Annotated in this window: 76 protein-coding genes and 1 pseudogene (1 of these 77 only partly in view); 43 read left to right on the top strand and 34 right to left on the bottom strand. The window is 67.0% G+C overall.

Features of this window, described 5'->3' with window-relative positions:
• Nucleotides 1-189 precede the first annotated feature (189 nt).
• The 4 genes from KF833_01720 (at nucleotide 190) to KF833_01705 (ending at nucleotide 6,239) form a co-directional block, all read left to right on the top strand.
• Nucleotides 190-1,005 (top strand): type II secretion system protein, encoded by an 816-nt coding sequence (locus KF833_01720; protein MBX3744004.1) that lies wholly within the window; start codon nucleotides 190-192, stop codon nucleotides 1,003-1,005.
• 37 nt (nucleotides 1,006-1,042) lie between these two features.
• Complete coding sequence (locus tag KF833_01715) at nucleotides 1,043-1,645, top strand: hypothetical protein (GenBank protein ID MBX3744003.1); 603 nt, start codon at nucleotides 1,043-1,045, stop codon at nucleotides 1,643-1,645.
• A 163-nt stretch (nucleotides 1,646-1,808) separates the two neighbouring features.
• On the top strand, nucleotides 1,809-3,260 hold the full coding sequence (locus KF833_01710) for a delta-60 repeat domain-containing protein (protein ID MBX3744002.1): 1,452 nt from the start codon (nucleotides 1,809-1,811) through the stop codon (nucleotides 3,258-3,260).
• Between the two features lie 216 nt (nucleotides 3,261-3,476).
• On the top strand, nucleotides 3,477-6,239 hold the full coding sequence (locus tag KF833_01705; protein ID MBX3744001.1) for a LamG domain-containing protein: 2,763 nt from the start codon (nucleotides 3,477-3,479) through the stop codon (nucleotides 6,237-6,239).
• Between the two features lie 628 nt (nucleotides 6,240-6,867).
• Here KF833_01705 and KF833_01700 read toward each other — a convergent pair.
• Both KF833_01700 and KF833_01695 read right to left on the bottom strand, forming a co-directional pair.
• Nucleotides 6,868-7,080: a hypothetical protein gene (locus tag KF833_01700; protein ID MBX3744000.1), complete on the bottom strand. Its 213-nt coding sequence runs from the start codon at nucleotides 7,078-7,080 to the stop codon at nucleotides 6,868-6,870.
• 390 nt (nucleotides 7,081-7,470) lie between these two features.
• Nucleotides 7,471-7,719 (bottom strand): hypothetical protein, encoded by a 249-nt coding sequence (locus KF833_01695; GenBank protein ID MBX3743999.1) that lies wholly within the window; start codon nucleotides 7,717-7,719, stop codon nucleotides 7,471-7,473.
• Between the two features lie 90 nt (nucleotides 7,720-7,809).
• Between KF833_01695 and KF833_01690 the strand changes: the two genes are divergently transcribed.
• Nucleotides 7,810-7,947, top strand: a complete 138-nt coding sequence (locus KF833_01690; GenBank protein MBX3743998.1) for a hypothetical protein — start codon at nucleotides 7,810-7,812, stop codon at nucleotides 7,945-7,947.
• A gap of 187 nt (nucleotides 7,948-8,134) precedes the next feature.
• Nucleotides 8,135-8,641 (top strand): class I SAM-dependent methyltransferase, encoded by a 507-nt coding sequence (locus tag KF833_01685; protein ID MBX3743997.1) that lies wholly within the window; start codon nucleotides 8,135-8,137, stop codon nucleotides 8,639-8,641.
• Nucleotides 8,642-11,398: 2,757 nt separating this feature from the next.
• Here the strand turns inward: KF833_01685 and KF833_01680 are convergent.
• From KF833_01680 to KF833_01665, 4 genes and pseudogenes are all read right to left on the bottom strand, one after another.
• Nucleotides 11,399-12,613: pseudogene (locus tag KF833_01680) on the bottom strand (serine/threonine protein kinase).
• 112 nt (nucleotides 12,614-12,725) lie between these two features.
• Nucleotides 12,726-18,146 carry a hypothetical protein gene (locus KF833_01675; protein ID MBX3743996.1) on the bottom strand — a complete coding sequence of 1,807 codons (5,421 nt, stop codon included), beginning with the start codon at nucleotides 18,144-18,146 and terminating at the stop codon, nucleotides 12,726-12,728.
• Nucleotides 18,147-18,275: 129 nt separating this feature from the next.
• Nucleotides 18,276-20,609: a serine/threonine protein kinase gene (locus KF833_01670; protein ID MBX3743995.1), complete on the bottom strand. Its 2,334-nt coding sequence runs from the start codon at nucleotides 20,607-20,609 to the stop codon at nucleotides 18,276-18,278.
• Nucleotides 20,610-20,703: 94 nt separating this feature from the next.
• Nucleotides 20,704-21,243 (bottom strand): RNA polymerase subunit sigma, encoded by a 540-nt coding sequence (locus KF833_01665; protein MBX3743994.1) that lies wholly within the window; start codon nucleotides 21,241-21,243, stop codon nucleotides 20,704-20,706.
• 269 nt (nucleotides 21,244-21,512) lie between these two features.
• Here KF833_01665 and rpsB point away from each other — a divergent pair, with 269 nt between their 5' ends.
• The 7 genes from rpsB to dnaN all read left to right on the top strand — a co-directional run bounded on the left by rpsB (nucleotide 21,513) and on the right by dnaN (nucleotide 28,107).
• On the top strand, nucleotides 21,513-22,388 hold the full coding sequence (gene rpsB / locus KF833_01660) for a 30S ribosomal protein S2 (GenBank protein MBX3743993.1): 876 nt from the start codon (nucleotides 21,513-21,515) through the stop codon (nucleotides 22,386-22,388).
• Nucleotides 22,389-22,479: 91 nt separating this feature from the next.
• Nucleotides 22,480-23,322, top strand: a complete 843-nt coding sequence (tsf, locus tag KF833_01655; protein MBX3743992.1) for a translation elongation factor Ts — start codon at nucleotides 22,480-22,482, stop codon at nucleotides 23,320-23,322.
• A gap of 190 nt (nucleotides 23,323-23,512) precedes the next feature.
• Nucleotides 23,513-23,773 carry a type II toxin-antitoxin system prevent-host-death family antitoxin gene (locus tag KF833_01650; GenBank protein ID MBX3743991.1) on the top strand — a complete coding sequence of 87 codons (261 nt, stop codon included), beginning with the start codon at nucleotides 23,513-23,515 and terminating at the stop codon, nucleotides 23,771-23,773.
• Nucleotides 23,773-24,201: a type II toxin-antitoxin system VapC family toxin gene (locus KF833_01645; GenBank protein ID MBX3743990.1), complete on the top strand. Its 429-nt coding sequence runs from the start codon at nucleotides 23,773-23,775 to the stop codon at nucleotides 24,199-24,201. The genes KF833_01650 and KF833_01645 overlap by 1 nt, the downstream gene beginning before the upstream one ends.
• A 67-nt stretch (nucleotides 24,202-24,268) precedes the next feature.
• Nucleotides 24,269-25,546, top strand: coding sequence for a glucuronate isomerase (locus KF833_01640; GenBank protein ID MBX3743989.1), 1,278 nt, complete (start codon nucleotides 24,269-24,271; stop codon nucleotides 25,544-25,546).
• A gap of 42 nt (nucleotides 25,547-25,588) precedes the next feature.
• Nucleotides 25,589-26,728, top strand: a complete 1,140-nt coding sequence (locus KF833_01635; protein ID MBX3743988.1) for a cysteine desulfurase — start codon at nucleotides 25,589-25,591, stop codon at nucleotides 26,726-26,728.
• A gap of 269 nt (nucleotides 26,729-26,997) precedes the next feature.
• Nucleotides 26,998-28,107 carry a DNA polymerase III subunit beta gene (gene dnaN, locus KF833_01630; protein ID MBX3743987.1) on the top strand — a complete coding sequence of 370 codons (1,110 nt, stop codon included), beginning with the start codon at nucleotides 26,998-27,000 and terminating at the stop codon, nucleotides 28,105-28,107.
• 147 nt (nucleotides 28,108-28,254) lie between these two features.
• Here the strand turns inward: dnaN and KF833_01625 are convergent, their stop codons facing one another.
• The 8 genes from KF833_01625 to rpsT all read right to left on the bottom strand — a co-directional run bounded on the left by KF833_01625 (nucleotide 28,255) and on the right by rpsT (nucleotide 39,498).
• Nucleotides 28,255-29,487 (bottom strand): cytochrome c biogenesis protein ResB, encoded by a 1,233-nt coding sequence (locus KF833_01625; protein ID MBX3743986.1) that lies wholly within the window; start codon nucleotides 29,485-29,487, stop codon nucleotides 28,255-28,257.
• Nucleotides 29,484-30,452 carry a hypothetical protein gene (locus tag KF833_01620; protein MBX3743985.1) on the bottom strand — a complete coding sequence of 323 codons (969 nt, stop codon included), beginning with the start codon at nucleotides 30,450-30,452 and terminating at the stop codon, nucleotides 29,484-29,486. The genes KF833_01625 and KF833_01620 overlap by 4 nt, the downstream gene beginning before the upstream one ends.
• 671 nt (nucleotides 30,453-31,123) lie before the next feature.
• Nucleotides 31,124-32,680, bottom strand: coding sequence for a transcription termination factor Rho (gene rho / locus KF833_01615; GenBank protein ID MBX3743984.1), 1,557 nt, complete (start codon nucleotides 32,678-32,680; stop codon nucleotides 31,124-31,126).
• A gap of 771 nt (nucleotides 32,681-33,451) precedes the next feature.
• Nucleotides 33,452-35,614: a ribose 5-phosphate isomerase B gene (gene rpiB / locus KF833_01610; protein ID MBX3743983.1), complete on the bottom strand. Its 2,163-nt coding sequence runs from the start codon at nucleotides 35,612-35,614 to the stop codon at nucleotides 33,452-33,454.
• A gap of 43 nt (nucleotides 35,615-35,657) precedes the next feature.
• The gene (locus KF833_01605; GenBank protein ID MBX3743982.1) at nucleotides 35,658-36,683 is read right to left on the bottom strand and encodes a hypothetical protein; all 1,026 of its coding nucleotides are present in this window, start codon (nucleotides 36,681-36,683) and stop codon (nucleotides 35,658-35,660) included.
• Nucleotides 36,680-37,990, bottom strand: coding sequence for a phosphoribosylamine--glycine ligase (purD, locus tag KF833_01600; GenBank protein ID MBX3743981.1), 1,311 nt, complete (start codon nucleotides 37,988-37,990; stop codon nucleotides 36,680-36,682). Before purD ends, KF833_01605 begins: the two co-directional genes overlap by 4 nt.
• A 43-nt stretch (nucleotides 37,991-38,033) precedes the next feature.
• Nucleotides 38,034-39,083, bottom strand: a complete 1,050-nt coding sequence (locus KF833_01595) for a uracil-DNA glycosylase (GenBank protein MBX3743980.1) — start codon at nucleotides 39,081-39,083, stop codon at nucleotides 38,034-38,036.
• 139 nt (nucleotides 39,084-39,222) lie between these two features.
• Nucleotides 39,223-39,498 carry a 30S ribosomal protein S20 gene (gene rpsT / locus KF833_01590; protein MBX3743979.1) on the bottom strand — a complete coding sequence of 92 codons (276 nt, stop codon included), beginning with the start codon at nucleotides 39,496-39,498 and terminating at the stop codon, nucleotides 39,223-39,225.
• Between the two features lie 171 nt (nucleotides 39,499-39,669).
• Here rpsT and KF833_01585 point away from each other — a divergent pair, with 171 nt between their 5' ends.
• From KF833_01585 to KF833_01575, 3 genes are all read left to right on the top strand, one after another.
• Nucleotides 39,670-40,602: a phosphoenolpyruvate hydrolase family protein gene (locus KF833_01585; GenBank protein ID MBX3743978.1), complete on the top strand. Its 933-nt coding sequence runs from the start codon at nucleotides 39,670-39,672 to the stop codon at nucleotides 40,600-40,602.
• A gap of 97 nt (nucleotides 40,603-40,699) precedes the next feature.
• Nucleotides 40,700-41,134, top strand: coding sequence for a cupin domain-containing protein (locus KF833_01580; protein MBX3743977.1), 435 nt, complete (start codon nucleotides 40,700-40,702; stop codon nucleotides 41,132-41,134).
• Complete coding sequence (locus tag KF833_01575; protein ID MBX3743976.1) at nucleotides 41,095-43,290, top strand: PQQ-binding-like beta-propeller repeat protein; 2,196 nt, start codon at nucleotides 41,095-41,097, stop codon at nucleotides 43,288-43,290. Before KF833_01580 ends, KF833_01575 begins: the two co-directional genes overlap by 40 nt.
• Nucleotides 43,291-43,666: 376 nt before the next feature.
• Here the strand turns inward: KF833_01575 and KF833_01570 are convergent, their stop codons facing one another.
• Nucleotides 43,667-44,731 (bottom strand): dipeptide epimerase, encoded by a 1,065-nt coding sequence (locus KF833_01570; GenBank protein MBX3743975.1) that lies wholly within the window; start codon nucleotides 44,729-44,731, stop codon nucleotides 43,667-43,669.
• A 114-nt stretch (nucleotides 44,732-44,845) separates the two neighbouring features.
• Nucleotides 44,846-45,385: a hypothetical protein gene (locus tag KF833_01565; GenBank protein MBX3743974.1), complete on the bottom strand. Its 540-nt coding sequence runs from the start codon at nucleotides 45,383-45,385 to the stop codon at nucleotides 44,846-44,848.
• A gap of 260 nt (nucleotides 45,386-45,645) precedes the next feature.
• Here KF833_01565 and KF833_01560 point away from each other — a divergent pair, with 260 nt between their 5' ends.
• Entirely contained in the window at nucleotides 45,646-49,128 is a 3,483-nt protein-coding gene (locus tag KF833_01560; protein MBX3743973.1) for a right-handed parallel beta-helix repeat-containing protein, read from the top strand.
• 87 nt (nucleotides 49,129-49,215) lie between these two features.
• Nucleotides 49,216-53,811, top strand: coding sequence for a M4 family metallopeptidase (locus KF833_01555; protein ID MBX3743972.1), 4,596 nt, complete (start codon nucleotides 49,216-49,218; stop codon nucleotides 53,809-53,811).
• A gap of 57 nt (nucleotides 53,812-53,868) precedes the next feature.
• On the opposite strand, the gene KF833_01550 is transcribed toward KF833_01555, so the two are convergent.
• Together KF833_01550 and KF833_01545 are read right to left on the bottom strand one after the other, a co-directional pair.
• A complete protein-coding gene (locus KF833_01550; GenBank protein ID MBX3743971.1) occupies nucleotides 53,869-55,980 on the bottom strand; it encodes an exo-alpha-sialidase in 2,112 nt (703 codons plus the stop codon).
• A 110-nt stretch (nucleotides 55,981-56,090) separates the two neighbouring features.
• Nucleotides 56,091-56,786, bottom strand: a complete 696-nt coding sequence (locus tag KF833_01545; protein MBX3743970.1) for a hypothetical protein — start codon at nucleotides 56,784-56,786, stop codon at nucleotides 56,091-56,093.
• 1,116 nt (nucleotides 56,787-57,902) lie between these two features.
• On the opposite strand from KF833_01545, the gene trpE reads away from it, so the two are divergent.
• From trpE to KF833_01505, 8 genes are all read left to right on the top strand, one after another.
• Complete coding sequence (gene trpE, locus KF833_01540; GenBank protein ID MBX3743969.1) at nucleotides 57,903-59,429, top strand: anthranilate synthase component I; 1,527 nt, start codon at nucleotides 57,903-57,905, stop codon at nucleotides 59,427-59,429.
• Between the two features lie 96 nt (nucleotides 59,430-59,525).
• Nucleotides 59,526-60,944, top strand: coding sequence for a Gfo/Idh/MocA family oxidoreductase (locus KF833_01535; GenBank protein MBX3743968.1), 1,419 nt, complete (start codon nucleotides 59,526-59,528; stop codon nucleotides 60,942-60,944).
• A gap of 120 nt (nucleotides 60,945-61,064) precedes the next feature.
• Complete coding sequence (locus KF833_01530; protein ID MBX3743967.1) at nucleotides 61,065-62,459, top strand: Gfo/Idh/MocA family oxidoreductase; 1,395 nt, start codon at nucleotides 61,065-61,067, stop codon at nucleotides 62,457-62,459.
• Nucleotides 62,460-62,490: 31 nt separating this feature from the next.
• On the top strand, nucleotides 62,491-63,603 hold the full coding sequence (locus KF833_01525; GenBank protein MBX3743966.1) for an SMP-30/gluconolactonase/LRE family protein: 1,113 nt from the start codon (nucleotides 62,491-62,493) through the stop codon (nucleotides 63,601-63,603).
• 10 nt (nucleotides 63,604-63,613) lie between these two features.
• The gene (locus KF833_01520) at nucleotides 63,614-64,702 is read left to right on the top strand and encodes a Gfo/Idh/MocA family oxidoreductase (GenBank protein MBX3743965.1); all 1,089 of its coding nucleotides are present in this window, start codon (nucleotides 63,614-63,616) and stop codon (nucleotides 64,700-64,702) included.
• A gap of 22 nt (nucleotides 64,703-64,724) precedes the next feature.
• Complete coding sequence (locus KF833_01515) at nucleotides 64,725-66,446, top strand: methyltransferase domain-containing protein (GenBank protein MBX3743964.1); 1,722 nt, start codon at nucleotides 64,725-64,727, stop codon at nucleotides 66,444-66,446.
• A 73-nt stretch (nucleotides 66,447-66,519) separates the two neighbouring features.
• Complete coding sequence (locus KF833_01510) at nucleotides 66,520-67,296, top strand: metallophosphoesterase (protein ID MBX3743963.1); 777 nt, start codon at nucleotides 66,520-66,522, stop codon at nucleotides 67,294-67,296.
• Nucleotides 67,297-67,482: 186 nt separating this feature from the next.
• Nucleotides 67,483-68,061: a hypothetical protein gene (locus KF833_01505; GenBank protein MBX3743962.1), complete on the top strand. Its 579-nt coding sequence runs from the start codon at nucleotides 67,483-67,485 to the stop codon at nucleotides 68,059-68,061.
• Between the two features lie 98 nt (nucleotides 68,062-68,159).
• On the opposite strand, the gene KF833_01500 is transcribed toward KF833_01505, so the two are convergent.
• From KF833_01500 to KF833_01455, 10 genes are all read right to left on the bottom strand, one after another.
• Nucleotides 68,160-68,597, bottom strand: a complete 438-nt coding sequence (locus KF833_01500) for a type II toxin-antitoxin system VapC family toxin (protein ID MBX3743961.1) — start codon at nucleotides 68,595-68,597, stop codon at nucleotides 68,160-68,162.
• Nucleotides 68,594-68,860: a hypothetical protein gene (locus KF833_01495; protein MBX3743960.1), complete on the bottom strand. Its 267-nt coding sequence runs from the start codon at nucleotides 68,858-68,860 to the stop codon at nucleotides 68,594-68,596. The genes KF833_01500 and KF833_01495 overlap by 4 nt, the downstream gene beginning before the upstream one ends.
• 286 nt (nucleotides 68,861-69,146) lie before the next feature.
• Nucleotides 69,147-70,031: a hypothetical protein gene (locus KF833_01490; protein MBX3743959.1), complete on the bottom strand. Its 885-nt coding sequence runs from the start codon at nucleotides 70,029-70,031 to the stop codon at nucleotides 69,147-69,149.
• A gap of 36 nt (nucleotides 70,032-70,067) precedes the next feature.
• On the bottom strand, nucleotides 70,068-71,696 hold the full coding sequence (locus tag KF833_01485; protein MBX3743958.1) for a sigma-70 family RNA polymerase sigma factor: 1,629 nt from the start codon (nucleotides 71,694-71,696) through the stop codon (nucleotides 70,068-70,070).
• 113 nt (nucleotides 71,697-71,809) lie between these two features.
• Entirely contained in the window at nucleotides 71,810-72,244 is a 435-nt protein-coding gene (locus KF833_01480; GenBank protein MBX3743957.1) for a type II toxin-antitoxin system VapC family toxin, read from the bottom strand.
• A complete protein-coding gene (locus KF833_01475; protein MBX3743956.1) occupies nucleotides 72,241-72,477 on the bottom strand; it encodes a DNA-binding protein in 237 nt (78 codons plus the stop codon). The genes KF833_01480 and KF833_01475 overlap by 4 nt, the downstream gene beginning before the upstream one ends.
• Before the next feature lie 138 nt (nucleotides 72,478-72,615).
• Nucleotides 72,616-72,936, bottom strand: a complete 321-nt coding sequence (locus KF833_01470; protein ID MBX3743955.1) for a DUF971 domain-containing protein — start codon at nucleotides 72,934-72,936, stop codon at nucleotides 72,616-72,618.
• Nucleotides 72,937-73,511: 575 nt separating this feature from the next.
• Nucleotides 73,512-74,696 (bottom strand): FAD-dependent monooxygenase, encoded by a 1,185-nt coding sequence (locus tag KF833_01465; GenBank protein MBX3743954.1) that lies wholly within the window; start codon nucleotides 74,694-74,696, stop codon nucleotides 73,512-73,514.
• Nucleotides 74,697-74,707: 11 nt separating this feature from the next.
• Nucleotides 74,708-76,582 (bottom strand): LodA/GoxA family CTQ-dependent oxidase, encoded by a 1,875-nt coding sequence (locus KF833_01460; protein MBX3743953.1) that lies wholly within the window; start codon nucleotides 76,580-76,582, stop codon nucleotides 74,708-74,710.
• 12 nt (nucleotides 76,583-76,594) lie between these two features.
• Complete coding sequence (locus KF833_01455; protein ID MBX3743952.1) at nucleotides 76,595-77,851, bottom strand: ferritin-like protein; 1,257 nt, start codon at nucleotides 77,849-77,851, stop codon at nucleotides 76,595-76,597.
• Nucleotides 77,852-78,393: 542 nt separating this feature from the next.
• Here KF833_01455 and KF833_01450 point away from each other — a divergent pair.
• The 6 genes from KF833_01450 (at nucleotide 78,394) to KF833_01425 (ending at nucleotide 85,327) form a co-directional block, all read left to right on the top strand.
• On the top strand, nucleotides 78,394-79,140 hold the full coding sequence (locus KF833_01450; GenBank protein ID MBX3743951.1) for an SDR family oxidoreductase: 747 nt from the start codon (nucleotides 78,394-78,396) through the stop codon (nucleotides 79,138-79,140).
• Between the two features lie 54 nt (nucleotides 79,141-79,194).
• Entirely contained in the window at nucleotides 79,195-79,701 is a 507-nt protein-coding gene (locus KF833_01445) for an NAD(P)H-dependent oxidoreductase (protein ID MBX3743950.1), read from the top strand.
• 76 nt (nucleotides 79,702-79,777) lie between these two features.
• Nucleotides 79,778-80,179: a GntR family transcriptional regulator gene (locus KF833_01440; protein ID MBX3743949.1), complete on the top strand. Its 402-nt coding sequence runs from the start codon at nucleotides 79,778-79,780 to the stop codon at nucleotides 80,177-80,179.
• Nucleotides 80,180-80,182: 3 nt separating this feature from the next.
• On the top strand, nucleotides 80,183-81,073 hold the full coding sequence (locus KF833_01435; GenBank protein ID MBX3743948.1) for an ABC transporter ATP-binding protein: 891 nt from the start codon (nucleotides 80,183-80,185) through the stop codon (nucleotides 81,071-81,073).
• A 16-nt stretch (nucleotides 81,074-81,089) separates the two neighbouring features.
• Nucleotides 81,090-83,201, top strand: coding sequence for a hypothetical protein (locus KF833_01430; protein MBX3743947.1), 2,112 nt, complete (start codon nucleotides 81,090-81,092; stop codon nucleotides 83,199-83,201).
• A gap of 5 nt (nucleotides 83,202-83,206) precedes the next feature.
• On the top strand, nucleotides 83,207-85,327 hold the full coding sequence (locus tag KF833_01425; protein MBX3743946.1) for a hypothetical protein: 2,121 nt from the start codon (nucleotides 83,207-83,209) through the stop codon (nucleotides 85,325-85,327).
• 118 nt (nucleotides 85,328-85,445) lie between these two features.
• Here the strand turns inward: KF833_01425 and KF833_01420 are convergent, their stop codons facing one another.
• The 3 genes from KF833_01420 to KF833_01410 form a co-directional block, all read right to left on the bottom strand.
• Nucleotides 85,446-85,874, bottom strand: a complete 429-nt coding sequence (locus tag KF833_01420; protein ID MBX3743945.1) for a hypothetical protein — start codon at nucleotides 85,872-85,874, stop codon at nucleotides 85,446-85,448.
• A gap of 753 nt (nucleotides 85,875-86,627) precedes the next feature.
• A complete protein-coding gene (locus tag KF833_01415) occupies nucleotides 86,628-88,073 on the bottom strand; it encodes a DUF1501 domain-containing protein (protein ID MBX3743944.1) in 1,446 nt (481 codons plus the stop codon).
• Between the two features lie 17 nt (nucleotides 88,074-88,090).
• Nucleotides 88,091-90,856, bottom strand: a complete 2,766-nt coding sequence (locus tag KF833_01410) for a DUF1553 domain-containing protein (protein ID MBX3743943.1) — start codon at nucleotides 90,854-90,856, stop codon at nucleotides 88,091-88,093.
• Between the two features lie 359 nt (nucleotides 90,857-91,215).
• Here KF833_01410 and KF833_01405 point away from each other — a divergent pair, with 359 nt between their 5' ends.
• Nucleotides 91,216-91,416 carry a hypothetical protein gene (locus tag KF833_01405; GenBank protein ID MBX3743942.1) on the top strand — a complete coding sequence of 67 codons (201 nt, stop codon included), beginning with the start codon at nucleotides 91,216-91,218 and terminating at the stop codon, nucleotides 91,414-91,416.
• Nucleotides 91,417-91,523: 107 nt separating this feature from the next.
• Here KF833_01405 and KF833_01400 read toward each other — a convergent pair whose 3' ends face one another.
• Together KF833_01400 and KF833_01395 are read right to left on the bottom strand one after the other, a co-directional pair.
• The gene (locus tag KF833_01400; protein ID MBX3743941.1) at nucleotides 91,524-92,333 is read right to left on the bottom strand and encodes a type II secretion system protein; all 810 of its coding nucleotides are present in this window, start codon (nucleotides 92,331-92,333) and stop codon (nucleotides 91,524-91,526) included.
• Nucleotides 92,334-92,422: 89 nt separating this feature from the next.
• Nucleotides 92,423-92,623: a hypothetical protein gene (locus tag KF833_01395; protein ID MBX3743940.1), complete on the bottom strand. Its 201-nt coding sequence runs from the start codon at nucleotides 92,621-92,623 to the stop codon at nucleotides 92,423-92,425.
• Between the two features lie 628 nt (nucleotides 92,624-93,251).
• Between KF833_01395 and KF833_01390 the strand changes: the two genes are divergently transcribed.
• From KF833_01390 to KF833_01375, 4 genes are all read left to right on the top strand, one after another.
• Nucleotides 93,252-93,770, top strand: coding sequence for a VPDSG-CTERM sorting domain-containing protein (locus KF833_01390; protein MBX3743939.1), 519 nt, complete (start codon nucleotides 93,252-93,254; stop codon nucleotides 93,768-93,770).
• Between the two features lie 471 nt (nucleotides 93,771-94,241).
• Entirely contained in the window at nucleotides 94,242-94,490 is a 249-nt protein-coding gene (locus KF833_01385) for a hypothetical protein (protein MBX3743938.1), read from the top strand.
• Nucleotides 94,487-94,903 carry a type II toxin-antitoxin system VapC family toxin gene (locus KF833_01380; GenBank protein MBX3743937.1) on the top strand — a complete coding sequence of 139 codons (417 nt, stop codon included), beginning with the start codon at nucleotides 94,487-94,489 and terminating at the stop codon, nucleotides 94,901-94,903. The genes KF833_01385 and KF833_01380 overlap by 4 nt, the downstream gene beginning before the upstream one ends.
• A 260-nt stretch (nucleotides 94,904-95,163) precedes the next feature.
• Entirely contained in the window at nucleotides 95,164-96,342 is a 1,179-nt protein-coding gene (locus KF833_01375) for a putative sulfate exporter family transporter (protein MBX3743936.1), read from the top strand.
• A 43-nt stretch (nucleotides 96,343-96,385) separates the two neighbouring features.
• Here the strand turns inward: KF833_01375 and KF833_01370 are convergent, their stop codons facing one another.
• Nucleotides 96,386-98,869 carry a GcvT family protein gene (locus KF833_01370; protein ID MBX3743935.1) on the bottom strand — a complete coding sequence of 828 codons (2,484 nt, stop codon included), beginning with the start codon at nucleotides 98,867-98,869 and terminating at the stop codon, nucleotides 96,386-96,388.
• A 410-nt stretch (nucleotides 98,870-99,279) separates the two neighbouring features.
• Here KF833_01370 and KF833_01365 point away from each other — a divergent pair, with 410 nt between their 5' ends.
• The 6 genes from KF833_01365 to KF833_01340 all read left to right on the top strand — a co-directional run.
• Nucleotides 99,280-102,459: a hypothetical protein gene (locus tag KF833_01365; GenBank protein MBX3743934.1), complete on the top strand. Its 3,180-nt coding sequence runs from the start codon at nucleotides 99,280-99,282 to the stop codon at nucleotides 102,457-102,459.
• Between the two features lie 91 nt (nucleotides 102,460-102,550).
• Nucleotides 102,551-103,210: a response regulator gene (locus KF833_01360; GenBank protein MBX3743933.1), complete on the top strand. Its 660-nt coding sequence runs from the start codon at nucleotides 102,551-102,553 to the stop codon at nucleotides 103,208-103,210.
• An 82-nt stretch (nucleotides 103,211-103,292) separates the two neighbouring features.
• Complete coding sequence (locus tag KF833_01355) at nucleotides 103,293-104,147, top strand: hypothetical protein (protein ID MBX3743932.1); 855 nt, start codon at nucleotides 103,293-103,295, stop codon at nucleotides 104,145-104,147.
• A gap of 22 nt (nucleotides 104,148-104,169) precedes the next feature.
• Nucleotides 104,170-105,969, top strand: coding sequence for a hypothetical protein (locus tag KF833_01350; protein MBX3743931.1), 1,800 nt, complete (start codon nucleotides 104,170-104,172; stop codon nucleotides 105,967-105,969).
• Nucleotides 105,970-105,988: 19 nt separating this feature from the next.
• On the top strand, nucleotides 105,989-113,044 hold the full coding sequence (locus tag KF833_01345; GenBank protein MBX3743930.1) for a hypothetical protein: 7,056 nt from the start codon (nucleotides 105,989-105,991) through the stop codon (nucleotides 113,042-113,044).
• Nucleotides 113,031-115,343, top strand: the 5' portion of a protein-coding gene (locus KF833_01340) for a VCBS repeat-containing protein (GenBank protein ID MBX3743929.1). The gene runs 4,551 nt beyond the window's last position; 2,313 of the gene's 6,864 nt are visible here — the first part of the coding sequence; its start codon is at nucleotides 113,031-113,033; the stop codon falls past the right edge of the window. Before KF833_01345 ends, KF833_01340 begins: the two co-directional genes overlap by 14 nt.

Raw genomic sequence — 115,343 nt, 5'->3', positions numbered from 1 at the left:
TGAGGACTCGCGGAGCTCGTCCCTCCGATCTGCTGCCTCCTCACCCACGACTCCGGGATGCACCGAGCGTTGGCATCCGCGCACGATGCCTCTTGACGAGGCTCCAAGGATTACAGTATTCATCTATGCGACCCTCGATCCGCCGCCTTCCAACCGGGAAGGCTCCCAATGAACAGGAATGGATTCCTTATGAACAGGTTCGACCACGAGCACGAGACTGTGACGCGCCATGGCAGATGGGCTGGTTTCACCCTGATTGAATTGCTGGTGGTGATCGCCATCCTGGGAATCCTGGCGAGCATGCTGCTGCCCGCCCTGGCCAGGGGACCGGAGCGGGCCCGGGAAACACAGTGCCTCGGGAACCTGCGACAGATCGGGTTCGCCGCCCGCATGTTATGGGATGACCACGGCGGGAAGATGTTCCACTTCTCTGGCGGACGGGACCCCTCCGATCACTGCCTGCAAACCAATCACGGCTGGGCCAGGGACCGCAATCTGCATCCCTACCTTGGGACCTCCGAGGTCTATCGCTGCCCGGTGGATCGGGGCAAGATCAGCCAGGATTGCGTTGCTCATCCCGAAGCGACCCTGCTGCCGTCGTGCTGGGAGACCCGGGGATTCAGTTACGAACTCAATGGCGGCGTTCCCGCTGGACTGCGGACCCCCTTCACCCGCCACCGCGTCGCCCGACCGCTGATGGGCCTGGACGCGAGCGAAGTGCCCGATCCTGCGTCCATGATCCTCATGTACGAACCGCCCGCGGTGCCGCAGGTATGCCATCATCCCACACGGCATTTCCTTCCCCGATGGTATCAATGGCACCGCAACCGCGGGCAGACGGACTTTATGGATCCCCGGATGGCCCCGGCCCGGTTCTATTCCCCGGTCCTCTTCGTGGACGGCCACGCGGGTGTTTTTAACTTCTCGAGATCGCTCACCGCCGATCCCTATTTTCCGTTCGAGCAAACGCGGCATTGGACGTGGTACATTGCGGCTGCGGATTAGAGGCACGCGGGACCGCGCCGCTGCCGGCAGGAATCGGATGACACCCGGAGTCGATCCCATGGTGCAGGTGGTGCCCCTCCGTGCCTTCCAGGCGCTGGCCACAGCGCTGCTTGCATTGCCTCGTTCCCCCGGGGGCGACGCCGAATGCCCGGCTGGGCGCAGCCCCGTGGCGGAGGGCGAGTGCGTCCAGTGCGGCATGAAGGTCTCCGGCGAAGCCCTGATGGCCTTGACGGCCCCGCCTCCCGACGAGGGGCAGGACCCCAGGGTGGAACGTCTGCGGCAGGGGTACTGCGCCCGCAAGGGCTGCGAATCCTACTTCTACCGCCTGTCGTTCCGCCCGTGGCCCGGAGTCAACTGGCCGTCGGTCATCGCCCGGATCCACGATGAAGCAGGCGGCGCGGAGCGGAAGGACAATGCCGTACCCGCCGTCGTCCCCATGGTCCGCCGCCAGTTCCTCAGCCAGGCGGTCCTGCGCGGCGGCATCGCACTGGGCGCCCTGGCGGCCTTGTGGCTCGCCCGCCACTGGCACCGCGGCGGCCGCATTCCCTACCTTCGCGAGCCCGAACGATTCGAGGTCGATGTCCTGTCCGCGGAAGAACGGGAAGCCCTGGAGAGCTGGCGCGCCTACCGTCCACGATGATTCGGGACATCCCGATCCGCTCCAATCTGCGGACACACCCGTCTTCCGTTTAGACTCCTTGTGTAGTCATTATTTCATTGCCTTCCTCACCCGGCCCGGTTATCGGTGATGCGATGCTCCGCCGACCGGCCTTCCAACCGGCGGCGCGCCGGGAGAAAACCACATGAAATCCATCCATTGCGGCCCTTTCGTCCCGATCCTGGTTTTAGGACGGGCAGCCCTTATCCTTGCGGCGGTGGCCGGCGGCGGCGCGCTGATCGCCGCCCCCCCACCCGCATCGCCGGATCCCGCCTTCCGTGCGGGACTCGCCGACGGCCTCAATGTCTCGTCGGTTGCGAGCCTGGCGCTCCAGGGCGACGGGAAGCTGCTGATTGCGGGATCCTTGAAGGGCGGTCCGGACCTTCCCAACCCGAGCCTTGCGCGGTTGCTCGCGGACGGTCGCTTCGACCCTGCGTTCAATCCTCCTGGGGACCCGATGTCGGTCAGGGCCGTGACCGGACTGCGGGATGGAAGAATTCTGATCGCGGGATCCTTTCGCATCACCGATGGCGTGAACGCCCGCACCAATCGCGCGCGCCTGCTCGCCGACGGATCCTTGGACGCGTCGTTTGACGCTGGCCCAGGGCCCGCCGCGGCGCACCTGCTTGAACTGGACGACGGAAGGATCCTTGTTGCAGGGACCTCGGTATCCACTTCCGAAGGAGTGAAGTCCGCCATCGTCCGACTGCACGAGGATGGCCGCCTGGATGAGGAGTACGCGACGACTCCGGTCGAGGGCCAGGTCACTGCGATCGCGAAGGGAATCGGCGGCGAACTCTACCTCCTGGGAACGTTTTATGAGCCCGTCTTCCCGGTGCGCCCCAAGCTGATCCTTCGACTCCGAGAGGACGGCAGCCTGGACCCTTCCTTTCAGGAGCCGGATTTCCTGGTGGGAAGCCGCGCGATGGTGAGCACCCCCGAGGGTGGGGTGATCGTTTCGTCGAGTGATGGGATGGGCCCTTCGGGTGATGTGGAGATCGCAGTGATCCGACTGCACCGCGACGGCACAAGAGATCCCGAGTACCGCCCCAGAGTGCTTGGCAGAGTAACCTTCATCCTGCCAGACGGGGGCGTCCCCAATCCGCCGTCCATCCAGTGCATGGTGGGCCAGCCCGATGGTCGGTTGCTGATCGCGGGCAAGTTCGATCGTGTCAATGGCATCCGCAGGAACAACGTGGCACGCCTCAATCCGGACGGCAGTCTCGACACCACGTTCGACCCGGGAGTCGGCCCCGTCTCCTCGGGTGACCCGATCTCCTACCTGGTGACCTCGGCGTTGCTGGCCCGGAATGGAGGCATCTACCTCGCCGGGCCTTTCAGCAGGTACAATGGACAGGCGCTGGCGGGACTTGTCCGCCTTCAGGGCGATCCCTTGCCCCGCATGGAGTCGAGACGCGGCGAGGCCGGTCAGGTCGTCGCGGTCTGGATCGGAAGCCCAGGCGAGTCCGTGGAGTTCCTGCTGTCCCCGGATCTGCTTTCATGGACACCCTGGACGACGGCCACCAACGAGACCGGCATCGTCGCGGTGCCGCTTCCCTCGACAGGCGTGGGATTCCTGCGGGGTTGGACCCGCTGAAGGGGTCTCCGGGGCAAAGGCGCAACCGGATTGCGGGAATGTGGAACCGCCTTCCGGTTCGATTCCGAGTGCGACCCCGACGACGGCGGCTGATTCGGCTGATTCGGCTTGCCGTTGCCCCCGCAATGCGGCACCACTCGCTCCTCGCCGGTCAACAGGCCACTCCCGCCCCGGTCATGCGATTGAGGGTCTGGGAATGGCGCCACTTCCACCACCATGACGAACCACCCCTCCCGCCCTTGGATTCCGGTCCTGGCCGTCCTTGCCGGTCTGACGTCCGTCCAGGCTGATTATCCCAGTACGGTCCAGAGCGACCAACCGCTGGCCTACTACCAACTCGACGACGACACCTCGCGCGACGGGGTCAACCGGAATGCGGGGAGTGTCGGGGCGTCGGGCGATGCGACGCAGGATCTCGGCCGGGTGCATTCGATCCCGGGCGCGATCGTCGGCGACGGCAATCGGGCCGTCTTCTTCGATGGCACGTCGCGCACCCAGGTCCCGTGGAACGCGGCGATGAATCCCGCCCGGACCGAGCCCTTCACGGTGGAGGCCTGGTTCAAACCTTCCAGTGATCAGGCGGTCCCGGGACAGGCGCCGCTGAGCAATCGCTACGCCTACCCGGGTGCGGACCGGACGGGATGGGTCTATTTCCAGCGCAAACCCAACGCCGACCACGCGGAGAGCGAGCCGGTCGGATGGAACTTCCGGATGTTCCGGGGGAGCGGTTCCAGCGCCGGCATGGACATCACCAGCGGCGTCCCATACGAGCTTGGAAAGTGGACGCACGTGGTGGTGGTCTATGATCCCGCCGATGCCCTGAACGCCACGCTGAGGATCTACGTGGATGGCCAGGAAGCCAATATGGCGGAGTGGACGGGTGGCGCCGATGGCGAGACGCCCGGGTACGCCTCGAACACGTCGGGAAATGATCCGTCCCAGGCGGTCTTCGGCGATGCCGCACTTTCGCTCGGCAGCTACAACAACACGGACGGCACCAGCCTCAATCCGTACTTCGGCGGGATCGATGAGTTCGCCTTTTATTCGGCCAGACTCACGCCGGAGCAGATTCTCGAGCACTACCAGAACGCCACCAACGTCAACCGGACCGTCTCCTACGACGCCCTGATCCGATCCCGCAACCCGGCGGTGTACCTGCGCCTCGACGAGATCACCGACGGTCCGGATGTGTCGGTCAATCTCGGAGAGGCGCGAAGCGCCGGCATCGCCACCCACCAGCCCGAAGGAGTTCGTCGTCCGGCCGCATCGCCCCTGGCCGGGGACACCACGGCCGGGTCAGTGGCCTACAATTTCCGGAATTCCCGCCGAACGGTCACCACCGTTCCGTTCCATGAGCTGAACAATCCCGAGGCCGGGCTTCCCTTCGCGGTCGAGTTGTGGATCCGGCCGATGAGCGACCGGCAGGGAGGCCAGTGTCCGCTCAACAACCGCTACGTGCGCGGCACCGGCCGCACCGGTTGGGTCATCTTCCAGCGCAATCCCAACCTCTCCTATCCCCCCTCGGAGGGGCATGGCTGGAATTTCCGCATGTTCACCGGCCAGGGCGGTAGCGGTCAGGATGTCGTGACCGGCGTGGATTACGTCGTCGGGGAATGGCAACATCTCGTCTTCACGTGGGAACCGATCGCCTACGTGGACAGTCCCGGCGGCAATGACCAGTGGGAAGGCACGCTTTCCGCCTATGTGAACGGGGAACTGGCCGACCAGCAGATCCGCCTTTACGCCGCCAACCGCAATCCTCCCGAGGATTTCGACGAACCGTCCGACCTCGGCATCGGCGCCTACAACGCGGCCTCCGGCCTTGGCGACAACCCGTTCGAAGGCGACATCGCCGAACTGGTCATCTACAACGACTACGTCCCGTCCCTCGAGCAGATCCGCGCCCACTACCAGGCGGGTGTCAACGCTGACCTGGGCCGCAACTACCCTAGCCTCGTCCTGTCCACGCCGTTTGCCGGGAAGCTCGAGGAGACCGGGGGGCCGGTGACGCAGCGTCAGGGTCCGGCCACCTACCTGCGCTTCAACGACACCGCGCAGTATCCGCTGGCCAACAGCGGCACGCTCGGAAAGGTCGCCGATGGCAGTGCGGTCCTGACCGCCAACACCGCGCCGGGCCCGCGTCCGCCGGCCTTCCCTGGATTCGCCGGGTCCAACACGGGGCTTGCCCTCAACGGGACCGACCAGTGGGCCAGTTTCAACCATCCGTCCGGCCTCGACTTCGAGGGTCAAATCACCTTGCAGGCCTGGGTCCGGCCCGAGGCCACGCAGGGCGAGCGGGCCCGCATTCTCTCCCATGGTCCGCAGACCCCGAGCGCCTTCCTCAGCCGGTTTCTGGACTACACGGAGGATCCTTTCGAGGACGCCCTGGTCAACACCACGGAGGTCTTTCTCGCCATCGAGGACGGCACCTACACGGTGGGTTCCCGGACCTCGACCGTCGATCCCTCCCTGGCTCCGGCGGAGCTTCCGGTCATCGCAAGTCACGTCGCCGCGTTCCCCGTTCCCTCATCCGATCTGGGCGGCGACCAGTGGGTGCATCTGGCGGGAAGCTACGACGGCACGCATTGGAGGCTCTATCGGAATGGTGTCGAAGTGGCCAGCGCGGCCTCCGGCACCGGGGCGTTGCGGGTGCCGCGGGGCGACTGGGCGATCGGCAGTTCGGGCAACGGCTGGGCCGATCATTTCGCGGGCGGCATCGACGAGGTGGCCATCTACAACCGTGCGTTGAGCCCGGCCCGCATTCTGGCCCACTACCAGGCCGCCACCCAGGCGGGCACCCCGGAGATCCGCATCACCATCGCCCGGGACGCCAACGGGGTCGTTCTCACCTGGCCCGCGGGCGCGGTGCTTCAGAGCGCCGGCTCCGTCACCGGACCCTTCGTGGACGTCCCGGGCTCGCCGGCCTCGCCCCACAGCGTCGCGTTTGGAGAGACGACGTTCTATCGCGCCCGGCAGTAGTGGGTCGCTCGACACCGATACTTGCATCGGCGTAGCCCGCGAGGGACCGCCCATGGTTCAGCGGCCGGCCACAACGCCGGCGCACTATCGCGTTGAAGACCTCGGTCAAACGGTCCAGCTCATCGCCGGAGCCTGAACGGGGCAACCTCTCGGTCAGGTTGTCCCAATCCACACGTTCCGCGGCTTGCGTGAGGGAGGTCACGGTGAAAGCGGGCTGGATGTCGCTGGGCCGCCTGGACCCCACCGCCCCCCTGCGGGGTTGGAGCCAACTGGCGTCCGACGTCGCCAGCGTGCCGCCGACCGAGGAGGATCCCGCACCCACCGGAGTGCTTGTTGTGGGTCATCGGCACCTGGCCAGCACCCTTGCCTTCTACCTGCCGGGACAACCTCGGGTCCTTCTGCACAATCCCACCCCCGGGGCAGGTGCGTTCCCAGTACGACTTCTGGTCCGGTCTGCCGATCCAACCCGAGACGGACTTCTGGATCGTGGTCCTTGGCGCGGTTCGCGGCCTCCTTGCTGGCGATGATGTCGTCGGGATGGCAGACGGGGAACCCCTCGACCATTACCCGCCGTTGCCAGGCATCGGCAAACCGTTCGATGCCGTCGGGCGCGAAGATGAGGTCCAGGTCAAACGCGCCCATAACCGAGCCAGTTGGGTAGGTTCTCGGCGCACCAGCGGCGGTGGTCCTCCAGGCTCTCGAACCAGCGATACCGTGCTTCATCCAGCACCGGCTTCGTCGTGCGGACGAACGCGTAACGGAGGCGCTGCCGCAAGGGCCGGCGCGCGGCGGCCTCAACGTCAGCCAGCCATTCGGCGGGGATCACCGGTGCCTCGTCCACGGCCCCAACGGTAGGCCTGAACACCGAACACTGAACACCGGATATTTTCGTCCCACAGCCATGAACGACCTTCGCATCGCCCTCCGCCAGTTGCTCAAGAACCCCGGCTTCACCGCCGTGGCCGCACCTACCTTGGAAAACGCCTGTCGAACTCCTGGTGGTCGCCGATCCACGTCCAGATCCATGCGTCCTCACCGCGGAAAGCCACCGCCCGATAGTCGAGGGTTACGCGAACCGACCAAAAGCGTGGATCATTGCGAAGGCGCTCGAGACGGAGACTTGGGTGGGCAGGATTCTCGCGGAACCGTTGATAGGCCCTCCGGGCGGCAAGCCGAATCGCTAGCGGCAGATGGCGATAGAGAACCCAGAACTGGGCGGTGCCGCGCGAACTCACGAGATTCGCTCGAAGTCCGCCTCTGTGATCTCTGGGAAAGCCTCCGGGTTTCGTCGCAACTCGGCTTCCATCTCGTCACCGAGGGCCGACAGGGCCGGACGCGGACGGGGATCGTGAATGATTCGTTCCCACTTCGCATCTCCGTTCAACTCGGGCACCAGCCCTGGCAAATCCTCCGCCAACTGGCGCCGCTCTTCGGGCGAGAGCGAGCGGATGGCCGCTTCGATTTCCTGAACCGTACTCACGGTGGGACAATACCGCGCCGCCCCAGCGCCTACAAGATCCCCATGCACGTCTGATCAGGACCACTGACGACAAACAACAAACCGCGAACCATGAACGATTTAAAGTACGCCTTCCGCCAGTTGGTGAAGAAGCCCGGCTTCACCGCCGTGGCCGTGCTCGCGCTCGCGCTCGGCATCGGGGTTTGCTGCTGGGAATCGGGACCGGCCTGCTCGCCCCACTCGGGCTGACTCGCGTGATTCGAAACCTGCTCTACGGAGTTGCGCCCACCGACCCGCTGACACTCGGTGCGGTGGCCTGCCACTTGATTCGCGTGGCCCTGCTCGCGTGCTGGCTGCCCGCCCGTCGTGCGGCAAAGGTCGATCGGATGGTGGCGCTGAGGAGTGAATGATGGGGAACCGTGAAGACCGCTGAACCATGAAGACACCTTCATCAGCCCCAACCGTGGACTGCGAGCCGTTGCATCCGCTCTCTTCGACACTCGGATCGATGCCAATGAACATGGATGGTTCCAATGGATATGAAGGGATCGCGGGCATCTACATCGCCGGACGTGGAACCCGAGCCCGAGTCGGCGATTCGGTCGGCGCCGCCACCGTCCGGGCGTGGGCCCAAGCCTTTCGCCCGGGAGCGACGGTCCTCGACCTCGGCTCAGGCCCTGGTGAACCGAGCACGCGCATCCTGCGGGAGGCCGGCCTTGCGACCTACGCCGTCGATGCATCACCGACGATGGTCGCGGCATTCCGCGAGCGCTTCCCGGGCGTGCCGATCGAACAAAACACGGTCGAAGCGTCCGGGTTCTTCGACCGGACCTTCGATGGCGTGCTTGCCTGGGGGCTCCTGTTCTTGCTCCAGCCGGCCGCTCAAGCGCTTGTCATCGAGAAGGTGGCGCGCGCGCTCAACTCATCGGCAGGCGCATCGTGATCAACAACCATCCGTTCACAATTGTCGGGATGGGCAGGCGAGACGTGTTCCAATCGGAGATTCAAGGCCGTTGAAGCGGCGGAAGACAATCGCTCCCCGGGCGGCGCTCCCGCGGAGTGCCGGGACGCCTTATGGCGCCGCTTCTCCGTCCGATGAATCCAGCAGCGACCGGGCTTCCTCGTGGGCCAGCCAGAGGACGATCTGGTCGCGATCGGCCCTTCCCAAGGGGAGGGTTCGGTCGGCCGGCGGGCGCGGGGTCAGGCGGGCGGTCATTGTGTCCAGAAGGCGGTTGGCCTCGGCGGTGCGTCCCTGAAGAGCGTAGCGGATGACCTGGTACAGGTTGGCCGTGGTGGCCAGGGGTTCGTGGGGCAGGTCGGGCCGTTCGGTGATGCGCGCCGCCGCGACCAGGGCGGCATCAGCCGCGGAGTCGTTAGTGTTCCGCAGTTCGGCCATGCCCAGCGCGAGTTGATGCCACGGCTGATGCGCGTCGGCAGCGCCCAGTTCCACGGCCTGGCGTGCCAGCGCGACGGCGGCGGCGCGCACGGACGCCGGGGCACCGGGCTGCAGGCTGGCGGCCTTCGCCACGGCCTCCCGTTCCCAGTAACGCAGGGCGTCATTTCCCGCCGCCCACTGGAGCAGGCGATCCCGCGTGACGCTGTAGGCGGCGGCATCCCCGGTCCAGAGATGGAGCGCGGCGAGGGTCAGGCCCGCCTGGGCGTCCGGAGGATGGGTCCCGAAATCCTCCTCCAGAAGGCGTTGGCGGATTTCCGCGCGGCGCGCGCGAAGCGTTTCGTCATAGGGCGGTTGCAGGAGCGCCGCTGCTTCCCGGTACGCCAGCCAGGCGATGACGTCATTCTGGTTCTCGCCGTCCCGGAAGGGATTGCTCGTGCCGGCTGGCGGGGTCTTCATGGCGGCTTCCCCTTCGAGAAAACGTTCCAGCGCCTCTTCGATCCGGCCCTGTCGATGGAGACCCAGGGCGCGGTACAACCGTGCGGTGGCGCGGATGCGGGCCCGGGGATTCGCCGAGTAGGACGAGGCGCCCTGCTCTGCGGCGAGGAAGGTATCCTCCGCGTCGGCAAGCCGTCCGGCGCGATGTTCGACCATGCCCAGGCTCAGCAGGAACCAGGGGCGGAGTTCGTGTCCGGCCCCCTGGGCCACGGCGCGCCGGGCGAGGGTGAGCGCCTTCTCGGAGGCCGCCGGGCTGGCGTGGGGTCGCAGGCTGGAGAGCTTGGCCATCCTTTCGCCGTTGATGAAGTTGGTGTCGCCCATGGCCCAGTCGAGGAGCCGTCCGCGCCATCGCTCATAGGCTTCCGTTTCACCGAACCAAAGCTGGAGCGTGGCCAGATCCTGGGCGGCGATCGTGTCGAAGCCAGGGTTCCCGATACCGGCTTCGAGCGCCTCCCCGGCCTCCAGAAGTCGGCCGGCACGAAGACAGGTCTCGATCACAGCCTTCCGCAGGGTCGCGAGGTGGGGATTGTCCGGCTGGTGTCGGTGAAGGACATCGCGGGCTTCGCCCCGCATGCGGATCGCGTCGTCCCACCGGCCCACGCGTGCGTAGACTTCGGCCATGCGGATCATGACGCTCAAGCTGGCGATTTCCCCCTGGACTTTCCGGAGCCCGGGAAGGCTCTCCTCATACACGCGGAGGGACTCTTCAAACCGGGAGCCGTAGCTGTAGAAGTCAGCGAGGATCAGTTGGTCTCGCAGGACTGTCGGGTGATCCTCGCCGAGGGTTTTCCGACGAAGGACGACGGCGTCCTCCCAGGTGCGGATGCCTGCTTCGATGTTGCCGGCTGCGGCCTGAAGGCGCGCCTGGTTGATCATCCAGTCGATCGTCGCCTGGTGCTCCGGTCCATACACCTTGCGCGACAGCTCCACGGTTTCCCGGGCCAGTTGAAGCGCGTCGCCAGACTGTGTGTAAACCGTCAGATCCCCCAGCAGCCGGATGGTGTCCACATTCTCATCCCCCTTCTCCCTGCGGAACTCGTCGAGCATTTCCCGCAGCAGGGACTCCACCTCGGCGCTCCGCGTTCCCGATCTCCAGAACTCGTGCCAGCCCAGGGCCACGCGCACTTCGCGGGTCTGCAAGTGATCCGGACCCAGTTGCCGGCGATATGCCTCGAGCACCACGGACAGGAGCCGGATGGCTTCGTCACGGCGGTCAGCGAAGTGGCGATAGGAATCCGCCAGGGCGACCATGCTCTTCAGGGTCAACGGATGCTCCGAACCCAGGAGCCGGGTATGCCGTTCCAGCAGCTCCTCCCGCAATCGCATCGCCTCGCTCTCAGCTCCCGAGGAGTGCAGCGTACCGGCCCAGAACACCATGGCCTTGAGGCTGTTCGTGGGATCGTGGTCTTCGGTGGCTCGATGATGTTCGACAACCTTGCGCATCAGCGCCTCGGCTTCCGGGAAGAAACTCAGCCCCATGTACGTCTCCGCCAAAGCGGTCTGCAGAAGGGCGAGGCGCTCCGGTTGTCCCGCCAGCTCCGTCTCGAGCCGCCGCGCGGCCCCCGCCAGCGTCTCGGCCACCGTGATCGTCCGGCCGTCCCGGCCAGGGTCCGGACTGCGGAACACATCGCTCAGGAACTGCACCAGCGCCTCGGCTTCCTCCCTCGCGGCGCGCTCCGCCTGCGCCCGGGCCAGGGCTTCCTCCTGGGCCGACCGGGCGACATCGGCAGCCCGCCCCGCCTTCCGCGCCTGCCACCCGCTGAAGACAGTGGCGGTCATGAGCACGGCGACAACGAGGCCGGCAACGGCGAAGGCGCCCTTGTTGCGCTGAAACGCCTTCTGCATGCGGTAGGCCGTGCTCGGCGGCCGGGCCACGACCGGCTCGTTGCCCAGGTGCCGCTGGAGGTCTGCCGCAAGGCCGTTCGCGGTCTCGTAACGCCGCGTCCGGTCCTTCTCCAGGCACTTCATGGTGATCCAGTCCAGGTCCCCCTTAAGCTGGCGCACGAGCTTCGGCGCCTCCGTCGATCGCCGCTTCGCCGCGGTGCTCAGGTCCTCGCCCTGCAAGGTCGCCAGCTTCGTGCTCGGCCGTGACGGTTCCTGTTCCCGGATGATCTTCCGCATCGCGTCCACGCCGGCCGACAGCAGGGTCCTGGCCTCGAACGGGGTCGTGCCCGAGAGCAGTTCGTACAGCAGCACCCCCAGACTGTAGATGTCGCTGCGCGTGTCGATGTCCAGGCTCGTCATCTCCGCCTGTTCCGGCGACATGTACGCCGGAGTTCCGATGAACTGGTGCAGGTGCGTGTAGATCGTCGCCTCGGTGAGTCTTCCTTCGGTGGCCTTGGCGATGCCGAAGTCGATCACCTTGGGCACGGCCACCCCGTCGTTGACGGTGACCAGGATGTTCGAGGGTTTGATGTCGCGGTGGATGATGCCCTTCTGGTGCGCGTGCTGGATGGCGTGGCAGACCTTGATGAACAGGGCGAGGCGGTCCCGCGTGCTGAGCCGGTTCCCGTCGCAGTACTCCGTGATGGGAATGCCACGGACCAGTTCCATCACGAAGAACGGCCGGCCCTGGGCGGTGGCGCCGGCATCGAGCACCCTGGCGATGTTGGGGTGGTCCATCAGCGCCAGGGCCTGGCGTTCGGCTTCGAAGCGGGCCACCACGGACTTGGTGTCCATGCCCAGCTTGATCACCTTGAGTGCAACCCGGCGGCGCACCGGCTCGGTCTGCTCGGCGACATAGACCACCCCGCAACCGCCCTCACCGACACGTTCGAGGAGTTTGTAGCGGCCGATGACCTCACCCGGTTGTTCACCGGACATGCCTGTCGGGGAACCGGCCAGCGTGCGCGGGAGCTGAGGCAGGAAGGCGGCGGTGGCCGCGTGCACGGCGAGCAACCGTTCGAGCCGTTCCCGCAGTGCCGCGTCGCCGGCGCACTCGCGGTCGAGAAACGCGGCGCGCTCCGCGCCTTCGAGATCCAGCGCCTGACCGAAGAGCGTTCGTTCGCGCAGGTGCGGATCCATGACGGTGACAGCAAGTGGAAGTGGGAGATCGGCTGGAAGATGCGGGTCCCGGCGGCCACACGGGTTTCGCCGCCGGGACCCGCGCCCCGGCACTGACCGGAGCAAAGGGAGGTCAGGGATGCACGAGTTGGAAGTAACCGGTGGGAGCGGGGGACTCGATCGTTGCCCGCACCTCTCCACCCACCTGGACGGTCGGACCCGTCAGATCCCGCCAGGGGGTCTCGGGCGCCACCGTTTCCCGGTGCTGCAGGCGCAGTCCGTCCAGGCCGGCCGGCCATGCCAGCTCGATCCGGGATCCGCTCAGGCGCATCGCCGGGGTCGGGGGATGCACAAACACGGTCCACTCGACGCTGGCCGGCAGGTGCGCCCCATCCCCGGCCTGTTCCCCGCGCAGGGTGACCGGACCCAGTCCTGTAACGACCAGGGATTGGTTGTCGATGCGCGCCGGTCCGCCGGCCACGGTGAGGGATACCGGAAGTCCGCTTGGGCTGGATGCGTGGAAGGCCAGCGGCGTCCCCGGAAAGGGAAGGCGCCCGGGCAGGCCCAGGTGGAGAGGCTGTGGCGCGAGAAGGTGCGCCTCGAAGATCTCCAGCAGATCGGATCCGAGCACGTACACGAACTCCCCGGAGACGTCCACATCCCATGCTCCCCCGGTACGGAACCCACCCAGCAACACCGGTTGATGGGGCTGACTCAGATCCAGGAGTTGCACTCCCGCGCCGATGCCGGTGCTTCCGAACACATAGCCGATGGACCCGACGACCCGCATTCCGCGCGCACCCATGAGGTTCAATTCCCTCATCCGAACCGGACGGGTGGGATCGCTCACATCGAAAACTTCGATCTGCGACGTGGCATTCTCACCGAAACCCGATTGGCTGGTGACGTAGGCCGTGGTCCCCACGATTTCCACGTGACTGCCCCAGCCCACCAGATCATGGCCTCCCAGACGCACAGGCCGGGTGGGATCGCTGACATCAAACACCTCGAAGCGGCGGTAGCTGTCGAGAAGGTACGCCCGATCGCCGACCACCCGGAGGGCGGCGCTGCTGCGGTCCAGCGAACCGACCCCCACCGGATTGGCAGGGTCGCTCGCATCCACGACGGTCGTTGCCGGCCAGCCGGCGACATAAACAAAGTTGCCCGAGACACTCACCCGGGAGGCCGAGCTGATTGCCAGGCGCCCCAGCACCACCGGATTCGCCGGCTGGGTCACATCCACAATGTGCAGGCCGCCATCCACAATCCCATCCTGGGTGTCGATGCCATAGTCCACCACGTACGCCCGGTTCCCGACGACCTCCAGGTCCTCGATCCGACGCCCGGGCAATTTCAGATCGCCCACCAGGAGCGGACGCCCGACGTTGCCGACATCGACGACCCTCAGGCCGCCGCCCTCGAGTCGGCCCGGCCCGGCAAACGGATCGTCGTAAGTCCAGGTTCCCTCGGCGGCGACGTAGGCATGGTTGCCGACGATCTGGAGGGCCCGGGCGCCGCCGCCCACCTCGATGATGTTCCGATGTTCGGCGGTGGCTCGTTGGAGTCCGAACCCGCGGACCTCGCGCACGGGAAGGTGGCGCGCATCGCCAGCCTGCTCGGCAACCACCTGAATGGCTCCGGGACCATGAGCCGTCAGCCAACCCTCCGACAGCGTCGCGGGTCCGGAGATCACCCGCAGGCTCACCGGAAGACCGCTGCTCGCGACTGCATCCAGGGGATAGGGGACATCCAATGCGGGGATCGCGCTCCCGATGCCGGTCCAGTGAAGGGTCTGGGGAAACCCGGTCTGCTGTTCGAGGACCAACACCCCCATCTCGCCAGCGCCGACATAGACCCGATCGCCCGCAACTTGCAGACCCTGACCCTGCAACCAGCCTCCCGTCCAAAAGTCGCCAACCAGCTTCGACTGCGCCGGCACACTGACGTCCACGACCATCACCCGTCCGTTGGGGTCGGCCATGAAGACGCGGCGCCCTGAGACATCCAGGGCATACGCGCCGTTGTCGAGATTCGGGGGTTGGAAGTGGCCCGCCACCATGGGCCGGGTTGGATCGCTGACATCGACCACCCACAATCCGGCGCTGTTCCCATCATCGGGTCCGATGGCAGCCGAACGTCCCGTGGATACATAGGCGAAGTCGCCGGCCACCCGGACAGCGTAGGCCTGGCCCGGCAGGATCAGCGAGCCCACCCGGACCGGACGGGCAGGATTGCTGACGTCCAGCACGTACAGCGACGGCGTCGATGGTGATTGGCCGAAAGGGGCCCACCCCACCTCCGTGATGTAGGCGTGCCCGCCCGAGACATGCATGTCGGTCAGCAAGCCCAGGTGGGTTCCCAGGCTGAGGCTCCCTCGGCGCAGGGGCCGGGCCGGATCGCTGACGTCAAGGACCTGCAATCCGGACCCCTGGTAGGCCACATACGCGATGTTCTCGACCACTTGAACCCTGGAGGCCGCACCAACCGTGGTAAGCCCAGATAGGCGCACCATCCGCGTCGGGTCCCCGACATCGATCAGGTGAATTCCAACGCTCCCGGCTGCCAGGCAGGCGATGTTCCCCACCACATGGACCGCGGTCGGTTCGCCGGTGGTGCCCAGATTCCCGAGAAGCACCGGCTGAAGGGGATTGGACACATCGAACACCTGCAGTCCGCCGCCCTGCATCCGCTCGTTGACCCATGTTCCCTGGTTCACCGCGTAGGCCAACGGCCCGACCACTTGCAGATGCACCACCTGCCCGTCGGGTTCCGACCGGCCGAGGTTCGCCACGCTGACTTCGGCCACATTGAACAGGCGCGTCTCCCTCGCAGGCAGATACCTCGAGTCACCCTCTTGAACCGCGGTGATCCCCACCGTCCCGGAACTCGTGAGGGTCAGAGACCCCTCCCCGAGCGTGGCCGCGCCGGCCTCCACCCGCAGCGTTACGGGCAGCCGGCTGGTCGCTGTGACCCGCAAGGGATGGGGCACGCCAGGATCGAGGATCGGGCCCGTCGCACCTTCCCAGGTCAACACCTGGGGATAGCCTGTCCGGACTTCCACGACGCGGACCCCGGCGGCGGAATTGGCCACATACACACGGTCCCCCGCCCCATGGACCCCCACTGCCATGTCGCCCGTGTCGTGGAACCCGAGGCGCACCGGGTGAACAGGATCCCCGACATCCACCACTTGCAGCCCGGCCCGCTCGGTTGCGACGTAGGCGATCCCATCCACCACCTCGACGGCATGGGCGAAGGTCCGGCCCGGAATCCATGGCTGCCATGGCTGCGGGCCGGGTACTCCGTCCCTGAACAAGTCCAACCCGCCCCGCCGCACCGGCGTCGCCGGATCGCTCACGTCAACGATCTGCAACCCCGTGAGGCCCGTCGCCAGGTAGGCCAGCGTACCCACCACGTGAAGTCCGGTCACTTCCCCAAGACCGGTTAGCCCGCCCACGCGCACCGGGGTTGTGGGATCGCTCACGTCGACGATGTGCAACCCGAACGTCCCGGCCGCCACATAGGCACGATCGCCCGCCACCTGGACATCCAGGGCGGGTCCCACGTGAGTCGCCCTCCCGACACGCGTCGGCGCCGCCGGATCGCTCACATCGAGGATCTGCAACCGGCCTGCCTCGGTGGCGAGGTAGGCGAGATTGCCCACCACATCCACCTTGAGCGCCGTGCCGCCCGTGCTGAACGCGCCCAATCGAACGATCTGCGCCGGGTTGCCCACATCGAGGATCTGGAGGCCGGGCGTCCCGTTCGCCACATAGGCGCGATTGCCCACCACCTGCACATCCGTCGCCCTGCCCCCGGTCACGTGGAAACCCAGCCGCACCGGTCGGTCCGGATCGGTGACATCGAGCACCTGAATCCCTCCGGTGGCATCGGCCAGGTACGCCCGGTTGCCGACGACGTGGACGGCATGGGTCAGGTTCCGGGAGTCGTGTCCGCCCCGATGGGTCATGATCGATTGCCGCGCGTTGAAGGTCCGCGTCTCCCGCACCGGCGCGAAGGTGTTGTCTCCCGCCTGCCCGGCCGTCACCCCCACCGTCCCGGGACCGGTGATCGTGAGGACCCCATCGAGAATGGATCCGGGGCCGTAATCGACGCGCAGTTCGACCGGCAACCCGCTGCTCGCTGTCGCCTGGATCGGATGGGGCGTGTCGAGTTCCAGGATGGCCTCGCCGGCTCCGACCCAGGTGAGCCTCTGCGACTCCGCCACCCGAACACCGATGATCTCGAGGCTCCCATCGTTGCCCAACAGGTAGGCCCGGTCCGTCGCCCCGAACACACGTTCCACGCCGGTGCGGGCGAGGCTGCCCACCAGGACCGGGCGCGACGGCTGGGAGACATCGACCACCCGCAGGCCGTGCATCCAGTGGACACTGAAAGCGAGTGAGCCCGCCACGCCGACGTGGCCGCCAGTGCCATCTCCCAGATTGACGGCTCCGAGGAGCGCCGGACGGGCAGGGTGGCTCAAATCCAGGATCCGCAGTCCTCCGGCGTACTGGGACGCGCTTCCCTGTACCTGATACCCATGGTCCGCCACGAAGGCCAGGGTGCCGGCGATGTCCACGTTCGAGAAACCCACTTCGGCAGGGAACTGGCCCACCCGCTCCGGCCTCGCCGGATCCCTGACATCGACCACCGTCAGTCCGCCGTTCGAACGCGTCAGGTACGCCGTCGTTCCGTGGACTCTCACGCCAGAGGCTCCCGAACTTATATTGAAGAACCCGACCCGCACCGGCTGGGTCGGATCGGTCACGTCGAGGATCTCCAGTCCTCCCCCCGATAGGCCGGACGCCGTCCGGGTGGCCAGGTAGGCGTAGGCCCCGACCACGGTGATGTCGGCGCCGAAGGCGGCGGTCGTCACCGACCCTCGATTCACCGGGTTGCCCGGGTCGCTCACATCGATCACCCGCACCCCGCTGGCCCCGGTCTGAGTCGTCGGCGCATAGGTCACGAAGGCATGATGGCCCGAGACGTCGATCGCTCCCGGGGTCCAGCCGGCGGCACTCAGGCGGCCCAGCCGAACCGGAGCCGAAGGATCGCTGACATCCAGCACCTCCACTCCGCCTCCGACATTCGCCTGGCCATTCCACCTCGTGCCCAGTGCCACGTAGGCCAGGTTCCCAATCTCCTTCACGCCTCGGGGAGAGCCCGTAAAACTCACGGCGCCCAGTTCGGTAAGGACCGCCTCGGGGCCGTTGAAGGTCCGCGTCTCGCGCACCCCTGCATAGGTCGTGTCCCCGGCCTGCTCCGCCGTGACTCGAACGCTTCCGGGCCCGGTGACCGTGAGGGTCCCCTCTCCCAGCGTGGCGGGACCGGACTCGACCGAAAGGGTCACCGGCAGCCCGCTGCTGGCGGAGACCGCGAGCGGGTGCGGTATGCCCGTGGCAATGGTCCGGGAAGGAACCCCTGACCAGACGATGCTCTGAAGGGCGGTGCCCTGTCCGAGGGCGGAGGTTGCCAGTGCCCCGCTGACCAGGGCGAGGGCGAGGGAGATGGCGCGCCGCAGGAGGCGCGTGAGGATTCGATGGGTGTTCATGACCGGGAAGCGCGTTGGGAGCCGACTCGGAGCTTTCCCCCTGTAACGCGCCCTTTCGGGCCCGATTGGGCCAGAGAAGCCGATCCTTCAGAGAGAGGCGGGCCAGGGAGGAGCCGGTGCCGCGGGAGATTACCGACCCCCGGCCGTTGGCGCGGCCAGATAAGAGAGGGCCCGATCCCGGAATGTCTCGAACTCCGGTCCGCCCCCGTGCTCCTGCCATCCCGACAGCACCGCCTCCAGCGTTCCCATCCATTCCGCGCGCACGGTGGATTGGCCCCCGACGGCGACGTCTGCCAGGTCCAGCAGAACCGTGGCGGCCTCCTCGAACCGCCGCTGGGGAACCAGGACGAGTTCGGTCCGGAGCAGTTGACCCTTGAGGGTGAGGTCGTGCCCGGCCCTAAGGGTCTGTTTGCGCAAGGCCTCCACCTCCTGGAACGCGTGGTCCGCCTCGGCGTAGCGACCCTGGTGGGCCCGGGTTCGGGCCTTCAGTTCGAGACTCCAGAGGACGCCGCTGCTCAGGTCGCCTTCCTCTTCCTGGGCCAGCCGACGCGTCTGCTCGAAGAGGTCCCAGGCTTGCTCCGGCCGCCCCCCTTTCAGGTGAAGCTCGCCCAGCCTGTTGAGGATGGACCGGTGGACATGATGGGCCGCGCCCACGAACCGCATCAGGTCCTCCGAAGCGCGGGAAAGCACCGGCTCGGCCCGATCGGCGGGCAGTTGACGCGCGCGGTTCAAGGCGGCCTTGGCCCGCGCGACGACAGGCTCGGGATGGTCAGGACCGAATATTTGCGCACGAATGGCTGCGGCCTCCTCGAAGGCCGCCTCGGCATCCACCCAGCGACTCTGGAACTCACGCAGGGTGCCCGCCTGGAAAAGGACGTCCGCGGTCCGCTCATCCCATGTCCCGGCGTGCGCCCGCTGAAGTGCCAGGGCCCGCATCAGGTTCGTCTCGGCCCGGTCCCACTCCGCCAGCCCCAGGTGGGCGCGGGCGAACGAAAGCCGGATGGCCGCCTCGGCCAGCGGCTGCCCCTGGAGCCGGGCCGGAATACTGTCTGAGGCGGCGTCGAACGCGGCTTTGAGGGAGACCCCGGGGTTGGTGTGACTCCAGGGCGTGAGCGGCCGGAGGAGTTCCTTCCAGAGAAACTCGGACACATTCCGCGCCGCCTCCGCCTCCCGAATGGCGACGGTTTCGGCCTGTCGGGCACGGATGGCCAGCCCGGTGCCGGTCAAGGCTGCCATCAGCAGCACCACTCCGAAGGCCATGCCGGTGACGACCGCCTTGCGATGGCGGCGGCCGAGCTTGGCGAGTTGATAGGTGAGGCTCGGCGGCATGGCGGTGACCGGTTCCTGCTGGAGGAACCGCCGGACGTCGGCCGCGAGCCCGTTGGCCGTGGGGTAACGCCGCTCGCGATCCTTCTCGAGCGCCTTGAGGACGATCAGGTCCAGTTCCCTGGCCAGCCGCGCGTGGCATCGGATACCGCGGACGTTGGCCGCGCCATGCGTCGCCCGGCGGAGGCGGGTGGAGGGCCGCTCCGGTTCCCGTTCGCAGAGGGTCTTGCGCATGGCCTCCCAACCCGAGCCCAGAAGGGACTTGGCATCGAAGGGCGGGCCTCCGGTCACCAGTTCATAGAGGAGCACACCGAGGCTGTAGATGTCGCTCCGCGTATCCACATCCAATCCGCTCAGGGAGGCCTGTTCCGGACTCATGTAGGCCGGCGTGCCGAGAAACTGCTGGAAGTGGGTGAAGAGCGTCTTGTCCGTCAGCGGTTCGTGCATCGCCTTGGCGATGCCGAAGTCGATGACCTTCGGCACCGGCTCCTCCCCGTGCAGGGTCACCAGGATATTGGCCGGCTTGAGGTCGCGGTGAATGATCCCCTTCTGGTGGGCATGCTGCACCGCGGAACACACCTTCACGAACAAGGTCAGTCGCGCCTCGAGGTCCAGCTCCCGCTCCGCGCAGAACTGCGTGATCGGAATGCCGCGAACCAGCTCCATCACGAAGAACGGGTGTCCCTTCTCCGTGGCTCCCGCATCGAGCACCTGGGCGATGTTCGGATCGTTCATCATCGCCAGGGCCTGGCGCTCCGCCTCGAAGCGTCCGATCACCTGCCGGGAATCCATGCCGGGCTTGATGATCTTGAGCGCGACCCGACGTCGGATCGGCGCCGTCTGCTCGGCCATATACACCACTCCGAACCCTCCCTCGCCGATCGGCTCCAGCACCTTGTAGCGTCCGGCAATCGTCTTGCCCACGACACCCTCCGCGGAGCTTGGGTCCCTGGCTCCTCCGGGTTGCCCCGGGAGGAATCCCGCTGCCGCATCGCTGACAGCCAGCAACGCCTCCACCCGCTGCCGCAGATCCAGGTCCGCCCCGCAAGCCTCCTTCAGGAACCCGGCCCTCTCCGCCGGGGAGTCCAGTTCCACCGCATGTTCGAACAGTTCCTTTTCGCGATTCGAGTTGGACATGGGTGTCTGCCTGGCCCCGGTACCTAGGCGCGCCGTTTCGAGTCCTTACGGGCCACGATTCCCGGGATTGGCCCCTTCCCGCCCCCCCGGCTCCTCAGGCTTCGCGGCGCAACTCCTCGTAGAGCCAGGCGCGGGCGTACGCCCAGGCGCGCTTGCCGGAGCGCTCCGACATCCCCATCAGCTCCGCCGCCTCCACATTCGACAGCCCCGCAAAAAACCGCAGCCGGATCAACTCCGCTCCCACTGGATCCTGAACCGCCAGCCGCTCCACCGCGTCGCTCACCCGCAGGATCGTTTCGTCATCGTTCGTGGTCGCCGCCAGGTCCAGATCGTCCACCGTTGTGCGCCGCAGCTTGCCCCCATGCTTCACCCGACGCCGCTTCCGGGCCCGCTCGATCAGGATCCGCCGCATCGCTTCGGCCGCCGCCGCGAAGAACTGCCGCCGGTTGGCCCAGGGATGGTTCTCGCTGGAAAGCCGCAGCCAGACCTCATGCACCAGCGCCGTCGGTTGCAGGGTCTGACCCGGAACCTCCCCATCCAGCTTCACCGCCGCCAGCCGCCTCAAGTCCTCGTACACCAACGGCAGAAGGTCCTCGGCCCCTCCGGCATCGATCTGGTGTTCAGCCCCGTGCATTGGCGGTCCCTTGAGGTTGCCCATCCTAAAGACGCGCGAGCGGGCCGGTTCAAGAACCAACTTCCACATCTCCACTTCGCTATTGCCCTCATGTGCGGCCCTGATAGCCTCCGCCTCCCTTTCGCCCGGAGCGGGCGTCGGGGGGAACGGCCTTAAAGTTCCGGATCCGAGGCGACCCGGAGGCCATAATCGCAATGAATCGAATCCCGCGGCTCGCGGGATGGCGGTCGCATCAGAAAGGATGCGGCGGCTGACTATCAGGAACAAACGTGCAGTACCCAGGCATCAAGGAATTGTTGGAGGCCGGTGTTCATTTCGGACATCAGACCCGGCGTTGGAACCCGAAGATGAAGCCCTACATCTTCGAGGCCCGCAACGGCATTCACATCATCGATCTCAGCCAGACCGTCACCCAGATCGAGGCGGCCTGCCGGTTCCTGGAGGATACGGCCCGCCAGGGGGGCGAAATCCTGTTCGTCGGCACCAAGAAACAGGCCCAGGTCGCCGTCAAGGAAGCCGCCACCGCCAGCGGCGCCATGTACGTCATCGAGCGCTGGCTCGGAGGTACGCTCACCAATTTCTCCACCCTCAAGAAGTCCCTCGAACGGCTTCGCCACATCGAGAAGATGGAGGCTGACGGGTCGATCCTGAACTACGTGAAACAGGAGCAGTCCATGTTGCGCCGGGAAGCCGGCCGCATGTGCAAGAACCTGGACGGCATCCGCCTCATGGCCCAGAAGATGCCCTCCGCCCTCCTGATCGTGGACCTCAAGCGCGAACACAATGCCGTCGCCGAGGCCCGCCGCCTCAAGATCCCGATCGTCGGCGTCGTCGATACCAACTGCGATCCTGATCAGGCGGATTACCCGGTCGCCGCCAATGACGACGCCATTCGGTCGGTCCGCCTCATTCTGAACACGCTCACCCAGGCCATCGCCCGCGGACGCGCCGAGTTCGAGGCCAAGTACGCCCGTCGCAAGACCCTCGACTCCACCGAGGCCGCCGCACCGGCCGCGACCCCTCCCCAACCCGACACTCCCGCCGCCCCGGAGGCCACTCCGCCCCCTGCGGAATCCGCTTCCTCGTTGCCCTCGCCCGTCGCCGCCCCCGTTGCCGAGCAACCCGCTTCGCCGGCCGTGGCCTGAACCCTCCATAACCGCTCCATAACCGCTCCGATGCGTGGCTCTCCCGGGCAATCCTCCGGAGCCGCCTCAGGACAATTCATCCCCCATCGATATGGCTGAAATCACTGCCGCCGCCGTTGGCAAACTCCGCGAAATGACCAATGCCGGCCTCATGGACTGCAAGAAGGCCCTCACCGAAGCCGTCGGGGATCTCGATGCCGCCGTCGAAATCCTCCGCAAACGCGGCATCGCCCAGGCCGCCAAGAAGGCGGGTCGCGACGCCCGGGAAGGTGTCATCGCCCAGTATCTCACGCCCGATGGCCGGTCCGGCGTGCTCGCCGAGATCAACTGCGAAACAGACTTCGTCGCCAAGAACGATACCTTCCGCGCCTTCTGCGAGGAGGTTGCCCGTTCCTTGGTCGCGGAAACCGCCCCGGATCTCGAGGCCCAGCGCGTTGCCGCCGTCGCCAAGATCGGGGAAAACATCCTCATCGCCCGCCATACCCGCCTCGACCTGACCGGTCCCGGCCTCATTGCCGCCTACATCCATACAGGCGCCAAGGTCGGCGTCCTCCTCGAAGTCGGTTGCGGCAAGGATGCCACCGTCTCCCAGGAACCCTTCAAGCAGCTCGTCAAGGACATCACCCTCCAGATCGCCGCCGCCCATCCGACCGCGGTGGACCGCTCCGGCGTTCCAGCCGACGTCGTGGCGAAGGAGCGGGACATTGCCGCGCAATCCGACCGCCTCAAGGGCAAGCCCGCCCAGGCCATGGAGAAGATCCTCCAGGGCGTCATCGACAAGTATTACCAGTCCGTCTGCCTCCTCGAACAGGCGTTCGTGAAGAACCCGGACCAAACCGTTCAGCAGCACCTCGAGGGCGTCGCCAAACAGCTCGATGACACATTGAGCATCCGCCGCTTCCACCGCTGGCAGGTCGGAGAGGCCACCGCCTGATCCCTACCCGGTTTCCTGGAACCGGTGGATTTGAGGTGGGAGGCGGGGCACGGCGGACGCCGGAACCCCGAATGGCAGGGGGCACAGAGCCCACATCGGGTCCGCAAATCCCTTCGCCCTCCAGTATTGGGCGGGAGGCGCTCGATGCCTTCATTGACGCGCCCACGCCGTGTGTGTCACGGTGTGACACATGAAGACCGTGACCCTCCGCGAGCTGCACGCCAGGACCGGCGAATGGGTGCGAGAGGCTTCCCGTTGCGGACAGATCGTGGTCACGGACAACGGCCGCCCCATTGCCAGAATTGTCCCGGAACCTGAGGAAGCTGGCCTTCCCTATTTCGCCGATCGCAAGGCTTCCGAGGCGTTTCGCCGCTTCGACCAGAGCGGCAAGGCCGGCTTGGGACCCGATGTAACCCGGATCATCTCGGAGGATCGGGAGGACCCCGCCTGATGCTCTATTTCGACACGAGCTACCTCGTACGGCTCTACACGCGGGACCCGGGCTGGGAGGAGGTGCGGGCGCTAGCCGGTACGGGCCAGATTGCCTGCTGCCTCCATGGCAGGGCCGAAATCGTGGCGGCGTTCCATCGCAAGCTCAGGGAGGGAGCGCTTTTGGAGGCAGACATGAAAACGTTGCTCTCGGAATTGGATCGTGACTCGTCGGCGGGCGCTTTCCGTTGGCTTGCCCTGTCGCCGGCGGTGATCCAACGGCTTTCGGCAACGTATGCCAGGTTGCCCTCGACCCTCGCCGTCCGCGCGGCGGATGCAATCCATCTCGCCTGCGCCGCCGAAGCGGGCTGTGCGCGGGTCTATTCGAACGATTTGCGTCTCCTGACGGCGGCCCCGCATTTTGGAATTGCCGGGCACAACATCCTTTGACTGCGCTCCTTGTTCCCGAGCGGCTTTTTGGCTTCGCGATCCCCCGGGGCAACGGGTACATCGAGGCATGGCCTCCGCCGCTTCCGATGCCCCTGCCCGCCTTCTCCTCGAATCGACGGTCCGCCGCGTTGTGCTGGAAGCCCCGGTGATCGATATCCACACCCACCTCTATGATCCGGCCTTTGAGGCCCTGCTGCTTTGGGGCATCGATGATCTGCTCGTTTATCACTACCTGGTGGCCGAGGCATTTCGCTACCTGGAACTCCCCTACGATGCCTTCTGGCGCCTCTCCAAAACCGAACAGGCCGACCTGGTCTGGAAGGTCCTCTTCGCCGACCGGTCGCCCTTGTCCGAAGCGGCCCGCGGCGTCCTCACCATCCTGCACCGCCTCGGCATCGAGCCCCGCAAGAACGATCTGCCCGCTCTCCGACGCTGGTTTGCCGACTGGAAAGTCGGCGACTACGTCACCCGCTGCCTCGACCTCGCCCGGGTCCGGCAGATCTACATGACCAACTCCCCGTTCGATCCGCTCGAACGTCCGGTTTGGGAGGCGTCCTTTCCCCGCGATCCCCGCTTCGTGGCCGCGTTGCGCATCGATCCCCTGCTCGTCGCCTGGCCTTCCGCCGCCGAGCAGCTTCGCCACTGGGGTTACCTGGAGCAGGCCACTCTGGACGCCAAGGCGTTCGATGGCGCCCGTCGTTTCCTGGCGGACTGGACCCGCCGGATGGCCGCCCGGTACGTCATGGTCTCCCTTCCCCCGGACTTCCGCTATCCCCACAACGACGCCACAGCGACGCTGATCGACCAGGTGGTTCTGCCGTTCTGCCGCGAGTCCGGCCTGCCGTTCGCCCTGATGCTGGGCGTCAAGCGCGCCGTCAATCCCGCGCTCCAACTCGCCGGCGACGGTGTCGGCCGGAGCGACCTCACCGCCCTCGAGAACCTCTGCTCCGCCCATCCGGACGTCCGGTTCCTCACCACCGTTCTCTCCCGCGAAAACCAGCACGAACTCGTGGTGCTGGCACGGAAGTTCCGCAATCTCCACGTCTTCGGCTGCTGGTGGTTCACCAACATCCCGGAGACCATCGGGGAAATGACGTCGATGCGCCTCGAACTGCTGGGCCTGAGCTTCACCCCGCAGCATTCCGACGCCCGGGTTCTGGACCAGGTGATCTACAAGTGGGAACACAGCCGGCAGATCCTCGCCGACGCCCTGGCCCGCAAGTACTCCGACCTGGCGGCCTCCGGATGGTGGGCCTCCGAGACGGAGATCCGTCGCGATGTCGGGGAACTCCTCGGTGGCGCCTTTCAACGGTTTTGCGGCCAACCCACTGCGGCGACCCCGTAAGCCCCGCTCCCGCCGCCTGTGGCCTCGCCGTCCCGCCCCTCCATCTATCTCGATTACAACGCCACCACGCCTCTCGACCCGGCTGTCCGGGAGGCGGTCCTGACGGGCTTGGACCTCGCCTGGGGCAATCCTTCCAGCATCCACCACGTCGGGCGCCACGCCCGGGCCCTGCTCGACGACGCACGCGACCGCATCGCCGTGGTCCTTGGCTGCAAGCCTTCCGAACTGGTCTTCACCAGTGGCGGCACGGAGGCGAACAACCTGGCGATCTTTGGCACGGTGCGCCCGCTGGCGCGTACCCGCCCTCCCCACCTGATCTGTTCCCCCACGGAACATCCTGCCGTCCTCCACACCTTCCACCACCTGGCGCGCCAGGAGGCGTGTTCCCTGACGCTGCTTCCCGTCGATGCGGCCGGCAGGGTCGATCCGGCATCGGTGGCCGCCGCGCTGCGTCCCGACACCGCCCTGGTATCGGTGATGACGGCCAACAACGAGACCGGCGTCCTGCAGCCCGTCTCTGAAATCGGCCGTCTCTGCCGCCAGCATGGAATTCCGTTCCACACCGACGCCGTCCAGTCCTTCGGAAAGCTTCCCTGGCACGGCCTGGAAGCGTTGGAAGCCGATCTGGTGACCCTCTGTGCCCACAAGCTCCACGGACCAAGAGGCGCCGGGCTGCTCTACTGCCGTTCCCCACGGTCTCTGGAACCTCAACTTCTGGGAGGTGCCCACGAATATGAGCGCCGCGCCGGGACCGAAAACCTGCCCGCCATTCTCGGCATGGCTGAGGCCATCGAGCGATTCGTCCCCGATCCCGTCTTCAACCCATCCCGGCTCGGCCCGCTTTCCAGCCGTCTTGCTGCCGCCCTTCGGCCTCTTCCCGGGGTCACCCTCCACACCCCTCCCGGGGCTGCATTGGCGAACACGCTGGCGTTCACCGTGGAGGGTACGGACAGCCTTGCGCTCCTGGCGGCCATGGACTTGGTCGGGATCTGTGCCTCCAGCGGTTCCGCGTGCTCCGTGGGCTCGCTGGAGCCCTCGCATGTGCTCCTGGCCATGGGCGTTCCCCGTCCCCGCGCCGCCGCCTTGGTCAGGTTCTCGCTTGGCCGGGATACCACCGCCACCGATATCGATAGTGTCGCTGCCGTCCTGCCCTCCATCCTTGCCCAAGCCACCGCCCAATAGCCCCCGGAACGCCCTCACGACCCTTCGGGCCACCAGCCAAGCCTCGCTTCCACCCCGGCCTTTCCCGTGAATAACTCCCTGAGACCCTGTTTCCCGGACCCACTTCTGCCCATCGGCACCGGTTTGTCCGAGTCGTTCCCAGGGTTATTCCGAGTCGGCGCCGCCGTTTTCCCACCCTGCTGGCAACCCCAACAGACAGTTGTTGGCCTTATCCACAGCCCTTAATATGGTGCTTTCCATATTGCATGGTTCCTACTATTAAGCCGACGATGAAACTGTCGATCGGCAAGGAGCATATCCTGCAAGGGCTCCAGGCGGTGCAGAACGTGGTCGGGACACGGACCACCCTGCCGATCCTCTCGAATGTGCTGCTCAAGGCGGACGACAACCGGCTGGAGCTGACCGCGACAGACCTGGATGTCACCATCTCGTGCTCGGTGGAAGCGCGCGTGCAGCGGCCGGGGGGCACGACGATCCCGGTGAAGAAGTTCTTTGGCATCTGCCGGGAACTGGGGCAGCTCGAGATCGACCTCGAAACGGACGAGCACAACCTGAGCACCCTCTCCGCAGGCAATTCCTATTACCGGATCAACGGGCTCGCCGCCCAGGATTTCCCCCCGATTCCCGAGTTTGCCGACAAGAAACATGTATCCCTGCCCCAGGAGAAGCTTCGGGGGATGCTGAAGAAGACCTCCTTCGCGATCTCGACGGATGAGAGCCGATACGTGTTGAACGGCATCTTCCACAGCTTCAAGGAGCATCGCGTCACCCTGGTTTCCACGGATGGGCGGCGGTTAGCTCTGGTCGAGGAGGAGGTGGAAGTGGAGCCGGAAAGCCATGGCGACTTCATCGTGCCCACCAAGGCGATCAACGAACTGAGCCGGCTCCTCCAACCTTCCGGCGATGTTTCGATCCGCTACACGGACAACCAGGTGGCTTACGAGCTGAAGGGGGACAAGCATCCGGCCGTCCGGATCGTCTCCAAACTGGTTGAGGGCACCTACCCCAACTACCGGCAGGTCATCCCCACGGAGTTCAAGGAAAGGGTGCCGGTGATCCGCGAGGAACTTCTCCAGGCCCTGCGCCGGGCCGAGATCATGACCAGCGACAAAACGAACTCGGTCAAACTCAGCTTCACCAGGAACAACCTCGCGATCACCGCCAACACCCCGGAGGTCGGGGAAGGCCGCGAAAGCCTCGCCATCAACTATGCGGGCGCCGATATCGCTATCGCCTTCAATCCGGTCTATCTGATGGATCCCCTCAAGGCGCTCGATTCCGATGAAGTGTACATCGAGATCAGCGACGATCTCAGCCCCGGCGTGGTGAAGACCAACAGTCCCTTCCTCTACGTCATCATGCCGATGCGCATGGCGTAGGGAATACGGGAGGGCGCGACGGAGCCCTCGACGGAGCCCTTTCGGGTCCCGGTCTGTTGAGTTGGGGACGACTCCCGTTGATGAGGGCGGCGGTGACGTCAGCCCGCAGGAAGCCTCAGGCGGGCTCCCAGGGCTTCAGCATGGACCCTACGATGCGGCAGGCGTGGCGGGCGCGGGGGGCTTGCGCAGGAACGCCACCAGGTGGATGCCGAATTGCAGGATCAGGCCCAACCCGACCAGCACACACGCCAGATACGGGGTCAGCCAGGCGGGGTTGCGAACCACCTGCAGGATGGTCACCCGGTCGTCCAGGCGGTCAAAGCTGGCCTGGTAAAAAGTCAGTCCCTGGTACCGCAGCGGGTTGTTCATATAGATCAACACTTCCCGATCCTCGCCGGTGCTGGGGTTCACCAGGCGCACCTGGCTGGAGAAGTTCTTGGGGATCTCCGTCCCCTTGTACTTGTCGTGCCGGAACTTGATGAGGCTGAGACTGAAGTCCTTGTAGATCCGACGCAGACGGAGGCTCAGGTCGAATGTGCGTCCATCCACGGTGACGGTTTGCGGCCGTTCGAAGTACTCGGTGAGCAGGTATGAGCCAATGGGACCCTGCGCACCGATCAACTCCACCACGGCGCTGGGTACGTCGCGCATGTCCATGGCGGTCACCCGGGGGAGTTCCAACGGGGCAAAGCGCGTCCCCGGCCCATCGGTGACCGGGGGTGCGTTCGGAACCGCCACGCGGTTGGTCAGCATGGAATTGGGGTAGTAGCGGACCACGCGCAGCCGGAAGGGCAGTTCCGGCTTCTGAAAACTCGCGCCCGTCGCGAGCTTCGAATCGGGGATGGCCACCACCCGGTCGCGGTCCGAACCCAGCGATTCGACAATGGCCAGTTCACTGCGGCGATCCGCCTCGGAGTAGGCCTTGGTCTGACCCTCGGTGAGGCGCATGGCACTTTCGCGGGCCAGGACCTCGGTGAAGAACTGGCCCAGGAGCAGGAGGATCAAGCCGCTGTGCACGAGCATGATGCCGGCCTTCTTGCGGGTGAACCGGAACCGCACGCTGTGAGCGGCGATCAGATTGATCAGCAGCAGGGAGCCCAGCAGGTAGCCTCCGGGAAACACCGGGAAATATCGGGCGTGAAGAACGTCCGCCGCCGTCGAGGGCGGCAGGTACACACCCATCATCTGAAGCGTCTTCTTGATCGAAGCCCACATCGAGGCGCCGTCCACGAACACGCTCTGGAAAAACCGCGACTGGGCGATGTACAGCCCCAGGGGTTCCTGGGCCATGGTCCCGAAAAAGACCAGAATCACACTCAGAACCAGCAGGACCAGGGTCAGGCGGAGCGAGGCGAACGACTTGAGGAAGGCTTGCATCATGAGCCGCGGGAGTATTGGGCGGTTTGAACGAAGCTGACAAAGGCATCCCGTTGGGCTCCCACCGCCTCAGGGGGCCCCATCAACTTGTAGTACCAGCTGTGGCCGTCGCGCTTCACAACCGCCGCGACCATGCGCAAGGGGGTTCCATGCTCGGGACTCGACCCGTTGAAATCCACAAGGGTGCCCTTCCCTCCCAGGACTTCGAGGTTGTCCGACAACGCCGCCAGTTCGCCGTCTGGCGCCGGCGGGAGCCCCACCTGGCTGCGCCACCGGTTCAGATTGGGAACCAGCCCTCCGGCGTCGCCCGGCAGGACGCTCACGGTGATTTCCACCGGAGAGGTGGCGGAGCCGCCCGGGGCGAGCCATTTGCTGTGGACCATGGCGGTGGGTTCGGTCGCTTCCCAGGCCCCGGGCACCTGCCACCGGGCGGAAGGGGGCCGACCGGTGGCGCCCGCTGTAGAGACAGGAACGCCCCGGCTCCCTGCCTCCGCCGAAGGGGCGGTGAACTCGACCTGTCCCAGGAACGCTTTCAGGGGCTGGCGCTGGGCCTCCACCACGGGAGCATCCCCCGCCAGCTTGAAGAACCAGGTGAAACCGTCCCGGCGCAGGGCCGCCACGAGAATCTGATGCCCTTGGGCCTCCGTGTCGTACGACTCCGAACCCACGATGTTGAACAGCTTGATGGGTTGGCCCGCGATCTCGGTCTCGTCGGTGTGGGCCGGCAGGGCCTCGGGCCCGATGGGTGCCAGGCTGAGCTGACCCCGCCAGAGATTGACCAGATCCACGTCCGTTCCCCCAGTCCCGGGCAGGGGAATCACCGCCAGCTCCGCGCGGCGGTCATCCGATCCCGAAATGGTGAAGTTCGCCACCCGGAGGCCCTCCGCGCCGTGGGAAACCCAGCCTTCCGGCAACGTCTGCCAGCGGAGCCCCGGTTGGGGAGGAAGGGCCTCCGCCAGGCGACTCATGGAAGAGCCGTGGGGCGAAGCCTGAGCGGCTGCCGGCAGGGGTTGGTCTTTGGGGGCCTCATACACCGCAATGTCGTCACGACGACACGCGGTTAGGACAACGGTGAAAAGCACCAGGACGGCGTGGAGACCCAGGCGGCCTGAAAATCGGGACACGCCGGTTGGGTGGAGGTCGGCAGACGAGCGCACGAGGCCGGGAAATTAACCGGCCCAATGCCGAATGCAAAGGAAGTGAGAGAGGGAAAACCTCCCCCATTGGCCGAAGCGGTGCCACTCGGAGTGCCTCCCCATGCAGGAGCACGGACAGCCTTGTCCGCCTGCCCCACGCGCCTCCCATCCTCCACCCCACGCATCCCCTCATCCTGCCCCCTCCCCATGCAGGAGCGCGGACAGCCTTGTCCGCCCTGCCCCTTCCTGTTGACGCAAGCACCCTTGACCCCACCCTTCCCCGACGAGTTGCCCCAGATCCCCCGGTGCCAATCCTGGCCGGATCCCACCTGTCCGCCCTTCCGCACTCCCCCCCTCCGACCCGCACCCCGCGGACAAGGCTGTCCGCGCTCCGAACACCCGCTGGCAATATCGAGCCCCACAGCTTCGCGAGTCCGCACGCCCGTGCACCACTCCCCCGCGGCCTCGTGGAACCCGGCCCTCCGAGGCAACGCTGCGGAAAGTCAGGAGTTCATGGCCATGCTCAGGAGGAACATGATGTTGTTCGGCGTCTTCCTGAGCTTGCCGAGCAGCAGCTCCATGGCCTCGACGGGGGGCACCCCGACCAACGCCCGACGCAGCACCGAGACCCGCTGATACTCGTCCGGATGGTACAGCAGCTCCTCCTTGCGGGTGCCGGAACGTTCGATGTTGATCGAAGGGAAGATGCGGCGGTCCACCAGGGCCCGGTCCAAATGGACCTCCATATTGCCGGTGCCCTTGAACTCCTCGAAAATGACTTCGTCCATGCGGCTGCCGGTGTCCACCAGGGCCGTGGCCATGATCGTCAGGGAGCCGCCCTCCTCGATGTTGCGAGCGGCCCCGAAAAACCGTTTCGGCTTGTGGAGGGCATTCGCATCGACGCCGCCGGAGAGGATCTTTCCCGAGTGGGGCTGGACGGTGTTGTAGGCGCGGGCCAGGCGGGTGATGGAGTCGAGCAGGATCATCACGTCCTTCTTGTGCTCGACCATGCGCTTGGCCTTCTCGATCACCATCTCGGCCACCTGGACATGGCGCTCCGGGGGTTCGTCGAAGGTCGAACTCACCACCTCCGCGCCGCGGCACGACCGTTCCATGTCGGTCACCTCTTCCGGCCGCTCGTCGATCAGGAGGATGATCAGGTACACCTCCGGATTGTTCTTCAGGACCGCGTTGGCCAGCTTTTGCATGAGGACCGTCTTGCCGGTCCTGGGCGGGGCGACGATGAGGCCGCGGGTGCCTTTGCCGATGGGACAGACCAGGTCCACCACGCGCGAGCTGACCTCCTCGGTCTCCGTCTCGAGAAGGATCCGCTTGGTCGGGAACAGGGGTGTGAGGTTCTCGAAATGGGTCTTTTCCTTGGCCAGATCGGGGTCCTCCTGACCGACGGACTCGACCTTGAGCAGGGCAAAATAGCGTTCCTTCTCCTTCGGGGGGCGGATCTGACCCCCGATGTGGTCGCCCGTCTGCAGATCGAAGCGACGGATCTGCGACGGCGAGACGTACACGTCCTCCGGGCACGCGAGGTAGCTGAAGCTGGGGGACCGGAGGAAGCCGTAGCCTTCGGGCATGACCTCCAGGACGCCTTCGGCGAAGAGGATGCCCCGGCGCTCCGCGTTCTTCTGGAGGATGGCGAAGACCAGCTCGTGCTTCTTCATGGTGCCGAAGTTCTCGACACCGAGCTCCTTGGCCTTGGCGTTCAGCTCCGTGATCGACATCGCGTGGAGGGTCGCGATGTTGATCGTCTCGCCACGGGGAAGTTCCTGTCCCTGGACTGCCGGGGGGGTCCTGGGCACGGCGCCGTCGGAGGGCGGAGCCGCAGTGGCTTCACGGAGGGGCAGCGACCCCTGCGCGGGAGCGGGCGATTTCGGACCGGCCGGGCCCTGGTGGGCGGGAGGCGGAACGGGACGGGCGACAGCCGGGGCCGGAGGCGATGCCGGACGGGGGGAAGGGGGCGCCGAGGAACCGGGAGGCAACGGTTGCGACGCCCGCGGCGGGACGGCGGTCGGAGAAGGTGCGGGCGCAGGACGAGGAGACGGCACCGGGGCGGCTGCGGTCGGAGGCGGGGCGACGCGCGATGCGGACGGGAGCGGGGCCGGCGCAACCGGCGAAGGAGCGGAATCCGGCACGGCAGGCGCGGCCACAGCCGGCGCCGCAGGAAACAGCGGGACATCGGACGCAGCCGCTTTGGCGGCCTTTTTCCGGCCGCGCGCCGGGCGTGGGGGGGCGGAACCTGGCTCCGGGGGGGGGGCGGCATCGGGGCCGCCAGAGGAGGGGGCCTTCTTGGGTCTGGGCATGGGCGGTGGGTGGGAATGGTGGCAGGAGAGGACGTCTCACGCAAAGCGTGTCCCAGAGGCTGAATCGGCGAGGGACTAAACCTCCCTTAGGAAAAATCAGGGGACAGGACCCAACCAGAGCGGGCGACGTCAGCGTGCCAAGGCCGTCAAGAAATACCAACGCGCCCGGGACCGCAAGGGTAATTCTCTTCGAAACACGGGATACGGTGCATCCCGGAGTTGTGGGTGAGGAGGCAGCGAATCGGAGGGACGAGCTCTGCGAGTCCTCAACCCAACGCTCCACACTGTTGCGGCCTCGTGGAACTCGGCCCTCCGAGATGACGCTTCGCGAAGTTCGCACCTCTCCCCACCTCTTCGGGATGCACGGCACGGGATCTGGCCCGTATCCGGCACCGCGACCGGTGGACAAGCCCAGCACGCCGCTGGAGACAGGTCTCAAACCACCACCAAGCCGCGCATCCTGGAAAATGGGGAGGGGCGCCGGGAGGGACGCCTCTCGGCGCCTGGCGAACTTGCTTAACCCGGCAGGGGGAAACGGCTGGTCAGTTCTCGAACCCGGCTGCGAACGAGGGCCGGGGTGTCGGGGTTCTTCATGTCCATCAGGACCTCGCTGATCATGTCGGCGATGGCAGCCATCTCGGGTTCCTTCATGCCGCGGGAGGTGACAGCCGGGGTGCCGAGGCGTATCCCGCTGGCTTGGAACGGGGATCGGGTCTCGTTGGGGATGGTGTTCTTGTTGACGGTGATGCCGGCCTCGTCGAGGGCGAGCTGGCAGTCCTTCCCGGAGAGCCCCCGGGACCCCACATCCACCAGCATCAGGTGATTGTCAGTGCCGCCGGAGACGAGCCGGAAGCCGTTGCGGAGCATGCCGTCCGCCAGCGCGGCGGCGTTCCGGACGATCTGGGCCTGGTAGGTCTTGAATTCGGGTTGGAGCGCCTCATGGAAGCACACGGCCTTGGCGGCAATGACGTGCATCAACGGGCCGCCCTGGATCCCGGGAAAGACGCATGAGTCCACTTCCTTGGCGTACTTGGCGCGGCAGAGAATGAGACCGCCCCGGGGTCCCCGGAGGGTCTTGTGGGTGGTGGTGGTGACGAAATCCGCATGGGGTACCGGGCTGGGATGGAGCCCGGTGGCCACCAGACCGGCAATGTGGGCGATGTCCGCCAGGAGCAGGGCGCCCACCTCCCGGGCAATTTCGCCGAGGACCGCGAAGTCGATCTGGCGGGAGTAGGCGCTGGCCCCGACGGTGATCATCCGCGGCGAATGTTCGCGGGCCAGAGCCGCCAGCCGGTCGTAGTCGAGACGTTCCGAGGCCGGGTTTACGCCGTAGTGGACAATATCGAAGAATTTCCCCGAGAAATTGGCCTTGTTCCCGTGGGTCAGGTGGCCCCCATGGGACAGGTCCATGGTGAGCATCCTGTCGCCGGGCTTCAGGAAGGCGAAGTAGACCGCCATGTTGGCGCCGGATCCCGAGTGGGGCTGGACGTTGGCATGCTCCGCGCCGAAGAGGAGGCGCGCCCGGTCGATCGCCAGTTGTTCGGCCTCGTCCACCCGCTCGCAGCCCCCGTACCACCGACGTCCAGGGTAGCCTTCCGCATACTTGTTGGTCAGGACCGATCCCTGGGCTTCCATGACCGCGCGGCTGGCGAAGTTCTCGCTGGCGATCAGCTCGATATTCTCCTCCTGCCGACGGCGCTCGAAGGCGATGACGCGGGTGATGTCCGGATCGGTGGCCGACAGCCCGGTGTGGGCGTGTTCGAGCTTGGCGACCCGGCGGGCATGGCGTCCCCCTTCCTCGAACGACGAGCGCAGGAAGGTGTCCACGATCGAGCGGGCAACGTCCACGCCGATGACGCGACCGCCCAGGCAGAGGACGTTGGCATCGTTGTGGGCCCTGGCGAGGCGGGCCATCTCCTCGCTGGTGCACAGGGCGGCGCGAACGCCCGGCACCTTGTTGGCTGCAATGCTCACTCCGATCCCGGTGCCGCAGAACAGAATGCCAAGATCGGCGCGTCCTTCGGCGACCGCCTGGGCGACGGGCTGGGCGTAATCCGGATAATCCACGGATTCGGGCGAGCGGGCGCCGAGATCCTCGACGCTGTAGGGTCCCGAGCTGAGGTGCCGCTTGACGGATTCCTTCAACTCGAAGCCGGCATGATCCGAGCCCAGGGCGATGGTCTTGACCGGCGGATTCCCCGCCTCACGGGCGGCGCCTTCCTGCTGTTCGAGGTGCTTCAACATGCTGAAAATCCCCTGCTCGATCTCATCCCGGCACCGAAGGTAGGTCTCATAAGAACCGCCGATCGGGTCGGCGATGTCCTTCTCGAAGGCGTCCAGGGTGTCGTCGAACTCACGTAGAACGAACGTCTTCTCGACGGCCTGCGGGTACATCAGGGCCACCGCATGGGCGTGCCCGTGGGTCATCCCGAAGATAAGGTCCGCCTCACGGACCATCTCGGCGGTCAGCGACCGGCTTCGCAATCCGGAAATGTCGATCCCCAGTTCCTTCAGGACCTGAACCGAGTGCGGGCTGGGTGCCATGCCGTCCGCAGCCCCCACCCCGGCCGAGCGGGTGCGGTACTTGTCCCCCATCCGCGCGGTCAAATGACGGAACAGTCCCTCCGCCATGGGGCTGCGGCAGATGTTCCCGGTGCATACGAACAGGATGGTCTTCATGCCAAGGATGGCGGGCGCAAATTGTTGGCCGGGGTCATGGGCGTCAACGCGAAAGACCCCCCTCCGGGGGCCCTGCCGCCCCCCGGGCAATACCGCCCAGGAGATCCAGGGCCCGGGCGAGCACCGGATCCCGAACCGGACGCCCGAATTCAGATTCCTGGGTTGGAACGGAGGCCCGAAGGCCGCGCTGGCGCCGGACCAGTTCGGCTTCGTTCACGCGGGTGGTTGTCGGTCCGGAGGCGATCGGCACTCCCCCCATCACCCGCCGGTATTCGTCCTCGAAATAGAGCTCCTGGTCCCGCTCCGACACCGCCACTTCAAGGTCCGGGACCCGTCCTTCCGGGGAAAGCGGGTCTTCACCCTCCACGCGCGCAGGGGGGCCTCCCAGGCGCACCCGGCCCCCTTCCGGAACCGAGGCTTCCCGGTACTCCCTGGCCTGACCGGCGGTGGTCTGGCCAAGGATGAGCGACATCCGGGCGCTGCGTCGAACGCCGGCCGCCAAAGCCTCCGCCGCGCCACGGGTCGAACCGTTGACGAGCACCAGGACGACCGCCAGTCCCTCCGGGGCGCGGGGTTCGATCGGCAGGCGGCGCTCTCCCACAGTCAGGGCCACCCCGGAACGGTTAGCCACCTGGGCGGCAACGGCGGTCGCCGCCAGGAAGTCGTTGCCATGGGCGAAGCGCAGATCAAGCACCAACCCTGACCAGGCATTCGAACGTGCCAGGGAGTCGAGGGCGTCCGCCATGGCCAGCGGCAGGGACTCGTCCACGCGCGCCACCCGGATGTACCCGTGATCGGTGGGGTACACGGCGACCCTGGAGACCGCGGGACCCAACGCTTCCGGGTGGGGGCCCATCAGGACGGCCGGGCTCAGGGCATCCAGATAGGCGTGGGGTTCAAGGTCGCCGGCATCCGGCCAGGACTCGTCGGGAGCTTCACCGACGAGCCATTCGCGAAGGACCTCCACCGGGGGCCAGGAACCGGCGGTGTCGGCCGGAAGCGGCAAGGCACCGAACAGGACGACCACCATCAACCAAGGGCGCAGAACGAAGGCGAACGGCGGATTCATTCGCAGGCAGGTCCGTGACCGAGGGCCTTGGCACCGATGTCGCGGCGGTAATGGGCGCCTTCAAACTGGACCAGATCCACCGCGGCATAGGCCCTTTCCTGAGCCTCCTCGAGCGTCGGGGCCCAGGCGGTGATCCCAAGGACCCGCCCGCCATTGGTGAACCAGCCGTGATCGCGCCAGGTGGTCCCGGCATGGAACGCCTTGACGTTGGGGAGGGAGGCGAGGCTTTCCAGCCCGAAGATCGGGTCGCCCTTCCGGGGGGTCCGGGGATAACCCTCCGCTGCCATCACCACGCAGACCGAAGCCTGGGAGGACCAGCGAAGGGGCACGTCCTTGAGGCAACCGCTCACCGAGGCGTCCAGCAGCTCGACCAGGTCGTTCTCGAGCCGGGTGAGGTACACCTGCGTCTCGGGATCTCCGAGCCGGGCGTTGAACTCAAGGACCTTGGGCCCTTGTGGGGTCAGCATGACCCCGGGAAAGATCACTCCCCGGAAATCGATGCCTTCCGCCGCGCAGCCGCGCTGCCAGGGCCCCAGAATATGCTGGGCCGCGCCGAGCAATTCGTCCTCCGTCAGGAACGGCGCGGGGGAATAGGTCCCCATCCCGCCGGTGTTGAGTCCCTGGTCGCCGTCCAGGGCCCGCTTGTGGTCCTGGGCGGTCGGAAAGAGCCGCGCCACATGCCCGTCGCACAAGGCGTGCAGGGAAATCTCCGTGCCCTCCAGCCATTCCTGGATCACCACCTGTTCCCCCGCGTCCCCAAAAACCCGTCGCACCATCATGTCGTCGATGGCCTCCTCCGCCTGCGCCAGGTCCTGCGCCAGCACCACCCCTTTGCCGAGGGCCAGACCGTCCGCCTTGATGGCACAACGCCCCTCCAGCCGGGCCGCAAACCGCTTGGCCGCATGGGCGTCGGTGAAGACCGCCGCCGCTGCCGTGGGAATCCCGTGCATCGCCATGAAGTTCTGGGCGAAGGCCTTCGAGGATTCGAACTGCGCCGCCCGGCGATTCGGACCCCAGATCCGGAGCCGGTGCTGCTGAAACCGATCCACCACCCCGAGCGCCAGCGGATTGTCGGGTCCCACCACCGTGAGATCGGGGCGCTGTTCCAACGCGAACTGGACCAGTCCCTCCACATCCTCCGCCGCGACCGGGACGCACTCCGGGGCCAGTCCGGTTCCGGCACAGCGTTCGAGCGTCATCGCCGAGTTTCCAGGGGCACACCAGATCCGTTTGGCGTGGGGCGACTGCGCCAGCTTCCACACCAGGGCGTGCTCCCGACCACCGGAGCCGATGACCAAGAGCTTCATCGTAAGGGGAGTCAATCAGGTCGCGCCCGTTCTGCCAAACATCTCATGCGCCGGGCGGCTTCAGGAAAAATCCCCGCATGCGCTCGGTGATAGGGCGCCCCAGCCGTTCCAGGACCAGCAGCATGTCTTCCCAAGTCTTGCGCTTCTCCCGGAATCCCCGGTCCGGGCCCCGCTCCGCCCGCAACAGGTAGGCGGGATGATAGGTCGGCATCACCGGAACCCCTTGGAACTGCTGCCACCGGCCACGCACCGATCCCAGCGTCGAAGTCAGCCCAAGCAGGCCCTGAACCGCCGTCGCCCCCAGCGCCACCAGCACCCTGGGCCGGATGATTTCAATCTGCCGCAGCAGGTAGGGCTTGCAGGTCTCCATCTCGTCCGGCCGCGGCGCCCGGTTGCCCGTCGAGGTGCCGGGCGGGAGATCCGGACGGCACTTCAGCACGTTCCCGATATAGACCGTGTCCCGCGAATACCCCATCGCCGTGATGATCCGGGTGAGCACCTGCCCCGCCGGCCCGACAAACGGCTCCCCGGCCAGATCCTCCTCGGCCCCAGGCGCTTCTCCGACAAACATCAGCTCGGCATCCAGATGGCCCACGCCGAAGACGACCTGCGTTCGCGATCGCGCCAGGTGTGAACACCGTTCGCATACCACAGCCCGTTGACGCAGTTCCTCCATGGCCGCGGCCTTGTCCGCGCCAGGAAGCGACGACCGGGATTCCACCGCAGCCGGAGGACGGACGGGGGCTTCCAGCCGGACCGGCTCGGGCACCGGCAGCGTGGGCGTCCGGGCGATCGGAGCTGGAGCCGGACGCGGTGCCACCGACAAGGGCGTTCGGACAGGTCCAGGCGCGGGCGCGGGCGTGGGCCGGGCCACCGGCGTCGGCGTCACCGACGCCACCGGACTTGAGACAGGACGGGCCATCCGGCCGGGAGAGCCTGCCGAGCGCGGCGGTGGGCGGCCGATCAGGGCATCGAGTAGCGCCCGGTCCACTGGGATGAACTGAATTCCGTCGGCCTGAAGGCGCTTCAGGTGACCGACGGTCGCATCCAGCAAATCGAGGAAGCTCGGGCGCACGTCCGAGCGTGAAGACATCCAGGCCAGTTTGCCAGCCGTTCGAGTGCGGAGGGTGGAGGATGAACCGGGAGCCCCCCAACCGATCGAATCGGACCCAGGCGAGCGTGGTGCCGGGAGCGACAGCCACGCGTAGGAACCGAACCAGGTCCTGGGACGGCTAAGCTTTGGCGGTCGCCGGGGCGGCGAGGCGGAGGGCAAGGCGCGACTTCTTCCGGCTGGCCCGGGCCGCCGGAATCACGCCCCGCTTGGCCGCCTTGTCGAGCGCCGAGACTGCCTCGCGCAAGGCCAGCTTCGCCTCGTCCGACTGCCCGGACGTGACCAGGGTGCGGTACTTCCTCTCCAGGGTGTGAAGACGGGACTTGACCGACTTGTTGCGCGCGTGACGGGTGGCGCTCAAGCGGGCGTATCTCTCGGCGGACTTGGTGTTGGGCATACGATCTACGTCGCGAAAAGACCGGGACCATGCCCGAACTCCCATCCCACTGTCAACCTCCCCCAAAACATCCCTGGCTGTCGGGATTCGAGACGACAACAGGCTGACAAGTGCCGCGCGATCTGGCACTCCTTGGCCCGTTCGCGCGTTCGACCAACCCCAACACCCGTCATGCCTAATCCCTGGACCGGCCGAGGCAATCCCTACACCCGAACCGAAGTGATCGAGCGCCTGCGCGCCACCCTGGACCAGGGCGACGCCATCATCGCGGCCGGCGCCGGGACGGGCATCAGCGCGAAGTTCATCGAGAAGGGCGGTGCCGACCTCCTGATCATCTACAACAGCGGGCGCTTCCGCATGATGGGGCATGGCTCGACCTGCGGGCTGATGGCCTACGGGGACGCCAATGCCATCGCCATGGAGATCGGCGAGTACGAGGTGCTGCCGGTGGTGGACGAGATCCCGGTCATCTGCGGGGTCCATGCCACCGACCCGCGTCGGCGCATGTGGCACTGGCTGTTGAAGGTCAAGGAGATGGGCTTCAGCGGAGTGAACAACTTCCCCACCCACACCATCGTGGATGGCCATTTCCGCGGTGTGCTGGAGGAAACCGGCATGAGCGTCCAGAAGGAGTTCGAGATGGTGGCGCTGGCCCGACGCATGGATCTCTTCTCCGTGGTCTATGTGGCCACGGCGCAGGAGGCCGTCGAGATGGCCAAGGCCGGCGCCGACGCCATCATCGCCCATGTCGGCACCACCGTCGGCGGCAGCATCGGGGTGAAGAACGCGGTGGTGACCTGGGATTTCGCCATCGAACGCACCCAGCAGATCATCGAGGCCGCCCGGCGCGTGCGGAAGGACATCCTCTTCCTTGCCCACGGCGGACCCATCAACACCCCCGCCGACGCCGAACGCATCCTGCGCACCACCGACGCCGTCGGCTTCGTCGGCGCGAGTTCCCTCGAACGCATGGGCGTCGAGGCGTCCCTGACCCAGTTGACCCGGGACTTCAAGGCGTTGAAGGCCCCGGCCTCGGCCAATCTAGCCAGGACGCTGGCCAGGACGCGTCCCGCCGGTCGCAAGAGCGCCCGGAGGAAGGGATGAAGGCGAGCCGGCCATCCGCCTCAGAGTGCGAAACGCGGATGCGTTCTCCTCGGCATCAGGCCAATGCCTGTCAGCGTCCCACAACCCCACGGTCCCCATGAATCCAACCCCATCCGCCCCCCGCCGTTTTGTCACCCTCGCCGATGCCTTGAAGGAGGAGTTCAAGGGTCGAACCAACTATTGGATCTGCCGCCCGGAAGTAGTCGAGGCCGAGCGCCTCCAGATCTGCCAGGCCACCCTGCCTCCGGGCAAAGGACATAACTTCCATACCCATCCCGAACTCGAGGAGGTGATCTACGTGCTCTCCGGCCACGTCGAGCAATGGGTCGAGACGTCGTCCCGCAGACTCGGCCCGGGCGATAGCGCGCACATCCCCGCCGGCGTGGTCCACGCCACCTTCAACCGTTCCGGGGACGATGCGGTGATCCTCGCAATTCTATCGCCGGCCGCCGCCAAGGGTCCGTTCCTCGTGGATGTGAGCGACCAGGAGCCGTGGCGATCCCTCGACCGCTCCACCCCGAACCCCGCCTGACTGTGGAGGTTCAGGGCGCCGCCGGGTGGGGACGCGCCTGGGGCGCGCTTCGGGTGGGAGCCTCACTTCTGTGGATTACTTGGGGTTGGGAGGCTGGAGCGCAGGCGGGGCGCGATTGGGCGGTGTACCACGGCGACGCCGCCGGGACCCATTACTCCAGCCTCCGCCAGATTCACCGGCGCAATGTCGCCCGGTTGCGCCCGGTCTGGGTGTACCGCTGCGACGATCGGCGCGATCGGCCCCCGACCACCATTCAATGCAATCCGCTGATCCTTGACGGCATCCTCTACGGTACGACTCCCGGGATGAAGGTGTTCGCCCTCGACGCGGATACCGGGCGCGAACGCTGGGTGTTCGATCCGTGGGCCGGCCGTCCCGGGAGCGGAGTGAACCGCGGTCTGGCTTGGTGGGGTGAAGGCCACGAACGCCGGCTCTTCTTTGCCGCCGGTCCGCGCCTGTTCGCCCTCCGTGCCGACTCCGGCGAACCTGTTCCCGAATTCGGGCCAGGCGGATTCATCGACTTGCGCCAGGGCCTTGACCAGGACGCCTTCGACCTCCCGGTGCTCGCCCCGACACCCGGGGTGGTCTTTCGCGATCTGTTGATCATGGGATCGTCAATCCCCGACACCTTGCCGCCGACGGCTCCGGGTCATATCCGGGCCTTCGATGTCCGGACCGGCGAACGACGCTGGATCTTCCACACCCTCCCGCACCCGGGCGAATACGGGTACGAGACCTGGGGCCCCGACAACTGGCAGATCAACGGCGGCGCCAACGCCTGGGGTGGCCTCACGCTGGATGTCCACCGGGCCATCGTCTACGCCGGCACCGGATCGGCCAATTCCGACCATTACGGCGGCGATCGGCCCGGTATGAACCTGTTCGCCAACTGCACCCTCGCCCTCGACGCAGCCACCGGGGAACGCCGCTGGCACTTTCAGACGGTTCATCATGACCTTTGGGACTACGACCTCCCCTGCCCTCCGGTTCTGTTGACGCTGCGCCGCGGATTCCGCCGGATCGACGCCGCGGCGCAGATCACCAAGATGGGCCATCTGTTCGTCTTCGATCGCGTGACCGGCCGGCCACTCTTCCCAGTGGAAGAACGCCCCGTACCCGCCTCCGACGTTCCTGGCGAAGTCGGCTGGCCCACCCAGCCATTCCCGGTGCGACCCCCACCGTTTGCCCACCAGGGGATGAGCGAGGACGACGTCACGACACGCTCCCCGGAAGCTAGGGCTGCTGTCCGCAATCGCCTGAGGGAAATGCGGTCCCAGGGGCTCTTCACCCCACCCTCGACACGGCCCACCGTGGTGATGCCGCAGTTCAACGGCGGCGGCGAATGGGGCGGCGCGGCCGTTGATCCACCGCACGGCTGGCTCTACGTCAACGCCAGCAACGAGCCCGAATGGATCCAGATGTTCCCCGCCCGGCCGAAGGAGGCCCTCACCCGGTATGAACTGGGGAACCACCTGCACCGAGCGCTTTGTGCTCAATGTCATGGCGGAGGCCGTCCGGACCTTCCCGGCTCGGTTTCGTTGCGGGACGTCCGGGAGCGGCTTTCGCGCGAGGCACTGATCGACCTCCTCCTGTCGGGCCGCGGCCAGATGCCGTCGTTCGCCAACCTCTCAGACCTCGAACGGGACGCCGTGGCGACCTACCTCTTCGGTGAACGTGGGGGTGAGACGGTGCCTCTCGATTCGACCCAGGCCGCCTGGGCCAACCGCATCCCCTGGCTGGCCAACGGGCACCCTGAACTCCGCGATCCCGATGGTTTCCCTGCCACCCGTCCGCCTTGGGGAACCCTCACCGCGGTGGACCTGAATCGCGGTCGAATCGCCTGGCAAGTGCCGCTGGGCACTTATCCCGAACTGGAAAGACGCGGCATGCCGCCGACGGGCACTTTCAATATCGGCGGCCCGATCGCGACGGCCGGGGGCCTGGTGTTCATCGCGGCGACCATGGACGAGCGATTCCGGGCCTTCGACTCTCGCACCGGCGATGTGCTCTGGACCTTTCAACTCGATGCAGGAGGCTACGCGACACCTGCGACGTACCAGGTTGGGGACCGGCAATACGTGGTGATCGCTGCTGGCGGCGCCGGCAAACCGGGCACCCGACCCGGCGACGCCTACTGGTGCTTCGCCCTTCCCTGATCCATTCCCGCGCCAAACGCCAAACGGGGCCGGTGAGCCAGTGCACGCTGGAGAGTGGGCACCAAGCACCGCTCCCAGCACGGCTGAAGAAGGGGATCCCAAACGCCAACTGCGCGACCGATGGGCAACGAAGTAATAAGGCTGACGCAAAGTTATTGACGCTTGACGCCGACAACAAAACTAAGCCTGCCACTAGACTAGAATAAATAATAAAACTGACTCAAAGAAATTGACGCTGACAATGACAATAAAAATTAGACTGACACAATAAAAGACAGCAATTTGTCTGACTCTTAATTGTTGACCGCAATGGCCGGTTAATGCGTGTCCAAGGGGGTATGGTTGTCTCGACTTCGGCCGGGCGGGTTGGGCAATATCAGGTCCCCGCCCGGCGCGTCACCCGCAGGCCGTGAACCTCGGATGCGTCGGCCCATGACAACACCCCGGCGTTTGCCGTGAGGCCTTGAAATGGGTCGTTGGTCACCAGAAGATTCCCGTCGAGGTCCAGGTAATCCGTGAGGTCCGCCAGGTGCGCCGCTGCGGCGATCAGGACGCTGCTCTCGATCATGCAGCCGAGCATCGTCTTCAGTCCGGCATTGCGGGCCGCTTGAAGGGCGGCGTGGGCGCCAGTGATGCCTCCGGTCTTCACCAGCTTCACGTTCACCGAAGCGAAACATCCGAGCACCGCTGGCAGATCCGAGGCGTCCCGGTACGATTCATCCGCCATCAGCGGAATCGGAGAGCGGGCGTGAAGCCATTCCCGGTCGGCACGGGGCGTGCCGGCCGGCATCGGCTGTTCAACGAATTCAATGCGCCCGTCGGTGGCCAGCCATTCGAGTTCGCGCAGCGCATGCTCCCGCGTTTTCCAGGCCTCGTTGGCATCCACACGGACCGGCTTTTCCGGGGCCGCCGAGCGGAGAGCGGCGAGGTTTTCGCGGTCGGAGGCGCTCCCCAGCTTTAGTTTGAGGATCGGATACGGTTCCGCCTCCAGGACTTTGGCGCGGATCACCTCCGGGGTATCGAGGCCGATGCTGAAGGACGTCACGTGCCGGCCCTCGGTGAACGGAACCCCCAGAAAAGTATGCACCGCCTGGCGCGCCTTCCGGGCCGCCCCGTCGAGTAGCGCGATATCCAGAGCGCACCGCGCCGCGGGAGATTCCGGCCCCAGTTCCTGCAAGTAGGCCCGGCTCGCCTCGAGGTCGTCCCACGACAACCGGGTGCCATCCACCGTCTTCAGGACTTCCCGGACCGACTCCGGCGACTCGCCATAGCGCGTGGAAGGAGCACTTTCGCCCCAGCCCTCGATTCCATCCGCATCCCGTATGCGAACCAGCACCACCGGGAAGGTGTCGGTGCCGTCTCCCCCGCCGGGACCGGTGCGACTGGCAATGGCCCAGCGATGGGCGAGATGGAGATCGAATGGCTCAACGTGCAGATCCACGCACCGATTGAAACCGGACTTTTTGCCCGGTGCCAACCCGGAGTCTCCCCAAGTTCTCAACGAGCAGCCGACGCCTTTCAGAAGGGCTGCCGGAACGGCGGGCGCCGTGCGTCCTCAAGGCTTTTCAGATCGAAAGCGGAACCGCTGCCCTCCCACGGTGGCCTCCGCCATCAATCCTGTCAGGGGACGCGTGAAAATCAGGACCCCCTCGACGTACCGTGCGTTCTTGGCGGCGCCCTCTGCGGCAGCTACGGCCCCGATCTGGGCGCTCATCTCGAGTTTGCTCTCTTTGAGTCGGTCCAGCGCCGCCGAATCCTCGAACAGCACCAGTTGGGCGAACGCTTGGCCGCCGACCTGCAACCCGAAGGTCACCTGCGTCAGCACAACCTCCCCAATCAATCGCCCCTGCTCGAACGCCTGCCCCGTCCCCCGGGCACCCCCGAATACGAGCCCGCCCTTTCCAACCGACGGGAACACCGCGTAGCCGACCGCTCCTGTCAACCTCTCCGCCAAGGTGGAGTCGGCCCGTTGAAACGAGGCAAGAGCCGTCCCCACCTGTTCCGAAAGCGTCGGCTCATCCTTCGGCCAAGCCACCGGACCATTGAGCACCAGCGCTGCGCCTGCCAAAGCCAGCCATCGAAGGGTTGTCGTCATGGCCCTCACTCTCGCCCTTACCCGGATCCGGGCAAGCCGGCAGAACCAAGGCGCCCGCAGGGAGGTTCTGGGCTGCTCCAAACTACTATAGGACTGGCATATAGAAATTGACACGCCTTTGGGGGGTGTACCGGCTCAGGACAGGAGGGCAGGAAGAGGAATTGATGACCAGGGCAAGGGCAAGTCCGGTCAATACCTTAGCAAATTTTGCGTAGCAAAATCTCGCAGACCGCGGAGGATGCGCAGGTGTGAGGTCAGCCATGCGAGGTCGCTGTGGCGTGCGATGGTCGGCATGGTGGTTGGGGATCGTGCTCCTCGTTCCCTCGGCGTCGGCCGCCATCTGGCATGTTCGGTCCACGGGTTCGGATGCGGCATCCGGCAGTTCCTGGACTTCGGCGAAGCGGTCCGTGGCGGCGGCGTTGGCCCAGTCCAGTGAAGGCGACGAGGTTTGGGTGGCGGCGGGGATCTATTTCGAGCGGATCGCTCTGCAGAATGAGGTGGCCCTCTACGGCGGCTTCGAGGGAACCGAGACAGCTCGCGACCAACGCGATTTCAACCGCCACCTCACCATCCTCGATGGAGAAGCGGCGGGTACGGTCGTGCGATGCGAAAGTGCAGGCGCCACGCCGGCGACGCGCCTGGACGGCTTCGTGGTGCGGAACGGCCGTGGCGTCCTGGGCGGCGGGATCGCGTGCACCGCCACCTCCCCCACCCTCGCCAACAATCTCATCACCGGGAACGTCTCGCTGGGACCCGGCGGCGGAATCTGCTGCTACAACGGTGCCAACCCGGTGATTCTGAATAACCGCATCCTGGGAAACCGGGCCGAGGGCGACGACGCGGACGGCGGGGGCATCGCCTGCATGGCCGGGCGTCGTGGCAATCTGGGTTCGTCCCCTTGGATCGTGGGCAACCTCATCGCCCGGAACCAGGCGGGCGAGAACGGGGGCGGTATCGTGGCCCGCGACATCTTCGTCTCGGAGGACGGGCAGGTGGTGGTGCCCAGTGCCCCGCGAATCCTGAACAACATCCTGGCGGAGAACATCGCCACCCAACCCCCGCTGGGAGATCGCAGTCTGGGGGGCGGCGCCATTGCCTGCGTGAATGACGGCATGGCGGAGGTGGTGGCCAACAACCTCATCGTCGCCAATAGCGGCTGGCAGGCCGGCGGGATTCTCCTGGTGGGCGGTGCCCGCGACCATCCTCAGGTCATCAACAACACCCTGGCCGGGAACAGCGGTCCCGCCCTCCGCTGGCTCGGTGTCCGTTCCATCCGAATCGCCAATAATCTCATTGCCTTCAATGCCGCCGGGCTTTCCCGTTCGATCGATTCGCCAGGCGGACCCGTCACCGCCTCCCACAACCTGTTGCATGGCAATCAACTCGACTACGACGGTCTCGCCGATCTCACCGGGCAGGACGGGAATCTCTCCTTCGATCCCCGCTTCGCGGGCTTTTCCCACGGGGACTATCGCCTGACCGCCACCTCGCCCTGCATCCAGGCGGGGGATGACTCGGCTGTGGCGTCCGACTGGCGGGATCTCCATGGCCAGCCACGGATCCGGGGCGGGCGGGTCGACATCGGGGCCGAGGAATGGGACGGGAACGTCCGCGTCCCCTTGCTCCGGGTTCTGCGCGTGCATCCTTCGGGCGACGATCTTCGCGACGGTGCGTCCTGGACGGGCGCGAAGCGGACGATTGCAGCTGCCATCGCCGCCCTGCATGAGGCCGCTCTGGATGCGGCTCCCGGGATTGGGGGTGGCGAGATCTGGGTGGCTGCCGGCACCTACCGCGAAAATCTGGTTCTCCCGCCCCATGTGCATCTTTACGGGGGCTTCGTCGGAGGCGAGATCACGCGGGCAGAGCGCAATCCGGACGCGCACGCGACGGTCATCGACGGAACTTCCCGCAATCGGGTCCTGCTCATCTGGGGTGGCCATCGAGTCCACACGGTGGATGGATTCCGCGTTCAAGGCGGCCGGTTGACTGGCGGACCCTCCGACCAGGGGGGCGGCATGGAGTGCTACTACTCCGGACCGCGCATCGCCGGATGCACCGTGACGGGCAACGTCGCCAACCTGGGCGGCGCCATTGGCGGTTTCGGGGCCGACCCCTGGATCACCGATTGCCGGCTTACCGACAACGCCGCCGGCGCCGATGGACGCGGCCTCGGGGGCGGCATCCACCTGGACCGCTCCCTTGGAACGATCGAGCGGTGTGTCCTTGCCCGGAATGCGGCCTCGGATGGCGGCGGCCTCTTCGCCTCGTTCAGCCAGCCTCGGATTCTTGATTGCGAAATCGCCGACAATTCAGGCAAGGGCATCTCCCTCTGGAACAGCCGCGGTCTGGGCTGGACCCTGGCCGACCGCCTCGAAGTCGCCCGCAATCGGATTCTGCGAAATGTGACCTCGCACGAGGGAGCCGGTCTCCATGTCCTCTTCTGTGCCGGTCGCATCGTCAACAACCTCGTCCTGCTCAACCGAAGCGGGACCCTCGAAGGAGGCGGCTACGGGGGAGGCATGTCCCTCACCGGCGGCGAGGACGGCGGAGGAACCCTCCTGGTCGCCCACAACTCCATCCTCGGCAACACCGCGGAATTCTTCGGTCTCAATTTCGGAGGCGGCATCCACCTGTATCTCCTTGCCCACCCCACCCTCGTGCTGGCGAACAACATCATCGCCCACAACAGCAGCGGCCTCTTCAATCGTCAGGCCAGCCCGGTCAGCCCCCTTCTCGTCCGTAACAACGTCTTCGCCAACCAGGACCGCGACTACCAAACCGTTGGCGCCTTCGGCATCCCCGGCGCTCCCTTGTTCCATCCTTCGGACCTGTCCGTCGATCCCCGCTTCCGCTCCCTCGATGGCGATTTTCGACTCCAACCCGGCTCGCTGTGCATCGACGCAGGAGATCCAGCGTTCGCCCCCGAGAACGACGCGGATGGCCTGCCGCGCCCGCTCGATGGCGACGCCGACGGCTTCCCCGGCGCGGATCTCGGTGCCTACGAAATGGTTCACCCCACGGTCGTCGGGCAGATCCAGTTCCCGGCGCCGACGGCGGTCGTCCACATGGCCGACGGGGAATGTCGCCTCACCCTGAGGCGAACGGTCGGACTGGCCACTGCTGTGGCTGTCCCTTTTGCCACCTTCGAGGGCACCGCCCGCGCCGGCACCGACTTCGAGGCGGTCCAGGGACAGGTGACCTTAGCCGGCGGACAGTCCGTCGCCGAGATTCGGATTCCCCTGCATCGGGATCGGTTGGGACTGGAACCCCGCACCTTCACGGTTCGGCTATCCGATCCGGGGGGAACCGCCCGGCTGGGGTCTCCAGCCGAAGTCCTCGTAACCCTGCATCCCGTTCGCCCGTGGGCCGAAGCCAACCCCTGGAACATCCCCGATTCCTGGATTCAGCAGCATGGCCTCGTGCTGACTGCCACCTCGGATGCGGACGGCGACGGCTTCCTGGACCGCTTTGAGTATGTGGCCGGCACGGATCCGACCCGGGCCGATTCGCTGCTTCGCCTCTTGTCGGTCACCCGCGGACCCGATGGGCGGGCACTGATCGTGACCTGGTCCAGCGTGCCCGGAAAACGCTATGCCGTTCGCCGGTCATCGTCGCTCACCGGTGCCGGTCCGTTCGGCACGCCCATGGTCACGGGACTTACTGCCTCCGGTGCGGTCACGTCCTGGACGTCGCCTCCGGGAACGGAGCCCCACGGATTTCTGCTCGTTGAAGTCGAACCATGACGGATCGGGGATGTCGTCACCGGCCGCCCGGCCCTGGCAGCCGGTCATCGGACACCCTCCGACCCGTGCGCAACCCAAGGGCCAAAGATGAAACAGCGTCGCCTCGCCGGTTGGATCGCCACCGGCCTTCTCCTGGCAGTTGCCGGGTGGCTGTGGATCAGCCGGCTTGCAGCACCGGACCGCCGGCCGGCGGACTTCAGTATCACCGCCCTCACCGTCATCCCCACGAATGCCGTGGCCGTCCGCGATCCGGAGCGGGCCACGAGGCTCGACAAGGCGCCCGATCTGATCGAGCGCGCCCGGAACGCGCGGGAACGTCCGGGGGATCCACTGGGCGTGGAGGCCGCTCGCGACCGGGTCGCCCGGCAGATCCTTGACGGTCTTCGCGCCAGGGTCGGTCCCGACACCGGGGCGTCTCGAGCGCCTCTCCGCGGTCAGCCTCGCGATCGCGGACGCCGAGGCCTGGACGCGGAACAGCAGGCCGCCATCGATGCGGTGGCGGACCGGATCGGACCCGGCGGTTCCCTCCAGATGGATGGTCCCAGCGGAACCCTGCGCTGGTTGCGGGGGGATCTGTCGTTCCTTGCCGAAGGCAATCCGGCGTATGCCGCGGCCCGGGAACGGGCCGACTACGCGGGCATGGCCATGGCCACGGTGTCGTCCCTGGCCCGCCTGATGCGCATCCGGGATCCGGACGCCGAATGGGTCGCCCAGGATCCGGACGCCGACGAACTCGGCATGATCCATGTCCGGCTTAATCGGCAACACCATGGCTTCCCCATCGACGGAGCCCAGGTGGTGGTCCACTTCAGCCCGGCCGGAATTCCCGTCGGAATCGGCGGCGCCTATGCCGCCACCCCGGCGGGACTCGATCGTCCGGTGTTCTCCCTCGATGACGCCGGGGCGATCGAACGGGTCCGGGCTGCCGTGAACGCTGTCGGGCCGCCACTCGTTCCCCCGACGGTCACCCGTCTCTACTACTGGAACCCGCAGGTCAGTCCTGTCCCTGCCTACCGGGTGGAGCTGGTTCCCTCGGTCGGCTCCGGCTGGCGGGTGTATCTGGCCGCATCGGATGGAAGCGTCCTCCGGGTCACGCCCACGGTTTATCGCGCTGCGGCGGTGGGAGGAGCGGCGGATCTGCTTGGGCAGTCGCGCCCGGTGCACTCCTGGCAGCAGGGTTCGGAGTTTCTGGCGATCGACACCTCGCTGCCGATGTACGACGCCGCCCGGTCGCAACCCCCGGTGTACACGAACATGGCCGGCGCCATTTGCGTGTTCGATGTCGGACAGCGCGATGTCGAGGTGGCGCTGCGCGAAGGGGTCGGCTACGCCCGGGCCAACCACCCCAACGCCTGGGATCCCACGGTGGTGAGCGTGATGAACCATTTCCGCGAGATCTACCGGTACTACGAGGAAACCCATCAACGCCGCTCATTCGACGGTCGGGGGATCAACATCACGGGCCTGATCCATGCCCGGTTCAAGGATTCCCAGGGCCGGCTCTACCAGGACAACGCCTTCTTCAATCCCAACCTGAACCTCATGGTCTTCGGGGATGGCGAGCAACACACGGCCCCCGGAATGCTCCCTGCCGCCCTCGATATCGCCGCCCACGAACTGACCCACGGTGTCGTCGATAACGCCGCCGCCTTCCGCTACGAAAACCAGCCCGGCGCCCTCCACGAACACATGGCCGACTTCTTCGCCTGCATGGTCGATCGAGACGACTGGCTGCTGGGCGAGGATACCATGGGTTCCCTGCCGCACGCCGCCTGGAGGGATCTCAGCAATCCTGCAAACCCAAACGTCAAGGAACCGGGCCCCAAAACCATGGCCGAGTACCGCAACCTGCCCAACACCCCCGAGGGCGACCTCGGCGGCGTGCATGTCAATTCCACCATCCCCAGCTACGCCGCCTTCCTCTTCGCCGATGGACCCGGAGGCCTCGGACGCGCCCGGGCCGAGCGCATCGTCTATCGCGCCCTCACCCGCTACATGACGCAGTACTCGGCCTTCATCGATTACCGGCGGGCCGCGGTCGCCGCGGCCACGGATCTTCATCCTGGCGGAACCGAGGCCGGCGTCGTTGCCGCCGCCTTCGATGCCGTCGGGATTCTCGACGGCGAGGCCACCCCGCCTCCCACGCCGGTTCCCGCCACCACCGGCGACGAACGGGTCGTCTTCCTCCGGGCCGAGCGCGATCCATGGTTCAATCTGCTCCTGGGCTACAGCTTCTTCGTCATGGATGCCCAGCAGTTCGAAGCCGTGTCGTTCAACCTCCTCCAACCCGTCCGTCCTGCCGTTTCCGGCGACGGCACCTGGGCGCTCTACGTTGGCGAGGACCACAATGTCTATTGGACCGACGGCTCCGCGACCGATGAACCCCTCACCGACACCGGCGATATCCGCACCATCGCCCTGTCCAAGGACCTGACCCGCGTCGCCTTTACCACCATGGCCTTCGATCACCGCATTCATGTGCTCGACGTGGCGGCGGACGCGGTGCTGACCGGTGAAATCCGGATCCCCAATCGAAACGGAGACGACCTGGCCGCTGGCTTCGCCGATGTCCTCGCCTTCAATTGTATCGGGGACGTCCTGTACTTCGATGCCTGGACCGAAGGCAGCCTGGCCCAGGCGGACTACGGCTGTTGGGGGCTCTTCGCGCTGCGGGTCAAGGATCTGCAATGCCGCCTCCTGCTACCCCTCAGTCCCGGCCTTCAGGTGGGCAATCCGTCCCCCGCGCATACCCTGCCGGGATATCTCGTTGCGGACTACGTGTTCACCACCAACGGCCAAGTCACCCTCGGCATGGTGTCCCTCGATCTTGGCCAGAACCGGCTCGGCGTCCTCCTCTCGGGACTCCCCATCCTCGCCACCCCTTCCCTCCGCGGCGATGATCGACGGCTGGTCTTCAGCACCTGGCGTGACGGACTGCATTTCCTCCATGAGGCCATGCTGTCCGCCGACCGCGATGCCCTCGTGCCAGGGGCCCCTTCCGCCCTCCTTTGGTCGGTCGCGGAACTCGTCTATCCCGTCGCCTTCCGCACCGGCAGCTACGCGCCGCCCGCCGGTCGCCTTGAAGTCTCCCCCGCCAGCCTCGATTTCGGAATCGTCGCCACCGGCGGCACCCTCGGGCGCACTCTTGAAGTCCGGAATACCGGCAACGCCGACCTCGAACTCATCGGGGCCTCCCTGGAAGGCGCCGCGACAGACGCCTTCCGCCTGGTGTCGCCCCTCGACGCACGCCTGGCACCCGGGCGCCTTCAGTCCCTGGAGGTGTCCTTCACCCCCGCGAGCGCCGGACCGCACGTTGCGACGCTTCGCTTCCGGACCACGGCGCCCGGGCAGCCGGACATCGCCCTCGGCCTCGCGGGCACCGGAGACACCGGCCCGGCCTCCGATCCGTGGCAGGAGGTGTGGCAGGACTTCGAAGACCGCTATTCCTACTTCGGACACAAGGGCGTTGATTGGGACGCGGTGCTCGAGTCCGAACGGCCCGGGTTCCAGGGCCTTGCTCCCGCGCAGTTCGGTCAACGCCTCAACGATGTCCTCCAGATCCTCCACGACTGGCATGTCAACGTCCGGCTCCCGGACGGCACGTGGCTGGGATACCGCGGCGAGTATCCCCGGAACCATCCCCTGACGCTCTATGCCGGCTACACCGGAGGCTCGGACTACGCGAATCTCCGCGATGCCAACGTGCTCTATCACGCGCGATTGACGGGCAACATCGCCCACCTGGTTGTCGATACCCTGGACCAGGGAGCCTTCTCGACGATCACCGATGCGGACCTGGATGCGGTCTTCGCCACCCACGCCGGCGCCGAGGGATGGATCCTCGACCTCCGCAACAACAGCGGTGGCAACGAAGCCAACGCCGCCCGCATCGCCTCCCGGTTCATCCACGAAACGCGGACCTACGGGTACGTGCGGTACCGGATCCCCAAGTCCCGCCCCCACACCTTCGAGCCGTTCCTCGAAAAGACCCTTCAGCCGGCCGCCTCGGGTCCTGTGCTCCAACCGGTCGCGGTCCTGATTGGCCAGCGCTGCATGAGTTCCGCGGAATGGTTCACCCTCATGATGCAGGTCTGTCCCAACGCCGTGCTCATGGGTGACCGAACCCGTGGCGCCTCGGGCCATCCCGAAGCCCGCACCCTCCAGGCACTCGACATCGAGTACTCGATCAGCCGTTGGATCGCCTATGATGCCGAACAACGCCCCTTCGAAGACCATGGGATCGCCCCGGCCATCGCCGTGGATCCCGGTCGCAGCTTCGATGACGCCCTCCAGCGGGACTACGTCCTCGAAGCGGCCCTCGATTACCTCGCCTGGCGACGACAATTCGGAGGGGCGCTCCCCCACGTCTCGGGACGGTCCGATCGCGACGGCGACGGTCAGTCGGACATCGCCGAATACCTGGCAGGCACCGATCCCACCCGGGCCGACGATCGGTTCGGGTTGGATCCGAGGGGAATCCGGCGTGCGGCCGGCGGGGGCATCGAACTCCGCTGGTCGTCGAGGGCGGACCGGCGGTATCGCGTGCTCCGGGCCTCCGCGGTCCACGGCCCATATCAGGCGGTCGCCCACGGCATCGTCGCCACGCCCCCGACCAACCTCCATCTCGATGCCAGTGCCACCGGTCCGGGCCCGTGGTTCTACCGGCTGGAACTCGTTCCCTGATGCCCCCGGGATCCACCGGGTCCTGGGGTCAGACCCCTGCTGTTACCATTGGCGGGCTCAGGGGCCGCGGAGTTCAATCACCGCCACCACCGCCCGGTGATCGGAAGGGTAGGGGCGCACCACGATGTCGGCGCGTTCGGGTCGTTCCCCGACCACGGTGGCGGAGGTTGCCGCGATGCCCGGCCCGGTGAAGATCATGTCGATGCGGTCGTGTCGGTCTTCAGGATCGTCCTCTCGGGTGATCGGAGTCCAGGTCCAGGCCGGATGCGTCACAGGATCCGGGTGCACCGCCCGGTAGGCATCGGTCATCCCCGCAGCGACGATCCGCCGGGTGGTGGGATACGGCACGGCCATTGGCGCCAGACCGGCCGCGACCGCGACCGGAGTCCAGTCCTGGTGCGAAGGTTCGTTGAAGTCCCCGGTGAGGACCACGGCGTCGCCGGCCTGGACCCGTGGAACGAGTTCATCGAGGAGCGCCGTCACGCCGGCCCCCCTGGCCGCCTCGGCCGCCTCCACAAGGGCGTCGGCCGTCTCGAGGAACGGCGCGTTGCCGTAGGGGATGCGCAGAAGCTGGTAGGGTTGATAGGGACTGGCGGCGAGATGGACGTTGAACACATGGAGGTGGCGTCCCGAGGGGAGCACGACAATCGCCCCCTGGCGTCCCGCGGTGACCCCGGCGATGGGAAATCGACTGAGGACGGACCGGCCGCCGACCTGAGGGGCGTGATTCCAGCCGAGCAGTTTGGCGATTTCCGCAGCGTTGTCGGGATGGGTGCCGTCGGGACGGCGTTGGCCGTGTCCTTCCTGAAGGCCAACGATGTCCGCCTGGGCGGCCTGAATCACCAGGGCGGACTGGGTCAACGGCTGGCCTCCGGACTCACCGCCAATCCAGAGGTTGTAGGTCATCAGGCGGACGCGGTCGGTGACGGTGACGGTGCCGGACGCGGCGCTCGATCGGGTGACGGCCGCTTCGGCCAGCCAGCCGGGCACCGCGCCGTTGCCGGTGGGTTCGCCGCCAAGGAGCCACGCCAGGTTGAACCGGGCCATGGTGCCGCCGCTTCGTGGGCCACCCTCGAAGAACAAATAGATCCAGCCCTCGGAGGAGGTGCCTGGGCGGCCGGCATCGATCGAGGAATAGGCGAAGGAGCCTGGATGGACTCCGCGGCGGACCGGCCAGGTCCGGCCACCGTCGAAGCTGGCCCAGACCATGCCGTTGCGGCGGCCTTCGGCGCTGTCGATGTTGCTGAAAACAAGGATGTCGCGGCCCTGGACCGGCAGACGCACCAGACCGCCCATCAGGCCGTAGGTGCTGTCGAGATTGCCGTCGGGGAGGATCGACGACTGCGCCGGGTCGGTCCAGGTGGCCCCCCCGTCGGAACTCCACGCCACCCAGCGATGCAGCGCCTCTGCCCGAGTGGGCGCCCAGTGACGTCGCGAGTTGTAGTAGAGGCGGCCGTCGGAGAGTTCGACGATCGCGGCCTCGCCCGTGCCCATCACCGGGAAGGGCTCGCTGGCCTGCCACGTTTTCCCGCCGTCATCGCTGTAGATCGCGTCCGTGTAGTGTCTGGGCCAGTGCTCCTGTGGGTAGTTGGCATCGGCGTACCAGCGACTGGGCCGGATGAGCCGCCCCCGATGCGGGCCATGGCGCAGGGTGATGCCGCGCTCGTTCATGTGCATGGCCGGGACGTTCCCGGCCTGATTGCCCCGGACGACGGTCTCCTGGGGTTGCCAGGTCCGGCCGTGATCGCGGGAACGATGGACGGTGAGGGGACTGGGGGGATGCCCGGCTTCCACAAAGGCCAGGATGTCGCCGCTCGATTCATCCACGATGACGCCGCCGCCCATGAAGCCCTTGCCGACGGGAATCTCGTCGCCCCAGGTCTGACCGCCGTCCTCGCTGCGGCGAACGACCACTCCGTTCCAGAACGCCAGCACGGAACCGTCACGGGCCACCACGACGTTCGGGAAGCGATCCCGGGTGAAGATCTGCTCGATTTCGAAGCGCGGGCTGCCGAGGAAGGCGTCCAGTCTGCCCTCGACAGCCCGGTCGGCGGCGGCCGACACGGAGACGAGGCAGGATAGAATGCCAAGGATGCGGCCCAGGCCGGGGATGGCTGCCGAAAGCCGGCCGGCCAAGCTCTTCACGATGTCGGTTGCCTTCCAGCGCATGCCGGAGCGTAGGCTCCAGTGCTTTCGGCGCTCAACCCAGCGGTGCCTCAAAAAAAGAAAAGGGCCCGCGGCAGTCCCGCGGGCCATGGGTTGCGAAAGGGGCTTGAGGGTCAGGCAGTCCGACGCCCGCGGCGTGCAACAGCGAGCAGGCCGAGCGCGGCAAGGCCGGTCAAACCGAGGGTCGAGCCGGCATCCGGCACCCCGCTGGAACGAGCGGAAATCTGAATGCCGAGGTTGACCGGCGGTTCGCCTCCGAAAGTGAAGAGCGCCCAGGGATCGCCCGGGTTCGGGTACCCGCGCAGCCAGTAGTCCTCGAAGCTGGAGCCTTCGCCAATCGGATCGAACAGCAGGGGGCCGCCGTCGGAACCGGCTCCGGTCGGATCGAAGTCCACACCGCCGAAGCTGAAGCCCACGCCCAGATAATCCGGCAGGATGATGCCGTTGCCCGGGATGGTCAGGGTGGTCCCATCGGTCGCGCCGATCGGCACGGTGCTCGAAAAGAGGAGGCTTCCCGGCGTGTTGAAGCCGAAGCTGCCCGGGGTCGGGGCTCCGTCCATCCGGTACAGGCTCACTGTCAGGGTTTCGTCCCCGTCGAAGTTGAACCCAGCGTACCCGACGGTGATGGATTCGAAAATCCGGGCCGAGCCGCTGAGCTGGATATCGTCGGCCACTTCCTCGTACGGGAATCCGCCGATGTAATTGCCAAGCGGGTTGACCAGATTGTTGTAGACGATCTGGGTGGCGTGAGCGCCAGTGGCCAGCGCCAGTGCCAACGCGGCGGTGGCCAGTTTGGTGGAATACGTCATGAGATGTTTCTTATGGACTGATTACGTGCGGGTTAGGATCGGGCTGCAGAATCGCCGTGGCGCAATTGAGCCTAACAAAATTGCATAACACCCGGCCCTTACGTGCGGCTTTCTACCCACTTTCATTGCAAGGCGTCAAGGGAGACGATCCTTTACCCAGAACCTCCCGGAAGTGGGGTCTGGTCGGCCGTGGGAGCCAGGTGCAGGATCTGTTTTTATCATATTGATGTTCAAAGTGTTATGGCGTCCATCGGCCTGAGGATCTCGAAATGCAGTTGACGGCGGTATGGGACCGAGCGCAGGCGGATTCGGCGAGACCATGGAAGGGGGCTCATGGCGTGGGGGGTCGATCGATCGGTGGATTTGGCAGACAATCGAACAGGTAATTTGTTGACTCAACGTCCCTGCCTAAGAGGCTGGCTGAAAACTGCAAGGAGCCCTGCGACGAGGGGTTTTGGTCCCGCAGCCGCGTGACGGTGAGGCCGGCGCATCCCCGCAGCGGGCTGTAACGGTCGAGCCAACGCAGGCCCAAGCCGAAAGAGCCGTCGCCCAAAGGGTTGTCGCGGAAAAGGCCAGGCGAATAAAGTTTGACACGGCCCGTATTGAGGCAGTGGCAGTAAAGTTTACTTTCACAAATATATAGCCATGCATTTATCAGTTTACGGATGCCAATACAACGAAGGCAAAGGCGGAGCGGAGGGATCGTCCACGGCGGCCCGAGGGAATGGGAATGGGAATTGGGGAGAAATGGGCTCGTATGAACTAGGACAACAAACTATGTGCCTGACGAATTGATCAACAACGTCAACAAATAAAGCGCCTGACTAATTGACGGATGCCAATACAACGAAGGCAAAGGCGGAGCGGAGGGATCGTCCACGGCGGCCCGAGGGAATGGGAATTGGGGAGAAATGGGCTCGTATGAACTAGGACAACAAACTATGTGCCTGACGAATTGATCAACAACGTCAACAAATAAAGCGCCTGACTAATTGACAACGACAACAAATTAAATGCCTGACTATTTGAAATGCCTGACTATTTGAGCCGACCCACATGGGGATCGCGGTTTCGCGATTTCCCGCGGAGGGGCCTTGCCCATACAGTCCGCGCGCCATGTATCAACCGTCGCGTGAGGCGTTTCGTGCCCTGGCCTCCCAAGGGAACCTGATCCCTGTCCGGAGGCGTCTCCTGGCCGATTTCGAGACCCCGCTGTCCGCCTACGCAAAGATCCGGGGGCAGGGCGAGTCCTTCCTGTTCGAGTCGGTGGAGGGAGGCGAACACCTCGGCCGCTATTCCTTCGTCGGGTGCAGTCCGAAGGCGGTGGTCCGGCAGCGGGGCGACCGGGTGGACGTCCTCGAGCAGGGCCGTCCGCGGGAGACGTTCAAGGTGGTCCCCGGGGCTCCGGCGGAGGGGGAAACGGTCCCGGATGGACTGGCGGTGGTGGAGCGGGTGATGGGGCGGTACCGGGCGGTGGAAGTGCCGGATCTGCCACGGTTCACGGGCGGGGCGATCGGGTTCCTGGGGTACGAGTTCGTTCACGATATCGAGCCGGTGGTGCCGCGGCCGGAACGGGACGAACTGGGGACGCCAACCCTCTATTTCCTGATCGCCGATGAGGTGCTGGTGTTCGACCGCGTGGCCCAGACGTTGACGGTGATTGTGAATGCAAGTCTCGACGGGGCCGGGGTGGAGGAGGCGTACGACGATGCGGTGGCCGAAATCGAGCGACTGGTGTCCCTGCTCGAGCAGCCGATCCAGGGCAGGCCGGTTTCCTTCGAGGAAGACGCCCCGGAGATGCCCTTCGTCTCGAACCAGGACCCGGAGCGGTTCCATGCCAACGTCGTTCGGGCCAAGGAGTACATCCGGACCGGGGACATCTTCCAGGTGGTGGGTTCGCAGCGGTTCAGCGGGCCGGTGACGGCCACGCCGCTGGATGTGTACCGGGCGGTGCGCTCGATCAATCCGTCGCCGTACCTGTTCCTTCTCGAACTGGAGGGGTTCGCACTGGTGGGCGCTTCTCCGGAAATTCATGTGCGGTGCGAGCACGGCCAGGTTGAGATCCGCCCGATTGCCGGCACCCGGCGGCGCGGCCGGACACCCGAAGAGGATCGGGCGCTCGAAGCGGAACTGCTCGCGGACCCCAAGGAACGGGCCGAGCACGTGATGCTCATCGATCTGGCCCGGAACGACGTCGGACGGGTCTGCGATTTCGGGACAGTGGAGGTCCGGGACCTCATGGTGATCGAGCGGTACAGCCACGTGATGCACATCGTCTCCGAGGTGGTGGGGCGACTGAGCGCAGGCCGGTCTCCGTACGATCTGATGCGGGCCACGTTCCCGGCGGGAACCTTGAGTGGCGCCCCGAAGATCCGGGCCATGCAGATCATTTCGGAGCTGGAACAGAGCACGCGCGGACCCTACGGGGGGTGCGTGGGGTACTTCGGCTTCAACGGGAACCTCGATTCGTGCATCACGATCCGGACGGCGCTGTTGAAAGATGGCACGGCCTACGTCCAGGCGGGTGGGGGCTGGGTGCACGATTCCACTCCGGAAGGGGAGTTCGCGGAGACGGTGAACAAGTCGAAGGCCATGCGCCAGGCCCTGGCCTTGGCCGAAGCGTTTGCCAGGGCTGAAGGCTGAGACCCACGGCGCCCCCGCCTTGACCCTTGAGCCGGAGGAAGGACTGGCTCACGCTCCCACGCTCAACCCCGAATTCCCAATCCAACACGCGTTCCCATGAACAAGCGCATTCCTCCTTCGGGTTCAACCCGCCGCCAGTTCCTGACCCGGGCCGGTGTGGCGGTCACCGCCGCCTCCATCGTTCCCCGCCACGTCCTGGGCGGGGCCAATGTCGCCGCCCCCAGCGAGACCTTGAACGTGGCCATCATCGGCTGCGGAGGACAGGGCCGAACGAACCTGCGGGAGCTGATGCGGTCGGACGACGTGCGGGTGATCGCCGTGGCCGACCCGATGGAATCCGCGGACTACGACCGCTTCTATTACCGTGGCATGGCAGGGCGGCGTCCCGTGAAGGCCGAGGTCGAGAAACGGTATCAGCCGGACCGGCCCGCGTTCCGTTGCGCGGAGTACGAGGATTACCGGGTGATGCTGGAAAAGGAGAAGGCGATTGACGCGGTGGTGGTGGCGACGCCGGACCATGCCCATGCCGTGGCAGCCATCGATGCAATGCGGCTGGGCAAGCATGTCTATTGTGAGAAGCCGCTCGCCCATAACATCTGGGAATGCCGGCGGATGGCCGCGGTGGCGCGGGAGACCGGGGTGGCCACGCAGATGGGCAACCAGGGACATTCGAGCGACGGCATCCGGCAGACGGTCGAGTGGCTGCGGGCCGGCGCCATCGGGACCGTGCGCGAGGTGCATGCCTGGTCCGATGCCGGGCGCTGGGTCACCGGGCGCGGACGCCCGAGCGACCGGCCGGACGTGCCGGCGGGGTTCAACTGGGACCTGTGGCTCGGGCCGCGTCCGGAACGCCCGTATCATCCGGATTACGCCCCGTACAACTGGCGCGGCTGGTGGGCTTTCGGGGGCGGCGCGTTTGGGGATATGGGCTGCCACAACATCGACAACGCGGTGTGGGCCTTCGATTTGGATGCGCCCACCAGCGTCGAGGCCTACGCCCCGGAACGCGTCGATGCCGAGCGCGTGCCGTTCTGCGCGATCTATCACTACCATTTCCCCGCGAAAGGCTCGCGCGTGCCGTTGCGGATGACCTGGTACGACGGCGGATTGCGACCGCCGGTGCCGGAGGCGTTGAGCCCGGACGAGATCCTCGAGGGCGGGGGTAACGGGACGCTGTTCATCGGTGACAAGGGTGTGATGTCCTGCGCCGGGTGGGGCGGGGCACCACGGCTGTTCCCGATGACGTTGCACGAGGAGTATCAGCGCCCGGCGGCCACGATCCCGCGTTCGAAGGGGCATCACCGCGACTGGATCAACGCCTGCAAGGGCGGTCCGGCGGCCAGCGCGAATTTCGAGTACGGGGCGCGCCTCACGGAACTGATCTTCCTGGGGAACGTGGCGCTGCGGACCGGCCGCAAGCTGTGGTGGGACGCCGAGGCGATGCGCGCCACCAACACCTCCGAGGCCGATCGCCACATCAAGGGCGAATACCGGCGCGGCTGGGAAATCTCCTGAACGCCCACCCTGCAACGCGTGACCATGCACCCTCCTCCGAACCGCGATGCCGCGTCCCCCGACGCCCCGTCCGAGACCGTCGGGTCCGCTCCGTCCGCCGGGACGACACCCGGCTCCGGGCTGTCTTCCAACCGCCGGACGTTCCTGACCCGGTCGGCGTCCGCACTGGCGGGATTCACCATTGTACCGCGCCACGTCCTGGGCGGGGCGCGGTTCGTACCGCCGAGCGAAAAGGTGAACGTCGCCCTGGTCGGGGCGGGCGGTCAGGGCCGGATCAACCTGCAATCCCTCTTCCCCATGGCGGACGTGCAGGTGATCGCCGTGGCCGACCCCGCGGAATCCTTCAGCCTCGAGGAGTTCTATTACCGGGGACAGGGCGGGCGCGGCCCTACCCGGGCGCTGGTCGAGAAGCATTACTCGGCGCGGACCCCGAACTTCCGCTGCGCGACCTACGAGGATTTCCGGGTGATGCTCGAACGGGAGAAGTCGATCGACACGGTCCTGTGCGCCACCCCCGACCACCTGCACGCCCTCATCTCCGTGATGTCGATGCGCGCCGGCAAGCATGTGTACTGCGAGAAGCCGCTGACCCACAACGTGTGGGAGGCCCGCACCGTGGCCCGGGTGGCACGCGAAACCGGCGTGGCCACCCAGATGGGGAACATCGGGCATTCCCTCGAAGGCATGCGCCTGACCTGCGAATGGCTCGCGGCCGGCGCCATCGGGAAGGTCCGCGAAGTCCATGCCTGGGTCGGTGCGACGCGCTGGAACAAATCCCTCACCGGCCGTCCCCCCGGAACCCCGCCGGTCCCCGCCGGACTCAACTGGGACCTCTGGCTCGGCCCGCGCCAGCCAAGGCCCTACCACCCCGCGTATTTCCCTGTTCAATGGCGCGATTTCTGGGACTTCGGTGGCGGCGCCATCGGCGACTTCGTCTGTCACGACCTCGATGCCGCCTGCTGGGCCCTCGACCTCGCGGATCCCCTGTCGATCCATGCCCGGCCGGCCAGCCAGATGGACCACGACATCTCTCCGCACGGGGAGATCTGCTACTGGCGGTTCGGGGCGCGGGGCGACCGGCCACCCGTGGAGGTGACCTGGTACGATGGCGGATTGCGCCCGCGGAACCCGGATGGCCTGCTGCCGGACGAGGATCTGCCGAGCCGGGGCAGCCTGTTCGTCGGGGAACGCGGGACGATGCTGTGCCCGGGACTGGGCGGGAGACCCAGGTTGCTGCCCGAATCGCTCGACGACAGCTACCAGCCGCCGCCGAAGACCATTCCCCGTTCGAAGGGCCATCACCGCGACTGGATCGACGCCTGCAAGGGCGGCCCGGCGGCCAGCAGCCACTTCGAATACGGAGCGCGTCTGACCGAGCTGCTGTTGCTCGGCATCGTCTCGCTGCGGACCGGCAAGCGCCTCGACTGGGATGCCGCGAACATGAAGGTCCGCAATGTCCCCGAAGCCGACGCCTTCCTGCGCGAACCCTGCCGTTCCGGCTGGGAGATCGCCTGACACGCCGCCCTCCAAGCCCAACGACCCCGCCATGACCGATTCGAACTCCTCCACGCCTGCAACCGGACTCGACCGCCGTTCCTTCCTCGGCACGGCGGCGACCGCCGCCGCCGCCGCGGCGCTGTCTCCCGCGGTGCTGGCCGCCCGGGACTACGGGACAGGTCAGCCGGTGCGCTACCCGGACCCGGACCTGATCGTGCTCGATCCGCGCTTCGGGAAATACCGTCTGGGCAACACGCCGATCCAGCGGTTGTACCACGACCCCAACATGCTCTGGGCCGAGGGCCCCGCGTGGAATGCCGTGGGCCGGTACCTCCTGTGGAGCGACATCCCCAACGACTGCCAGCACCGGTGGATCGAGGACGACGGGCGGGTGACGGTCTTCCGACGCCCCGCGGGCAACAGCAATGGCAACACCTTCGACTTCGAGGGCCGCCAGATCGCCTGCGAGCATGGGAACCGTCGCGTGGTCCGCTACGAGCGCGACGGGGGCGTCACCGTTCTGGCCGACCGTTGGGACGGCAAGCGGCTGAACGCCCCGAACGACGTGGTGGTGCATCCGGACGGCGGCATCTGGTTCACCGATCCGGGCTACGGCAGCATGATGAATTACGAGGGCAACAAGGCGCCCCTCGAAATCAAGGAGGCCGTCTATCGCATCGATCCCCAGTCGGGCCGCATGGACCTCGTCACCGACGAACTCGACAAGCCCAACGGCCTCTGTTTCTCCCCGGATTATCGCAAGCTGTACGTGGCCGACACCGGCCGCCCGCGCGACATCGCGGTCTGGGATGTCGTCGATGGCCGCTCCCTCGCGCGCCGCCGCCAGTTCGTCGCCATGGCCATGGAGAAGCGCACCGTCCAGGGCCGCTCCGGGCCCCGCACCCTCGGTGGCAACGGCGGGTCCGACGGCATCCGAACCGACGTGGACGGCAATGTCTGGTCCGCAGCGGGCTGGGTGGGCGACGGGTACGACGGGGTCCACATCTTCGCTCCGGACGGCGCACGGATCGGGATGATCCTGCTGCCGGAGATCTGTTCGAACCTCTGTTTCGGCGGGGCCAAGCGAAACCGCCTCTTCATGACCGCCAGCCAGTCGATCTACGCGGTGTATGTCGAAACCCAGGGGTCGCACCTGACCTGAGGTCTGCCCGATGAATCCGGCGACGCCTTCCCATCGCAGTTCCCTGGATCGCCGGGCTTTCCTGGGTGCCACGGTCGCCGCCACCGCGGGCACCGCGCTGTGGGGCACCTCCGCAGCCGGCCGGGCCGAGACACCGGATGCGGCGCGTCTGCGGATCGGGTTCCTGGGTGTGGCCTACTCCCACGCCGCCGAGAAGATCCGGCTGATGCGGACTTCCCCGGACTTCGAGCTGGTCGGCGTCTGGGCCGAAACGGAGGCCCTGGCCCGCACCTACAGCGAGCAGGATGTTCCCGTGCTGGAGCGCGACGAACTGCTGCGCCGCTGCGAGGTCATCGCCGTCGAGTCCGAAGTGCAGGCCCATGCCGAACACGCCCGCCTGGCTCTCGAAGCGGGCTGTCATGTCCATCTCGAGAAGCCGCCCGCCGAGACGATGGAGGATTTCGATGCCCTGGTCCGATTGGCCCGGGAGAAGGACCGGCTGCTCCAGGTCGGATACATGTGGCGCTACAATCCGGCCTTGCGCACCGCGTTCGAGGCGGCCCGCGAAGGCTGGCTGGGCGATGTCTTCCTCGTCCGGGCCGCGCTCAACAACAGTCTCGATGCGCGCCGCCGCGTCGAGTGGGCCGCCTTCCGGGGCGGGGTCCTGTTCGAACTCGGCAGCCATCTCGTGGATGCCATCGTGCGACTGCTCGGGCGGCCGGATCGGGTGGCCTCGTTTCTCAACACGCATGGCGGCGACGGCGACACCCTGGCCGACAACAACGTCGCGATCTTCACGTACCCGAAGGCAACGGCCATCCTCACCAGCGCGGCCCTGCAACCCAACGCAGGGGCGCATCGGGCTTTCGAGATCCTGGGGACGCGCGGCACAGCGGTGATCCGACCCCTCGAACCGCCCACGCTGCATCTGGACCTGGCCCGGGCCGTCGGGCCTTACCACGCCGGACCCCAGGCGGTGCCGCTGCCCGCCTACCGGCGTTACGTGGACGAGTTTCCGGCCCTGGCCCGGGCCATCCGAAGCGGCGAACCCCTGGAGGTCTCGCTCGATCGTGAACGGGACGTTCAGGAGACCCTGCTGCGCGCCTGCGGGGTCCTGTAATCCCCCCCACCCCTTTCCGGCCATGATCCTCGTTGCCGGCGAAGCGCTCATCGATCTCCTCCCCGTCGGCGACGACCGGACGCCTAGGCTCCATCCGGTCCCGGGCGGATCGCCGTTCAATGTCGCGCTGGCCCTCGGACGCCTTCGACAACCGGTCCGGTTCCTCTGCCGGTTCTCGACCGACGCCTGCGGCCAGCGGCAACGGCGCCTGCTCGAAGCCAGCCATGTCGATCTGGACGGCTGTCCGAGCACGGAAGCGTTGTCCACGCTGGGCTGGGTGACGTGGGACGACGCCCTTCAGAGCGCCCGGTACGCCTTCTACACCGAGGGCACGGCGGGTTGCGCGCTCGAGGCGACCGACCTGCCCGAACCTTTCCCCGAAGCCATCCGCGCGGTGCACGTCGGCTCGTTCTCGCTCGCCCTCGAATCGTTCGGTACCGCCCTCGAAACCCTGGTCCAACAGGCCGCCGGGCGCCTCGTCTCCCTCGATCCCAACATCCGGCCCTTCCTGATCCCTGACCGCGAGGCGTTCCTCGGGCGCTACCGGCGTCTCCTCGAACGCGCGGACATGGTGAAGCTCAGTCTCGAGGATCTCGAATGGCTGCATCCCGGCACCGAACCGGAACCCGTGGTCCGGCAATACCTCGACCGGGGTGCCGGCCTCGTCGTGCTGACCCGCGGCGGGGAGGGATCGACGGCATGGACACGACAGCACCGCGTGAGTGTTCCGCCGCCCGACGTGCAGGTGATCGATACGGTCGGCGCCGGCGACACCTTTCAGGCCGGACTCCTCGCCTGGCTGGGAACGCGGGAACGCTGGCGTCCGGACGGCGTGCGCGACCTGGTGCCGGCAGACCTCGAGGCGATGCTGCGATTCGCGGCGGAGGCGGCCGCGGTCACCTGCAGCCGGGCCGGTTGCGATCCGCCCTGGCTCGAAGAACTCACCCGCCGTGAACCCGGTACCGGGGTGGCGGCCCCACCGGCCAGTGAACCGCCACCCAGCCCCGAAGCACCCACCCCCGCCTCGCCCGGCGATCAAGCCGCGCCCGATGCGGCATCGCACGCCTACCAGGGTGAACCCGGCCGCGCCTACCACAAAGGCAAGCGGGGCTTGGATCCGACCGCCACCGAGTGGGTGTACCGGCTTCGTGCGGAGAAGTTCCGTCCCTGGGTGGAGCCCCACCACACGGTCTTCGAACTGGGCGTGGGAGCGGGTTGGAACCTCGCGCGTCTTCCCTGCGCGCGTCGGCTGGGTGCCGATGTCTCGACCTTCCTCGCCGGGACGGTGACCGCCCTTGGCATCGAGTTCCTCGACGATCCAGAGATTGTTCCCGAAGCCATCGCCGACGTGGCGATCTGCCATCAGACCCTCGAACACCTGATCGATCCGGCCGGGGCGCTGAGACAGCTCGGGCGCATCCTCAAGCCGGGCGGACGCCTGATTCTCCATGTCCCCTGGGAAGTGGAACGCCGCCACGCCCGGTACCGTCCCGACGATCCCAACCGGCATCTGTTCCACTGGACGGCCCAGTCGTTGGGGAACCTGGTCACCACCCTTGGCTGGCGCATGGAACACCTCGCGGTGCGGCGTTACGGCTACGACCGGCGGGCCGCCAACCTGGCCGCCCGCTGGCGCCTGGGGGAAACGGGATACCGCCTCCTCCGCCGGGCCATGATCGCCCTGCGCCCCCTGCGCGAAGTGGAGTTGGTGGCGGGGTCAGGACCCCGCGTGGTTGCCCACTAAAACGCGTGGAGAGATCCGACCCCAGAATGCCCAATCTCCAGACGTCCGGTACGAACGCAGCCTGCCTCCTGCCATGTCCCTGATCGGCACTCGTCGCGCCTGGTTGCGGGCCCTGCTCTACGGGGGGCCTCCGCTGGTGGCCGGGTACGCCTTCGGCATCGAGCCGCGCCGATTGCGGGAACGGCGGCTTCGGCTCTCCGACCGGCCTACCGTACGCTTCGCCTACTTCACCGATCTCCATTTCAAGGGAGATCCCCGACTTCTCAACCGGGTGGTCAGCCGGCTTCGCGCCATGCGCCCCGAGTTCGCCTTGTTCGGTGGGGATCTTGTCGAGAAGGCCGACCACCTCGACGCCGCCCTGGAGGCCCTGGGCAGGGCGGGCCTCCCCATTTTCGGCGTTCCCGGCAACCACGACTACTGGAGCGGTTCCGACTTCGACCGCATCGGGGAGGCGCTGAGGCGAACCGGCGGCGACTGGCTGCTCGATGCCAGTGCGAGGGTCCCTGTCGGGGCCGGGCGGGGTCACGTCCGGGTCAACGGCCACACCTGCCAGACCGATGTCGTGCTGCCGCCCGAACCCAACCAGAAGAACTTCGCGCTCATCCATTACCCGAAATGGGTCGAGCGACTGCCGGTCGGGTACGACCTCATCCTCGCCGGGCATTCCCATGGTGGCCAGGTTCGGCTCCCGTTCTTCGGCGCGCTGGCCAAGCCTTCCGGGGTCGGTCGCTACGAATGGGGCCGGTACGACACCCCGGCCGGGCCCCTCTATGTCAGCAGCGGCATCGGGACCTTCCACCTCAACGTCCGGTTCCTCTGCCCGCCGGAACTGGTCTGGATTGATGCGTAGGCGACTCACCGGGGTCAGATCTCTGAATTTGACATTTGCCTTCGCGCGACGGTCCAGCCCTTCCCATTGGTTCGATTCAGAAATGTGGACCTGCATCCCGGCCTGCAACGCGCTGTCGCGGGCGAACGCTGTGGCTTCTTGGAAGTCGTTCGCACCATTCTCGATTCTGCGGAGGGACGACGCACGATGGTCGGGCGGTTCGAGCCCAGTCCTGACCGTCAAGGGACTGCCAACGCCCCTCTGAGTGACCTCTACCTCTCCTCGGCTCCAAGGGGTTGGTTGTATGCCAGCGCCGCCGCTTTCTCGGGAGCATTGCGTCAACTGGAGACGACCCCCGCGGATCAACAGCATTCCCTCATCGCTTCCTGGCCTCCCCCGGCGCCTTCCGCCTCTTCCCGTTACCGGCTGTATCGGGCGGCCCTCAGTCCGGGGAAGGAACCCTACATCAGCAGTCTGGCCAGGGCGCCGGCCCAGGCCCTCCGCGCCCAGGCCCAGGCCCGTCTCGCCATGACCGCGTGTGTCCTCGAACGCCATCGCCTTGCCGAAGGGACCTATCCGGAGCGCCTCGAAGCCCTCGTCCCCACCGGGTTCGCTTCCGTACCCTTGGATCCCATCGACGGCCGGCCCTTGCGGTATGCCCGGGAGTCCAATGATCGGTTCCGGCTATGGTCTCTCGCCATCGATGCCCGGGACGACAACGGTTCGATGGAGCACTCCCCCGACGTCCCCTTACGTTCCATGGATTGGGTCTGGTCCTGGCCGTGAAGGCGTCGGGGTCAGATCTCTGAATTTGACATTTTGCCTTCCTGGCAGATCTGAAGGCTCGCAAATGTCAAATTCAGAGATCTGACCCCGATGATCAGTCAGGCCCCGGCCTTCAATGGGTTCAGCCAACGAAGACCGTCGAATCGCGCGAAATCATGGTCGGAGCTGTGCAGTTCGGCCTGATGTTCCACGGCAAGCGCGGCGAGTTGGGCGTCGGTTGTCAGATTGGCGGCCGTTCCGAGCTGGATCAGATAGTCCATGAATAGTCGCTCGAAACGGGAGCCGGGGTACACGACCCGGACCGGGGGTTGGGCCAGCCACGCGCGTACGTGGCGGACGGTGGACGGAACATCAAGGGGGGTAACCAGGATTCGGGGATGAGTGATGAGCCGGATGAAACCGCTGATGGTGATCCAAGGGAGCCCGACCGGCCTCTGACCGTTCAGCAGATTCTCCCACCATTCCTTCGCCGGCAGGTGTTGCGGAGCCTGATCGTTGTACGCGTAGATGAGGAGATTGACGTCGGGAATGATCATGTCCGGGGTCCTTGCTTCGCCACGAAGGCCTCCACATCGAGTTCATCCACGAGTTGATTCAGGCGGGTCGGATCCACGCCGGGTTGCAGGCGGGAGGAGTGGGGCTGGACGCGGAATCGAGGCGCGCGCCGCGGCGCCTCCATGCCCAGCCCCTTTCGCAGCGCTTCATTGACGATGACCTTGAAAGAGCGCTTTCCCAAGGCGGCTTCCTGCTTCAACCGGTCGGCGACTTCCGGATCGAGGGTGAGGGTGGTACGCACCATGCCACCGTGCATCACCTAATAATGATGTCAAGGCATCATCAAAAGGGCGTCATTTTCAGTGGATACTTGGGGAGAGGTGCCGGCTTCTTGAAGCGTCGGCGGGGAGCGCCGAGTTCCACGAGGCCGCAACGGTGGGGAGCGTTGGGGTCAGAACTCGCGGAGTTCGTCCCTCCAATTCGCTGCCTCCTCAACCACGACTCCGGGATGCACCGGAGCTGGACATGCGCGCTGCCAGAGCCGCGGGGACGCGGATACGGATTCAGGGGCTTGGCCTGCGCCTGCAGAATCACTCGGAGGAGTCCGGGTTCAGGATCGGATCGAACAACGGGAGGATGTGGGCGGGAATGTAATCTCCCAACGCGATGTCGCCCCACACGCTGTGGTGACTGGTGCCCCGGCGAAACACCACGGAAGTCTGGCCCTCCTCGGTTCTCAATACCGAGATGAGCAGGGGCTCCGTCGCCGTCGCGTCGAAATGCTGACTTAGCCAGCCTTCGGAGGCTTCCAGAAGGATTCCCATCCTTTGCTCCCCGAGATGCGCCTGGAGCGCGTCCCGAAACTGCTGCTGGAGTGTCTGGCCCAGTTCCCCCATGGGCTCCACCTGAATCGTCCATTTGCGCCCGGGCTGATCGAGATGCTTGTCCGGATGTTCCTCGATGGGATGCGATCGAGCCGCCTTGGCCGCCCGGAATTCCTGCATGAGACCCTTCAACGTCCGGTTCAACGATTCCAAACGCTCCGGCGCCAAGGTCATCACGGCCGCCACATCGGGATGCAGGGATCCGTCGGGGTTCAAACCGCTCGGATGCAGGCGGGCCAGGGTGTCCTTCGACAACCAGATGAAGGGTGAGTCCGGTTCCCAGGCCGGCCATTGTGCGGGAGCCTGGTTCCATGTCGTCGCCTGGACAGTCTCATGCATCGCTCCCGCGAGTCCTGCCGCTCTGGCCGTCACGTACTGCCGAGCCTGACGAACCTCCGAGTATTCCCGACGCAGAATCTCGAGCCGTTCCTTCTCCTCCGCCAAACCGCTTCGCGTTGCCGCAAGCTGCTCTTCCCGAGGCCGGTTGGATTGCTCCCACCTTTCTCGCGCTTCGGCGACCCGCCAGCAACGAATCAGTCCCCACACCCCCAGCAGCAGAATTGCTCCGAGGAGATACGGGTTGGGCTTCATGACCGGAGTATTGTCGGGAAGGCGTGGCTCGACCGCTCATTCCCCTGGGGGCACCGCCTGCACCGATGGGGTTCCTGGCGCGTGCGGTCCGAGACGTGCCGCATCGATCCAATCCTGAAGGTGAGATCTGAAAGAGTCGGGAACATCCTCGACATGGCGGATTCCCGACATGGTGTACTGCAAGCCCGAGTGCCCCCACCGAAGGATGGGATGCTCCGGATCCCATCCATCCACCGGCGCCACCCGCACCCGATGCTTCCCTGGAAGGACCAGCATGCCCGAGTTCACTCCGCGATCCTCGTCATCGACGGGAATCCGATTTTCCAGGCCATGAAGCAGGAGTTCATAACGCTCTTCATCCAGGACGAACTTCAATTCGTCCATCAGGCGGCCTCGCAGAACCCGTATCGCGTCCCCCACATCGTCCACTTCAAACACCCGAACGCCGGTCGCCCCACCCCAAGCGGTTTCCTCCGCCGACGGATCCACCGGACGGGTCGAGGTCGCCAAAGCCTGGTGATAACCGGCCAGAAACTGATGCACCGCCTCCTGAATGGCCGTTGCTTCCCCGGGAGTGAACTGAAGGACTGCCATCATGTCGTGCGAGAGGTCACCCCGCAGGTTCGCCAGCGCATCCACACCCATCCGGCGCACCAGGTCCTTGGGCACCCGGGCCAGCGGGGAGGTATCGTCCCAGCGGTAAGGTTCGGCAGGCGCCAGAGAGGCGAGATGCCCATGCATCTCGGACACCCTGAACTCGGCCTCTTGCAGGTGGCGTCGCTCCCTGTCAATGGCGGCACGCAACTGCCGGCTTTCCCCTGTCACCGCGTTCCACTGGCTCGCCAACGTGCGTTGTTCCGTCAACCACCGCTGCTCCGCCCCTTCGAGTGCGGCCAAGGAGCGCTCCTGCCACACCCACGGAACCACCACAAGAAGCCCACATCCGACCATCACCGGGATTTTTGGAAGGTTCATCAGATTGAGTAGAAACAGGTTCAGTCCGCCCGCCACGTTTCCCGCAGAAAGACCTGCAGTGGTGGCGGCCACCGCCAATTCGGCTGGCGCGGCCTGCACCGACGCCTGACCCAGGACCGCAACACTCTTCGCCACAGGCACCGCCCATCCCTGCGACCGAAAATACGTGCTCAGCCGCTCAAGGGCCCGGGACACCCGCTTTCGGGCGGCGTCTTCGTCCACACCCAGAACGGCCCCCACTTCCCGAAGGCTCCTCTTCTCCAGGTACCGCAACACCACCGCCAACCGGTCGTTCTCCCGAAGGTGCAACAATGCCTCGTCCAGTAACGGAACCAGGTCCGGATCGGCCGGATCGCCGGCCTGGGGAACAACCGATGCCAACCGAACCGCCGCCTCCTCCCGCCGACGTCGACGCAACTCCGCACGAATGACTGCCTTCGCCTCGAGGATTGCGGTCCGGTGCAACCACCCCGCCAATGTCGCATGCCCCACCAGGCGGGGAGCCTTGCGCGCCAGGGCGACAAAGACATTCTGGACGATCTCCTCCGCCAGATTCGAATCCCCGACCTGCCGCAGGGCAGCCGCATAGACAAGATTCACGTGCCGTGTGACCAATGCCCGAAACGCCTCTTCCGAACCGTTCCGCACATAGGAGTCCACCAATTCCTGGTCAACGACCACGGTATCCATCTCGCCCGGAATACTGCCGGTCGCGCGCCAAACCGGACAAATCTTCCCCTCTCGGGGTCAAGTCTCTGAATTTGACATTTCGCCGTCCCGCCGCGCCCTGCGGGTCCCGATGGTCAAATTCGGAGATCTGAGCCTGACGTGAACGGATTCAGCACCCGTGCCCCGGTGTTGCGAAAACCATCCGCATCCCGGGTGACGACCGTCAGATCGTGAACCAGGGCCGTCGCAGCCAACAGTGCGTCGACGGGCGGTACAGGTTGGCGCGAGCCGAGGCGTCCCCACTGGTCCGCGACGCGCTCGTCCACGTGCAACACGCGGTCCGAAAACACCGTGGGGATGCCATGAAGCCACTTCTCCAATGCCCGAGCCTGCTTGAGGTCGCGCAGGCGGATTCGCTCGACCCCCCGCCTGATCTCGCCGAGCACCACGACACTGACAAACATCGCTTCGGCGGAGGTGCCTTCGACCCATCGACGCACTCCCGCATCGCAACGCTGCTCCTTGCGCAGTTCGCTCAGGAGGTTCGTATCAAGCAGAAAGCCGCTCATAGCTCAACGGGCCGCTCGATCTGGGGCCCGCGGGAAAAGTCCTCGTCATCCCCCACGTTGGGCATGGCGAGCAGGTGGTCCTTGAACGACCGGCCCTTCACCGACGAGCCGAGCAGGGCCTCGCGCAGGATTCGGCGGTGCTCCTCCTCCATCGAGACCCCATGCCTTCCGGCCCGCTCCTTGAGCTTTCGAACGACCTTCTCCTCAATCTGTCTGACCAGAAGCTGTGGCATGGCGATGGCGTCCTCCGTTGTGCTAACAACGCTAGCATGGCGGGTCGCTGCGGCGGAAGGACGAAAGCCTCCCGGGGTCAGATCCCTGATTTTGACATTGGCCGTCGCACCGCGCCCTGCGGGGCAAGATTGTCAAATTCAGAGATCTGACCCCGATGACGCCATGGCGCCCAGGCGACGGAGGTACTCGTAGCTGAACAGGCCGGTGTTGTGGCCGTCGCCCCAGATCGGCTGCACGGCGTAGCCGCCCACTGGTTCCAGGCGGACGAGGGTCATCCCGGCCGGGGTCAGGGGTCGCTCGGGACCGCGATAGACGTTGCCGAAGATGTCGCGTTCCCCGCCGCAGCTCGCACACGGGCAGTGGCGGCGCAGGGTTTCCAGGGGGATGAAGCTCTCCGTGCCATCCTCCCAGCGGATGGCCAGTTCGTTGCCGACAACCTGTAGATCCAAGGGGCGCATGACGATGGGCGATGGGCGATGGGCGATGCCTGCCAGCCGGGAAGAGCTTGAACGGCGGCACGCGGAACTCAATCCCGCGATGCCCTTGGCTTACGGCGCGGCGGCGCATTCCTGGCGTCTTTGGGTCGTGGCGTGAGGATGCGGCGAGGCGGTTTCATCGAAGGGTGCAACGCGACGCCTGGTGCTCACGCGAAGACGCGAAGACGCAAAGGAAGCGGGGGGTGAAGGAACCCGGGCATTCGCAAGGGAACTTCGCCGGGGGAGCTGAACGAGTCTTCGGGTGGTGGTGTGGCGGGAGGCGGGACGGTCGAGCCTGATTTCCCTGCGTCAACCGATGGGCCGCTTTGGGGCCCGCCGGTTCGCCAGTCAAATGGCCAAACGTCAGACGCTTTGGCGTGTCGGGGCGGATTTGGGAGGCTCACGCTGAAGCGTGTACACCCAACGGTCCATCCGATCCCACCTCTCCGCTTTACTTCGGAGGGCCGGGTTCCACGAGTCCTCAACCCAACGCTCCACACGGTTGCGGCCTCGTGGCACCCGGCCCTCCGAAGCGACGCTTCGCGAAGTTCGCAACTCTACCGAAGAATCCGGGATGCACTGGCCTCGTATTCGCTCTGGCGTCGCCGCCAGTACCGGGACGTGCGCCAGTCGGACACCATGGCGTAGCGGGCTCGACGCTCGACCAGAAAGCGCTGCCAGACATGGTTGGCACGTCTGCCCCAGGCCCTTCCGGCGGTGCCCGGTGAGGCGCCTTCGAGCCAGGGCAGCAACACCTCGGACGCAGCCGCGATGCCATCGCGCAACGCGCCGGACAGGCCCGATGAAGTGAGTGGGTCGAGGCTCATCAGGGCGTCCCCGACGGCGAGCCAGCCGGGCCCGGCGATACGATCCAGACAACCGCTTTGCGCGGCGAACGTCCGGATCGCGGGGGGTGCCTGACCGGTGTCGGATGGCGGGACGCCGAGGGCTTGGAGAACCTGGGTGTGGTCCAGGGCTTCCCGCCATGCAGTGGGTGTCCGCAGATTCCGGGCCAGATCCATGTCGGTCATCAGGCTTAGCATCATCGGGCCATCCGGCGGGGCGGAGGCGTACCACCACCCGCAGGGCACCGCTTCGACCAGAACGCGGCCGGCCAGCAAGTCGTCGATCCGTGCCGGTCGGGCCCCCGGAATTCGGGCGGCAAGGGCCACCTGATCATCGATGCGTTGACGTCTGGCCCCGAGCTGGCCTCGCGCGAGAGCGGCGCGGCGTCCCGAGGCATCCACCAGCAAACGGGTTTGCAGCGTGACAGGCGGGCCCGGTGGACGCGTGGAAGCGACCGGCTGCAACGTCACGCTCCAGCCGTTCCTGATGCGCACTGCCTCCCGCAATCGGAAGGGCTGGAGGAGTTCTGATCCCGCGGCGACGGTGGCTTCCCGCAACTGGTCGTCGAACCGCTTCCGGTCCACCAACCAGCCGGGGGGATGGCCGCGACGGACGAAGTCGTCCTGTCTCATCGGTTCTCCCCAGGCCGAGAGGTTGCCCAGATACGGGTGGTGCCCCGGAGGCATCCGGACTCCCAATTGCGCGAGGAGGGCGGGCACATCGGGCGTGGCCGACTCGCTGAGTCGCCAGGCGGTTGAAGCGGGCGGCGTCACGAGGGCGACGTCCTGAACGCCCGCCCGAAGCAAGGCCAGGGCCGTGGCGCAACCTGCCGGGCCCGCCCCGACAATCAGCACGTCCAGGAGTCGGGCGCGGCCGGTAGCCGCCGGCGGGCTCATGGTGGACCGGGCTACTTCGGGAAAAACGGTCGCGGCAGGGTGCGCGCCACCTCGACGTATCGTATGTCCTTGTCGTGTTTCCCGGAAGGCGCCCTGGCCGGGTCCGGTATTTCCTTCTTCATGACAAATCCCAAACCGGACCAGTACCGCACCATGTCAAGGTCGTCGGCGAAGCTGATATAGTCGGAACGGATCTGGTCGAAGTCGGTGCCGACCCAGGCGACCTGTCCTCCGGTCGTCTCGGTGGGAACGGGTTCCGCCTTCACCGCCATGGGATGCGGGGGGCGCGGTCGAGTGGGATCCAGATAGACGTACTCGGGTCGCTGAGCCGGCCACCACCACAGGACCCGGCCGTCGATGGGTTGCGACGAGCATTCGTTGAAGTCCGCCTGCCAGGGCACGGCCATGTACCGGCTCAAATCACCTGGCTGCATGTGGGCGGGATCGAACGTGAGCCGCAGCGGACCCTCGGCCGGCAGTTCCGCATTGATGCGCATCGGGTCGTCGGGCTGGTAGATGTCCGGGTTGCGCGAGATCCAGGTCATCTCGATGCCGGGCGAAAAGGCGCCACCCACGCAGTTGTCGAGCACGGCCCGCGTCAATGCATCGACTGCATGGGTTCGATCAGGCTCATTGACGAACCAACCTTCGGCCCACTGCTGGAGGAAGAAGTACTGGGTGTCCGTGAGGCGAAGATACTTGGAAGTGAGTGAGTCCAGGTTGAGCGCGTTGTCACCGGCCAGGAACGGCATCATGGTGCGGCCCGCCGGGCCGACGATCTGGTTCTCCGCGCTGGGCGGGCGCAGGACCCCAAGGATCCATCGCCGCAGGCCGCCCGCCGAGTCCGGCTGGCCGGGTACCGGGACCTGGCCGAGCAGGGTCATGTCGAAGCGGTGGGCCTTCGGGGGAATGGCGGCGACCCAGGGGTAGAGCGTGGCGCGCTCGATCAATGGCGCGATCTCGGTGACAAAGTTGGGGCGGTAACCCTCGGGCCCCTGGCACCAGAATCCCCCGGACCAGATAGCCGGGTGGTGTCCGCTGCGGACGGCGGTGTCGAAGATCGTGTCCCACAGGGTGACGAGGTTGGGGATCTGTGGCGCGTAGGCGGGCGGAGCCACGATCACCCACGCCGTCCCGGCGTCGATGCGGGTGCCATCGTGGAGCGTCACCACCGCCCGGAGCGGGCCGTCCGAGGTGTCGTCCCACCAGTCGTCGTTATTGGCGTACTCGGCGATGGCGGGGACGGAACGGCTGGATCCGGCCTTGCCCAGTCCGCCCAGGAAGATCAGGCGACCCTCCGCATCGGTGCGCAACTCGCCCAGGGTGTCGATGGAAATGGGCGGATGCTCAACCGGCTTCGTGTCCTTGTTCTCCTTGGTCTCTTCGGGCCATTGATAGAGCAATGCGGGAGGAAACGTGGCGCCCTGGTATTCGGGCGGGACGCTTTTCCGATCGAATGCCTGCGGTCCGGCTTTCGCGCCGCTGATCTTCCGCGGGCCGGGATCGATGATCAGGCTCGACCGATCGGTCACGTGAGCGTTCCGGAGGGGATGATTGCTGGCGTAGCCGTGTTCTCCGGCGTTGGTTTTGAACTCGTACCAGCTCGCCTTCTTGTTGGCGACGTGCACGGTCCATTCGATGCTGTGGACATCGGGCGTTTTGAGTGTCACCTCCTCCGGACCCTTGTCCGTATCGCGGAAGATACGGAAACGCGCCGCCTGCCGGCACAACCGGCCGTCCGGGTCGCGGAAGTCTTTCTCCGTAAACGGGCGACCATCGGGATTGATTGGAAGGCCGCGGTAGGTCTCGGGTCCGATGTAGTACTGGCATGGGGCATCGCCCACGCGTGCTACGGCAATGGGCGGGTAGATCCGGTAGCGATTCATGGCTGTGTCGGTTCAAGTGGCAGACGTCAGGGGAGGTGCGGCGAGATGCCGCCAGGCGTCGAGGGCATGGGCCAGGGCCTGCGCGGAAGGGGTCTCGGGTGCCCCTCCGGAAAGCAGCCGTTCCAGGCCCTCGATGCACTCCCCGCAATCCTCCTCCTTCCGCTCCATGGGCAGGTACGTCCAGGTGGGCGCCGCGTTGGGGCCCACCGAGGCGTCCCCTCCGGCGTGCGCCGGTGTGTTCATCAGGCTCACTGCCAGCCCCGGAAGCACGCGGTGCATGAGTTGCAGAACGATTCCGAAATATGGGTCACCCTCGTTGGAAAAGCTCCTCTCGAAATTCACCAGCATCAGGCTGTAGGCTCGATTGAAAGCCTCGGCCAGCTGACGCGCATCGGGGTTGCTGAACTGATCGAGGCTCGGGTCCGACAGAATGGGCAGCGTCTCGGGAAACGTCGTGGTCGCGAAGGCAATCTGCCGGAACTTCATGAAATGGCTCATTTCCTCGGGCGTCCCGATGATCGGACCGTAGGTGCCATCGGTGCGTGGACCGTAATGGTTGTAGGCCCCGAAAGGTTCGACCGGTACCAGGGGCTTTTCCCCTCCCGGTACGATCCCTTCGCCCTGCTCGACGATCTGTTTAATGGCGTGAAGGGCGCTGGCCTTGTCAGTCACCTCGACCACCTGTCCCCCGAATTTGCCGAGGTAGATATCGGTTCTCTGCCGGCCCCGGCACTTCCCGGGGGACACCTCGAATGGATTGCCGGGGTAAGCATCGATCGCCTCCCGGAGCGCCCCGTACAACTGGGCGATGCTGTCGTACCGGTCATCCTGCGCGGGAGCACCGCCCGGCGCCGGGCTTTCGATGGCTGCGTACACCTTGTTGAAGACCTCGGCGGATGCCCGGAAGAGACCGATCCTGGGCGTGGTGGCTTCATTGGCATGCGGCAGATAGCCCGGGTAAACGGGCGCGGCATCGTCCGTAAAGCGTGGCCGGCCCCCGAGGGCCACAACCAGGTTCGCCGCCAGATTGGCATGGAACATCTCCTCCATCACCACCGACCGCAGCGTTTGATAGGCGGCGCAACTCCTGTCGGCGATGGAATACATCCCGGTCAGATAGACCGGAATGGTGGCGAACTCGACCTGCAAGGCGAGCTGGGCGAAATCAATCAACTGCGTCCGCCTCTCTTCACAGTTGCGGTCGCGGCCATGAATGAACCTGGCAAAAATGGCACCGAAGGGGCACCGACTGCGCGGAGTGGAAATCATTGGGGGGATGATTGAGGAGGGGCTTCGGGGGGAGGGGGCGAGGGTGATGTCGAAAAATGCCCGGGAACGCCGACGATCAAACGGATCAGGAGACTGATGAACATAATTCGGCGAGGCAATGCAAGAGGTTTCGCTCAAATCGGGCTGGAAGCCGTGCATCCCGGAATTGTGGGTGAGAAGGAAGCGAATCGGAGGGACGAGCTCTGCGAGTCCTCAACCCAACGCTCCACACCGTTGCGGCCTCGTGGAACTCGGCCCTCCGAAGCGCCCCTCAGCGGAGTTCCCTCCTCACCCACAACTCCGGAATGCACCGGGCTGGAAGGCCCTGGCGGTCGTGCGTCGCACGCCAAGGTCCCCGATCTCGCCATGGCCACGAAGCGTCGCGTTGACGGCGGAACCTGCGCCCAGATTTCAAGACCTCAGGCCCAGGTCCGGTGAGGGCCTTGCCCCCGGCCTCCCATTCAACGAAGGTCGCCTCGTCTTCGTGGGGCGCCAGGGCAGGCGCTGCCACGTTGCGCGCTGCCATGACCACCAACACACACATGCTGAAAGACAAGACAGCTATCATCCTCGGTTCGGCTCGCAATATGGGACGGGCCTTCGCGGAAGCCCTGGCCCGGAAAGGGGCGAACATCGTTGTCCATCATCACGGCGCATCCTCCTCCGGCGATGCCGCCACGACCGCGGCTGCCGTGGAGCGCCTTGGTTCCAAATCCGTTGTTGTTGACGGCGACATTGCCGATGGCGACGTGGTGCGACGGATTTTCGCCCGCGCGAGGACGGAGTTCGGGACGGTCGATGTGGTCATCAACTGCGTCGGGATTGTGATCAAGAAGCCGTTTGTCGATTACACCGAGGAGGATTTTGACCGCTCGTTCGCCACCAATGCCAGGGCGGCCTTTCTTGTCATGCAGGAGGCAGCACGGCACATCAGCGACAATGGCCGCATCATCTCGATCGGAACCTCGCTCCTGGGTGCGTACACAGGATACTACGCCGTCTATGCCGGTTCGAAGGCACCGCTGGAGGATTTCACGCGGGCCTTGTCCAAGGAGATTGGGAGCAGGGGTGTCACCGTCAATGTGGTCGCTCCCGGCCCTGTGGATACGGCATTTTTCCACGGTCAGGAGACGCCGGAGGCAGTGGCCTATCTCAGTGCGGCAAGTCCTGCGGGGCGCTTGGGAAGGATCGAGGACATTGTGCCGATGGTGGAGTTCCTGGTCTCGCCCGCCTCCCAATGGGTTACCGGGCAAACCCTGTTTGTGAACGGGGGCTTCGTCACGCGATAGGTGGAAGCCTGGGCGTTGAACCGGACCGTGAGTCCATGAGTATTCGAACGTGACATGAGCCATTCCATCGCCCTCCTTGGAAGCCTTCGCAGCGACGGCAACACGGCCAGGGCCCTTCATCGCCTCGTTGAGGGGCATCCCTGCCATGTCCTCGATCTGCGCCATCAAAGGATCGCGCACTTTTCCTATGAGCAGGAGTATGCGGACGACGATGACTTCATCGGGATCGTCGAACGCATCGTGGAGGCGCCTGTCACTGTGTTGGCCACCCCGGTCTATTGGTACTCCTACTCCACACCGATGAAGATATTTATAGACCGCTTTTCCGATCTTCTCGTTTCGCAGAAGCCACTCGGAAGGAAGTTGAGGGGATGCCGGTTTGCCCTGCTATCGACGGGAAGCGATCCCGCGCCGGATGCCACCCTGACCCAGGCCTTCCGCAATTTCTGCGACTACCTTGGGATTGGCAATGTCGGGATGGTCTATGCCTGTGAGGACGGTCCGTTTCACGACGAGGAATCGGTTGCCAGCGTTCGAAAACATCTCGAAATTCCATCCTGATGCACGGCAGGCGCACCCCGCCCAAGGATGCCGCTTGACATCACTGTCCTAGTGTAATAGGACAGTCGCCGTCGCCATGAGAATCCAGGTCCAGTTCGATCTCGGGCAGCCGGTCTATGCGCAGATCATGGACCAGATCAAGGCCGCCGCGGCGTCGGGGGCGCTTCACCCGGGGGAACCGCTGCCGGGGATCCGTCCGCTGTCGGAGCAGCTCCGGATCAACCGCAACACGGTGGCCAAGGCCTACCTCGAGCTGGAGCGCGAGGGCGTGATCGAGACGCGTCCGGGCAAGGGCTGCTTCCTGCGGAACGGCCAGACGCGGTATCACAAGGCGGCGCGAACCGAAATGCTGGTGCCGCTGGTGGATGCCTGCGTCGTGCAGGCGCACCACCTGCGGGTGTCGGACGACGAAGTGCTGCGGCTGGTGAAGGGTCGGCTGGACCATTTCCGCGCGGCGCGAAAGGAGAACGAGAGCTGAGCCATGAGTGCGGAATCCCCTGCCATCGAGATTCGCGGTCTGACCCGGCGTTTCGGCCGGACGGACGCGGTGAACGGACTGGACCTGACGGTGCCGGCCGGGAGCTGTTACGGCTTCTTCGGCCGGAACGGCGCCGGCAAGACCACCACCATCAAGTGCCTGCTGAACCTCCTGCGGCCCGACGCCGGGACGGTGCGGGTGTTCGGGCTGGACCCGGCCCGGCAGGAACTCGAGGTGAAGCGGCGCCTGGCGTATGTGCCGGACCAGGTGGCGTTCTACCCGTGGATGAGCGCCCGCGAGGCGCTGGACTACGCGGCGTCCTTCCGCACGAACTGGAACCGGACGACCGAGGCGGATCTGCTGGACCGTTTCCGGCTGGACGCGGGGAAGCCGGTGAGCGGGCTGTCGAAGGGGCAGCGCACCCAGCTCGCGCTGATCTCTGCCATCTGTGCCGAACCGGAACTGCTGGTGCTGGACGAGCCGACGTCGGGGCTGGACCCGATCGTGCGGCGGGAATTCATCGAGGCGGTGATCGGGGCCTATCAGGACGCCGATCCGGGGCGGCGGACGGTGTTTGTCTCGACGCATCTGATCGCCGAGTTCGAGGGGTTGATCGACCGGTTCACGGTGATCGAGGACGGGCGGGCGACGTTGTCGCTGGAGGCCGACGAGGCGCGGGCGAAGTTCCGGAAGGTGCGGGCCCGGTTCGCCGGGGAGGCGCCGTCCGTGCCGCTCGACGGCGTGTTGCGCCAGAAACGTCAGGGGCGCGAGATCGAACTGGTGACCAACGGCGCCACCGAGCGGGTGGTGGAGGAACTGCGGGGGTTGGGGCCGGAGAGCGTCGAGGTCGAGGCCCTGACGCTGGAGGAGATCTTCGTGGTCTCGAGCCGTTAACCTGGAGGAACGCACGATGCATGCGATCGCGATGCCCCGGGTGGGGCGGCATCCGTTGAGTTACGCGCCGTTGCTGCTGCCGGTGCTGCCATGGCTGGGCGGGTTGGCGGGCGCCGCGGGGGAGCGCGGTGCGGAATGGATATGGCTGGCTGTGCTGGCGGGGATGGGAGCGGTGCTGACGTGGGGGTTGCCCGCCGTTCTCGAACGGGCGGGCTGCCTGTTGCGGAAGGATGTGACCGTGCTGCGCACGGCGTGGCTGGGGTCGGTGCTGGCGGCGCAGGTGGCGCTGCTGCCGGCGGATGAAGGGGGTGGGCTGGCCGTCCCGCTGCTCGTGGGGGGAGCGGTGCTGATGGCGGCCATGCCGTTCGGCATCGAGTTCCTGCATCGCACCCTGCCGGGACTGCTGAGTCAGCCGGTGTCCCGCTGGGAGGTGTGGCGGGTGAAGATGGGAGTGTCGGGAGCCGCGCTGCTGCTGTTGTGGGCGGTGACAATGCTGTCCGCCGCCGCGCTGGGCCGGCCGCTTCCGGGGGGTGTTCCCGTGGGGTTGCTGGGAATCGTAGCGGTGGCGTGGGGCGCGACGCCGTACTGGACGTTGCTGACGCGAAGTCTGCTGGCGGGGGCCGTGTTCTCCCTGGCGGCCCCGGTCCTGGCGGTGGCCGTCGCCGCCATTGGGATCCTCGTGTGGGGGGGCAGCCCCGCCGAAAGCGAGCGGATGTGGAGCGGTTGGATGACGGCTCTCGGTTGGGGAGCGCTGCTGGCGTATGCGGGGGCGGCGACCGTGGCGACGGCGCGGCGGTGGCAGACGATGGAGGCACCGGACGCGGGGGCCGGTGAGACGGCGGGGGTGTTTCTGGGGGCGGGTGGAACCGTCCGGAGCGCCCGGCAGCCCGGGGCCATGCGCTCCGCCGGTGCCGATGGACTCCGGGGCAGGTTGGTGACGCTGGCGATCAAGGAAGTGCGGTTGCAGACGGTCACCCTGGCGACGCTCGGGGTGATGGCGGTGTGCTGGGTGGTGCTGCAGGGGATGCCGTCGGGCTGGATGGCGGCGCAGGGCCTGCAGGGACTGGTCCTTCTGCTGGCGGGGATGACGATGCTGCTGGCGGGCGCCACGGCGATCGCCGAGGAGCGACGGTTGGGGACATTGGATGGCCAGTTGTTGCTTCCGGTGTCCCGGGTCTGGCAGTGGCGGGTGAAGGGGGTCCTGGCGTTGGCGTTGGGCGTGCCGGCGTGTTTCGCGGTGTACGGAGTTGTGCGGCACCTGGCGTTTCCCATGCCTTTGATCCTGACCGGACTGGCCATCGGAGCGGTCCCGGTGGCGTTGCTGGTGTCATCGGGTGCCGCCAACGCGTTGCGGGCCCTGCTCGGAAGCCTGGTCCTGATCGCCATGGCCGGCGTGCTGGCGGTCGGAGCGGTGGCGCTGTTCGCGGGCGGAACGGAGCAAGTCCGGGAGTGGCTGTGGGCATCCCTCGGGACACGACCGGAACGGTGGCGAGCCCTGGCGGCGTCCCTGCCACCCGTGCCTCCGGACTCTTCGCCCTTCGAAGCCCGTTCCTCCCCGCAGTGGATCCGGGGAATCCCCCTGCTTGCCGCGATCCCGATCCTGCTGGCCTTGGCGATGGCCCGAAGGAACTTCTTCTGTCCGGCGTCGGCACCCCTCCGATGGGTGCGCGATGGCGCCTGGTGGTTGCTGGGCCTGACGGCGACGTGCTTGCTCGGGGTGCTGTTGGCGGTTGGGGCGCTCGGGTGGTGGGAGCGTGGGCAGGTGCTCACCCATGTCCGATGGGCGCTCGCCGTTGAGCGGACCTTGTCGCCGGCGGAAGTGCGATTGAGGGAGGTCATGTGGGGGGAGTACTACCGGGACCTCAAGCAGCGCCAACCCAACGTGCAGGTGCCACGCAGCATGTTGAACTTCCCGGCGAGGATCGTTCCGGTGTTGCTGCGACCGGCGTCCGACCCGTTGGAGGAAGAGGCGCCCGATCCGCGGAGGGAAATGTTCGGCGGTCGGCGGACGTTTCAGTTGCCGCTGTCCGCTGCGGACCGGGCGACGATCATCGAGCGGGGCGAACTGCCGGAGGACCTTCGTGAGGCTCTTCGGGGCGAGATGCCGACCTTTCAACCCCGGGAATGAACGTTATGAACCATTCGCTTGCTCTGCCCGGACTGGTACGGCCGTCGTCGTGGTGGCTGGCATTGTTGTTGCCGGTGATGCCGGTGCTGGCCGGTGGGGAACGGGTCGGGGGCGGTTGGGCGTCGCTCTTGACCGTCGGGATCGTGCTGGCCTTCGGATTGCCGGCGCTGGTCGTCCGGCTGCCGTGGGCGGTTCGCAAGGAGGTGGATCAATTGCGTCCGGCCTGGCTGGCGTCCCTGTTCGCGATGCAGATGCCCTACCTGGTGCTGGGCGAGGAGGCGATGACGCTGCTGCCCTGGCTGTTTGCGGCGACCTGCGCGTTGATGGCGGCGATCCCGTTCGGGACTGAGTTCCAGCAACGGACCCTGGCGGGCATGCTGGCTCAGCCGGTGGACAGGGCGGCATGGTGGCGGACCAAGATGACGGTGCTGGCGGTCGGACTGGGGGTGCATTGGGCGGTGGCGGCGGGGACGGCCGAAATCCTCGGCGCTGCCTGGGCGGGGTTGGTTGTCGGGATGGGGATGAGTGCCGTGTTGGCCGGGTTCACGACGCCGTACTGGACCCTTCTGACCCGGGGGTTGCTATCGGGCCTGGTCTTCTCGCTGGCGATTCCAATGCTGGGCCTCGCCGTCGTGGTTGCCTTGCTCGGTTCCGAGACCTTGGTCCCGGTGCTGCTGCTCGGTCTCTATGTCGTGGGGACGGGTTTGGGGGCGTGGCGCCGCTGGAGGCGGATGGAGGCGAAGGATGAAGGCGAGACGGGGGAAGGGCTCCTCGGGTTGCCGCGGCTTCGGACGCTGGCCGGGATCGGAGACGGCGGCAGGGCACCGGTGTGGGCGACGCTGGCGCGGAAGGAACTTCGACTGCAGGCGGCGACCTGGTGGTTGCTCCTGGCGGGCGTGGCGCTGGCGATGCCGGGAGGATTGGCGTACGCGGGATCTGACATGGGGCAGGCGCTCGCCGTGGGAGGGGGATCGCTGCTCGGACTGGTGGTGCTGCTCGCGGGAGCGACGGCGTTCGCCGAGGAACGACGTCTGGGCGTGACGGACGGCCAGCGCCTCCAACCGGTTGCGCCCGGATCGCAGTGGTGGATCAAGATGGCGATTGCCGCGTTGCCAGTGCTGGTCGTGATTCTGGCCGCTTCCTGGATGGCGTCCGCGAGGGACGGTCAAACCGGCATCCATCGGCACGTGGTTGCCGTGACGATTGGCATGGGGGTGGTGTTTGTGACGGCGCTGCTGATGTCGTCGGGAACCGGCCACCCGGTGCGGGCGGTGATTGCGGCCATGGGAGTCCTGGCCTTCGTCGTCGCGGCGGCCTTCCTGACGGCCCGGTTCGGGTCCGCAGCCGCCCAGGAAGCGACCGGGCTGCTGATGATCGAACGATCCGCGGATCCGGAGGCGTGGCGGATGCGGGCGGAGCGTCTGGACGCTGCCGCATGGGAGGCGATGGCGAGGCGGGGTAGGGGATGGAGGGACAGGGTGCCCCAATTAATGCTGGTGACGGGGGCAGTGCCGGCGGCACTGGGAGTGTTCTTCGCGTGGCGCAACTTCGTACGGCCGGGCGACGCCGGGAGGCGATTGCCACGGCAGGGAGCCGCGTGTCTCGGACTTCTGGTGGCATTGTGGGGCGGAGTGGCCGGTATGGCGGGATGGGCATCGCGATCGATGGCCGAGGGGCGGGCCCTGGGACTGACGCGGCAGCAGATCGATCTTGAGGCCAGGCTCAGTCCGGCGGAGCGGTTGCTGCTGGAGCAGCACGGAATCGACCGGGACCTCCAGGTGGGCCAGATCGCGGTGACCTTGGATGCGCCGTCGTCGTCGGGCGGTGGCAACGCGTATCGGCGGACCATGCCACTGCCGCTCGGGCCGCGGAATCGCCGGTTGATCATCCAGCGCGGGAACGTCGCGGAATCCCTGAGAGAAGCGTTGCGGGCCGAAGCGGTGGCCGAGGGGGAACCGGCGGACGTACCGTCGCACGGGGACATCCCACCCCTGCCGGTGCGGCCCGCCCGACCGGGCACGCCGCGGGACGGGGCGGCGATGAGTCCGGAGCTGATGCAGCGCTTCGGGGGGGACGGGCCAGGGATGAGTCCGGAGCTGATGCGCCGCTACGGGTTGCAGGAGTGAGGCTGCCGCTTGCGCCACGCCTGGAGGGATCGACGTTCCATGGTCGCGGGATCGAACTCCATCGAGAACCGCTCCTGCACGGTGATCCGGAGGGGTGATGGGAGCGGGGTTGGCACTTTCACGGCGGCGTTTGGATCGTCGCTTTGGGCGTCGCGGAAGCCGGGAAGGCAGCCAGCAGTACGATCAGCATGCTGCCCAGCCACAGATAGAAGCCCGGACCATACCCGACAACGGCGGTCATGTTGTCCGCTTCATTGCGTGGCATCTCTTCGATCCCAAGCGTCGTCAGGGCAAGGGCCACCGCCACAACCGCCAGAACCACCGTCAGGAGCGCCTTTCTCAGGAACAATGCGATGAGACTGGCGAAGTAGAACAGGTTGGCATACCAGGGGAGCTTCCCGAAGCCGAACAGAAGACAGACAAAGCCCAGGAGAAAGCTCGAGTTGCCTTCGGCCAATTTGAAGACCGGACAGAAGAGCGAGATGGCATACACGAGACCACTGCTCAGGAGCGCGATCCGACGGAGCTTCGCCTTGTTTTCCAACATGAGAGCGAAGGATGGTACGGTGCGCTTTGCGCGGTCAAGGGAGGTGGGCGGTGAAGCAACTCGGGCGTCCGGAAGGGAATCTCGCCGGGGGAATTGAATGGGTCTTCGGGCGGTGATGTGGCCGGAGGCGGGACGGTCGAGCGTGATTGCCTCCGTCCCAATGGAGGAGTTCTGCGACCCCTGGCGGGGTCGTGGGCGGGGTGGGATTTCTGTCCGGGGGTCGAACCCGCGGAGCCGGGCCCGACCCCCGGCTAATCTCTGGAAACCCTGCGGGTTTCTGGGACCGGATGGAGGGTGAGGCTCGCAGGATGTCTGTGCTGAGTGGGAGGTCCGCGGTGACCCGCCTTGGTGCGCCCCATCCAGACTTCTCTTGAGTGGGTGCTTCTAACGTTCTTGCAGCAGCCCTCGTCCGCGTACTCTTAATCTTAATCTTAATCTTAATCTTAATCTCCCCTCGTCCGTTCACACGCGGAATGGGGGTCCGAGCAGGATCGAACTCATAAGGCAACGCTCCAAGAGGGTGTGCCTTCGGGTTCGAGGACGAGGACGAGTACCGCCCTTCGGGCTGAGTACGAGAACCACGAGGGATGGCTTGGGCGGTTTAGATCAGGAAGGTTGAGATGCGCCCGGGACGAGCTCCGCGAGGCCGCAGGAGTGTGGAGCGTTGGATTGAGGACTCGCGGAGCTCGTCCCTCCGATGGGTTGCCTCGGCACCCACACGTCGGGGATGCACCGAGGGAAGGGTGGGCGTTCTCAGCTCAGAATCTCGTGGACGATGCGGCAGGGTTTGCCGTCGGTGAGGGTCTGGGACTGGCCGTTGAAGTGGAAGGTGAGGTCGGCGTGCTGGAGTCCGAAGAGGTGCAGGAGGGTCGCATGGTAGTCGGCGGGGCTGACGGGGTTTTCGACGGCCTTGTGACCGAAGGCGTCGGTGGCGCCGTAGATCGTGCCGCCGCGGATGCCACCGCCGGCCAGCCAGGTGCTGAAGCCTTGCCCGTTGTGATCGCGTCCGGCCTTGTCGGCGGGGCCGTGGTTTTCGGTGACGGGGAGGCGTCCGATTTCGCCGCCCCAGTGGACGAGGGTCGAGTCGAGGAGGCCGCGGGCCTTGAGGTCGAGGACGAGGGCGGCGGCGGGCTGGTCGGTCTTGCGGCAGCAGTCGATGAGGTTTTTGCGGAGGTTTTCGTGGTGATCCCAGATCTGACCGTTGACGAAGAGCTGGACGAAGCGGACGCCGCGTTCGACGAGGCGACGGGCGATGAGGCAGCGGGTGCCGTACTCGCGGGTGACGGGGTCGTCGAGGCCGTAGAGGCGGCGTGTGGCCTCGGATTCGCCGGAGAGATCGAGGGCTTCCCTGGCGGCGACCTGCATGCGGGCGGCGAGTTCGTAGCTGGCGATGCGGGCTTCGAGGTCGTGTTCGCCCGGGTGACGGGCGAGGTGTTCGCGGTTGAGGAGGGCGAGGAGATCGAGGTTCTGGCGCTGGAGGTCGCCGCGGAGGTGGGGCGGGGGATCGAGGTTGAGGATGCGGGGTTCGCGGGAGCGGACGACGGTGCCCTGGAAGAGCGGGGGCAGCCAGCCGTTGGACCAGTTGCGGGCGCCGTCCACGGGATGGCCGCCGGGATCGGAGAGGACGACGTAGGCGGGGAGGTCCTGGGATTCGGAGCCGAGGGCGTAGGTGATCCAGGAGCCGAGGGCGGGGCGGCCGGGTTGGGGCCGGCCGGTGTTCATGGACCAGATGGAGGGTTCGTGTCCGTTGATGTCGGTGTGCATCGAACGGATGAGGCAGACGTCATCGACAATGCGGGCGAAGTGAGGGAGGAGTTCGGAGACGTCCATGCCGCAGTCACCGTGGCGGGCGAAGGACCAGGGGCTTGGGAAGAGGGTCTTGCTGGCGCGGTCGATGAAGCTGTAGGTGATGTCGCCGGGGTAATCCTGGCCGGCGCGGCGGTCGATTTCGGGTTTGGGATCGAAGAGGTCGATGTGGCTCGGGCCGCCATGCATGAAGAGGGAGATCATGGCGCGGGCGCGGGCGGGCTGGGGCGGCGCCTTGGGTTGGAGATCGAAGGAGGCGGGCTGGCGCGGGACGGCGGGCGGCGTGGCGAGGAGACGGTCACGACGGAGGAGCCAGGCGAGGGCGACGCCGCCGATGCCGAGGGCGTTGCGGTGGAGGAAGCGGCGGCGGTTGAAGGCGGGGAGGGGGTCCATGGCGGGGCGGGGATCGGTCAGTCGAGGTAGAGGAATTCGTTCGAGCCGAGGAGGACCTGGCAGAGGCTTTCGAGGGCGCGTTGGAGAGGGGGAACGGCGGCGGCGGGGTCGGGATGGGGAGCGGGCGGGGCGTCGGGGGGCGGTTGCGCGGCGAGGGTGGCGACGTGGCGTTCGAGGAAGTCGAGGGCGGCCCGGAATTCGGTGGGGGACGGCGGACGTGCGTAGGCGAGCTGGAAGGCGCGTTCGACCCGGGCCTCGGGGAGCGGGCCGGCCTCGCGGGCGAGGCGTTCGGCGAAGAGGCGGGCCTGTTGGAGGGCGAAGTCGCTGTTGAGGAGCATGAGGGATTGCGGGGCCACGGTGGAGACCGGGCGCAGCTCGCAGTTGACCTCCATGACGGGGGCGTCGAAGGCGGTGAGGAAGGCGAGGGGCCGGCTGCGGCGGACTTCGAGATAGATGCTGCGGCGGAACTCCTCGGCGCCCATGGGGACATCGACGGGCATCTTGTTGTCGCCCTGTTTGCGGTCGATGCCGACGACGATCTGGCCGACGGCGTCCTCGCGAACGGGCACGGGCGGGCCGAAGGGATGGTCGTGGCAGGCACCGCTCACGGCGAGGAAACCGTCGCGGATGGCTTCGGCATCGAGCCGGCGGACGGACTGGCGCCAGAGCAGGCGGTTTTCGGGATCGATGGCCTCCATGTCCGGGCGGCGGGCCGACGACTGGCGCCAGGCGCGGGAGGTCATGATGAGGCGGTGGAGGCGTTTCAGGCTCCAGCCGAGTCCGGGGTTGGCGGGATCGTCGCTGACCGGGGCGACGAAGACCGAGGCGAGCCAGTCGAGGAGTTCGGGATGGGACGGCGGGGCACCCTGGAGGCCGAAGTCGGCGGGGGTCTCGACGAGGCCGCGTCCGAAGTGGTGCATCCAGACGCGATTGACGAGGACGCGGGGGACGAGGGGGTGATCGGGCCGGGTGAGCCAGCGGGCCAGGGCGAGCCGACGTCCGGAGGTGGACGCACCGCCGACGGGCAGGACGAGGTCGGGGGAGGCGCCTTCGGGAAGGAGGACGGCGAGGGTGCCGGGGGCGACGGGTTGACGGGGCTGACGAGGATCGCCGCGATGGAAGAGGTGGGTGACGGGAGGATCGCCGGCGGGTTCGGTGAGGACGCTGATGAAGTCCTCGGGGGGGCGGCGGGCGCGGACTTCGGCGATGCGGGCATCGAGGGCCTTGAGCTGTTCGGCGGCCTGGGGATCGTACTGGTAGAGGACGCCCGGATGGATGTGGACGCTGGGATGGGCGGCAAGGAGCTGGCGTTGTTCGGGGGTGCGCTGGTCGGCGGAGGTCTTGAAGGCAGTCCAGAGGTCATCGCGCAGGGGCGGTTCGAATTTCTCGAGATGTTTGCGGAGGGCGTCGTCGAGGAACGCGGCCTGTTTGGAGCTTCTTTCGTCGGAGAGGGCGGCGGCTTCCTGCTCGACGGCGGCGGCCAGGGCGCGTTCCTCGGGGGTATGGAGGGAGACGAGGCGTTCGGAGGGTCGGCGCCAGTTCTTCCAGTCGTAGGCGGGTTCGAAGACTGCCCGGAGACGGTAGTAGTCGAGTTGGGGGATGGGATCGTAGCGGTGATCGTGGCACTGGGCGCAGCCGACGGACAGGCCGAGCAGGGAGGTGGAGACGATCTTGAGGGTGTCGGCGAGGACCTGATTGCGTGCGGTGTCCTGGTCCACGGCGCCGCTGCCGGTGCCATCGGCGGCCATGCGAAGGAACGCCGTGGCCACCAGCCAGTCGCGGGTGGCGGGATCCCGGGCGGCCGTGGAAAGGTCGGGGTGGTGTGCGAGGGCCAGTTCGTCCCCGGCGAACTGTTCGAGGAGGAACCGGTCGAAGGGGAGGTCGTCGTTGAAGCTGCGGATGACGTAGTCGCGGTACTTCCAGGCGTAGGGGCGCGGGGTGTCGTCGTTGGTGTAGCCGTCGGAATCGGCATAGCCGGCGATGTCGAGCCAATGACGGGCCCAGCGTTCGCCGTAGCGGGGGGAGTCGAGCAGGCGATCCAGGAGCCGGGCGTAGGCGTCGGGGGACGGATCGAGGTCGAGGGCGGCGCGGTCCGATGGACCAGGGGGCAGGCCCCAGAGATTCAGGAAGGCGCGTCGGACGAGGATGCCGTGGGGGGCGGGTTCGGAGAGGGTGACTCCGAGGGGTGCGGCGCGGGCGGCGAGGAAGGCGTCGATCGGATGGTCCAGGGAGGGGTCGGCGGTGTCGGGAACGGGCGGACGACGGGGCGGTTGGAAGGCCCAGTGTTCCCGTTCCTCAGGGGTGATCTGCATTCCCTCGGCGAGGGAGTCCGGCTCGGGCCGGGCGGTGGGGGCGCCCTGTTCGATCCAGCGGCGGAGGAGGTCGAGTTCGGGCGGAGTCAGCTTGGCGTCGCGCTTGGGCATGCGGCCGGAGCGGACGAGTTCGAAGAGGGGGCTGGCGTCAGGCTGGCCGGGAACCAGAGCGGGTCCGGAGTCGCCGCCGGCGAGCATGAAGCGGCGGAGGCGCAGATCGAGTTCGCCGCGGGGCCGATCGCCTTCGCCATGACAGTCGAAGCAGTGCGCCTTGAGGATGGGCCGGATGTCGCGCTCGAAGGTGAGAGGGGGATCGCCGGCCGGGGGCAGGACGAAGGCCGGAACGGAGAGTGTGCCCAGGAAGACGAGGAGCAGGGACGCGAGGGCGGTCGGGACCGGCAGAACGTGAAGGGGGCGGCGCCAGTGGAAAGGGATTTCCGCCGAGGGCAGAGGGGTCGGGGTGGGGGCCATGGGGAAAGGGGAAGGGACCGGGTCGCACCAGAGGACCGGGGATTGGAGCGGGATGGGAATCGGGATAGGCGATTCGGGAGCGGCGGGCAAGGCTGTTCCTCCTGAGACCTGAGACCTGAAACCTGAAACCTGAAACCTGAAACCTGAGACCTGAGACCTGAGACCTGAGACCTGAGACCTGAGACCTGAGACCTGAGACCTGAGACCTGAGATCCAGTTCCCACGGGGAATGGGAGGTCCGGGCGGCGCTTGAAAAGGTGTGCCTTTGGGTTCGAGGACGAGAACACACGGGGGGCTTGGGAAGGCTTCCGGGCAGCTGTGTTGTCCCGGACAAAGGTTCAACTCAAGATCAACCTGCCATGAGCATCGTGATCAACGCCAAGGAACTCCGCGCCACGCTGCCCGAAGTTGTCGCGCCGGTCCGGCGCGGTGCCCGATTCATCGTGCTGTATCGAAGCCGGCCCGCGTTCCAGGTGGTCCCGTTGGATGCGCCCGACGAGGACCGGGAAGGGCTGGAGTCCGATCCGCTCTACCGACGGGCGATCAGCCTCGGAACATGATGCCGTGCTCCACCCGGCTTTGACATTTGCGCCTGCGCCGGGGTGTGGGTGTTCCCAATTGTCAGAATCAGAGATGTGAGCCTGGAGAAGGCCACCCTGGAGCCTTCTCATCGTCGATCGTCCCAGGTCTCAGGGTGAGGTTGATGATCTCTGTTCCAGCGCCGGCGGGCTTCGGGCGTTGCGGCATGCAGTTGGTGGGTCGGCTCCATCGAAGCCCGTCCATCGCAAAAGGCGGTCACGACCGTGCGTCCGTGCAACTGGGGCGGCCTGCCACGGCCGACGGACAGGATAAAATAGCCGCTTGTTTCCTCGCTGAAGGCGACCATTTCACTCGGTGCGATCACCTGGGATTCAGAGACCACCATGTTCATCGACGGACTGAGGCCCAGGGTTAGCGATTCCAGCGGCTCTACTCCTGTCCCGTGTGCGTTGTAGCCGTAGCCGCCGTGGGGCGCCCAAACGAGCGTTCCCTGACCAGGTGTCGTTCGTGGGACCGATTCAAAGGTGGAGCCGCGATACGACGGGCACTTGTAGAGGGCATTCGTCCAAACCTGGGTCGTGTACGGCTGCAATGCATAGTACCAGGGACGTCCCACCGGATCCCCCGTGGCAACCGAGATGGATGATTCGACCGCTCGGGGATACTTCCCGTTGTCGCCCAGATACATCTGCAATCCCAATCCGATCTGGCGGACGTTCCCCAGGCAGTGGATGGATTGCGCCTTGGCCTTCGCGCGTGAAATCGCCGGCAGGAGCAGGCCGGCCAGTATTGCGACGATGGCGATGACCACCAGCAGTTCGATCAACGTGAACGCCCGGGGCAATCCCCGCCGGCATGAGCCAGTGAACGAACGCGGCTTCAACCATCCGCCCAAGGTGCCGGTGATTTCATTCTCCGAATGGGCCCGCTTGTTCATCGAGAGTCGTCTTCGCGCTGAGACTCACCGCACCCTGTCGCCCTGCCCGCCCAGTGCCACCAGCGCCATGGGTGATACGATTCCAATCCTCACTGCATGTCTGCCTTGTTGGCGATCCAGATGATGGCGGCCAGAACCGCAATGCCTGCAGTCGTCCAGCCGGCGATCTGTGCATACAACAGTCCCAGCCCTATGAGAAGCACGACCAAAGGCAGTTTGCGGTTGCCGTTGTAGAACGAAACAATACTCCTCCTATCCAGGCGGCCAGGGCGATGAACATAAGGATTCAAATGGGTCGTGGCATCCGGCAGGACGGTTGACGGGGATGGTCGCCCTCGCAGCAAGGCTCCCCCCCCCTGTCTGCTGAAACCTTGGGGCGCCACGGGACGAAGCACCGGACAAACCACAGGCTGGCGAGATGGCGCGGTGATGCGGGTGGACCGGACCCTATGGCTCGATCTGCTTCAACGGACTGAATCCGCCCGTGCCCTTCCGGTCGCGATCCCCCCGACATCCTTTTCCGGGGGCAGCGCGGGCCGCTCGCTGGACACCCTCGGCCAGTCCATTGCCATTGGGGTCCCCCTTGGGTGGATCTGCACCTCCCCACCTTGGAAACGCAGCGACGTGTTGCCCGGCGAAGGAATCCCTTACAGATCTGAACCCAAGAGTGGCAAGGCCTTGATCGGAAACACGTTGCCCCTCATTCATGGCCCAAAACTGGCCGTTCTTGGGCGCTGAAGTGTCGGTGGAGATTACAGATCGGCCATCCACTTTCCACGATTGGGACGCGCCCTGGACCAAGCAGACCTTGATTTCCAACACGTTATCCACCCGCCCCAGCCTTCCAAATCGATCTGGCATCAAGTCTGCTTCATGGAGGGTGTTGGATGAATCAATGCAGTAACACAAGGTTGTAAAATGAAGATGTACAAGAAGTTGGCGGTGTTGGCGGCGGCGATGACGATGGCGACCTCCAGTTGGGCCGGTTTCATCGGGACCACGGCTCAAGGCGGCAATCCCAGCGGTGAGATGACCAAGCTCCTCACCCTGATCACGGTCGGCGAGGACTGCGTGCTGTCCTTCATCGCGAAGGACGAACTGACGTTCGAGAAGACCTCGAAGGGTGGCCTGGGTGTCGAAGCGAAGTCGTACACCTACCCGAACCTCGATTTCCTCGGCGACCTCAGCGACTACGGAACGATCTTCGTCGGCGTGAAGGCCGCGACCCAGATCGCCTGGTACGAGTACCCGGCCGATGACCTCCCGCTGACCTTCTCCTCCGGCTCGATCAACAAGGAAATCTCGCACATCAGCTTTTTCGGACTGAGCTGCCCTTCCGATGATCCGCCCACCGTGCCCGATGCCGGTTCGATGCTGGTGATGCTCGGCGCCGGGATGGTCAGCCTCGCCGGACTCCGCCGCAAGCTGCGCCTGTAAGTCCACCTTTCCGAACCCAGTCCACAGTCCAAGTGAGGTCGCCCGCGGGTCGCCGCGGGCGATTTTCTTTCAGCTGAGCGACGGTCGCGCCGCGGCCGTCACTGGAGACCCTGGACGACCAACAGGGGAGCGGCCGCCGCCGAGGGGGAACTCGCGCCGGGCCTACTTTCCCGGCGGGTGTGCACCCAGGAGCTGCATCTCCCACGCAAACGCCGCCGCGCTGGCACCCCCATGCTCCAGGATGAAACCTGAAACCTGAAACCTGAAACCTGAAACCTGAAACCTGAAACCTGAAACTTGAAACTTGAGATCTGAGACCTGAGATCCAGTTCCCACGCGGAATGGGAGGTCCGGGCGGCGCTCGAAAAGGTGTGCCTTGGGGTTCGAGGACGAGAACACACGGGGGGCTTGGGAAATTCTCCAGGCAGCTGTGTTGACCCGGACAAAGGTTCAACTCAAGATGAACTTGCCATGAGTATCGTGATCAACGCCAAGGAGCTCCGTGCCACGCTGCCCGACGTTGTCGCGAAGGTCCGGCGCGGTGCCCGATTCACCGTACTGTATCGAAGCCGGCCCGCGTTCCAGGTGGTCCCGTTGGATGCGCCCGACGAGGACCGGGAAGGGCTGGAGTCCGATCCGCTCTACCGGGCCAAGGCCGTGGGGCGCTCGACCGACGGGCGATCAGCGTCGGAACATGATGCCGTGCTCTACCCGGCGTGAAGGCACTTTTCGTGGATACGGCCGGTTGGGTGGCGTGCGCCGATGAGGCCGACCCTTCGCACTCCAGGGCGGTAACGGTGCGCGATGCGTGGCTGGAAACGGGCGCCCAGCTTCTCACGACAGATTACGTGGTGGATGAAACCCTGACGCTCCTGCGCCTGCGGTTGGGACTGGATGCCGCGGAGACGTGGTGGCGACAGGTGGAAGGCAGTGCGCGGCTGCGCTGGGAGTCCATCACGCTGGCCCGTGCCGACAAGGCACGGGGTCTGTTCTTTCGCCATCGCGACAAGACCTATTCCTTTACCGACTGCACCAGCTTCGTGGTCATGCGGGAGCTCCGGGTGCGCGAAGCCCTGACCACCGATCGGCACTTCACCCAGGCGGGCTTTCTCGCAAGGCCAGGCCCTGGCTGAAAGCCTCCGGGGTCAGATCTCTGATTTTGACATTTGCCCCTGCGCCGGGGTGTGGGTGTTCCCATTTGTCAAAATCAGAGATGTGACCCCGGGGGGGGAGCGACCGCCGTCTCGTCAAGGGCGGGGCAATTGCGGATGCTTTCCGGGTGAGTGCGACGACGAGAGCGGAGACGCCGCGATGGTGGCGTCAGGAGGACTGGCTGGCGGTGGGGGTGGGCGTGTTGCTCCTGGTGGCGGTGGGATGGGGTTATCGGCCGGAGATGCCGTCGTTCAAGTGGGCTGCGGCACCGGATCTGGGACGGCTGCTGGGCTGGGGGAATCTCGGGGCGGCTCTTGGACTCGGGGCCACCATGCTGCTGCTGGCGTGGCCGGCGGTGCGGCTGCTGGGAGGCGGGCGGTGGCGGTTCGCGGCGGGGTTTGTCGTGGTGTTTGCCCTGGCGTGGCTGGCGCAGGCCATCGCGGGGCATGCGCGGATTCACGCCCTTGGGCTCGAGTATGTGCTGTTCGGACTGGGGTTGGGGCTGGCGTTGAACCATGCCTTCCGGTTGCCCGGCTGGCTGCGGGAGGCGGTGCGCACGGAGTTCTATATCAAGACCGGCCTGGTGCTGATGGGCTCGACGATCCTGATCCGGGAACTGATGCAGGCCGGGGCGCTCGGCCTGGTCCAGGGGGTCGGGGTGGTGGTGGTGGTCTGGTATGTCGGCTTCTGGCTGTCCCGGCGCCTGGGGGTGGACGATGAACTCGGGGTGATGCTGGCGTCCGCGGTGTCGATCTGCGGCGTCTCGGCGGCCATCGCCACGTGTGGCGCGATCCAGGGTGACCGGAAGAAGCTTTCCTACGTGACCTCGCTGGTCCTGATCGTGGCGGTGCCGATGATGGTATTGATGCCGTGGGCGGTGCGGACCTGGAACATGCCCGACCTGGTGGCGGGGGCGTGGCTGGGCGGGACGCTGGACACCAGCGGATCGGTGGTGGCGGCGGGTCAGCTGATCAGCGAACCGGCGATGAAGGCGGGGGTGATCGTGAAGTTCTCGCAGAACGTGCTGATCGGGGTGGCGGCGTTCGTGTTGTCGATCTGGTGGGCGATGCGGCCGGGGGCTGCGAACGGGGGCCAGCGGCCTTCGGTGCGGGTCATCTGGGAACGGTTCCCGAAGTTCGTGCTGGGGTTCGTGGCGGCGTCGCTGGTGTTCTCCTTGTGGGTGGAACCGGAGACGGCGCAGGCGATGAAGCCGGCGATCAGCGGGCTTCGGAATTTCTGGTTCGCCCTGGCGTTCGTCTGCATCGGGCTGGAGACCCACTTCGGGGATCTGGTGCGGATGCAGGGGGGGCGGCCGGCCCTGGCGTTCACGGGGGCGCAGGCCTTCAACGTGGTTTGGACGCTGCTGCTGGCGTGGCTGTTGTTTGGCGGGGTCTGGTTTGCGGTGCCGGACATTCGGTAGGCCGGAGGGAAGGGCAGGAATCGCGGAACTCGTCCCTCCGGAGTCAGGCAAGGATGCGGCGGCGGTCGGGATCGTGGGGGGCGCGGCGATGGAGGGTGGCGGGGACGGGTGCGCCGTCCACGACGATTGCGTAGTCGCCGGCATCGAGGAATTCAGCGGAGATCCGGTCGGAGGCATGGACGTATCCCATGGCCACAGCGGCGCCGAGGGTGTGGCCGTAGGCTCCCGAGGAGGTGTAGCCCACGGGCTTTCCGTGGCGCAGGATGAGTTCGGAGCCCCAAAGGACGGGGCCGGGATCGCGAAGGACGAAGGTGGCCAGTTGCCGGTTCCAGCCGCGGGCCTTTTGTTCGAGCAGGGCCTGGCGCCCAAGGAAGTCGTGGTTCCAATCGATGGCGAAGGCGAGTCCGGCCTCGAACGGGGTGTCGTCGGGGGAGAGTTCGGCGCCCCAGGCGCGGCAGGCCTTCTCGAGTCGGAGCGACTGGATGGCGTAATGGCCGGCGTCGGCAAGGCCGAGGTGACGTCCGGCGTCACGGAGGACCTCGTAGGCGTGTTGGGTCTGTTCGACCGGGAGGTGCAGTTCCCAGCCCAGTTCGCCCACGTACGTGATCCGGGCGGCCAGGGCGGTGACGGGGCCGATGGCGATCGGGCGGGCGGCGCCGAAGGGGAAGGCTTCAGGGGACAGGTCGGCGTCGGTGACGCTTTGGAGGAGACGGCGGGCGTTGGGGCCCATGACGCCGAGGACACCCTGGGCGGCGGTGAGGTCGAAGCAGGCGGCACGGTCGTCGGGGCGGAGGTGACGTTGGAGACGATCGAGGTCGCGGGTGGGCTGGGCGGTGCCGGTGATGAGCAGGTAGCGGTCGTGGGCGAGGCGGATGGCGGTGAGATCGGATTCGAAGCCGCCCCGGGCGTTGAACATGCCGGTGTACACGATCCGGCCGGCCGGGACATCGAGGTTGGCGCCGCAGAGCCGTTGGAGGAAAGGGAAGGCGTCGGGGCCTTCGACCATGAGTTTGCCGAAGGCGGACTGGTCGAAGAGGGCGACGGATTCGCGGCAGGCGCGGTGTTCGGCGGCGTGGTTGGCGAACCAGTTCTGACGGCCGAAGGCGTAGGCCACGGTGGGTTCAGGGGCGTAGGGGGTATTCGGGACGGGGCTGGGGACCGGATGACCGGCGGCGCGCGCGAACCAGTTGGGTCGTTCCCAGCCGTTCTTGACGCCGAAGCAGGCGCCGGCGCGGGCGAGGGTTTCGTGGAGGGGGGAACGGCGGATGTCGCGGGCGGTGGCGGGTTCGCGGTTGGGCCAGGCGAGCTGGTAATGCAATCCGAGCACCTCGACGACGCGCGCCCGCAGATAGGCACGGTTGGCGGCCCAGGGACCGAAGCGGCGGACATCGACGGTCCACAGGTCGAGGCTTGGCTCGCCCCCGACGATCCACTCGGCGAGGTACTTTCCGGCGCCGCCGGCACTGGCGATGCCGACTGAATTGAAGCCTGCCCCGACAAAGAGCCCGCGCAGTTCGGCGGTCTCGCCGAGGAGAAACTGGTTGTCCGGGGTGAAGCTCTCGGGCCCGTTGACGAATCTGGCGAAGCGCGCGTGTTCGAGGGCCGGAATGCGGTGGCGTCCGTGGCGGAGCGGTTCCGCGAACCGTTCCCAGTCCGGTTCCAGAAGCTGGAACGAAAAGTCGTCCGGCACGCGATCGACGGTCCAGGCCTTCGACTCGGCCTGGAAGGCGCCCAGGACGAGGGCGTCGCCTTCCCCGCGGAAGTACAGGCACAGATCGGGGTCGCGTCCGACGGGCAGTTCGTCGAAGGCGCCCTCGATGGGTTCGGTCACGACGTAGTGATGTTCGACCGGATGCAGGGGGATGTGGACGCCGCAGCGTTGCGCCAGGTCGCGGGTCCACATGCCGCCACAGAGGACCACGACCTCGGCGTCCACCCTGCCGTGGGAAGTGACCACGCCGGTGGCGCGACCGTCGCGGTGGAGGACCCCGGTGACGCGGACTCCTTCGACCACGGTGGCGCCTTCATTCCTGGCGGCGATGGCCAGGGCCCGGGTGACCTCCTGGGGGATGACCTTGCCATCGTGGGGCAGCCAGGCGGCGCCGAGGAGATCGTCGGTGCGCAGCAGGGGCCAGCGGTCGCGCACGACCTCGGGACCGACCAGTTGCACCTCGACGCCGAACCATTCGGACATGGCGGCGGTGCGACGGAGCTGGGTGAGGCGTTCCTGGGAACGGGCGACGATCAGGCTGCCCACCTGCTTCCATCCCACAGGATGGCCGGTGAGCGCTTCGAGGCCGGCATAGAGTTCGGCGCTGAGCTTGTTGATCCGGGTGAGGGTGCTGGTGGTGCGGAGCCGACCGACCAGCCCGGCGGCGTGCCAGGTGGTGCCGCCGGCCAGGCGGTTCTGTTCGAGCACCAGCACGTCCTTCCAGCCGAGCTGGGTGAGGTGATAGGCGAGGCTGCACCCGACGATACCGCCGCCGACAATGACGACCCGGGTCGAGGTGGGGAGGGACTGGCTCATGGGCGGCGATGCATGGGAGACGGAGCGGCGGGTGGCGTGCGGAACGGGGCCCGGTTGGGGCACCGGGCGCGAACGTTACGGGGACGGTGGTTCGACCTCAACCCCGGGCACGTGGCCGCGGGCGGACCGGTGCATCCCGGAGTTGTGGGTGGGGAGGCAGCGAATCGGAGGGACGAGCTCCGCGAGTCCTCAATCCATGGCACCCCTCCGCTGCGGCCTCGTGGAACTCGGCCCTTCGGGACGACGCTTCGCGAAATTCGCACCTCTCCCCACAACTTCGGGATGCACGGCAGGAGGACGGCGGGCGACGGTCCCTGTGCGCGGAAGGCACACTCCCCCTGGGTCGGGGCACCGGCTAGGGTGGGTCACGGACACGATTGAACGGGAACGCGACCAGGAACGAGCCGGGAATGCCCCCGGCGCCGGAGTGGCAGCGGCGGCGGGCGTCGTTGCGGCGGAGCCTGCTGCGGACGCACAGCGCGATGGCGGGGATTCTGGCGACGGTGGTGGTGCTGGCCCTGGCGGCGGGTCTGGCGGGGGTGCGGGCGGCGCGGGAACAGCGGCGAGCGGAGGCGGCGGAGCGGGAGACGCGGGACCGGCTGTGGGATGCGCAGGTGGCCCAGGCGCGGGCGTTGCGGCTGAGCCTGGGGATGGGGCGGCGCGCCGAGGCGTTGTCGGCGATCGCGGGGGCGGCCCGGATACGGCGTTCGCTGGAGCTGCGAAACGAGGCGATTGCCACGCTGGCCCTCACGGATCTGGAGGCGGATGGCTGGGTGTTTGGCGAGACGAACCGGTCGGCGCGGCTGGGGTTCTCGCCCGGGCTGGCGATGTACGCCGTGTACAGGGATCACGACGCGCTTCGGGTGTACCGGACGGAGGGAGGCGGGCTGGTGGGATCCTGGACGGCGGGGGACGCGGGTTGGAGCGATGGGGAGGTGGTGCAGGGGTGGGCGTTCAGCGGGGACGGGCGGCGGATGGCGGTGGGGTTCAAGACGAGTTCGGTGGCGGCGTGGGATCTGGAGACCGGGGCGTTGTTGTACCGGCGTGCGACGCGGTTGACGGGCGTGCCGGCGGTGCCGGCCTGGAGTTCCGACGGGGACTGGCTCGGGTTCAGTTCGCCCGAACGGCGCGAGGATGTGGCGGCGGTGCATCTTCCGACGGGGCGGGAGTTGCGGCTGACGGGCGCGGCGTGGGCGGCGGCGATCGGATTTGAGCCGGGCACCGGGGTGATGACCGTGGCGGCGGGCCGGGAGGTGCGCTGGTGGGATGTGGGGCGGGACACGGTGGTGCGCACGTTGCGGCTGCCGGCCATGGCGAGCGGGCTGACGTGGTCGCCCGACGGGCGGCGGCTGGCGGTCGGGTGCGTCAACGGGAACGTCCTGTTGTGGGAGGGCGACGCCGAGCAGCCGCTGGTCCTGCAGGGTCATGCGGAGGGCGTGCACGACCTGCGGTTCAGTCCGTCGGGCGAACGGTTGCTGACTTCGGTGGCGAGCGGCGTGACCCGGATCTGGTCGTGCCTCGATGGGCGGGAGGAGGTGCGGGTCGATGGCGGGGAAGGATTGGAGTTCAGCCCGGACGGCAGCGGGGTGGGGTATTGGCAGCGCGGGAAGGGGCTGGGCCGATGGCGGATCCGGGAGGGGAGCGGGTTGAGGATTCTGCCGACGGCCGGGGCGCGGGATCAGCGGGTGATCGCGATGGACATGGGGCTGGCGGGGCGGGTGCTGATGGGCCACGCGGGGGGGCGCATTCATCTGTGGGATCTCGCGGGCGGGGGCGGGCCCGGGGTCCTGGCGCGTCCGGATGCGCGGTGGGTCACGCTGGGGCCGGACGAGCAGGAACTGCTGGTGGCGCACGGGGGTGGGATCGACCGGATCCCCATCGGGCTGGATGAAGCGGGCCGGGCGCCGCGGTTCGGCGAGGCGGAGCCCGTGGCGTGGCCGTACGCCGCGGGGCCGGTGTTGACGGCGTTGAGCGGCGACGGGCGGTGGCTGGTGGCGGAACTGGAGGATCGCCGGTTCGTGGTGCTCGACCGGACGGGAGACGAGGGGACGGTGGTGCTGGAGAACATGCGGCGATACAGCTACACGCCGAGTGCGGCGAGCCCGACGGGATCGGCACGGGTGGCGGTCTCGATGGACGGCAGCCGGGTGGCGCTCGGTTGGGGCGGGATCGACGAGGACGTCAGTGTGTGGGATGCGCGCACGGGGCGCCTGGCCCGACGATGCGGGCCGCAGGGCGCGGTGGGGTTCAGTCCGGATGGGCGCTGGCTGGTGACGGCGGAGGGGGAGAACTACCGGCTTTACGACACGAAGGACTACGATCCGGGCCGGAGACTGGTCCGGCCGGAATTGGGCGGGGTACGGGGGCAGGCGGCGTTTCGTGCGGACGGCACGCGGGTGATGGCGTTGCGGAGCATCGAGGTGCCGGAATGGATCGACCTGGCGACCGGCGACGCCCTGGCCGCCTTCGCGGCGCCGGTGTCGCAGCGGATCTTTCACCTGAGGTTGTCGAACGACGGACGCTGGCTGGCGACGGCGGGGCTGCTGCGCGGGATCCACCTGTGGGACCTCGACGAAGTGCGGTTGGAACTGACGCGGCTGGGGCTGGACTGGGAAACCCGTTCCGCATGGGAGTCCGGGGGGACGGCGGACACGGCGGACGGCGGGGCGGGGCAGGTTCCGGTGATTGTGCTGAGCGTCGGGGCGGTGGTGCTGGCGGGGGTGTTCGCGGTGTTTGTCCTCGGGCGGCACCGGTACCTGGTGGGGCAGTATCTCGAAGCCGAGACCGTTTCCGAGCGGCGCCATCGCGAACTCGAGGCGGCGCGGGTGGAGTTGTTGCACAGCGAGAAGATGCGGGCGTTGGGCACGCTGGCGGCCGGGATCGCCCACGACTTCAACAATCTCCTGTCGGTGATCCGGATGTCGAACAAGCTGATCGGCCGGGAGGTGCCGGGGAACGACGAGGTGCGGGAGCATGTTGCGACGATCGAGGAGGCGGTGCAGCAGGGCCGGCAGGTGGTGGGTTCGATGCTGGGATACAGCCGGGCCCGTCCGGACGAGGCGGCGCGACGGGATGTGGACGAGCTGGTGGAGGAGACGGTGTCCCTGTTGAGCCGGGAGTTCCTGGGCGGGATTGCGCTGACGCTGGAACTCGACCGGCACCTGCCATCGGTGAGCCTGGGGGGGGCGTGCCTCGAACAGATCCTGTTGAACCTGATCGTGAATGCCTCCGAGGCGATGAAGGGACGCGGGCGGCTGCGGATCGCGACGCGGCTGCGGACCCAGGCGGACGGAACATTCGTGTTGCCGCCTCGGCGGGCGTCGCGGCATGTGGAGGTGCTGGTGGAGGACGACGGGCCGGGAGTGCCGCCGGAGATCCGGGACCGGGTGTTCGAACCCTTCTTCACCACCAAATCGGAAGCGACCCGGCCGGGGACGGGGCTTGGGCTGTCGATGGTGTACAACCTGGCTGTGCAGGGCGGAATGGGCCTGGCCCTGGAATCCGGCAGCGGGCGCGGGGCACGGTTCCGGGTGTGGGTGCCGGTGGACGAAGGGGAAGGCGGAACGGCGGCGGGATCGGACGGGCGGTGAGACGATGCGATGGTGTGGATCCAGCCCTGTGCCCCGGACGCACAGTGAAGGAAATGACTGGAAGCGGTAGCATGACGACGGCATGGACCCGATGAGCGCGACCCCGAAGGCCTCCATACTCATAGTCGAGGACGACCCGAAGCAGCTTCGGTTGTACTCGAAGGCGCTGCGCGGTTACCGGCTGACCTGCGTGGGCAACGGCACCGCAGCGCTCCGGGCGCTGGCGGACGGGGTGCCGGATGCGATCCTGCTCGACCACGTGCTGGCCGAGGGCGAGCGCGGGGTGGACTTTCTGCCGGCACTGAAGGCGGCGGCGGCGCATGTGCCGGTCATTGTGGTGTCCGGGACCCTCGCCATCCGCGACCAGCTCCGTGCGTTGCAGGGTCCGCGCGGGGCGCATTTCGTCCTCGAAAAACCCGTGGACCTGGACGAGCTGGAACGGACCGTGGAGATCGCGGTGACCGAGTGCGGCCTGGGCGAGGCGGTGCGGCTGCTGCAGTCGCTGGAGCATTCGGAGAAGTCGGATCCGGACGAACCGGACCGTCGGTTCACGGAACGCCTGGCGCGGCAGCACGGTTTGTTGAAGAGCCTGCGGGGTTCCTCCGAGCGGCCGAACATTTCGCAGTTCAGCCGGGACTACCGGGTGTCGCGGAAGACCATCATCCGGGATCTGCGGGACCTGATCCAGAGGGGGCAACTGGCGGCGGAGGTGTATCCCGAATGGCAGCGGGAACTGGGCGAGGAGGGGTGAGGCCTGTGCGCCGGAAGCACACCGCTGTGCGCGCGTCGCACAGTGCCCGGACGGCGGTTCGTCGAGGTATCGATGAGCCGTCATGCAACCCGAACCTTCTGTTCTCCTCCGCCCGCTGCTGGCCGCCGCCGCGGCGGGCGTTCTGCTGGGACCCTGGCCCGGAGCGCGGGCCGAGGGCATCCCCGAACCCGACCTGGTCTGGTACGGCACCGTCGTCCGACACGATGCGGGTCCGCCGGTCCGGCTCACGGCCGGCACGTTGTCCTGGACACTGAAGGTGGCGGGGGCCCCGGCGCGGACGGTGTCCCTCGCGCTGACCAATCTCCACGACCAGTTCAGCTACGTGCTGCGGTTGCGATGCGAAGCGCCGATGGCCGGGGCTCCGCTGTCGAACGACGCGCTGCCGATGGTGGAGCCGGCCGTCGCGGTGGACCGGGCGACCGTCACCCTGAACGGGCAGCCCTTGAGCCTCGCTGCGGCGCCCGGCTCGTTCGTCCTGTCGCCGGAACGGCGCGGGCGCGTCGAGCGTGTCGATCTGGTGTTCGCGGGGAGCCTCGCCGATTCCGATGGGGACGGACTGCCCGACGTCTGGGAGGAGCAGTACTTCCCCGGCGGCAACGCGCATCCGGATGAGGATCCGGACGGCGACGGACTGACGAACCTCGAGGAGTACCTGGCCGGGACCGACCCCACGGATCCCAACTCGCTGTTCGCGATCGTCAGCGTCGCGCGGGGACCGGCCGGGTTCACGGTGCGCTGGTCGAGCGCGGGCGGGCGGCGGTACCGGGTTCTGCGCGCGGCCGAATTGCGGCCGGACGGCGCGGGGTTCGCGGTGGTGGGGAGCGGGTTGGAGGCGACCCCGCCGCTGAACAGTTACCTCGACGGCACCGCGAACCCGGCGGGGACCTACTTCTACCGGATTCAACTCGACCCCTGAACCTCCCTTTCCGCACATCGCCATGAATCCCTCCTTCCTTCGACACACCCTGACGGCCGCCGCGCTCCTGATCGGGGTTGGCGCACCCGCCCAGTGGCGGCAGCAGACCGTGGAACTCCGGCCCGGTTGGAACGCCGTGTATCTCGAGGTCCAACCCGAACCGGCCGGGTCCGACGCGCTGTTCGCCGGACTGCCGGTCGAGAGCGTCTGGGCCTGGAACCGGAGCGGCGCGTCGGCGGAGTTCATCCAGGACCCGACCCAACTCATCGTGGGCCAGGCGGACTGGCTGACCTATCTCCCGCCCCAGCATCCGGCCGCCGGGCAAACCTCCCTGCACGCCCTCTCCGGCGGGCGGGCGTACCTGGTGCGGATCCCGGACGGCACGGCGCCGTTCCCGTGGACCGTCACGGGACGCCCGGTCCTGAGGACGCCGGCCTGGGTGCCGGATTCGTGGACGCTCACCGGCTTCGCGGTGCGCGAGGCGAATCCTCCCTCGATCCGCGACCTCCTCGCCGGATCGTCCGCGCATGCGGGACAGCCGGTTCTGCGTCTGGGAACGACGGGTCGTTGGGAACCCGTTCCCACAGCGAACGCCCCCATGCGACCCGGCGAGGCGTTCTGGGTGCGGACGGCCGGCGCCTCGGATTTCGCCGGACCCGTGGACGTGCGGTTGACCGACCGGACGGGGTTGCTGTTTGGCGGGGACCTGGTCGAGCAGGAGATCCTGATTGTCCATCGCGGCGCGCAGTCCCGTTCCGTCACCGTGACGCCAATCGCCTCGGCAGGGGCGCCGGCCGGACAGACTCCGGTGGCCGGGCCGGTGCCGTTGTCGTACCGGGTGGCCGGATCGGGTGCGGGCGAACCCGCGTGGCAACCGTGGACCGCAGCGCTCCAACGCACCCTGGCGGCGGGGGAAACGTGGCGCCTTCGGATCGCCGTGCGACGTCGCGACCTGCCGGCCTCCGGCGGTGCGTCGGCGTTGTTCCAGAGCCTGCTGGAGGTCACCGAGTCCGGGGGCGGCCGCTGGACGATTCCGGTTTCCGCGGCCCGGGCCGGGGTGGCGGGCGGAACGTCGGTCGGAGCGGCGCAGGGCGGTGCGACGACGTCGGGCCGGGCCGGGCTGTGGGTCGGGTCGGCGCGAATCGAGGCGGTGAACCAGCCCTCGCATCCGGGGAACCCCACGCTGCCGCGTCCGACCCCGGCGGCATTCGAATTCCGATTGCTGGTCCATGTGGATGGCGAAGGCCGGGCGCGCCTGTTGCAGAAGGTCCTTCAAATGCATCAACCGGCCACCTACCGGCCGGACCCCGAAAACCCGGGGCGCCGGATCGTGGACGAACCGGGGCGGACGGTGCTGCTCACCGACGATGCGCTGGCGTCGCAGTACTCGGGCTCGGCGGTGCGGGACGGGCGGGGGGTCGGGCGACGGCTCAGTTCGGCGGCCTTCGGTCCCGGGACGCCGGTCCTCCTGGGGGGCGGCACGTTCGGGACGGGCACGCTGACGGGCGAGGTGGTGGTGGAGCACGACGATCCGTTGAACCCGTTCGTGCATCGGTACCATCCCGATCACGACAACCTGACCGAGCGGTTCGATGCGGCGCTGCCGGAGGGGCGCGAATCGTTCCGGGTGGCGCGGACCGTCACCCTTGAATTCACCGACGACGATCCCGAGGGCCTGCCCTGGGCCGGCTGGGGCGACCTTCACCTGGGCGGGCGGTACCGGGAACGCATCGACGGACTGCACCGCCATCCCTTGCAGGTCTTCGGGACCTTCCGACTCCAGCGGGCCTCGGCCGTGCCCGTGTTGAACGACGGCCGTTGAACCCTTCACCGAACGACCCATGAACCTCCTTCGATTCCTCTCCCTGCTCGCGGTCGCCGCGTGCCCGCTGATTCTTCCGGGCACCGCGTCGATCCTGCCCGTCCACACCCTCAACAACGGCATCTCCGGGCCCTCGGTGGGACCGCGGGGCGACGGCGACCGGTACGGCGCCGCCCTGGTGCCGCTGGGCACCGACCGGTTCGCCAACGGAATCCCGCTCCACGACAGGTTCGAACTGCGTCCGGCGCCGCAGGTGTCGGTCACCACCACCAACAGCGGCGCGGTGGCGGTGGTCACCCTGGAGGGCGCGCCGGTGCGGCTGTTGCAGATGCCCAACGGCAGGGCGGAGGACTTCTTCGGGACGGCCCTGGCCGCCCTGGAGGACGGCGGCCTGGTGATTGGATTGCCCGGTCGGAACCTGATCGGCGGCGAGGACGCCGGCGCCGTGGCGCTCTTCGATGCGGCGGGAAATTACGTCACCGCCTTCAACCATCCGGCCGGCACCGGCGGCGCGCAGGACCGGTTCGGATCGGTCATCGCCCCGCTCGGAGGCATGCGCTACGCGGTGGGCGTGCCGCGACGGGCGGTGGGGTCCGCGGCGGGAGCGGGTGTCGTGTACCTCTTCGAGGCCGGTTCGACCGTCCCGCTGGCGACCGTTCCGAACCCGGAACCGCAGATCAACGACAACTTCGGCGGCTCCATCGCCCGGGTCGGCGACGGGACGCTCGTCATCGGGGCGGCGTTGAAGGACGCCGCCGGGTCCGGCTCGGGTTCGGTCTATCTTTACGACCACGCGGGGACGCGGCTGCGGACGATTCACAATCCGCGGGCGCGGGCCAACGAGAACTTCGGCTGGGCGCTGGCGCCGTTCGGGGCCGGGCGGTTTCTCGTTTCGGCGCCCGGGGCGTCGGTGGTGTACCTCGCGCCGACCGGGCCGCGCACCAACCAGGGGGCGGGGCTGGTGTTCCTCTTCGATGCGAGCGGCGCGATGCTGCGGACCTTCCAGAGTCCGGTGCCGGCGGAATCGGGCGGGTTCGGCATGACCCTGGCCCCGCTTGATGCCGACCGGTTCCTGGTGGGCGCGCCGCTCGAGACGGTGAACGGAACGCCGGGCGCGGGGCGGTTCCATGTGTTCAACGGCGACGGCGTGCATCTGGGGACGGTGGACAACCCGGCGCCGGGCGCGAACGACCAGTTCGCCGGGGCCCTGGCGGCGGTGGACGAACGGCGTGTCGCGTCGGGGGCGGCGTTCGACGACACGGTGCGCCCGGATGCCGGCAGCGTGTATCTCTACGACCTGCCGGTGGTGCGGTACGAAGTCGGTTCGGAAATGCCGCGCCCGGACAACGTGGATGTCTCGGGCGCCTTCCCGCAGGGCGGTCCGCGGGTCGAACCGGTCGGGGCGGGCTTCTGGCATGTGCCTTCGCAAAAGCTGTTCCTGACCGGCACGGGCGACGTGCTGGTGAGCTGGCCGCTCCTGAACGGACTGACCAACAACGTCCAGGCCTTCGGCGTGTGGTCCACCAACGATGCCCGGTACCAGGTCCATGTCGCCGGCGCGCCGCCCGTGGATCTGAGCGATGGGGGGACCTTCGCCACGGCGCGACTGCTCGCCACCAGCGGCGGCGTGGACCCCGACGAGGTCCAGTCCCAGCGCCGGTTCTTCGCGGCCACGCCGGGACGCAATCTGGTGATGGTCGCGCCCGGCAATCCCGCGGAAGGCCCGATCCGATTCCTGCTGGTGAAGGCGATCGCCTGGAGCGATCCGAAGCACCTGCACGACGACGTCCCGGCGCTCGTGGGGCAGCCGGTGGTGGACACCTTCGGTTATCACGATCCCGCCGCCGGCGGGCCCTGGGTGGTCCAGGCGGGGAGCGTTCATTGCGCGCTGCCCGGGTTCCATGACCGTGCGGCCCGGACCGGTCCGATCATCCCGGTCAATCGCGACCGGCCCTCGACCGACACCGACGATCTGGTGATCGCGTACTACCGGGTGGGAGACCGGCTCCATGACCCGGCCAGCGGCACCGCAGTGTCGAACACCCTGCGCTGGCCTTCGCAGCCCGTGCGGTATCGTCCCCAGTGGCCGACGGACGCGCCGCGGATCGTCATCGCCAGCCTGCGGGGCACGGGGGAGATCGATCCGGCCCGGTACGTTGGCTGGGAACTCTACCACCAGAACGATCCCGGCCTGCCCGGGTACAATCCCAACGATGAACATGCGCTGCGGCGTCCGTTCGGCGGCGGCGAGGCGCTGTTCGCCCTGCGCGACGACCTGGCGACCGCCGAGACCTCGGAGCCGTTCGTCCTGATGAGCTACCGCGATCCCGACGCCGGGCTCGAGGGTCGGATCCGGGTGTTCGCCGTGGTGGCCGAGGAGGCGCCGTACTTCTTCCGGTACGACGCCACCGCCGGGACCCTGCTGCAACCACCGTTCCCCCTGAGCACGCTTCAGGTGGCGGAACAGAGCCATGGCGTCTCCGGGCCGTACTGGCGGGACCGGAAGAAGTTCCACTGGGCCCGCGCGGCAGGGAGCGACGGCGGCCCGGCGGAGATCGTGATGCGGTTCTTCTACCCGATGCAGCCGGGGTTCCATGTGCCCGGACCGAACCCGCCCCAGCCGGGAACGAACCTCCCGCTGCTCGACCATCGCGCCGGGACCCCCGGGGTGCCGCATCCGGTGGCCTTCACGGTGAACTGGCCGGACGCCCCCGAACTGCGGGTGGGCGAGACGCTGGTGAAACCGAAGTTCGGCCTGCCGGACATCGCGCAGCAGACGAGCGTCGAGATTCTCTACCAGCAGGCCTCGGCGCAGGGGCTCGGAGCGAGCGTCCGCCTGATCGATCCCACCCGCGAAGTCTCCGTGAGCCTGGACACGCTTCCCGGTGACGTTGCCACCCACACCCGGTCCGGCCGGGTCTATTTCAGCGAACTGCCGCCGAGCCTGCGCAACCGGCTCCGGTACGAACCGGTGGAACGGAGGCTGGTGTTCCGGGGTGAGTTCATCGAACCGACCGCCGGGGAATCCCATCTCCTCCTCAACGTCCTCACTCAGCGCGAACGCTCGACCCTGCTGGCGTTGAGCAACGATCCGGCGTTCGACCAGGTCCTCTCACAACTGGCCAACCTCGCCTCCGCCCCCATCGAAGTCCCGGCCTCCGCCGCCGACTTCGATTCGCTGGCCCTGACCGCCGGGTTCGCCACGGCGCCCGGCTTCGTGACCCTGGCATTCGGGAATCATCCCGGTCTGAACGCGCCGGCCGATCCCGTGAGCCTGGCGGTGATCCGGGTGACGTGTCCGCTCTACCGGGGGGAGATCAAGGTCATTCCCTCGGACAATCCCTTCGAGGAAAAGCTGACCCTGCGGCACAGCGGCGACTTCGCCGGGCGCAGCGGCGAGCACGTGTTCGAGTGGCGCACGCTTCCGCCGGTGGACGGCCTGCCCTCCACCCAGCCGCCCTCGCAATGGGCGCTGTTCGTTCCCCAGCCCGCCAGCGGGCAGGGCGCGGTGGACATCACGCTCCAGGGACCGGGTCTCCTGACCCTGAGCGACAACTACTTCATCTGCCGGTACCGGAGGACCTCCGCCGGCGGACCGTGCGGCGGGGAATGGAGCGACTGGACGGACCCGATGCTGGCCGAGGGCTGGATCAAACGCGTCCTCGGCGGGATCAACCCGTTCGAGCAGCGCGTCCGCGACTACGCCAACGCCGAGGTCAACACCCTCGTCAGCATGATCTCCCAGGCCGGGGCCCGCTCGGTGGGCGACATCGCCCTCAACCTCGACGCCGCCAACGGCGCCGGGCTGATCGAGGCGTACGAGACCGTGCTCAAGCGCGGCATCGGACTCAGCATCGAGGGCGCGCCGGCGGTGGATTACCCGCCGGCCAATGACGCCTTGCTGCTGGCCGCGGGGCGTCTGGCGGACCTGTACATGCTGCTGGGCAACGAGGCCTACGCCGACGCCGCCGATCCGACCATCGCCTTCGGAACGGCCCACGGCACCTACGGTTCGGAGGCGTCGTCGATCCACTGCTTCAAGAACCAGGTGCCGTCGCTGCTGCACGAGGAACTGGCACTGCTGCGCGGACGGGACGATTCGCTCCTTCCCAGCGTCCGCACCCATCCGACCTACAACCGCCTGATCTGGAACTTCACCCGCGACCTGACCGGCGGCGAGATGGCCTACGCGCTCAACTACAACATCCGCGACGAGGACGGCGACATCGCCGGGATCCTCGATGAGTCCGACGCCAGGCGCCTGTATCCCCAGGGCCACGGCGATGCCTGGGGCCATTACCTGACCGCCATCAAGAACTACTACCGGCTCCTGCGCAGTCCCCACTTCACCTGGGTGCCGCGCGCCGAAGCGGTGCTGGTCGGCGGGGTGCCGGTCTCGGTGGATTACCTGGACGAACGGAAATTCGCCACCGCGGCATCGGCACGCGCGAAGACCGGGGCGGAGATCGTGAACCTCACCTACCGCCAGCACTACGTCGAGGATCCCGAGGGACAATGGCAGGGCTACCGTGACACCCGGCCGGAGCGGGCCTGGGGTCTGGCGGAATGGGGCAGCCGCGCGGGACAGGGCGCCTATTTCGACTGGGTCGTGGCCAACGCCATCCTGCCCGACCTCGACCCGAACCCCGGGCACACCGGCATCCGCAAGATCGACCGCACCACGGTTCTCGAACTGCGCGAGATCGCGGCGGCCTTCCAGGACGTGCAGAGCCAGGTGGACCAGGCCGATCTCGGGCTCAATCCGCTCGGCCTCGCCCGCAACGTGGTGCCCTTCGACATCGACCCCGCGGGGGTGGCGCAGGGCCGCACGCATTTCGAGCAGATCCAGGACCGGGCGGTGAAGGCCATGAACAACGCCATCGCGGTCTTCAACCACGCCAACAACGCCACCCAGCTCCTGCGCCAGCAGGCCGATCAGGTCGGCACCTTCCGCGCCCAGGTCGAGGATCGCGAGGCGGACTTCGAGAACCGCCTGATCGAGGTCTTCGGCTATCCGTACTCCGACGACATCGGGCCCACGGGCACCTATCCGTCCGGGTACAGCGGCCCGGACCTGTACCACTTCGAGTACGTGGACGCCTCCGAACTCCTGGGCATCCGCCCGCCACCGACCGAGACCCTGACGGTCGATCTGAAGGACCACACGGTCGGGCCCCAGGGTCAGATCGAGGCGACGGTCCGCCACGTCACCTTCCATCTCTCGACCAGCGGGCTTGGACTGGTGAAACCCGCCTCCTGGACCGGCAGCCGCCGTGCGCCGGGCGAGATCCAGATGGCACGGTCCGAGTTCCTCCAGACCCGGGCCCGGTTCCAGCGCGTGGTGACCGAGTACGGCTCGTTGCTCGACCAGATCGAGGCGCAGGCGGCGCAACTGCTGGCGCAGCACCGGGTGAATCGCGAGGAGATCCGGATCTACGACGACACCCTGGAAACCGTCGGCGACCTCGACCAGCGCATGCGGCGGGCGAGGGCGTCGCAGCGAAACCAGATGGCGCTGATGGCCTTTCACAATCTGATCACCGAGGCCACTGCCGAGGCCCTGCCGCTGGCGGTGGGCCTGGCCAATGACGTCACCTCGGTGGCGCGCGGTTCGTTGCTGGGTCTGGGGGCGCTCACGGCGCAGGTGTACCAGGCCAACGCCAAGGACGCCGAACTCGAGGAGATGAAGCATCAGCAGGCCCGGGATCAGGCGAACCAGCTCGCCAGCATCCGGGTGACCACGCTCCGCAACGAACTGGCGGTGCGCCAGCAGGTGGCCCTGCTCGAACAGTTGGTCCGGCAGGAGGCCCTCGTGCGGCTCGAGATCTTCACCCTCCGCGAAGTGGTCCTGCAATCGGCCGGGCGTTACGCGGCGGTGCTCGCGCACGGCCAGCGTCTGCTCGAGGACCGGTTGCGGTTCCGTCGCCAGACCGCCGCCCAGGTCCAGGCCCACCGGTACAAGGACATGGCCTTCCGGGTGTTCCGGAACGACGCCTTGCAGAAGTACCGGGCCGCCTTCGACCTGGCGGCCCGCTACGTGTACCTCGCGGCGCGGGCGTACGACTTCGAGACCGCCCTCGCCCCGAACGATCCGCGCGGACCGGGCGAGGCGTTCATGAACGCCATCGTGCGGTCGCGCGCGCTGGGCCTGATCCAGAACGGCCAGCCCCTCACCGGCAACGGTCGCGGCGATCCCGGCCTCGCCGATCCGCTGGCCCGGCTCCAGGGGAACTGGGACCTGGTCCTCAAGGGCCAGCTCGGGTTCAACAATCCCCAGACCGAGACCGGCCGCTTCTCGCTGCGCTCGGAACTGTTCCGCGTGCAACCGGGCGCCGCGGGGCAGGCCAACTGGCGGCGCGCCCTCGAACAGCACGTGGTTCCCAACCTCCTCGAGGTCCCGGAATACCGCCGCTACTGCATTCCCTTCACGCCCAGTCTGCCGGTCGAGCCCGGCCTGGTGATCCCCTTCGGCACCACCGTCAACTTCGGACAGAACTTCTTCGGCTGGCCCGCCGGCGGTGGCGACAACGACTACGACTCGACCCACTTCGCCACCAAGATCCGCTCCGTCGGCGTCTGGTTCGCGAACTACAACAACCTCGGCGGCGGCATGATCAACACGCCCCGCGTGTACCTCGTCCCCGCCGGCAGCGACATCCTGCGCGCGCCTTCCGCCCACGGCGGGATCACCCGCGAATGGCGCATCCTCGACCAGGCCCTGCCGGTGCCGTTCCCGCTCAGTCCCGGAAGCCTCGGGCAGCGGGACTGGATCCCGATGAACGATTCCCTGGTGGGGGATCTCGCGGAACCGCGCCGCTTCGCCCGCTTCCGTGCCTACCACGACAGCGGCAGCTTCCTTCCGTCGGAGACCAGTCACGACAGCCGCCTGATCGGTCGCTCGGTGTGGAACACCCAGTGGCTCCTCATCATCCCGGCCGGAACGCTGCACACCGACCGCGACGAAGGACTCGCCCGCTTCATCCAGGGCGCCCTGCTGCCCAACGGCACCCGCGACGGCAACGGCGTCACCGACATCAAGGTCTTCTTCCAGACCTACTCCTATGCCGGCCATTGATCCGCGAACGGCCGTCCTCGCCGTCTGCCTCGCCCTGACGCTGCCCGGGGCGGGCGCCGACAAGAACGGGGTCGGACCCAACGCCATCTCGCTGCCCGCCGGGCCGGGTTCCATCGAAGGCCTCGGCGCCTCCTTCGAACCGACCCTCAACACCGGCACCGCCCGGCATGCCATTCCCCTGCGCCTGCCGCCGGGCCCGGGCGGTCCGGGACCCGAACTGCGCCTCGATCACGAAGGCGGCCTGGGCAACGGGCCGCTCGGGTTCGGCTGGACCCTCACGTTGCCGTACGTCCAGCGGCGCGCCGACCGCGGCATCCCGCGCTATGTCGATGAACCGGACGGCATCGATGAACCCGGCGAACCCGATGCCTTCGTGGACGAGTCCGGCGAACAGCTCGTGCCCCTCGCCGACGGCACCCGGTTCCGCGAGAACGAGGGCGGATTCATCCGCTACCGCCCGCGCGACGGCGGCTGGGAGGCCACCCTGCCGGAGGGTGTCCGGATCGAGTTCGGTCTCACTCCGGAAGCCCGCGTGGCCGAACCGGAAACGGGACGGGTCTTTCGCTGGCTCCTCGAACGGCGCGTCGATCCGCACGGGAATGTCCAGACCTGGCACTGGGCCGGGCATCCCGGGGAGGCGAACCGCCATCAACGGTACCTCGTCGGCATGGCCTGGGGACCGGGCGCACCGCCCTGGGACCACTTCCACTTCGTCCGCTTCGAGTACGAGGACCGGCCCGACCCGTTCGAGGACGGACGCGCCGGGTTCCTGGTCCGCACCGGGCGCCGCCTGCGTTCCGTCGTCGTGGGCACGCAGGGCGCCGGATCGCAGCCGGTCCCCGGACAACTCGAGGGCGACTTCAATGGCGACGGCACCCCGGACCGGTTGGTGCGGCGTTATGAACTCGGCTACCGGCCGGTCCGGCCCGACCGCTTCCCGGGATCGCTCCTGGCCTCCGTGCAGATGGTCGGCGCCGACGGCGTCACGGCGCTTCCCCCGGCGACCTTCGAGTACACCTCGTGCGAGCTTCCGGACACCGTCTCGGCCGCGGGACACTGGATCGGGGGCATCGGGGAACCGCCGCGCGCCGTGGACGATCCCTCGGTGGAGTTCGTCGATCTCAACGGCGACGGCCTGCCGGACCTCCTTCGCACCGTCCCCGGCGGCGGCGCGCACCGCGTTCATCTCAATGCCGGTCCGGTCGGGTCGGACGCGGGAACCTTCGTCCGCTGGCATCCGCCGGTGGAAGTGGCCGTCGCGGACGGGCGGGCATGGAATCTCGATCTGGGTTCCTTCGGGGAACCCGTGCACCTGGCCGACATGAATGGCGACGGACTCGCCGACCTGGTGCATCGCAGTGCCGGGGGCGAGGTCTGGTACTACGCGAACGATGGCCGGGCCGGATGGGGGCCCAGACAGGCGATGAGCCTGACGGATGCACCGCCGCCCGCCCCCTTCGACACGCCGGGGGTGCGGACGGCGGATCTCGATTTCGACCGGCGCATGGACATCGTGCAAAGCCTCCCCCACGCCGGGGGCGCGGATTACCGGATCTGGTTCAATCGGGGGGGCGGACGTTTCAGCCGCCCGGTCACGGTGGCGCAGGAGCACGGGTTCGACTTCGAGGCCTCCGGCGTTCATCTGGCGGACCTCAACGGCGACGGCGTGATGGATGTCGCCCGGGTGCGCCCGGCGTCCGTGCAGGTCACTGCCGGACTCGGCCACGGCCGGTTCGCCGCGCCCGTCGTCATGCCCATTCCCGACGGACCCCTCGATGACGTCCAGGTCGGTCGGGCGCGGCTCGAGGACGTCACGGGGGACGGCCTGGCCGACCTGGTGCTCGAACGCGCCGCGCCCGGGCAGTTGTGGTTCTGGTTGAACCACGGCAACGGCACCTTCGGACCGCGTCGCGTGGTCACCGGGATGCCCGTGGGGCAGGGTCTCGCGCCGACGGTGCGCTGGGCGGACCTGAACGGAAACGGCACCGCCGACCTGGTGTATGCCGACAGCGATTCCGAACCGCGCCTGCTCGCCGTGGATCTCGGGGAACGCCTCGGGTGTGTGCCTGCCGCCAATCTCCTGACCCGCATCGACAACGGGATCGGGCGCGTCACCCGCATCGAGTACCGGACCTCGACCCGGTACGCCCTGGAGGATGCCGGGGTCGGCCGGCCCTGGAACGATCCGCTGCCGTTCTCGATGAACCTCGTCGCCCGGGTGGTCACCGAGGATTCGCTCGGGGACGCGTATGTCACCGAGTACCGCTACGGGGACGGCTATTACGACGCGGCGGAACGG

This window comes from Verrucomicrobiia bacterium (assembly GCA_019634625.1).
GTDB lineage: Bacteria > Verrucomicrobiota > Verrucomicrobiia > Limisphaerales > CAIMTB01 > CAIMTB01.
Note: the sequence above shows the minus strand (reverse complement) of the source record. Positions and strands in the feature narration are given on the sequence as shown.

Coding starts and splice junctions, on each gene's coding strand:
- KF833_01440 (MBX3743949.1), top strand. CDS start 79,778: ATGAGAATCCAGGTCCAGTTCGATCTCGGGCAGCCGGTCTATGCGCAG.
- KF833_01620 (MBX3743985.1), bottom strand. CDS start 30,452: ATGAGTCGCCTGGCGGAGGCCCTTCCTCCCCAACCGGGGCTCCGCTGG.
- KF833_01365 (MBX3743934.1), top strand. CDS start 99,280: ATGCCCCCGGCGCCGGAGTGGCAGCGGCGGCGGGCGTCGTTGCGGCGG.
- rpiB (MBX3743983.1), bottom strand. CDS start 35,614: ATGAAGACCATCCTGTTCGTATGCACCGGGAACATCTGCCGCAGCCCC.
- KF833_01445 (MBX3743950.1), top strand. CDS start 79,195: ATGAGCCATTCCATCGCCCTCCTTGGAAGCCTTCGCAGCGACGGCAAC.
- KF833_01650 (MBX3743991.1), top strand. CDS start 23,513: ATGAAGACCGTGACCCTCCGCGAGCTGCACGCCAGGACCGGCGAATGG.
- KF833_01715 (MBX3744003.1), top strand. CDS start 1,043: ATGACACCCGGAGTCGATCCCATGGTGCAGGTGGTGCCCCTCCGTGCC.
- KF833_01375 (MBX3743936.1), top strand. CDS start 95,164: ATGCCGTCGTTCAAGTGGGCTGCGGCACCGGATCTGGGACGGCTGCTG.
- KF833_01495 (MBX3743960.1), bottom strand. CDS start 68,860: ATGGTGCGTACCACCCTCACCCTCGATCCGGAAGTCGCCGACCGGTTG.
- KF833_01360 (MBX3743933.1), top strand. CDS start 102,551: ATGAGCGCGACCCCGAAGGCCTCCATACTCATAGTCGAGGACGACCCG.
- dnaN (MBX3743987.1), top strand. CDS start 26,998: ATGAAACTGTCGATCGGCAAGGAGCATATCCTGCAAGGGCTCCAGGCG.
- KF833_01500 (MBX3743961.1), bottom strand. CDS start 68,597: ATGATCATTCCCGACGTCAATCTCCTCATCTACGCGTACAACGATCAG.
- KF833_01720 (MBX3744004.1), top strand. CDS start 190: ATGAACAGGTTCGACCACGAGCACGAGACTGTGACGCGCCATGGCAGA.
- KF833_01420 (MBX3743945.1), bottom strand. CDS start 85,874: ATGTTGGAAAACAAGGCGAAGCTCCGTCGGATCGCGCTCCTGAGCAGT.
- KF833_01555 (MBX3743972.1), top strand. CDS start 49,216: ATGAAACAGCGTCGCCTCGCCGGTTGGATCGCCACCGGCCTTCTCCTG.
- KF833_01545 (MBX3743970.1), bottom strand. CDS start 56,786: ATGACGTATTCCACCAAACTGGCCACCGCCGCGTTGGCACTGGCGCTG.
- KF833_01350 (MBX3743931.1), top strand. CDS start 104,170: ATGAATCCCTCCTTCCTTCGACACACCCTGACGGCCGCCGCGCTCCTG.
- KF833_01580 (MBX3743977.1), top strand. CDS start 40,700: ATGAATCCAACCCCATCCGCCCCCCGCCGTTTTGTCACCCTCGCCGAT.
- KF833_01625 (MBX3743986.1), bottom strand. CDS start 29,487: ATGATGCAAGCCTTCCTCAAGTCGTTCGCCTCGCTCCGCCTGACCCTG.
- trpE (MBX3743969.1), top strand. CDS start 57,903: ATGTATCAACCGTCGCGTGAGGCGTTTCGTGCCCTGGCCTCCCAAGGG.
- KF833_01550 (MBX3743971.1), bottom strand. CDS start 55,980: ATGCGCTGGAAGGCAACCGACATCGTGAAGAGCTTGGCCGGCCGGCTT.
- KF833_01710 (MBX3744002.1), top strand. CDS start 1,809: ATGAAATCCATCCATTGCGGCCCTTTCGTCCCGATCCTGGTTTTAGGA.
- KF833_01510 (MBX3743963.1), top strand. CDS start 66,520: ATGTCCCTGATCGGCACTCGTCGCGCCTGGTTGCGGGCCCTGCTCTAC.
- KF833_01565 (MBX3743974.1), bottom strand. CDS start 45,385: ATGACGACAACCCTTCGATGGCTGGCTTTGGCAGGCGCAGCGCTGGTG.
- KF833_01405 (MBX3743942.1), top strand. CDS start 91,216: ATGAGCATCGTGATCAACGCCAAGGAACTCCGCGCCACGCTGCCCGAA.
- KF833_01390 (MBX3743939.1), top strand. CDS start 93,252: ATGAAGATGTACAAGAAGTTGGCGGTGTTGGCGGCGGCGATGACGATG.
- KF833_01455 (MBX3743952.1), bottom strand. CDS start 77,851: ATGATTTCCACTCCGCGCAGTCGGTGCCCCTTCGGTGCCATTTTTGCC.
- KF833_01460 (MBX3743953.1), bottom strand. CDS start 76,582: ATGAATCGCTACCGGATCTACCCGCCCATTGCCGTAGCACGCGTGGGC.
- KF833_01470 (MBX3743955.1), bottom strand. CDS start 72,936: ATGCGCCCCTTGGATCTACAGGTTGTCGGCAACGAACTGGCCATCCGC.
- KF833_01400 (MBX3743941.1), bottom strand. CDS start 92,333: ATGAACAAGCGGGCCCATTCGGAGAATGAAATCACCGGCACCTTGGGC.
- KF833_01515 (MBX3743964.1), top strand. CDS start 64,725: ATGATCCTCGTTGCCGGCGAAGCGCTCATCGATCTCCTCCCCGTCGGC.
- KF833_01585 (MBX3743978.1), top strand. CDS start 39,670: ATGCCTAATCCCTGGACCGGCCGAGGCAATCCCTACACCCGAACCGAA.
- KF833_01385 (MBX3743938.1), top strand. CDS start 94,242: ATGAGTATCGTGATCAACGCCAAGGAGCTCCGTGCCACGCTGCCCGAC.
- KF833_01435 (MBX3743948.1), top strand. CDS start 80,183: ATGAGTGCGGAATCCCCTGCCATCGAGATTCGCGGTCTGACCCGGCGT.
- KF833_01535 (MBX3743968.1), top strand. CDS start 59,526: ATGAACAAGCGCATTCCTCCTTCGGGTTCAACCCGCCGCCAGTTCCTG.
- KF833_01665 (MBX3743994.1), bottom strand. CDS start 21,243: ATGCACGGGGCTGAACACCAGATCGATGCCGGAGGGGCCGAGGACCTT.
- KF833_01465 (MBX3743954.1), bottom strand. CDS start 74,696: ATGAGCCCGCCGGCGGCTACCGGCCGCGCCCGACTCCTGGACGTGCTG.
- KF833_01675 (MBX3743996.1), bottom strand. CDS start 18,146: ATGAACACCCATCGAATCCTCACGCGCCTCCTGCGGCGCGCCATCTCC.
- rpsT (MBX3743979.1), bottom strand. CDS start 39,498: ATGCCCAACACCAAGTCCGCCGAGAGATACGCCCGCTTGAGCGCCACC.
- KF833_01690 (MBX3743998.1), top strand. CDS start 7,810: ATGAACGATTTAAAGTACGCCTTCCGCCAGTTGGTGAAGAAGCCCGGC.
- KF833_01640 (MBX3743989.1), top strand. CDS start 24,269: ATGGCCTCCGCCGCTTCCGATGCCCCTGCCCGCCTTCTCCTCGAATCG.
- KF833_01505 (MBX3743962.1), top strand. CDS start 67,483: ATGGTCGGGCGGTTCGAGCCCAGTCCTGACCGTCAAGGGACTGCCAAC.
- KF833_01415 (MBX3743944.1), bottom strand. CDS start 88,073: ATGGACCCCCTCCCCGCCTTCAACCGCCGCCGCTTCCTCCACCGCAAC.
- KF833_01345 (MBX3743930.1), top strand. CDS start 105,989: ATGAACCTCCTTCGATTCCTCTCCCTGCTCGCGGTCGCCGCGTGCCCG.
- KF833_01685 (MBX3743997.1), top strand. CDS start 8,135: ATGAAGACACCTTCATCAGCCCCAACCGTGGACTGCGAGCCGTTGCAT.
- KF833_01370 (MBX3743935.1), bottom strand. CDS start 98,869: ATGAGCCAGTCCCTCCCCACCTCGACCCGGGTCGTCATTGTCGGCGGC.
- KF833_01560 (MBX3743973.1), top strand. CDS start 45,646: ATGCGAGGTCGCTGTGGCGTGCGATGGTCGGCATGGTGGTTGGGGATC.
- KF833_01525 (MBX3743966.1), top strand. CDS start 62,491: ATGACCGATTCGAACTCCTCCACGCCTGCAACCGGACTCGACCGCCGT.
- KF833_01605 (MBX3743982.1), bottom strand. CDS start 36,683: ATGAATCCGCCGTTCGCCTTCGTTCTGCGCCCTTGGTTGATGGTGGTC.
- KF833_01450 (MBX3743951.1), top strand. CDS start 78,394: ATGCTGAAAGACAAGACAGCTATCATCCTCGGTTCGGCTCGCAATATG.
- KF833_01595 (MBX3743980.1), bottom strand. CDS start 39,083: ATGTCTTCACGCTCGGACGTGCGCCCGAGCTTCCTCGATTTGCTGGAT.
- KF833_01485 (MBX3743958.1), bottom strand. CDS start 71,696: ATGGATACCGTGGTCGTTGACCAGGAATTGGTGGACTCCTATGTGCGG.
- KF833_01475 (MBX3743956.1), bottom strand. CDS start 72,477: ATGCCACAGCTTCTGGTCAGACAGATTGAGGAGAAGGTCGTTCGAAAG.
- KF833_01410 (MBX3743943.1), bottom strand. CDS start 90,856: ATGGCCCCCACCCCGACCCCTCTGCCCTCGGCGGAAATCCCTTTCCAC.
- KF833_01670 (MBX3743995.1), bottom strand. CDS start 20,609: ATGTCCAACTCGAATCGCGAAAAGGAACTGTTCGAACATGCGGTGGAA.
- KF833_01480 (MBX3743957.1), bottom strand. CDS start 72,244: ATGAGCGGCTTTCTGCTTGATACGAACCTCCTGAGCGAACTGCGCAAG.
- KF833_01430 (MBX3743947.1), top strand. CDS start 81,090: ATGCATGCGATCGCGATGCCCCGGGTGGGGCGGCATCCGTTGAGTTAC.
- KF833_01490 (MBX3743959.1), bottom strand. CDS start 70,031: ATGAAGCCCAACCCGTATCTCCTCGGAGCAATTCTGCTGCTGGGGGTG.
- KF833_01705 (MBX3744001.1), top strand. CDS start 3,477: ATGACGAACCACCCCTCCCGCCCTTGGATTCCGGTCCTGGCCGTCCTT.
- KF833_01645 (MBX3743990.1), top strand. CDS start 23,773: ATGCTCTATTTCGACACGAGCTACCTCGTACGGCTCTACACGCGGGAC.
- KF833_01355 (MBX3743932.1), top strand. CDS start 103,293: ATGCAACCCGAACCTTCTGTTCTCCTCCGCCCGCTGCTGGCCGCCGCC.
- KF833_01425 (MBX3743946.1), top strand. CDS start 83,207: ATGAACCATTCGCTTGCTCTGCCCGGACTGGTACGGCCGTCGTCGTGG.
- purD (MBX3743981.1), bottom strand. CDS start 37,990: ATGAAGCTCTTGGTCATCGGCTCCGGTGGTCGGGAGCACGCCCTGGTG.
- tsf (MBX3743992.1), top strand. CDS start 22,480: ATGGCTGAAATCACTGCCGCCGCCGTTGGCAAACTCCGCGAAATGACC.
- KF833_01520 (MBX3743965.1), top strand. CDS start 63,614: ATGAATCCGGCGACGCCTTCCCATCGCAGTTCCCTGGATCGCCGGGCT.